This is a genomic window from Corynebacterium tuingiense (genome assembly GCF_046718165.1).
Lineage (GTDB): Bacteria > Actinomycetota > Actinomycetes > Mycobacteriales > Mycobacteriaceae > Corynebacterium.
Window position 1 is genome coordinate 114960 of the sequence record NZ_CP177101.1, and the last position, 111787, is coordinate 226746.

Annotated in this window: 111 protein-coding genes, 7 tRNA genes and 1 other RNA gene (2 of these 119 only partly in view); 75 read left to right on the forward strand and 44 right to left on the reverse strand. The window is 61.1% G+C overall.

Annotation, left to right across the window (positions count from 1 at the left end; translation table 11 throughout):
- A protein-coding gene (locus ACLI1T_RS00555; RefSeq protein WP_023024884.1) for an FAD-binding oxidoreductase crosses the window boundary here: on the reverse strand, positions 1-429 show its start. It extends 987 nt beyond the left edge of the window; the window shows 429 of its 1416 coding nt (coding positions 1-429); the start codon lies at positions 427-429; its stop codon lies beyond the left edge, outside the window.
- 126 nt (positions 430-555) lie between these two features.
- On the reverse strand, positions 556-831 hold the full coding sequence (locus ACLI1T_RS00560) for a hypothetical protein (RefSeq protein ID WP_411702756.1): 276 nt from the start codon (positions 829-831) through the stop codon (positions 556-558).
- Between the two features lie 34 nt (positions 832-865).
- Between ACLI1T_RS00560 and ACLI1T_RS00565 the strand changes: the two genes are divergently transcribed.
- The 3 genes from ACLI1T_RS00565 to ACLI1T_RS00575 are packed head-to-tail and all read left to right on the forward strand — an operon-like array spanning position 866 to position 2700.
- Positions 866-1330 carry a hypothetical protein gene (locus tag ACLI1T_RS00565; RefSeq protein ID WP_023024888.1) on the forward strand — a complete coding sequence of 155 codons (465 nt, stop codon included), beginning with the start codon at positions 866-868 and terminating at the stop codon, positions 1328-1330.
- A 9-nt stretch (positions 1331-1339) separates the two neighbouring features.
- Positions 1340-2248 carry a hypothetical protein gene (locus ACLI1T_RS00570; protein ID WP_411702757.1) on the forward strand — a complete coding sequence of 303 codons (909 nt, stop codon included), beginning with the start codon at positions 1340-1342 and terminating at the stop codon, positions 2246-2248.
- An 11-nt stretch (positions 2249-2259) separates the two neighbouring features.
- A complete protein-coding gene (locus tag ACLI1T_RS00575; RefSeq protein WP_005280656.1) occupies positions 2260-2700 on the forward strand; it encodes a GtrA family protein in 441 nt (146 codons plus the stop codon).
- Between the two features lie 12 nt (positions 2701-2712).
- Here ACLI1T_RS00575 and ACLI1T_RS00580 read toward each other — a convergent pair whose 3' ends face one another.
- Positions 2713-3639: a glycosyltransferase gene (locus ACLI1T_RS00580; RefSeq protein ID WP_198010505.1), complete on the reverse strand. Its 927-nt coding sequence runs from the start codon at positions 3637-3639 to the stop codon at positions 2713-2715.
- 62 nt (positions 3640-3701) lie between these two features.
- On the opposite strand from ACLI1T_RS00580, the gene ACLI1T_RS00585 reads away from it, so the two are divergent.
- Positions 3702-4313, forward strand: a complete 612-nt coding sequence (locus ACLI1T_RS00585; protein ID WP_411702758.1) for a GNAT family N-acetyltransferase — start codon at positions 3702-3704, stop codon at positions 4311-4313.
- A gap of 58 nt (positions 4314-4371) precedes the next feature.
- Here the strand turns inward: ACLI1T_RS00585 and ACLI1T_RS00590 are convergent, their stop codons facing one another.
- Both ACLI1T_RS00590 and ACLI1T_RS00595 read right to left on the reverse strand, forming a co-directional pair.
- Positions 4372-5172, reverse strand: a complete 801-nt coding sequence (locus tag ACLI1T_RS00590; RefSeq protein ID WP_411702759.1) for an ABC transporter ATP-binding protein — start codon at positions 5170-5172, stop codon at positions 4372-4374.
- A gap of 56 nt (positions 5173-5228) precedes the next feature.
- Positions 5229-6080, reverse strand: a complete 852-nt coding sequence (locus tag ACLI1T_RS00595; protein ID WP_042404151.1) for an ABC transporter permease — start codon at positions 6078-6080, stop codon at positions 5229-5231.
- A gap of 214 nt (positions 6081-6294) precedes the next feature.
- On the opposite strand from ACLI1T_RS00595, the gene ACLI1T_RS00600 reads away from it, so the two are divergent.
- A complete protein-coding gene (locus ACLI1T_RS00600; protein ID WP_411702760.1) occupies positions 6295-7548 on the forward strand; it encodes an aminotransferase class V-fold PLP-dependent enzyme in 1254 nt (417 codons plus the stop codon).
- 28 nt (positions 7549-7576) lie between these two features.
- Here ACLI1T_RS00600 and ACLI1T_RS00605 read toward each other — a convergent pair whose 3' ends face one another.
- Entirely contained in the window at positions 7577-8533 is a 957-nt protein-coding gene (locus ACLI1T_RS00605; protein ID WP_411703323.1) for an NAD(P)H-quinone oxidoreductase, read from the reverse strand.
- A gap of 128 nt (positions 8534-8661) precedes the next feature.
- Here ACLI1T_RS00605 and ACLI1T_RS00610 point away from each other — a divergent pair.
- The 4 genes from ACLI1T_RS00610 to ACLI1T_RS00625 all read left to right on the forward strand — a co-directional run bounded on the left by ACLI1T_RS00610 (position 8662) and on the right by ACLI1T_RS00625 (position 10713).
- Positions 8662-8746: transfer RNA gene (locus tag ACLI1T_RS00610), tRNA-Ser, on the forward strand.
- A gap of 318 nt (positions 8747-9064) precedes the next feature.
- On the forward strand, positions 9065-9223 hold the full coding sequence (locus ACLI1T_RS00615) for a hypothetical protein (RefSeq protein WP_023024906.1): 159 nt from the start codon (positions 9065-9067) through the stop codon (positions 9221-9223).
- 326 nt (positions 9224-9549) lie between these two features.
- Complete coding sequence (locus ACLI1T_RS00620; protein ID WP_411702761.1) at positions 9550-10308, forward strand: hypothetical protein; 759 nt, start codon at positions 9550-9552, stop codon at positions 10306-10308.
- A gap of 150 nt (positions 10309-10458) precedes the next feature.
- On the forward strand, positions 10459-10713 hold the full coding sequence (locus tag ACLI1T_RS00625; protein ID WP_411702762.1) for a hypothetical protein: 255 nt from the start codon (positions 10459-10461) through the stop codon (positions 10711-10713).
- 24 nt (positions 10714-10737) lie between these two features.
- On the opposite strand, the gene ACLI1T_RS00630 is transcribed toward ACLI1T_RS00625, so the two are convergent.
- Genes ACLI1T_RS00630 through ACLI1T_RS00645 form a run of 4 tightly spaced genes read right to left on the reverse strand, consistent with a single transcriptional unit; the run spans position 10738 to position 13805 of the window.
- Positions 10738-11745: a ThiF family adenylyltransferase gene (locus ACLI1T_RS00630; RefSeq protein ID WP_411702763.1), complete on the reverse strand. Its 1008-nt coding sequence runs from the start codon at positions 11743-11745 to the stop codon at positions 10738-10740.
- Positions 11742-12203 (reverse strand): molybdenum cofactor biosynthesis protein MoaE, encoded by a 462-nt coding sequence (locus ACLI1T_RS00635; RefSeq protein WP_411702764.1) that lies wholly within the window; start codon positions 12201-12203, stop codon positions 11742-11744. The genes ACLI1T_RS00630 and ACLI1T_RS00635 overlap by 4 nt, the downstream gene beginning before the upstream one ends.
- Positions 12193-12672 (reverse strand): MogA/MoaB family molybdenum cofactor biosynthesis protein, encoded by a 480-nt coding sequence (locus tag ACLI1T_RS00640; protein WP_411702765.1) that lies wholly within the window; start codon positions 12670-12672, stop codon positions 12193-12195. The genes ACLI1T_RS00635 and ACLI1T_RS00640 overlap by 11 nt, the downstream gene beginning before the upstream one ends.
- A complete protein-coding gene (locus ACLI1T_RS00645) occupies positions 12669-13805 on the reverse strand; it encodes a molybdopterin molybdotransferase MoeA (protein ID WP_411702766.1) in 1137 nt (378 codons plus the stop codon). The genes ACLI1T_RS00640 and ACLI1T_RS00645 overlap by 4 nt, the downstream gene beginning before the upstream one ends.
- A gap of 58 nt (positions 13806-13863) precedes the next feature.
- Between ACLI1T_RS00645 and ACLI1T_RS00650 the strand changes: the two genes are divergently transcribed.
- Positions 13864-14124 carry a MoaD/ThiS family protein gene (locus ACLI1T_RS00650; protein ID WP_411702767.1) on the forward strand — a complete coding sequence of 87 codons (261 nt, stop codon included), beginning with the start codon at positions 13864-13866 and terminating at the stop codon, positions 14122-14124.
- Between the two features lie 60 nt (positions 14125-14184).
- On the opposite strand, the gene ACLI1T_RS00655 is transcribed toward ACLI1T_RS00650, so the two are convergent.
- Together ACLI1T_RS00655 and hisC are read right to left on the reverse strand one after the other, a co-directional pair.
- Positions 14185-14577, reverse strand: a complete 393-nt coding sequence (locus ACLI1T_RS00655; RefSeq protein WP_023029945.1) for a phage holin family protein — start codon at positions 14575-14577, stop codon at positions 14185-14187.
- A complete protein-coding gene (gene hisC, locus ACLI1T_RS00660; RefSeq protein ID WP_411702768.1) occupies positions 14578-15630 on the reverse strand; it encodes a histidinol-phosphate transaminase in 1053 nt (350 codons plus the stop codon). It lies immediately after the preceding gene.
- Positions 15631-15749: 119 nt separating this feature from the next.
- Between hisC and ACLI1T_RS00665 the strand changes: the two genes are divergently transcribed.
- Positions 15750-15838: transfer RNA gene (locus ACLI1T_RS00665), tRNA-Ser, on the forward strand.
- A 261-nt stretch (positions 15839-16099) separates the two neighbouring features.
- Positions 16100-16288 carry a hypothetical protein gene (locus ACLI1T_RS00670; protein ID WP_411702769.1) on the forward strand — a complete coding sequence of 63 codons (189 nt, stop codon included), beginning with the start codon at positions 16100-16102 and terminating at the stop codon, positions 16286-16288.
- Between the two features lie 124 nt (positions 16289-16412).
- Here ACLI1T_RS00670 and ACLI1T_RS00675 read toward each other — a convergent pair whose 3' ends face one another.
- Positions 16413-16790, reverse strand: a complete 378-nt coding sequence (locus tag ACLI1T_RS00675) for an NUDIX hydrolase (protein WP_034659491.1) — start codon at positions 16788-16790, stop codon at positions 16413-16415.
- Positions 16791-16881: 91 nt separating this feature from the next.
- On the opposite strand from ACLI1T_RS00675, the gene ACLI1T_RS00680 reads away from it, so the two are divergent.
- From ACLI1T_RS00680 to ACLI1T_RS00715, 8 genes are all read left to right on the forward strand, one after another.
- A complete protein-coding gene (locus ACLI1T_RS00680) occupies positions 16882-17244 on the forward strand; it encodes a YidH family protein (protein ID WP_411702770.1) in 363 nt (120 codons plus the stop codon).
- On the forward strand, positions 17237-17560 hold the full coding sequence (locus ACLI1T_RS00685) for a DUF202 domain-containing protein (RefSeq protein ID WP_411702771.1): 324 nt from the start codon (positions 17237-17239) through the stop codon (positions 17558-17560). Before ACLI1T_RS00680 ends, ACLI1T_RS00685 begins: the two co-directional genes overlap by 8 nt.
- 125 nt (positions 17561-17685) lie before the next feature.
- Positions 17686-19050 (forward strand): magnesium transporter, encoded by a 1365-nt coding sequence (mgtE, locus tag ACLI1T_RS00690; RefSeq protein WP_411702772.1) that lies wholly within the window; start codon positions 17686-17688, stop codon positions 19048-19050.
- 282 nt (positions 19051-19332) lie between these two features.
- Complete coding sequence (locus ACLI1T_RS00695; RefSeq protein WP_411702773.1) at positions 19333-20907, forward strand: SLC13 family permease; 1575 nt, start codon at positions 19333-19335, stop codon at positions 20905-20907.
- A 51-nt stretch (positions 20908-20958) separates the two neighbouring features.
- Positions 20959-22026, forward strand: coding sequence for a GTP-binding protein (locus ACLI1T_RS00700; protein WP_411702774.1), 1068 nt, complete (start codon positions 20959-20961; stop codon positions 22024-22026).
- 168 nt (positions 22027-22194) lie between these two features.
- Positions 22195-22267: transfer RNA gene (locus ACLI1T_RS00705), tRNA-Arg, on the forward strand.
- Positions 22268-23775: 1508 nt separating this feature from the next.
- Positions 23776-24645, forward strand: a complete 870-nt coding sequence (locus ACLI1T_RS00710; RefSeq protein ID WP_411703324.1) for a DUF418 domain-containing protein — start codon at positions 23776-23778, stop codon at positions 24643-24645.
- A 1-nt stretch (position 24646) separates the two neighbouring features.
- Positions 24647-25762 (forward strand): trypsin-like serine protease, encoded by a 1116-nt coding sequence (locus tag ACLI1T_RS00715; RefSeq protein ID WP_411702775.1) that lies wholly within the window; start codon positions 24647-24649, stop codon positions 25760-25762.
- On the opposite strand, the gene ACLI1T_RS00720 is transcribed toward ACLI1T_RS00715, so the two are convergent.
- On the reverse strand, positions 25759-26787 hold the full coding sequence (locus ACLI1T_RS00720) for a prephenate dehydrogenase (protein ID WP_411702776.1): 1029 nt from the start codon (positions 26785-26787) through the stop codon (positions 25759-25761). The two genes, ACLI1T_RS00715 and ACLI1T_RS00720, sit on opposite strands and share 4 nt — an antisense overlap.
- A gap of 39 nt (positions 26788-26826) precedes the next feature.
- Here ACLI1T_RS00720 and ACLI1T_RS00725 point away from each other — a divergent pair, with 39 nt between their 5' ends.
- The 4 genes from ACLI1T_RS00725 to ACLI1T_RS00740 all read left to right on the forward strand — a co-directional run bounded on the left by ACLI1T_RS00725 (position 26827) and on the right by ACLI1T_RS00740 (position 28198).
- On the forward strand, positions 26827-27306 hold the full coding sequence (locus ACLI1T_RS00725) for a tRNA adenosine deaminase-associated protein (protein WP_023024959.1): 480 nt from the start codon (positions 26827-26829) through the stop codon (positions 27304-27306).
- Complete coding sequence (locus tag ACLI1T_RS00730) at positions 27293-27769, forward strand: nucleoside deaminase (protein WP_255342566.1); 477 nt, start codon at positions 27293-27295, stop codon at positions 27767-27769. Before ACLI1T_RS00725 ends, ACLI1T_RS00730 begins: the two co-directional genes overlap by 14 nt.
- A 47-nt stretch (positions 27770-27816) precedes the next feature.
- Positions 27817-28017 (forward strand): CsbD family protein, encoded by a 201-nt coding sequence (locus ACLI1T_RS00735; protein WP_239270028.1) that lies wholly within the window; start codon positions 27817-27819, stop codon positions 28015-28017.
- A 93-nt stretch (positions 28018-28110) separates the two neighbouring features.
- Positions 28111-28198 (forward strand) — tRNA-Ser (locus tag ACLI1T_RS00740).
- A gap of 72 nt (positions 28199-28270) precedes the next feature.
- On the opposite strand, the gene ACLI1T_RS00745 is transcribed toward ACLI1T_RS00740, so the two are convergent.
- Positions 28271-28732, reverse strand: a complete 462-nt coding sequence (locus ACLI1T_RS00745) for a hypothetical protein (RefSeq protein ID WP_411702777.1) — start codon at positions 28730-28732, stop codon at positions 28271-28273.
- A 120-nt stretch (positions 28733-28852) separates the two neighbouring features.
- Here ACLI1T_RS00745 and ACLI1T_RS00750 point away from each other — a divergent pair, with 120 nt between their 5' ends.
- The 9 genes from ACLI1T_RS00750 (at position 28853) to tgt (ending at position 40617) form a co-directional block, all read left to right on the forward strand.
- Entirely contained in the window at positions 28853-30733 is a 1881-nt protein-coding gene (locus ACLI1T_RS00750) for an HtaA domain-containing protein (RefSeq protein ID WP_411702778.1), read from the forward strand.
- Positions 30734-30743: 10 nt separating this feature from the next.
- A complete protein-coding gene (locus tag ACLI1T_RS00755; protein ID WP_411702779.1) occupies positions 30744-31790 on the forward strand; it encodes a hemin ABC transporter substrate-binding protein in 1047 nt (348 codons plus the stop codon).
- A complete protein-coding gene (locus ACLI1T_RS00760) occupies positions 31783-32820 on the forward strand; it encodes an iron ABC transporter permease (protein ID WP_349868278.1) in 1038 nt (345 codons plus the stop codon). The genes ACLI1T_RS00755 and ACLI1T_RS00760 overlap by 8 nt, the downstream gene beginning before the upstream one ends.
- Positions 32820-33614 carry a heme ABC transporter ATP-binding protein gene (locus tag ACLI1T_RS00765; RefSeq protein ID WP_411702780.1) on the forward strand — a complete coding sequence of 265 codons (795 nt, stop codon included), beginning with the start codon at positions 32820-32822 and terminating at the stop codon, positions 33612-33614. Before ACLI1T_RS00760 ends, ACLI1T_RS00765 begins: the two co-directional genes overlap by 1 nt.
- Positions 33607-34665 carry an HtaA domain-containing protein gene (locus tag ACLI1T_RS00770; protein ID WP_411702781.1) on the forward strand — a complete coding sequence of 353 codons (1059 nt, stop codon included), beginning with the start codon at positions 33607-33609 and terminating at the stop codon, positions 34663-34665. Before ACLI1T_RS00765 ends, ACLI1T_RS00770 begins: the two co-directional genes overlap by 8 nt.
- A 232-nt stretch (positions 34666-34897) precedes the next feature.
- On the forward strand, positions 34898-35539 hold the full coding sequence (locus ACLI1T_RS00775; protein ID WP_411702782.1) for a heme oxygenase (biliverdin-producing): 642 nt from the start codon (positions 34898-34900) through the stop codon (positions 35537-35539).
- 87 nt (positions 35540-35626) lie between these two features.
- Positions 35627-36487, forward strand: a complete 861-nt coding sequence (locus ACLI1T_RS00780; RefSeq protein WP_411702783.1) for an HtaA domain-containing protein — start codon at positions 35627-35629, stop codon at positions 36485-36487.
- Between the two features lie 228 nt (positions 36488-36715).
- On the forward strand, positions 36716-39364 hold the full coding sequence (locus tag ACLI1T_RS00785; RefSeq protein ID WP_411702784.1) for an MMPL family transporter: 2649 nt from the start codon (positions 36716-36718) through the stop codon (positions 39362-39364).
- Positions 39361-40617: a tRNA guanosine(34) transglycosylase Tgt gene (gene tgt / locus ACLI1T_RS00790; RefSeq protein ID WP_284636538.1), complete on the forward strand. Its 1257-nt coding sequence runs from the start codon at positions 39361-39363 to the stop codon at positions 40615-40617. Before ACLI1T_RS00785 ends, tgt begins: the two co-directional genes overlap by 4 nt.
- On the opposite strand, the gene ACLI1T_RS00795 is transcribed toward tgt, so the two are convergent.
- Complete coding sequence (locus tag ACLI1T_RS00795) at positions 40593-41285, reverse strand: queuosine precursor transporter (protein WP_411702785.1); 693 nt, start codon at positions 41283-41285, stop codon at positions 40593-40595. The genes tgt and ACLI1T_RS00795 overlap by 25 nt on opposite strands.
- Positions 41286-41309: 24 nt before the next feature.
- Between ACLI1T_RS00795 and gluQRS the strand changes: the two genes are divergently transcribed.
- Genes gluQRS through ACLI1T_RS00810 form a run of 3 tightly spaced genes read left to right on the forward strand, consistent with a single transcriptional unit; the run spans position 41310 to position 44148 of the window.
- A complete protein-coding gene (gluQRS, locus tag ACLI1T_RS00800; RefSeq protein ID WP_411702786.1) occupies positions 41310-42203 on the forward strand; it encodes a tRNA glutamyl-Q(34) synthetase GluQRS in 894 nt (297 codons plus the stop codon).
- A gap of 13 nt (positions 42204-42216) precedes the next feature.
- Positions 42217-43809 (forward strand): cation:proton antiporter, encoded by a 1593-nt coding sequence (locus ACLI1T_RS00805; protein WP_411702787.1) that lies wholly within the window; start codon positions 42217-42219, stop codon positions 43807-43809.
- Between the two features lie 3 nt (positions 43810-43812).
- Entirely contained in the window at positions 43813-44148 is a 336-nt protein-coding gene (locus ACLI1T_RS00810; RefSeq protein ID WP_005276440.1) for a hypothetical protein, read from the forward strand.
- Here the strand turns inward: ACLI1T_RS00810 and ACLI1T_RS00815 are convergent.
- The 3 genes from ACLI1T_RS00815 to ACLI1T_RS00825 all read right to left on the reverse strand — a co-directional run bounded on the left by ACLI1T_RS00815 (position 44145) and on the right by ACLI1T_RS00825 (position 46178).
- A complete protein-coding gene (locus tag ACLI1T_RS00815) occupies positions 44145-44393 on the reverse strand; it encodes a hypothetical protein (RefSeq protein WP_237799911.1) in 249 nt (82 codons plus the stop codon). The two genes, ACLI1T_RS00810 and ACLI1T_RS00815, sit on opposite strands and share 4 nt — an antisense overlap.
- Positions 44394-44418: 25 nt before the next feature.
- Positions 44419-45960, reverse strand: coding sequence for a molybdopterin-dependent oxidoreductase (locus ACLI1T_RS00820; protein WP_411702788.1), 1542 nt, complete (start codon positions 45958-45960; stop codon positions 44419-44421).
- 129 nt (positions 45961-46089) lie between these two features.
- A tRNA-Ser gene (locus ACLI1T_RS00825) sits at positions 46090-46178 on the reverse strand.
- A gap of 209 nt (positions 46179-46387) precedes the next feature.
- Here ACLI1T_RS00825 and ffs point away from each other — a divergent pair.
- The 6 genes from ffs (at position 46388) to ACLI1T_RS00855 (ending at position 52162) form a co-directional block, all read left to right on the forward strand.
- Positions 46388-46484: signal recognition particle sRNA small type (gene ffs, locus ACLI1T_RS00830), an RNA gene on the forward strand.
- A gap of 64 nt (positions 46485-46548) precedes the next feature.
- Entirely contained in the window at positions 46549-47820 is a 1272-nt protein-coding gene (locus ACLI1T_RS00835; RefSeq protein WP_411702789.1) for an aminotransferase class I/II-fold pyridoxal phosphate-dependent enzyme, read from the forward strand.
- Positions 47774-48367, forward strand: coding sequence for a hypothetical protein (locus ACLI1T_RS00840; RefSeq protein WP_411702790.1), 594 nt, complete (start codon positions 47774-47776; stop codon positions 48365-48367). The genes ACLI1T_RS00835 and ACLI1T_RS00840 overlap by 47 nt, the downstream gene beginning before the upstream one ends.
- Positions 48368-48385: 18 nt before the next feature.
- Positions 48386-51001 carry a DNA polymerase III subunit gamma and tau gene (locus ACLI1T_RS00845; RefSeq protein ID WP_411702791.1) on the forward strand — a complete coding sequence of 872 codons (2616 nt, stop codon included), beginning with the start codon at positions 48386-48388 and terminating at the stop codon, positions 50999-51001.
- A gap of 67 nt (positions 51002-51068) precedes the next feature.
- Complete coding sequence (locus ACLI1T_RS00850; protein ID WP_023024999.1) at positions 51069-51434, forward strand: YbaB/EbfC family nucleoid-associated protein; 366 nt, start codon at positions 51069-51071, stop codon at positions 51432-51434.
- A gap of 71 nt (positions 51435-51505) precedes the next feature.
- Positions 51506-52162, forward strand: a complete 657-nt coding sequence (locus ACLI1T_RS00855) for a recombination mediator RecR (protein ID WP_023029977.1) — start codon at positions 51506-51508, stop codon at positions 52160-52162.
- A gap of 51 nt (positions 52163-52213) precedes the next feature.
- Here the strand turns inward: ACLI1T_RS00855 and ACLI1T_RS00860 are convergent, their stop codons facing one another.
- From ACLI1T_RS00860 to leuA, 6 genes are all read right to left on the reverse strand, one after another.
- Positions 52214-53296, reverse strand: coding sequence for an HNH endonuclease signature motif containing protein (locus ACLI1T_RS00860; protein ID WP_411702792.1), 1083 nt, complete (start codon positions 53294-53296; stop codon positions 52214-52216).
- 114 nt (positions 53297-53410) lie between these two features.
- On the reverse strand, positions 53411-54184 hold the full coding sequence (locus ACLI1T_RS00865; protein WP_411702793.1) for a type 1 glutamine amidotransferase: 774 nt from the start codon (positions 54182-54184) through the stop codon (positions 53411-53413).
- On the reverse strand, positions 54177-55454 hold the full coding sequence (locus tag ACLI1T_RS00870) for a MurT ligase domain-containing protein (protein WP_411702794.1): 1278 nt from the start codon (positions 55452-55454) through the stop codon (positions 54177-54179). The genes ACLI1T_RS00865 and ACLI1T_RS00870 overlap by 8 nt, the downstream gene beginning before the upstream one ends.
- Positions 55455-55481: 27 nt before the next feature.
- On the reverse strand, positions 55482-56594 hold the full coding sequence (locus ACLI1T_RS00875) for an exonuclease domain-containing protein (protein WP_411703274.1): 1113 nt from the start codon (positions 56592-56594) through the stop codon (positions 55482-55484).
- Between the two features lie 423 nt (positions 56595-57017).
- A complete protein-coding gene (locus tag ACLI1T_RS00880) occupies positions 57018-57800 on the reverse strand; it encodes a hypothetical protein (protein WP_239268963.1) in 783 nt (260 codons plus the stop codon).
- Positions 57801-57834: 34 nt separating this feature from the next.
- Positions 57835-59652 carry a 2-isopropylmalate synthase gene (gene leuA, locus ACLI1T_RS00885; RefSeq protein ID WP_411702795.1) on the reverse strand — a complete coding sequence of 606 codons (1818 nt, stop codon included), beginning with the start codon at positions 59650-59652 and terminating at the stop codon, positions 57835-57837.
- A gap of 234 nt (positions 59653-59886) precedes the next feature.
- Between leuA and ACLI1T_RS00890 the strand changes: the two genes are divergently transcribed.
- The gene (locus ACLI1T_RS00890; protein WP_411702796.1) at positions 59887-60972 is read left to right on the forward strand and encodes a mannosyltransferase family protein; all 1086 of its coding nucleotides are present in this window, start codon (positions 59887-59889) and stop codon (positions 60970-60972) included.
- Here the strand turns inward: ACLI1T_RS00890 and ACLI1T_RS00895 are convergent.
- Positions 60969-61811, reverse strand: coding sequence for a DMT family transporter (locus tag ACLI1T_RS00895; protein ID WP_411702797.1), 843 nt, complete (start codon positions 61809-61811; stop codon positions 60969-60971). The genes ACLI1T_RS00890 and ACLI1T_RS00895 overlap by 4 nt on opposite strands.
- A gap of 240 nt (positions 61812-62051) precedes the next feature.
- Here ACLI1T_RS00895 and ACLI1T_RS00900 point away from each other — a divergent pair, with 240 nt between their 5' ends.
- Positions 62052-63317, forward strand: coding sequence for an aspartate kinase (locus ACLI1T_RS00900; protein WP_023016575.1), 1266 nt, complete (start codon positions 62052-62054; stop codon positions 63315-63317).
- Between the two features lie 43 nt (positions 63318-63360).
- The gene (locus tag ACLI1T_RS00905; protein WP_349862130.1) at positions 63361-64392 is read left to right on the forward strand and encodes an aspartate-semialdehyde dehydrogenase; all 1032 of its coding nucleotides are present in this window, start codon (positions 63361-63363) and stop codon (positions 64390-64392) included.
- A 133-nt stretch (positions 64393-64525) separates the two neighbouring features.
- Here ACLI1T_RS00905 and ACLI1T_RS00910 read toward each other — a convergent pair whose 3' ends face one another.
- Complete coding sequence (locus ACLI1T_RS00910; RefSeq protein ID WP_411702798.1) at positions 64526-65884, reverse strand: hypothetical protein; 1359 nt, start codon at positions 65882-65884, stop codon at positions 64526-64528.
- A gap of 260 nt (positions 65885-66144) precedes the next feature.
- The gene (locus ACLI1T_RS00915) at positions 66145-66687 is read right to left on the reverse strand and encodes an RNA polymerase sigma factor (protein ID WP_023025019.1); all 543 of its coding nucleotides are present in this window, start codon (positions 66685-66687) and stop codon (positions 66145-66147) included.
- Between the two features lie 183 nt (positions 66688-66870).
- Between ACLI1T_RS00915 and ACLI1T_RS00920 the strand changes: the two genes are divergently transcribed.
- From ACLI1T_RS00920 to ACLI1T_RS00935, 4 genes are all read left to right on the forward strand, one after another.
- Positions 66871-68421 (forward strand): catalase, encoded by a 1551-nt coding sequence (locus tag ACLI1T_RS00920; RefSeq protein ID WP_411702799.1) that lies wholly within the window; start codon positions 66871-66873, stop codon positions 68419-68421.
- A gap of 427 nt (positions 68422-68848) precedes the next feature.
- Complete coding sequence (locus ACLI1T_RS00925; RefSeq protein ID WP_411702800.1) at positions 68849-69103, forward strand: hypothetical protein; 255 nt, start codon at positions 68849-68851, stop codon at positions 69101-69103.
- 107 nt (positions 69104-69210) lie between these two features.
- Entirely contained in the window at positions 69211-70674 is a 1464-nt protein-coding gene (locus tag ACLI1T_RS00930; RefSeq protein ID WP_411702801.1) for a hypothetical protein, read from the forward strand.
- A 350-nt stretch (positions 70675-71024) separates the two neighbouring features.
- Positions 71025-72389: a CitMHS family transporter gene (locus tag ACLI1T_RS00935; protein WP_411702802.1), complete on the forward strand. Its 1365-nt coding sequence runs from the start codon at positions 71025-71027 to the stop codon at positions 72387-72389.
- Positions 72390-72453: 64 nt separating this feature from the next.
- On the opposite strand, the gene ACLI1T_RS00940 is transcribed toward ACLI1T_RS00935, so the two are convergent.
- Both ACLI1T_RS00940 and ACLI1T_RS00945 read right to left on the reverse strand, forming a co-directional pair.
- A tRNA-Pro gene (locus tag ACLI1T_RS00940) sits at positions 72454-72527 on the reverse strand.
- A 67-nt stretch (positions 72528-72594) separates the two neighbouring features.
- Positions 72595-73482, reverse strand: coding sequence for a metallophosphoesterase (locus ACLI1T_RS00945; RefSeq protein WP_284771983.1), 888 nt, complete (start codon positions 73480-73482; stop codon positions 72595-72597).
- A 43-nt stretch (positions 73483-73525) separates the two neighbouring features.
- Between ACLI1T_RS00945 and ACLI1T_RS00950 the strand changes: the two genes are divergently transcribed.
- On the forward strand, positions 73526-73990 hold the full coding sequence (locus ACLI1T_RS00950) for a GatB/YqeY domain-containing protein (RefSeq protein WP_023025025.1): 465 nt from the start codon (positions 73526-73528) through the stop codon (positions 73988-73990).
- 3 nt (positions 73991-73993) lie between these two features.
- On the opposite strand, the gene ACLI1T_RS00955 is transcribed toward ACLI1T_RS00950, so the two are convergent.
- On the reverse strand, positions 73994-76465 hold the full coding sequence (locus ACLI1T_RS00955; RefSeq protein ID WP_411702803.1) for a transglycosylase domain-containing protein: 2472 nt from the start codon (positions 76463-76465) through the stop codon (positions 73994-73996).
- A gap of 145 nt (positions 76466-76610) precedes the next feature.
- Here ACLI1T_RS00955 and ACLI1T_RS00960 point away from each other — a divergent pair, with 145 nt between their 5' ends.
- The 4 genes from ACLI1T_RS00960 (at position 76611) to ACLI1T_RS00975 (ending at position 78482) form a co-directional block, all read left to right on the forward strand.
- Positions 76611-76934 carry a WhiB family transcriptional regulator gene (locus ACLI1T_RS00960; protein WP_005276491.1) on the forward strand — a complete coding sequence of 108 codons (324 nt, stop codon included), beginning with the start codon at positions 76611-76613 and terminating at the stop codon, positions 76932-76934.
- Between the two features lie 90 nt (positions 76935-77024).
- Positions 77025-77183 (forward strand): DUF4177 domain-containing protein, encoded by a 159-nt coding sequence (locus ACLI1T_RS00965; RefSeq protein ID WP_126318073.1) that lies wholly within the window; start codon positions 77025-77027, stop codon positions 77181-77183.
- The gene (locus tag ACLI1T_RS00970) at positions 77184-77642 is read left to right on the forward strand and encodes a RidA family protein (RefSeq protein ID WP_349862119.1); all 459 of its coding nucleotides are present in this window, start codon (positions 77184-77186) and stop codon (positions 77640-77642) included.
- Positions 77643-77660: 18 nt separating this feature from the next.
- Positions 77661-78482: an MBL fold metallo-hydrolase gene (locus ACLI1T_RS00975; protein WP_411702804.1), complete on the forward strand. Its 822-nt coding sequence runs from the start codon at positions 77661-77663 to the stop codon at positions 78480-78482.
- Positions 78483-78570: 88 nt separating this feature from the next.
- Here the strand turns inward: ACLI1T_RS00975 and glxR are convergent, their stop codons facing one another.
- Positions 78571-79254, reverse strand: coding sequence for a CRP-like cAMP-activated global transcriptional regulator GlxR (gene glxR, locus ACLI1T_RS00980; protein ID WP_005276495.1), 684 nt, complete (start codon positions 79252-79254; stop codon positions 78571-78573).
- Between the two features lie 341 nt (positions 79255-79595).
- On the opposite strand from glxR, the gene nth reads away from it, so the two are divergent.
- From nth to ACLI1T_RS01000, 4 genes are all read left to right on the forward strand, one after another.
- Positions 79596-80249 (forward strand): endonuclease III, encoded by a 654-nt coding sequence (gene nth, locus ACLI1T_RS00985; RefSeq protein WP_411702805.1) that lies wholly within the window; start codon positions 79596-79598, stop codon positions 80247-80249.
- Between the two features lie 4 nt (positions 80250-80253).
- Positions 80254-80850, forward strand: a complete 597-nt coding sequence (locus ACLI1T_RS00990) for a TlpA family protein disulfide reductase (protein WP_411702806.1) — start codon at positions 80254-80256, stop codon at positions 80848-80850.
- Positions 80847-81548: an NUDIX hydrolase gene (locus ACLI1T_RS00995; protein ID WP_411702807.1), complete on the forward strand. Its 702-nt coding sequence runs from the start codon at positions 80847-80849 to the stop codon at positions 81546-81548. The genes ACLI1T_RS00990 and ACLI1T_RS00995 overlap by 4 nt, the downstream gene beginning before the upstream one ends.
- Before the next feature lie 62 nt (positions 81549-81610).
- Positions 81611-82807, forward strand: coding sequence for a MarP family serine protease (locus ACLI1T_RS01000; RefSeq protein ID WP_411702808.1), 1197 nt, complete (start codon positions 81611-81613; stop codon positions 82805-82807).
- Between the two features lie 62 nt (positions 82808-82869).
- Here ACLI1T_RS01000 and ACLI1T_RS01005 read toward each other — a convergent pair whose 3' ends face one another.
- Both ACLI1T_RS01005 and ACLI1T_RS01010 read right to left on the reverse strand, forming a co-directional pair.
- Positions 82870-83787 (reverse strand): alpha/beta fold hydrolase, encoded by a 918-nt coding sequence (locus ACLI1T_RS01005; protein WP_411702809.1) that lies wholly within the window; start codon positions 83785-83787, stop codon positions 82870-82872.
- Between the two features lie 78 nt (positions 83788-83865).
- Positions 83866-84369 carry a phage holin family protein gene (locus tag ACLI1T_RS01010; protein ID WP_023025036.1) on the reverse strand — a complete coding sequence of 168 codons (504 nt, stop codon included), beginning with the start codon at positions 84367-84369 and terminating at the stop codon, positions 83866-83868.
- 126 nt (positions 84370-84495) lie between these two features.
- Between ACLI1T_RS01010 and ACLI1T_RS01015 the strand changes: the two genes are divergently transcribed.
- The 8 genes from ACLI1T_RS01015 (at position 84496) to ACLI1T_RS01050 (ending at position 90157) form a co-directional block, all read left to right on the forward strand.
- A complete protein-coding gene (locus ACLI1T_RS01015; RefSeq protein ID WP_298693602.1) occupies positions 84496-85212 on the forward strand; it encodes an oxidoreductase in 717 nt (238 codons plus the stop codon).
- A 350-nt stretch (positions 85213-85562) separates the two neighbouring features.
- A complete protein-coding gene (gene ssd, locus ACLI1T_RS01020) occupies positions 85563-86633 on the forward strand; it encodes a septum site-determining protein Ssd (protein WP_411702810.1) in 1071 nt (356 codons plus the stop codon).
- Positions 86630-87832 (forward strand): TadA family conjugal transfer-associated ATPase, encoded by a 1203-nt coding sequence (locus ACLI1T_RS01025; RefSeq protein ID WP_411702811.1) that lies wholly within the window; start codon positions 86630-86632, stop codon positions 87830-87832. The genes ssd and ACLI1T_RS01025 overlap by 4 nt, the downstream gene beginning before the upstream one ends.
- Complete coding sequence (locus ACLI1T_RS01030; protein ID WP_411702812.1) at positions 87825-88604, forward strand: type II secretion system F family protein; 780 nt, start codon at positions 87825-87827, stop codon at positions 88602-88604. The genes ACLI1T_RS01025 and ACLI1T_RS01030 overlap by 8 nt, the downstream gene beginning before the upstream one ends.
- Complete coding sequence (locus ACLI1T_RS01035; protein WP_411702813.1) at positions 88601-89224, forward strand: type II secretion system F family protein; 624 nt, start codon at positions 88601-88603, stop codon at positions 89222-89224. Before ACLI1T_RS01030 ends, ACLI1T_RS01035 begins: the two co-directional genes overlap by 4 nt.
- A gap of 65 nt (positions 89225-89289) precedes the next feature.
- Positions 89290-89493, forward strand: coding sequence for a DUF4244 domain-containing protein (locus tag ACLI1T_RS01040; RefSeq protein WP_005276515.1), 204 nt, complete (start codon positions 89290-89292; stop codon positions 89491-89493).
- 33 nt (positions 89494-89526) lie between these two features.
- A complete protein-coding gene (locus ACLI1T_RS01045; RefSeq protein WP_023016597.1) occupies positions 89527-89841 on the forward strand; it encodes a hypothetical protein in 315 nt (104 codons plus the stop codon).
- The gene (locus ACLI1T_RS01050; RefSeq protein ID WP_349886970.1) at positions 89834-90157 is read left to right on the forward strand and encodes an Rv3654c family TadE-like protein; all 324 of its coding nucleotides are present in this window, start codon (positions 89834-89836) and stop codon (positions 90155-90157) included. The genes ACLI1T_RS01045 and ACLI1T_RS01050 overlap by 8 nt, the downstream gene beginning before the upstream one ends.
- On the opposite strand, the gene ACLI1T_RS01055 is transcribed toward ACLI1T_RS01050, so the two are convergent.
- Complete coding sequence (locus ACLI1T_RS01055) at positions 90154-92526, reverse strand: DEAD/DEAH box helicase (RefSeq protein ID WP_023025044.1); 2373 nt, start codon at positions 92524-92526, stop codon at positions 90154-90156. The two genes, ACLI1T_RS01050 and ACLI1T_RS01055, sit on opposite strands and share 4 nt — an antisense overlap.
- Before the next feature lie 181 nt (positions 92527-92707).
- On the opposite strand from ACLI1T_RS01055, the gene ACLI1T_RS01060 reads away from it, so the two are divergent.
- Positions 92708-92911: a cold-shock protein gene (locus tag ACLI1T_RS01060; RefSeq protein ID WP_005276524.1), complete on the forward strand. Its 204-nt coding sequence runs from the start codon at positions 92708-92710 to the stop codon at positions 92909-92911.
- 23 nt (positions 92912-92934) lie between these two features.
- Here the strand turns inward: ACLI1T_RS01060 and ACLI1T_RS01065 are convergent, their stop codons facing one another.
- A complete protein-coding gene (locus ACLI1T_RS01065) occupies positions 92935-93564 on the reverse strand; it encodes a DedA family protein (RefSeq protein WP_023025046.1) in 630 nt (209 codons plus the stop codon).
- A gap of 246 nt (positions 93565-93810) precedes the next feature.
- Between ACLI1T_RS01065 and topA the strand changes: the two genes are divergently transcribed.
- On the forward strand, positions 93811-96816 hold the full coding sequence (topA, locus tag ACLI1T_RS01070; protein WP_349853430.1) for a type I DNA topoisomerase: 3006 nt from the start codon (positions 93811-93813) through the stop codon (positions 96814-96816).
- A 26-nt stretch (positions 96817-96842) separates the two neighbouring features.
- The gene (locus ACLI1T_RS01075) at positions 96843-97580 is read left to right on the forward strand and encodes a hypothetical protein (RefSeq protein WP_023025048.1); all 738 of its coding nucleotides are present in this window, start codon (positions 96843-96845) and stop codon (positions 97578-97580) included.
- On the opposite strand, the gene ACLI1T_RS01080 is transcribed toward ACLI1T_RS01075, so the two are convergent.
- Together ACLI1T_RS01080 and ACLI1T_RS01085 are read right to left on the reverse strand one after the other, a co-directional pair.
- Positions 97573-98781 carry a DUF418 domain-containing protein gene (locus ACLI1T_RS01080; protein ID WP_411702814.1) on the reverse strand — a complete coding sequence of 403 codons (1209 nt, stop codon included), beginning with the start codon at positions 98779-98781 and terminating at the stop codon, positions 97573-97575. The genes ACLI1T_RS01075 and ACLI1T_RS01080 overlap by 8 nt on opposite strands.
- Complete coding sequence (locus ACLI1T_RS01085) at positions 98781-100313, reverse strand: adenylate/guanylate cyclase domain-containing protein (protein ID WP_034659466.1); 1533 nt, start codon at positions 100311-100313, stop codon at positions 98781-98783. The genes ACLI1T_RS01080 and ACLI1T_RS01085 overlap by 1 nt, the downstream gene beginning before the upstream one ends.
- Before the next feature lie 37 nt (positions 100314-100350).
- Here ACLI1T_RS01085 and ACLI1T_RS01090 point away from each other — a divergent pair, with 37 nt between their 5' ends.
- The 3 genes from ACLI1T_RS01090 to ACLI1T_RS01100 all read left to right on the forward strand — a co-directional run bounded on the left by ACLI1T_RS01090 (position 100351) and on the right by ACLI1T_RS01100 (position 102332).
- A complete protein-coding gene (locus tag ACLI1T_RS01090; RefSeq protein WP_411702815.1) occupies positions 100351-101550 on the forward strand; it encodes a DNA polymerase III subunit delta' in 1200 nt (399 codons plus the stop codon).
- Between the two features lie 141 nt (positions 101551-101691).
- Positions 101692-101767, forward strand: a tRNA-Thr gene (locus ACLI1T_RS01095).
- Positions 101768-102014: 247 nt separating this feature from the next.
- A complete protein-coding gene (locus ACLI1T_RS01100) occupies positions 102015-102332 on the forward strand; it encodes a hypothetical protein (RefSeq protein WP_411702816.1) in 318 nt (105 codons plus the stop codon).
- On the opposite strand, the gene ACLI1T_RS01105 is transcribed toward ACLI1T_RS01100, so the two are convergent.
- The gene (locus tag ACLI1T_RS01105; RefSeq protein ID WP_411702817.1) at positions 102316-103938 is read right to left on the reverse strand and encodes an AMP-binding protein; all 1623 of its coding nucleotides are present in this window, start codon (positions 103936-103938) and stop codon (positions 102316-102318) included. The genes ACLI1T_RS01100 and ACLI1T_RS01105 overlap by 17 nt on opposite strands.
- A gap of 151 nt (positions 103939-104089) precedes the next feature.
- Here ACLI1T_RS01105 and ACLI1T_RS01110 point away from each other — a divergent pair, with 151 nt between their 5' ends.
- From ACLI1T_RS01110 to ACLI1T_RS01120, 3 genes are read left to right on the forward strand one after another with little or no spacing between them, the layout of a single operon-like run.
- Positions 104090-104905 carry a GDSL-type esterase/lipase family protein gene (locus ACLI1T_RS01110; protein WP_411702818.1) on the forward strand — a complete coding sequence of 272 codons (816 nt, stop codon included), beginning with the start codon at positions 104090-104092 and terminating at the stop codon, positions 104903-104905.
- Positions 104906-104957: 52 nt separating this feature from the next.
- Entirely contained in the window at positions 104958-106043 is a 1086-nt protein-coding gene (locus ACLI1T_RS01115) for an S-(hydroxymethyl)mycothiol dehydrogenase (protein WP_039885377.1), read from the forward strand.
- On the forward strand, positions 106043-106657 hold the full coding sequence (locus tag ACLI1T_RS01120) for an MBL fold metallo-hydrolase (RefSeq protein ID WP_298695095.1): 615 nt from the start codon (positions 106043-106045) through the stop codon (positions 106655-106657). The genes ACLI1T_RS01115 and ACLI1T_RS01120 overlap by 1 nt, the downstream gene beginning before the upstream one ends.
- On the opposite strand, the gene rfbA is transcribed toward ACLI1T_RS01120, so the two are convergent.
- The 5 genes from rfbA to ACLI1T_RS01145 all read right to left on the reverse strand — a co-directional run.
- Positions 106654-107502, reverse strand: a complete 849-nt coding sequence (gene rfbA / locus ACLI1T_RS01125; RefSeq protein ID WP_411702819.1) for a glucose-1-phosphate thymidylyltransferase RfbA — start codon at positions 107500-107502, stop codon at positions 106654-106656. The genes ACLI1T_RS01120 and rfbA overlap by 4 nt on opposite strands.
- Positions 107503-107504: 2 nt before the next feature.
- Positions 107505-108890: a dTDP-4-dehydrorhamnose reductase gene (gene rfbD / locus ACLI1T_RS01130; RefSeq protein WP_411702820.1), complete on the reverse strand. Its 1386-nt coding sequence runs from the start codon at positions 108888-108890 to the stop codon at positions 107505-107507.
- 2 nt (positions 108891-108892) lie between these two features.
- Positions 108893-109897 carry a dTDP-glucose 4,6-dehydratase gene (gene rfbB / locus ACLI1T_RS01135; protein ID WP_298695101.1) on the reverse strand — a complete coding sequence of 335 codons (1005 nt, stop codon included), beginning with the start codon at positions 109895-109897 and terminating at the stop codon, positions 108893-108895.
- A gap of 133 nt (positions 109898-110030) precedes the next feature.
- Positions 110031-111587 carry a DUF222 domain-containing protein gene (locus ACLI1T_RS01140; RefSeq protein ID WP_411702821.1) on the reverse strand — a complete coding sequence of 519 codons (1557 nt, stop codon included), beginning with the start codon at positions 111585-111587 and terminating at the stop codon, positions 110031-110033.
- Between the two features lie 163 nt (positions 111588-111750).
- Positions 111751-111787 carry the 3' end of a M1 family metallopeptidase gene (locus ACLI1T_RS01145; RefSeq protein ID WP_411702822.1) on the reverse strand. 1289 nt of this gene lie beyond the right edge of the window, so the window shows 37 of its 1326 coding nt (coding positions 1290-1326); its start codon lies off the right edge, out of view — the gene reads right to left on this strand; it ends in the stop codon at positions 111751-111753.

Consider the following 111787-nt stretch of genomic DNA (forward strand, 5'->3'; position numbering starts at 1 on the left):
TCCGGCGGAGTGGTGGTTCTTGCCGTGGATATCGGGGCCGATGGCGCCGCCGATGGTGACCTGGCGGGTGCCCGGCAGGACTGGAACCCACAGGCCATAGGGCAGCGCAGCCTTCATGAGTTGGTCAAGGGTGACGCCACCATCGACATCGACAAGCGCGGACTCCGGGTCAATGGAGTGGATCTTGTTGAGCTTTTGCATGTCGATGACCAGGCCGCCGCCATTTTGGGCGGGGTCACCATAGGAGCGTCCCATGCCGCGCGCGATGACGCCGCGGCGCAGGTGGGCGGGCTTGTCCGAGTTATCGTCCGCGACCTGTGCCACTGCATTCTTGATGACGTCCACGTCTTCCGTGGACAGCACATGGGCGGTCGTAGGGGCGGTGCGGCCCCAGCCGTGCAGGGACTTTTCGGTGGTATGTAGTTCCATCTCTTACTCTTTGCTCGACGGATTGTATCGATGTACCAGCCTACCTAGCTCATAGTGCAGTGGTTGGAGTGACGTTCGTGATATTTAAAACATCGTGGGCACACAGTCTGCCTCGAATGCGGCGCTTTAGAGGTCCATGATGTCGCGGATTTCTTCCGGTAGCTCTGCTTGGGACTCAATCGTGGGCCCTTCGTAAGTGCCTAAAATCTCGTACACGCGGCGCCGCGAAGTGGAATCCAAAATCGGCATTTCCTCTGCCATGAGGCGCGTCATAAAGGGGCTGAGCGGCAGATTGGTGTGCTCTGTTGCTTCAAAGTGCCCGTTGCGCTTATCGTCCTCGGCCCGCTCATCCTGAGCGGCTTGCTGGGCGGGGGTCATATGCTCTGTCTTTTCCGAGTACATGCGCAATAGCTTACCGCCGCTTAGAGTGGTCGCTATGACAAATAACCGCGAAGCAGCAGAAGAATCCCGCGATAATTACGCCCTCGATGACACCTTGGCAGGCCGCATCACCCAAGCGGCCGCACAGGGCATCGTCACCTCTTACCCGGACTGGATTAAATCCAAAAAGGGCCTTATCACCACCTACGTTTTGTCCACGATTGGTTTTGGCGCATTGGTGGCCTATACCAACGCCCAGGCCGAAGAGGACGGCGATGAACCGCGCTCCCCACAGGATTTTGCGGACAAGGGCCTCAAACTCTGGGCCATTTTGGCAGCGCTGCTTATCCTGGTGGGGCTTGCTCTATGGGCCAATGTCGCCGTGTCCCGCAAGGCGGTGTCTTTCCTGCGCAAGCGCGGTGCCAAGCGCCCGTGGACACTGTTGGGAGCAATCGGAGCGGCGGCTACGTTTATTATCAGCGAGCTAGAAGCACGCGATATAGAAAAACTGGCTTCTTAAAATTTGCGTATGGTGGGGCCCATGAACGCAGGGGTCACCGATATTGGACAGGCACGGGCTCGCCGTGCTGACCCGCTGCTGTCGCTCAAGCGGGAACCGCTCACCGTTATTTGCCAAGCCTCCAATATCCGCGCGGATGAGGAGGTCCACCGCCAAATCGGCTTTAGCGATGCGCTTACCCTGCATGAGCTGCAGAAAGTGCTGCATATCTGCTTTGGGCTGCCGGATGAAAAGTCTCCGTGGCACTTTTATGAGCACACCGATGCCCGCGGTCCGCGCCTTGATCCAGAGCGCCAGGCTTCCGAATTCCTCTGGCGCGAGGGTGACCAGATCGATTTTGTGTGGGGCCTCTGGGACTTTGAGGTGGTAGTTGCTGAGATATATCCCCGCGATAATGGCACCCCCAACGCGCTGTGCGTGGGCGGCTCGGGCAACCTCTTCGCGCCTTTTGAACTTACCGCGGTGAACCGGGAATTGACCGGTGAAAAGATCACCGATGAAGTCCTGGCCAAGGTTAAACCAGAGGTCAGGGCGTTAATCGAGCGCACTAAGCTCTATGACTTTGTTCCCCTCTTACAGGCCATGGACTTAAACCGCGGAAGTGATCTCCCGGCGGCCACCGCGGAGGCACTGGCCAGCCTGCCGCGCGAGGTTACCAATGAGGGCAAAGATGCCTTTTGGTCCATGGCCTTGGCGCTATCCTGCATGGGCGGTGACGAGCTGACCGATTCTGTGGTGGAAACCACCATGGATGCCTTGGGCTGGGTCAACGATGATGGAAACACCTTGGAAGGCGCGGAGATTCGCGCGCTGTGCGATGCCTCCTTGGACCAGCTATCCCAGATCGGTGCCTATGGCAAGGACGCCGCCGCGCCGGTGTACCGCCTAGACATGTACCGCGCGCTGCTGCGCGGGTAAGCTAACTGCCTGTGACTAATCCACTTGAAGATGCTGCAGAAGTAAAGCGCCCCTCCAGCTCTTTGAAGCAGCAGCTGGTGCGATTTATTGCGGTAGGCGTCTTTGCCGCCGTCATTGACTATGGGTTGACGCTGTTATTGACCCATTTAGGTCTGCACCGCTCTGGGGCGAAGGCGATTGGTTGGGTCTTTGGCACCATCGCTGCCTACCTGGCCAATGCGCGCTGGACCTTTGGCACGAAGGTCTCTGGCCGCACGGCCGCGACGGTGGGCGTGTTATACGTATCCACCTTTGCCGTGCAGAATTTCTTGTACTGGGTGCTCAATGAGCCGCTCATTTCCTTAGGCTTTGAGGGCGCGGTGAAAGACACCATCGCCTTCGTCATTGCCCAAGGCGTGGCGACGGTGACCAACTTTGCCATCCAGCGGGTCTTTATCTTTAAAGAAAAGTAGGCACGCGGCGCCTTAGGAGCGATTTCCGGGGCGGCGGAAATCCTCGCGGCGCCCGCGGTTGTGCAGCTTCAACCACTCCAAGAAGCCGGCCGGATCGTGGCGTTGGACCAGGAAGAACCAGCCAAAGCGGGCAAATTCCTGGGGCAAGAGCTTCCGCATGCCGCGCTGCCACAGCAGGTAGCCGCGGTTGCGGTAGGTGAAAAAGCGCTTGAACTCGCCTTCTGGGTACTGGGTATGCATCTTGCCGCCCAAGATGGGCTTGAACTCATCCGAGCCATCTGGGTGGAGGTAGCTGGTGGTCAAGGCGGTGCCGAAGGACAGCCCGGAGTTGACCAAGCGGCGGTGGTAATCCACCTCATCGCCGCGGATGAAGAGGCGATAATCCGGCACGCCGATGGTCTGCATTGCCGCGGCGGAAATCAGGGCGCCATTAAACAGGGAAGCGATCCCGGGCAGGAAGTCTCCTTCCAGCTCCTCCATGCGGCGGCGCCACACGAGCCCTTGGCGCAGCGGGAAGGCAAGGCGACCGGGATCGTTGATATTGCACACGGCAGGTGAGACTTCGTGCAGGTTATTATTTCCTGCCACGCGGTAGAGCTCTTCTAATACGCCGTAATCGGCAGGGCGGCCATCATCATCGGCGCACCATACGGCATCGGCACCCAGTGATAGCGCGGTGAGAAAACCTAGAGCGAAACCGCCCGCACCACCTAGGTTGGTCTTGGACGGCACGTAGACCGCGCGGTCGCCTGCCAGGGATTCCACCACGTCACGGACCGCATCCTCAGCGCCATTATCCACCACGATGACCCACTGCACGGGGTGGGTTTGGTTGACTACCTTTTCGAGCGAGGCGCGCAGCAATTCCGCACGCTGGTGGGTGACAATGACGGCAGCGGTGGTACCGGTGGAATCAAGGGTGGCAGTCATGCGTTCCATCTTGCCACCGGGGAATGGATCTGCTGCGGATAAACACTCCGCGTGGGCTAAGCTGACTGCCTATGGACAGCATGTGGCCACCGTTTGGGCTGACGATTCGCGCGAGCGATACTACCCACCCTGGCGTGGAACTACGCGTGATGCGCGATGAGGATATTGCGGCAATCGCCGGTGTGGCGCCAGAGGATATCTACGGCGCAGACATTCCGGATTACGCCTTTCCGTGGTTATTCAATCCCAGGATGAATACGCCTGCAGCGGCGGCCCAGTTCCGGTGGACCAATCGGGCGCAGCTGCGCCCAGAAAAGTGGTCCTTGGACTTCATCGTGCGCGACGCTCACTCGGGAGAAATCCTGGGCACCATCGATGCGCGGGCGGAGGACTTCGCTACGACGCGAGAAATCGCGACCGGTTCCTGGGTCTTTCACCGGTTCCAAGGCCAGGGAGTGGGCACGCTCATCCGGCACGCGGTGGTGTCTTTTGGCCTCGATTACCTGGGCGCGCAGGCGATGAGCACGAGTTGGGTGGCGCACAATGAGGCCTCGGCGCGGGTGAGCCAGAAGCTGGGCTACCAGGTGGTTTTTGAAGGAGAAGAGAAGGCGGGGCCGCAGAATAGTTCGCAGCGACACGTGACTGCGCGCGTGGCAACCCCCCAATTACAAGCGCCCGGATGACCTGCACGTGGAGGTCTCTGGGCTGAGCCAGCAGCTGCTGGGGATGCTGCGCTAGCTCCTACTCGGCAGCGTCTTCGCCCTCAAAGCGCTGGCGCAGATCGCGCACGTATTCGCCTACTTCTGGGCCCTCGTACTGGCCCACGACCTCGGAGACCTCGCCCACGGAGCGGATTTCGCCGTGATCGATCCACAGCGCGGTATTGCACAGCTGCGCCAAAAAGTCATTGGAGTGAGAGGCAAAGACCAAGATGCCGGAGCGCTTAACCAGCTCTTGCAGGCGCACGCGGGCCTTGGCCATGAAGGCGGCGTCGACGGCGCCGATGCCCTCATCCAGCAGCAGGATTTCCGGCTCGATGGAGGTCACCACGCCGAGGGCTAGGCGCACGCGCATACCGGTGGAGTAGGTGCGCAGGGGCATCGATAAGTAATCGCCCAGCTCGGAGAACTCCGCGATCTCATCCATCTTTTTCTTCATCTGCTTGATGGATTGGCCCAAAAACAGCCCGCGGATGATGATGTTGTCGTAGCCGGATACCTCTGGGTCCATGCCCACGCCTAAGTCAAAGACGGGGGCGACGCGCCCGCGGACATCGGCAGTACCGCGCGTGGGCTCGTAGATGCCGGAGAGCAGGCGCAACAGCGTGGACTTGCCGGCGCCATTGTGGCCAACGAGCCCGACGCGATCGCCTTCCCGGAGGTGCAGGTTAATATCCCGCAGTGCCTCAACCACCACGGTGTTGTGGTCATTTTTCCCGATGGCACCGCCCGCGGTAGAAAGCATGGCCTTTTTTAGGGAGCGGGATTTGGCATCAAAGATGGGAAAGTCCACGCACGCGTTATACGTATCGATTGAGACCATTAGTTTTTATCCTTTCAACGAGCCTCATGGTGGGGATGGGAGTAAAGGAAGGGAGGCTATACCCAGTAGCTCACGCGGAAGCGCCACTTGCGCATGACTAGCCCGGCGATGAACAGGCCGATGGCTGTGCAGCCGATGACGATCCACCAGTGGTAGGCGGCAACGGGCTCACCAATCATTGGGGCGCGCACGATTTCCAGGTAGTGATACAGCGGGTTGATTTCCGCGATGCGGGCGCGGTCTGCCACCGCACCGCCTTGGTCCTTGAGCGTATTGGTCATCCAGACAATCGGGGTGACGTAGAACAATAGCTGCGTCAGGGCCTCTAGCAGCGGGGCAACATCGCGAAAGCGCGTGGCGATGATGCCAAAGAACATGGTGACCCACACACCGTTGATGAGCAGGAGGAGCAGCCCGGGGATGAAGAGGAAGAATTCCCAGCCCAGGTTGCGCGGGAAGATCATAATGAGCAAGAGCCAGATGATGAGGTTATGGCCCAAAAACAGCGTTTGGCGCCACACCAGGCGGTACACGTGCACCGAAAGCGGGGCGGGAAGCTGCTTAATCAGTCCCTCATTTTCAATAAAGACCGTGGCGCCTTCCTTGATGCAGCCCGAGATGAAGGTCCACATAATAAGGCCCACGGTGACGTGGGGAAGGAATTCCGCGACGGGAATCTGGAAAAGCATGGAATACAGCAGGCCCAAGGCAAGCGCCATCACACCGGTGGCGATGGTGATCCAGAACGGGCCAAGGACAGAGCGGCGGTAGCGCTGCTTGATATCTTGCAGGCCCAGCTTGAACCACAGCTCACGCTGCTGTGCACCCCGCGTAAGGTCCGCGAAAGCAGCCTTGAGGGTCATGGACTGGGACGCTGGGACGGCCTCGCCTTCTGGCTGGGAGGTCATGCGGGCGATATCAGCGCGCAGTTGATTGTTATCTTGCACGCCCAACACCCTAGCGCGCGTGCTGGGCAAACGGGGAACTACACGCCGCTAGCCTGCGAAAACAGCGATGCCCAGGGAAAATTCAGATTTGGGAAACTGAAGCCAAATGCGTATACAGTAGGGAATCGACCGCCACGTGGTGGCAGTTGTTCAGTGCGATGAAGAAGGGGACCTAATGCCAGCAGCTTCGGCACACTATGACGTCTTTAGTGCGCGAGGTTTGTACACCGGGCTATCTGATGGCTGGACGTACCTCAACGCGCACGCGGTGCCCCAAATTTCGGAGCGCGTGACCTCCGGCGTTGCCCGGTCCTTCCGGATGGCGACGGCGGTAGCGACGCAAGAGGGCCCAGGCGGCGCCCACTCGGCCGCGCCGGAGCCGGGCCGGTTGGCAGGCGATGGCAACTACGCGGCAGCGCGCATGGCCATTGCGGATCTCACCGGTTCCAAGGCGGACCGCGTGGTCCTTGGCCCATCCTTGCCCGTGCTGTATCAATCCTTAGCGCGCGCGGCACGCCCGCTATTGGGCAGCAACTCCTCGGTGGTGCTGTCCAAGCTGGACCCGCCCACGCTGTATTCCGCTTTTTCTGAGGTGCGCGCCGATATCCGCTGGGCGCAGCCGGATCTGGGCACCGGCGAATTGCCGGGGTTCCAGTTCGCGGAGCTTGTCGATGGCTCCACCAGGCTCGTCTCCTTTTCCGCCGCGCATGAGCTTCTGGGCACGGTATCCCCGGCCGAGGAGATCATTGACACGGTGCGGGGGCGCTCGCGTGCCTGGACGCTTCTCGATGTCTCCGCAATCGCGCCCTACCGCCCCATCCGCTTCGATGAGCTTGGCACGGATATTATCGGCATCGATATCGGGCTGCTGGGCGGGCCGCAGATGGCTGCCTTGGTCTTCCGCGATACGCGCATGCTCCGCCGCTTGGATGCCCTAAATCCCATCTATTCCAAGGAAGACGGCCGCAAGCTAGAAACTCCCGTCTCCTCCGGCTTGGCCGGCGGAGTGGGCCCACTGGTAGATCACCTCGCGGCCCTGGCCGGTGGGGATAAGGGATCGCGCCGGGTGCGGCTTAATAAGTCCATGACCGCCTTGAGCGCCTACCTCGAGGATTTGCGCGCGGATCTGTACTCATTTTTGAGCACGCTTCCCGCCGTACACATCCTGGGTGTTACCGGCGAGGCGGCGGCGGGCGCATCCGATAATCGCTTGCCGCGCCTTACCTTTGCGGTCCAGGGCGTGCCCGCGGAGACGGTGTACAAGCGCCTCTTTGATAATGGGCTCGTCACCACGCTGGCCCCACAAACGCCGCTGCTCACGGAAATGGGTGTAGAAGAAATCGGCGGTGCCGTCACCGTGGCATTGGGCCCGTTTAATACCCACCACGATATCGAGCACCTCGTGCGCGTCGTTGCCTCGCTCGCCTAGGTTCGCTTGAGTAAGGCGTGCCGGGAAGCTACACCGTAAGCACCAGCGTGCCGGTGACCTCGCCGCTGTCGAGGGCGGTGTGGGCTTGGGCGGCATCGGCAAGCGGGTACGTGCCATGCAGCGCGTGCTTAACGCGGCCATCTTCCAGCATGGGCCACACATTCTTGATGGTTCCGGCGACGATCTCCGCCTTATCATCCAAGTCACGCGCGCGCAGCGTCGTGCCCTGAATAGTCAGACGCTTCGGCAGCATGGGGGCCAAGTTGATATCTGCCTTGGTGCCGCCCTGCATGCCAATGATGATGAGCTTGCCGTCCTTGGCCAGGCATTTCATGTTCTTTTCCAGGTACTTTGCGCCGATGATATCCAGGATGACATCGCAGCTGCCCTTGAGCTCGTCGACGAAATCCTGCTCTTTGTAGTTGATGAGAATATCCGCGCCAAGCTCGCGGCAACGGTCAAGCTTTTCCTGCGATCCGGCGGTGACAGCCACCTCAGCGCCCAACGCCTTGGCTACCTGGATGGCAAAGGTGCCGATGCCGCCGCCACCGCCGTGGATGAGCACGCGCTGGCCCTCGTGCAGGCCCGCTTCGATGCCCAGGTTGGACCACACGGTGCAGCCGACCTCAACCACGGCCGCGGTTTCTTTCAGGCTAAATCCCTTGGGCGGCAGAAGTAGCTGGCCCTGCGGGACGGCGACGTATTCCGCATAGCCGCCTCCTGCGAGTAGGCATCCGACCTCGGTGCCGACTTCCCAGTCCGTATCGCCGGCATCCTCAATCACGCCGGCGGCCTCCAGGCCAATGATGTCCGATGCCCCCGGTGGCGGCGGGTACGCACCCATAGTTTGCAGAATATCGCCGCGGTTGACACCCGCCGCCTTCACCTTCACCAAGACCTCTCCGGATCGCAGCTCAGGAACGTCTACGTCCTGCAGCTCTAGCGACCGTGGGGTATCAGGATCGGTCTGGACGATTGCCTTCATCTGTGTAGCACTCATACCGCCAATGTAATGGAGGGGGTGTGGTGTGCGCCACGTCCATTTCCTCGTGGGGCAATGTGATTCGCGCGGGACCGTTTAGTAAGCTAACCAAGTTGCCTCTTCGGCACGATGGAGACGTGGCAGAGCGGCCGAATGCACCGGTCTTGAAAACCGGCGAGGTTTATTCCTCCGCGGGTTCAAATCCCGCCGTCTCCGCAGAGAGCATTTCCCCTAGTCCCCTGATTGACTAGGGGTTTTGTCTTGTCTGTACGGCTCATCTGTCTAGGGTGGAAAAATTGAGGAACCCTTTTCCTGCCTCCCCCTGGTTATCTTTGAAACTAAAATTTATTGCGTGAAAGTTTTAGGAAGAAAGAATATGTAACGCAGATCTTTTAAACCCCAGGACGATTGTTTTCTAACAAATCTATAAACTGCCTACTCGAAAGTTGCACATCACCGCATCTAACCACATACAATGATCAGTGCGCGCGGAAACGCGTATAAGAATTTTCCAACCTCGAAAGGAATTCTGAAATGATTCTTGATCTTGTATCCAACGTACAGGAAGCGGCACACTCCGCAGTCTCCACCGGCTGGGACGCTCTTGAGCAGGCAAGCCTGTTCTTCCGTCAGGTGCCTTACCTGGTTCCGGACGCTGTTAACGAGTTTAACCGCTCCATCCTCGGCTTCTAAGATTTAAGAAGCGAGAAAATAAATCCCCGAGGCCATTTGGTCTCGGGGTTTATTTATGCGTTGACCCATCCTGATTTCTAGCGATGATGGAAAACCTGATATGTATTAGAAATTTGTGTGGGATCAGAACGGGATCCTGATGCTGCGGTTGTGAGGGCGGTTTGTCTCGCTAGCGTTGACCGGTAGTCAGCTCCCTAATTCCTCCACAAAAGTCACCCACAACAAGGTAATTGTTAGGTAGCTTCTGGTTACGGCCAGATTGCCGATTCCTTATTTTTAGCTCCTTTGCAGCGAACCCAGCCGCCCTAGCGCTGTATGCTGCATTTATGCCTAAATCTCTCACCTCTTCTTGCGCGATCCTTGCAGTGATTGCTGTCGCTTTTGTTTCCGGTTGCTCTAAATCCGATGAAGCTAATAATGCTGATAGCAAGCCGAATTTCACCGGACCTAGCGCGACTCCAGATGTCAGCGAAGAAACCGGCTCTTCAGATACAGAGGACGACGGTGCTGGAGCCGAAGATTCCGAGCAAGCGCCGAGCACTGCGACAGTGACGGAAAAAGCTCAAAAATCTGCCACAGCCGGGGAAAATAAGATCATCCCAGTAGAAGACTTGTATTCCCTGTGGGTACCAGCGTTGTGTGAGCATGGCGCCGGCACGTTGGTGGATGGAACATTGCCTGAGCACTTAAAGACTGGATATCCCAATGCGGCGGCCGGGCTAAAGCTCAACAAGGATGGAACCCCTAAGGGTGCTTACGCCGATATCAACGGCGATGGCAAAGATGAAGCTGTCATTACCTATGTCTGCGATCAAGGCGGCGTGGCCTGGCCGGATAATTTGCTCATTTATGACAATGACCTGAATTACATTACCCAGGTAGAAGGCTGGACCCGTTATGGAATGGAACCAGCACGCAGGCATATTAACCAGCTGGAGTGGACTGACGATACCGTGACCGTAACGTGGCGTGCCCATGGGGAAGGCGAATCGGGTGCTGTGGCCACGCATGAACTTACGGGAAATCTCACCTTAGATGGCGACAAAGCGAACCTAGAGATGACGGGGCACCGGAAGACCTCTTAGATCCGTGGGTTTTTGCTGCGGCATTTCATACCGGGGGATGACGTGCCTAGTGCGGCGCAGTCTTAATCTTGGAAATGTACAGGGCAAGTCAGGTGTGGTTGTGATGCTGGCTTTGTCCCAGAGATAAAAATTACTCGACGAAAGGACATCATGAATACCTCGGAACTTTATGTAGCAGCAGCGGAATCTACTAACTCTAATGACACGTGGTGGTTCCTCGGGTTCCTTCCCATTGTTTTGCTCGTCGCGTTCTGGATTGCGGCGGTTATTTCTATTATCGCTTCTGGGTACACGATTGCGGCCAAGGTGCTCTTTATCGCCGCTACCTTCGCCCTTCCTTTCTTGGGGCCGCTTATCTGGTTCGTCTTTGTTCGCGGCAAGGAAGACAAGTACGGAAGGTCATAGGCACCCCACACTGTTTGGCGGGGGCTAGGACATATCGTGTTGTTCCAGCCACGCGTTGATGCCGCCGCGCAGGGAAACGACTCGCTCGTAGCCGCGGCCGCGCAGCGCGTGGACGGCTTGCGCGGAGCGGATGCCGCTGGCGCAGTAGATAACGGCGGCATCGCCCTGGCCGATGTCCGGGTTTTCTCCGGCGAGGATGCGGTCGAGGGGCAGATGCGTTGAATGAGGAATGGCGGCGCGGGCGCGCTCGGCGTCGGTGCGGACATCGATAAGCGGGGCGTGCGCGGGGATCTCGCGGACTTCGGGGGCATCGGCTGGCTGGGTAGGCTGCGCGCCGGTGGGGCGGATGGGGATATACTCCCAGGTCCCGGATAGCGCTTCATAGTAACCGAGCGTGCCGATAAGCGGGGTGCCGACGCCGGTAATGATCTTCAACGCCTCCAAGGCCATTGCGGATCCCACCGTGCCGACGATGGGGCCCAGGACGCCGGCTTGGGAGCAGGATGGAACCTCGCCCGGGGCAGGGGCGGTGGGGAAGACATCCTCGTACACAGGGCCCTTGCCGGACCAAAAGACGCTCATCTGTGCATCAAAGCCCAGGATAGAGGCCCAAATATGTGGAATGCCCAGGCTGTGGGCGGCCCATGAGCACAGGTAGCGGGCGTCGAAATTATCCGTGCCATCGAGGATCACGTCGCAGCCGCGCAGCTGCTCGAGGGCGGTGGCGGATTCTAGGCGGCCATGGCAGATGAGCTCCACCTCAGGGTTGAGGGCCTGCACCGCCGCCGCGGCGGACTCGGTCTTTGCAGTGCCAATGGAGGCGGTGGTGTGAATGACCTGCCGGTGGAGGTTGGAGGGGGAGACGAGGTCATCATCGAAAAGCGAGATGCGGCCTACCCCGGCCCCTGCTAGGTAGAGCAGCGCTGGTGAGCCAAGCCCGCCCGCGCCGATGACCGCGACGTGGGAGTCAGCCAATTTCTGCTGGCCTTTATCACCCCACAGCGCCTCCTGGCGGGCATAGCGGATGCTCATTCGAGGCCCACCCAGTTGACGGAACCATCGCCGTGGCTTTGTTCCTTCCAGATGGGCACCTCAGCCTTGACGCGATCGGCGCAGGCCTCCGCGGCGCGGAAGGCATCGCCGCGGTGAGCAGAGGCGGCGACGACGGTAAAGGCGAGATCACCCACCTGCAGATCGCCAGTGCGGTGGGCCGACCACAAGCGCACGGGGTGCTGGCCTGCCACTTCATCGACAATCTCGCGCAGCTTGTCTGGGGCGCTGGGGTGTGCAGAGTAAGACAGCTGGGTGACATCGGGCTGGCCGCCATCGTGATCGCGCACGACGCCCTCGAACGTGACCACCGCGCCCATGGCTGGGGTGATGACCTCTGCCTTGGCCGCGGCAAGGAGCGGCTCGAGGGGCTGCTCGGTCAGCATTGTGCCGACAGTGAGCCCGATCTGCGCGGCGACATAAGAGGGATCAGTGCTCATGTTCTCCTTCTAACATATCGACGATGTGGACGATTAATTCATCTAGCACGGCGCACCCATCTTTGACCCCGCCGGTAGAACCGGGCAGGGTCATGGCAAAGGTGGTGTCAGTGACGCCTGCGACTGCGCGCGAGGCTACCGCGGTGGGGATAGTCTCCAGACCCTTATTCCAAAAAGCCATGGCGATGCCGGGAAGCTCGCGCGTGAGGTGGGGCTGGACGGCATCGACGGTGAGATCATCCGGGGTCAGGCCGGTCCCGCCGGAGGTGAGGATGACCGAGGGCTTTTCGGCGAAGGCCTGATCTACCGCCGTGGCGATCTCGGCATCAGGAACCACCCGGGCGTCAGTGCAGTCAAAACCTTTGCGGCGCAGGAAATCGACCGCGATGGGGCCCGAGCGATCCGCGTAGGTCCCGGCGGCGGCGCGGGTGGAGGCGACAATGACGATGGCGGTGCGATGAGAACTCATAGGGGATAGACCTTTACTTCTTCTCCTGCCTCGAGCGCAGTACCGGCAGGAATGCGGATGAGGTGGGTGGCATCGGCGGCCTGGGCAAGCAGGTGGGAGCTTGCGCCGCCGGTGATGTGGGCCTGCGCATCGACGTAGCCGCGGCGGAACTGATCCTTGTGCGGCAGGCCCTCGATTCCCCGCGCAAGCGGGACGCTATATGGTGCAGGCGCCCAACCCAAGGTAGGGGCCACGAAGAGGCGGAAGCTCACCATGGTGGAAATCGGATTGCCGGGCAAGCAGACGACTGGGGTGCCATGGAAACTGGCTATGCCTTGGGGCCCGCCGGGCTGTTGGTCCACATGGCCAAACCAACCGCTAAGCACCTGGCGAATGACCTCATATTTTCCGGCGGAAATGCCACCGGAGGTGATGATGGCATCGGGGCGGTAGTGCTGCGCAGCCTCTTCCAGAGTGCGGCTGAGTACCGCGGGATCGTCATCTGTTGTGACGTAGCCGGCGACCTCGATACCGGCGCGCCGGGCCATGGCGGAAATCAGCGGGGCATTGGCATCGGGAATGGCGGCGGTGCCCGTACCAATTTCCGCGCCACCGGTGCACACGAGGATGCGGGCGGGGCGATAGACCTGTACTTCCGCGATGCCTTGGGAAGCCAGTGCGGCAAGGCGCACCGGGGTGAGCTTATCGCCCCGGGCGGCCAAAAGGGCGCCTTGCGCAAGGTCCGAGCCGGTCCTGCGGATGAACTGGCCATCCTCGGTGGCGGGGACGGTGACGGTATCGCCCGGTTGAAGAAACTCCTGCGGCTGGCACTGCTCGATTGGCACGATTGCTGCCGTGCCTTCCGGCACCTTGGCCCCGGTCATGATGGGGCAAGCAGCACTCAAGGGGCCGCCGAGTACTTTCACGGGATCGGCGCCGGCGGCGATGGTGGGGCCAACCTCGTAGGATCCGGCAGCGGTGGCAGGCAGTGCGTAGCCATCCATTTGGGAATTATTAAAGCGCGGCGAGGGGAAGGCGGTATGGACATCGGCGGCAAGGACCATCTCCTGCGCCTGCCCTAAGGGCCGGGAGATGGCTTCGCGCGGGCCGAGGGCTGCCGCGACCTCGTGTGCGTGGGTTTCGGGAGTGCGCATAGAGCCAAGTTTACCCGTGAGTTCGACAGGTTCGAAGCCTGCGGGCATAGTAGGAAGCATGTTGACCGTTCACTATTTCGCCGCCGCCCGTGCCGCGGCTGGTGTAGCTTCGGAGCAGGTAAAAGCGCCCACCACCTTAGGCCAGCTCATAGAGCAGTTGGGCAAGGACCACACCGGCACCACCGAGGCCGGGATGAGCATGCAAGAGGTTTTGGGGCGCTGTAACTTTCTTATCGATGGCGCCGGAAACAACCAAGCGGACTCGCCGCTCGTTGGCGTGACCCGCGTCGATGTGCTGCCGCCCTTCGCCGGAGGATAGCCCGCGCCTTTGGACTGGCTGGTGTGTTAGACCAGCCGGTGTGTTAGACCAGCTGGCGCTTTAGACCGGCTTGCGCAGCGGGCTGGTAAAGAAATTGACCAGGCTGCTGACTAAGGACAAGATGATGGCGCCGAAGATTGCAGAACCCCAGGAATTGACCACAAGGTGGCCAATTCCTAAGTCAAAGGTGTTAAGCGTCCACTCCACGATCAGCAGGGCGGCGCCATTGATGACGAGCGCGAATAGTCCGAGGGTAAGGCAGGTTAGCGGGGCGCCGATAAAACGCAGCACGGGCATGACCACCGCGTTAATAATGATGAAAACAATGGCCACGGCAATGAAATTGCCCAACTTATCGGGGGTTATATAGATGCCCGGAATAATTCCTACGACGACCCAGAGCGCAATCGCGATGGCCACGACATTGAGGGCGAAATTGGTTAATGAGCGCATTTAGTCTCCTATGGTTTCCTTCCACGCCCGGAGCAGGGCGTCGGTTTCTTCTTCGGTGGTAATGGTAATGCGTATGCCTTCGCTAAAGGCGCGTACGAGCACGCCGCGTTGGGCAAGGCGGGCGGCCAATTCCTGCGGCGTTCCTAGCTTTTCAATATTCGCCGCCGGCAGCCATACGTGGTTGGCCTCCGAGTGAGGAACGCCCCATTCTGCCAGTTCCTTTTCCACGCGCTCGCGCTGGCCACAGGTCTCTTCGGTGCGCTCGCGCAGCGAATCCTGCGCCGCGAGCGCGGCACGGGCACCGGCCTGGGCCACGGCGTTGATGGAAAACGGAATCGCTACCTTATTCAGTGCCGCGATGACGTCTTCTGGGCCATAGGCATAGCCCACGCGCACGCCGGCCAAACCATAGGCCTTGGAGAAGGTCCGTAGGAAAACCACATTGGGATAGGAACCAAAAAGCTCGGTGCCCAGCGGGGTATCGGCATTCCGGTTGTATTCGATATAGGCCTCATCGAGAGCAACGAGGACATCGCTTGGCACCGCGTCCATAAATTCGGCGAACTCCGTCTTAGTCACGGTGGTGCCGGAAGGATTATTTGGATTGCAGACGAAAATCAGGCGCGTATCCGCGGTAATCTTCTCTGCCATCGCGGCCAAATCTACGCGCTGCTCCGTATCTAGCGGGACCGGGATGGGGCTCGCGCCCACCACCTGCGCAAAGATGGGATAAGCCTCAAAGGAACGCCACGGGAAAATCACTTCCTCACCGGGTCTGGTGGTGATCTGTACCAATTGCTGGCACAGCGCGGAAGAACCCGTGCCCACCGTAACCTGGTCAAAGCTCACGCCTAAGTGCTCGGCCAGATCCTCACGCAACTCGGTGACCGCGATATCTGGGTAACGATTGGCCTCGGCAGCGGCGCGGACCATAGCCTCGGCGGCCTCAGGCAGCGGTGGCTGCGTGGCTTCATTAGAAGACAACTTGAGGGCATCATCGTGGCGCGCGCCGGGCACGTAGCCAGGGATGGCGCGTAAGTCGGAGCGAATCATGGCTACCACTCTAGGTCGTCTCTCCTGCGCGCGTGGAAGAAAACCGGGGACAAAACCAGGGGTTAGTTTGGCCGTGGCGCATGCGGCAGGTATTGTCTTTTACGGTTCTTTCTGAACCTGGAGATGTGCCAGAGCGGCCGAATGGGGCTCCCTGCTAAGGAGTTGACCCTTCTGGGGTCCGGAGGTTCGAATCCTCTCATCTCCGCCACACAAATCCCGGGCAATTGCGCTCGGGATTTCGTCGTTTTACCTCTTTGTAGGGCTGTCCACTTAATGGCCTAAACGACAAAATGTGGTGTCCACCAAACAGGAGCCAGTCCCGTATTCTGCAAGCGGGATACGAGTATTCTCCCCCGCTACGGGCATGAAGTGGAAATGCAGTTCTCTGAGGACGCTTTTGGAGCGCAAGGAGATTTTTCAAAAGGATGAACTCGTCACGTGGTGAATTTTTATCGTGAATAATGGCGCTATGGATAAAGCGCAGAAGATAAAAAACGGAATTTTGCTCGCTTTAGCAGTTGCTTCTTTGGTGTTATTTGTTTTGTGGCTGACTGATGTAATAGGCATCGGCTTAGTGACCATCTTCATTGTTGTTCTGACTGCTGCTTCTGTGGGAGTGCGCGTGTGGGCGGAGAATGCAGGGCGTCAGTTTAAATAAGTAGTACACCGCACCCAGTTGACCCCAGGGCGGCTGTTACATCATCGCTGGTTCACGATTCTTCCCGCCGCAGGTGACGGGGTGTAGGCGTGGCGCCCTTTGTCGATGCGCGGGCTTGACCACTTTAAAGCGCCGGAAAAACCTCGTTGCGCAGGAGATCGGCGAGCTCGCACTGCGGGTCGGCGGGATCGATCCAGGCGGTTTCGGCGATTTCGGCTGCGGCGTGGGCGATGACGGGGCGCGGGTAGGTAAAGATATGCCCGCGGACGGTCTGGCCCGGTTCGTTGGCGGCGGGTGCAGTGAAGGTGCCGAGCTCGGTAAGTTCAGGTAGGCGTACCTGCACGCCGATTTCTTCTTCCACCTCGCGCGCAGCGGCCTGGACAGGGCTTTCGCCTTCTTCTAGTTTGCCGCCAGGCAGCTGGAACTTTGTGGATGAGGCCTTGCGTACGCCAAGCACGTGGCCAAAGGAATTGCGGAAAACGATGGCTGCGACTTCAATCATGGCCCCGATCATAACGAGGCGGCCGGGGCCGGCGGGTAGGGGCGCGGGCTTATCGCGCCAAGAATGTGCATTGAATATAAGGTAGGAAGACATGAGCGATTCGAGGTTTCCCCGCTCGGTATTTGGGGTAGGAAGCGATCCTGATCCGCGCTTTACGCTGGCGAATGAGCGCACCTTCCTCGCTTGGATTCGCACCTCGCTCGCGCTGATTGCCGGGGGAGTGGCCTTGGAAGCTTTCGATGTGCCGCTGCCGGCGACGCTGCGCGCGGTGGTCTCCGCATTCATGCTGGTGGTGGCGATTATGCTGCCGGTGGTCGCGTGGTTGCAATGGAAGCGGGCCGAGCGCGCCTTGCGGCAACAGCGCCCGTTGCCCTTTAGTATTGCCATCCCGGTGCTTGTGGGCACCATCGTCGTTATCGCGGCCGTGCTGCTGGTAGGCGAGTTACTTGCCTAGCCCGCAGCCACATGGGGAACTCTTTGACCCCGGCTTGCAGCCCGAGCGCACCCGTCTATCGTGGCAGCGCACCGTCCTTGCGCTGGCGGTGATACTCCTGGGCGTTATGCGGGCGGTCAGCGTCAGCGTGTTTCTTCCGTTGCTGGTGCTCGCGGCGGGCGTACTGGTGCTGATAGTGGCGGTGCGGAAGCGGGCATCGCTTGTAGATGCCTCCCTACGCACCCACCGCCACCTCCCCGGCGCCGCCGTCCTGGCCGGTGGTGCGGGGCTAGTCTCCCTGCTCGCGGCCTTTGCCTTGTGGGGTGTTTTTGCCTGAGGGCAAAATTTTCCGCCGCAGCACTGTGTGCTGGTGGGGGATACGCGTAATCTATGTGAGGCTATATCAATTACGGTGGCCACCGGTGCCGCGGTATGAGGGGCGAGAAGGGCAAGGTGACGGCGATGGCGGATACTACTGAGCAGGCCAGCGATACGGTCGAGGCATGGTTGAAGCAGGATTCTGCCATTGACCCACAAAAAGCGCCCCGCTTGCAGGCGCTACTTGATGAGGTGCCGCTGCAGGAGCTCATCGCCATCGTCGAGCGGCAAAATGCCATCCGGGCCGCGCTGGCCCTGCGCTTGTTGCCGCGGCGTAAATCCATCGTGGTATTTGATGCCCTGGATGCCAAGCACCAGGCCGATATCATCGATGAGCTGGGAAATGCTGATGTCTATGAGTTCTTCGATGAACTCGAACCGGAAGACCGCGTGGCCCTTTTGGATGAGCTGCCGGCGGAAATCGCGGATCGGCTGCTGCGCTCGCTTACCAAATCGAAGCGGGATGTCACCGGGGTTGTCCTGGGCTATACCAAGGGCTCGGTGGGCCGCCGCATGTCGCCCGAGGTCCCCGGCATTCATCCCGAGATGAGCGTGGAGGAAGCGCTGCGGACCCTGCGCGCGAAGGCCGATGAGCTGGAAACCATCTATGCGGTGCCCATCACCCGCGCGGACCGCCGCCTAGTGGGCGTGGTGACGCTGCGGGAGATTTTTACCGCGGAGGAGGGCACCACGATTGGGGACATCATGCAAAGCCCCATCTACGCCAATGCCAATGATGATGCGGAAGAAACCGCCAGGTGGTTCCTGCCGCTCGATATTTTGGCATTGCCCATCGTGGATGATTCGGACCGCCTGGTAGGGCTTTTGACCTGGGATGATGCCATTGACATCGTCGAGGCAGAGGACAGTGAGGACTCCGCCCGCGCCGGTGGTACCGAGGCCCTGCAGCAGCCGTACCTGTCCACGCCGCTATTAAAACTGGTGAAGTCTCGCATCGTGTGGTTGCTGGTTCTGGCGGTTTCCGCGCTGTTGACCGTGCGGGTCTTGGACGCCTTTGAGGACACCTTGGCGCAGGCCGTGGTGTTATCCCTGTTTATCCCGCTGTTGACCGGTACCGGTGGCAATACGGGAAACCAGGCGGCAACGACGGTCACCCGTGCGCTTGCGCTTGGCGATGTCCGCGGGCGTGACCTCCTCGCTGTCCTCTGGCGTGAGCTCCGCGTGGGTATGCTGCTTGGCACTGTATTGGGCTTGGCAGGACTTGGACTGGCAACGGTGGTCTACGGCTTAGATATAGGCATAGTCATTGGCTCGACGCTGTTTTTGATTTGTTCGATGTCTGCCACCGTGGGTGGGCTTATGCCCTTGGTGGCCAAGACCATCGGAGCCGACCCCGCCGTATTTTCCAACCCATTTATTTCTACCTTCTGCGATGCCACGGGCCTGATCATTTATTTCCTCATTGCCAAGGCGGTGCTCGGCTTATAAAGATCCCCGGGCCCACGGGCCTGGGCGCTTCGTGCGGGGGTGGCGAACCGGTGGGGGAGATTTCACATTTTGCGTAGCTGCGTTGTGTGAATTTTAAAATTGGTGGGGGTAAATTTGGCAAAGTTTGTGGTTTCTGGTGCAAATGTTTTGTAGGGTCTTAGCATGCTCTGCATGGACTGAATGATGTTCGGTATGCACCAAGGATCCGGCTCGATTGCTGGTAATTGACAGAGCTATTACCCCCGCCCTGCTAAATGTCTCTCTAGCAAAGGAGTTCGCGGCATGACCACCCCGCATACTCACGAATCTACCGCCCAATCAGAGGGCGCTGAGGATCCCGGTGCCCCACGCAATGAATGGCGCCGCCAGTTCATCGGTCTTTTCATTGGCCTAGCCCTGGCTATCCTCGTATTTTTCATCTTCCCCTCGAATGCGATCGACACCGTCCAAGAGTCCAGCGGCGTGGATGCGGAAGCTGACTACACCCTCGGCGCCATTCGCACCGTGGCCGCGGTGACCATCCTCATGGGTGTGTGGTGGATGACTGAGGCCATCCCGCTAGCGGCCACCGCGTTGATTCCCCTGGTGATCTTCCCCTTGTCCGGGGTGGGAACCATTAAGGAAGTCGGTGCGCCATATGCCTCTGCCACCATTTTCTTGTTCATGGGTGGCTTCCTGATCGCGCTGTCGCTGCAGCGCTGGAACCTACACCGCCGCCTTGCTCTTTACGTGGTCAAGCTCATCGGCACCTCGCCGCGCCGCCTCATTTTGGGCTTCATGCTGGCCACCGGCTTTTTGTCCATGTGGGTATCGAATACCGCAACGGCCGTCGTCATGCTGCCGATTGGTACGTCCGTGCTGGCGCTTACCGCAGAGACCGTTGGCGGTTGGGATAAGCAGAAGAAATTCGCCACCGCCCTCATGCTGGGTATCGCCTACTCCGCCTCCATCGGTTCGTTGGGTACGCTCATCGGTACCCCGCCGAATGCCTTTTTGAATGCGTATATGGCCGATACCTGGGGAGTTACCCTCGGCTTTGGCCGCTGGATGGCCGTCGGCGTGCCGCTGGCGCTTGTCTTCCTGCTCATCGCATGGGTGCTGTTGATTACCATCTTCAAGCCGGAAATGACCGAAATCCCCGGCGGCCGTGAGCTCATCAACGACGAAATCAAGGCCCTGGGCCCGTGGACCCGCCCGCAGATCATGACCGGCATCATCTTCGTCCTGGCCGCCCTGGCCTGGGTATCCCTGCCCATCGTCCTTAGCGATTTTGATAACTATGACGATGCCATCGTCGGCATCGCCGCAGGTATCCTCCTGTTCATCCTGCCGGCTGATTCGGAACGCCGCATCCGCCTGCTGGATTGGAAGACGGCCAACGAAATGCCGTGGGACGTCCTCCTCCTCTTCGGCGGTGGTCTCTCCCTGTCCTCGGTATTCAACTCTTCCGGTTTGTCCCTGTGGATTGGTGAGATGGCCAAGGGGCTCAGCTCCCTGCCAATCGTGCTCATCGTCGCAGCCGTGGCCGCCTTGGTCCTCTTCCTGACGGAGATCACCTCCAATACCGCCACCGCGGCGACCTTCATCCCCATCATGGGCGGCGTCGCCGTGGGCGTGGGCCTGACCGCCGAAGGCGATATGAACGTCCTGCTGCTCACCATCCCGGTCGCCTTGGCCGCAACCTGTGCCTTCATGCTGCCGGTGGCAACCCCGCCGAACGCCATTGCTTATGGTTCCGGTTACGTCAAGATTGGCGAGATGATCAAGGGTGGCGTTGGCCTCAACGTCATCGGTATCTTCCTCATCACCCTTACCGTCTTCCTGCTGGCGGTGCCTATCTTCGGGTTGACGGTCTAGGCGTTAAGACCCAAATAGCCATCCTTTAATGAAAAACGTTACCATTAAAGGATGGCTACACCTGTTACCGTGCTGTCCGGATTTTTAGGCAGCGGAAAAACCACGCTACTTAACCACCTGCTCGCGAACCGGGAGGGGCGCAAGCTGGCGGTCATTGTCAACGACTTTTCTGAGGTCAATATCGATGCCGCCCTAGTCGCCGGCGAAGGCCACCTCGAGCGCGGCGAGGATTGCTTCGTGGAACTGTCGAATGGCTGCATTTGCTGCACCCTGCGCGAAGACCTCATCGAGTCCGTGGGCAAGCTGGCGCGCTCCGGCCGCTTTGATCAGATTGTCATCGAATCCACCGGCATTTCCGAGCCCATGCCCGTGGCTGCCACCTTTGAGTGGGAATTTGCCGATGGCACCACGCTTGCCGATGCCGCCCCCATCGACACCATGGTCTCCCTCGTCGATGCCTCTACCTTCTTAAACCAATTGCGCCGCGGTCGCAGCCTCGTCTCCGAAAGCATCGAGGCTACGCCCCAAGATGACCGCACCATTTCCGATCTCTTAGTGGATCAAGTCGAATTCGCCGACCTTATCCTCATTACCAAGACCGATCTTGTCGATGCTGCCGAAACCGAGCGCGTCATCGCCGCAGTCCGCGCCATGAATCCCCGGGCTCGCGTGGTACCGGTAACCCACGGGGTCATCGAACCGGGGCTGGTTCTCGATGTGCATTTGTTCAATACCGCCACCGCAGCCGCCTATCACGGTTACGCCGAAGAGCTTGCGAACCCGCACACTCCAGAAACCGAGGAATATGGCATCTCCTCAGTCGTCTTTCGCGCCGACCGCCCCTTTAACCGCGAGCGCCTCATTGCCGCCCTCCGGGCAAGCACGGGCCTCGTGCGGTCCAAGGGATACTGTTGGATCGATACCGACCTGCGCGTGGCCCACGCGTGGCAGCAGGCTGGGCCAAACCTGCAAATCATGCCCGCCTCTTTGTGGGCCGCCAATGGCGTAACCCCCGGCACGGAGCTCGTGCTCATCGGCGTCGACTTCGATCACGAATCCACCCTGCAGGCCTTTCAAGACGCCCTGCTTTCCGATGCCGAAGCCTCCGCCCTCGTATAGCCTTCCCCGCTTCCACACTGAGCTAAAGCGTGAACGGCGGGTGAACAATACGCCTCTGGCTATCCCGCCGAACACTGCTCTGTACAGGCGATTTGTTAGTTTTCAGGTCCGTGGGTATAGTAAATTCTCGTTGCACAGCAGAGCGTACGCACTGCTTCACAACGGACTGCGCCCGTAGCTCAACGGATAGAGCATCTGACTACGGATCAGAAGGTTGGGGGTTCGAATCCCTCCGGGCGCACAAAATTTCGAATCTCGAGACATCGTTCCCAAGGCGGTGCCTCGAGATTTTTTATTTCCAGGTTTATTTTGGGGGGTGGGCGAGGCGTGTAGCCTAAGCGGCAAAAGGCCCGAGCTTCGATGTGTCCATTATCCGAGCTTAGACCTGAACTGCTAATAACGTAATGTGCGCCAGAACCTAGATAATGACAATCATTACCACGAAAGTCAATTTATGTTACTTTAAGTAAGTCATCGCGTACAGAAAGGGTAGTTGTGGACAAAACTTTATATACTGCCGCTTCTCTTCTGTCTTCTCTGCTGCTACTTCCTGCCTTGTCCGGAATGGCTCAAGCGGAAACAGTATAGGGGTACAAGAAGGGTCCAAAACTGTCTTTGGTGGGAACTGCCAAAACAGGGACGAAAACGGGATCCATGTGACGCGCAAGGTAAAACTCACAATGATTGCCCCTTCGGTCATGCGCACGATGACGGATTTCAAAATTTTGACGTTAAGGGAAATGCCGAATGCGCACGTCTATTTGTAATGGGAGAATATAAAGGAGAACAGTGTCACGTAATTCATCCTTAGAGGTTCTGCTAAAGATTACGATTTGTGTATCACTGTTGCTCTGTCTCGGTTATGCTATCGGCGGGTTGAATGCGATATATGTTGCTAAGACCTTGGCTGAGACGGATTCCACCTCATCGTCAGATATCTTCCGCAGGTTAGAAAACGGCTTATTTTATTTTAGGGTTGCCGGAGTTTTTGCGGTTATTTTCCTTGCGGGAACTTACGCAGTCTGGCGCAGGGCCAATTACCTCCGTAAGGGAGAGCAATCCGGTTAGTGGCTTTTCGGCTCGGTTGTTTATTGGGGCCCGGTTTTCGCGGTCTTTATCTTCCAAACCTCAAGCTCCTCTCCCAGTAGGTTGCGTCCGGTAGCGTGGTGTCTCCACTTTCTGGGGGTCAGGCCCTACCACGGGTTACAGATACTCCACACTAATGGATGGAACCTCGGTTGATTTAGGAGGGAGAAACGAAGGGTGGCTCAACTTCGTGTTCATTTGCCAGACAGTTTGAGCGCTTTTCATAGGTACCAGGAAGCATCCTGACAGAAAAGAAACTATCAGAATAAAGGTATGGAGGGGGCAATCGATTATTTATAGCAAAATAGCAGGTAGGTGCGGGTTTCTGGGGTGAATTAATTGCGCGTAGTTGGCAGTGATGCGCGCTGCGGCGGGCCCTCCGGAGTGTGTTGCGGCCGGGAAATTGGCTGCGATCGTGTGCGGTTCGCGGGAAGTGGGGTCGTGGGATTGACTAGGCCAATAATGGCATTTATAAGGTACAGGACATGTAAAGTGTTGATACAGCAACCTCCCAGGCTTTCGTTGTAGAAAAAGGGAGTCGTTATAAACATGGGCCGTAGTAGAGACCGCTGCGTCCCATCACATCGTGAAGGAGAGTGCTAGGTGAGTACATCATCGCGCATCGTCGGGCTGGATTTGGCTCGTTCATTTGCCATTATCGGCATGATTATTTTGCACATGGCCTCGTTGGTATGGAGTACCAAGGTCATTTTGTCGGGCCTTCCGGCCGCCCTATTTGCCATTGTCGCCGGCGTGACGATGATGCTCATTAGCAAGAACTATTCCATGCAGACGCTGTTGCGACTGATCGCCCGCGGCGCCATTATTACGCTTATCGGATTAGCGCTATTGCCGGTCGGTGGGCAAATTCAGGTCGTGCTTATTGCCATGGGCATCACCATGATGGTGGTGTCTTGGGTGCCACCGCTGAATGTGTGGTGGAAACTCGCACTGTTCTTCGTCGCCGCCATTGCCTCGACCGTGCACTACGCGCCATTTACCTTGCCACAGGTCTACCCGCTGCTGGCATGGATCGCGTACTTCCTCGCCGGCATGCTGCTCTTTGAGGTCTACATCCGCCCAGGTAGCTACCGCACGGCGCTGCAGTGGATCGTCACCGCGTGCAGCGCAGTGATTGCCGCCGTCGGTACCTACTTCCGCTTCGAGCCGGATATGCCCAGCTGGTTGCGCTTTACCGGCCACACCGGTGTAGCGGGCGAAATCATCCTCTCCGTTGCTGTAGCAGCGGTGGTGCTGCACCTGTGCCTGTTGCTGGGCACCCTAGCCCCCAAGCTGTTCTACCCCCTCGCCGCAATGGGCACCATGTCCCTGACCGTGTATGTCTTGCACGTTCTTACCGCCTATTACTGGCAAAGCCACATCTCACTGCACAACACCGCGTGGGCGTGGGCATTCATTGGCGTATTCCTCGTGCTTGCCACCATCTGGCGGAAGTTCTTGGGCCAAGGCCCCCTCGAAAAAGCCGTATCCACTGCCGTGAAAATCGCCGTTCCTGCCGGAAAGAAGGACTAACATGTCGCGTAAATTTGCTACCGCTTTAACCACTGCCGGCATCATCGGTATGTTGGCGGCCCCCGCCAGCGCCCTTGAGCACGGCGAACCCGCCCCCGATAACGCAGAGTCCCAAACCGTCGCCGCGCTCAAGATGGGCCGGATAGGCAACTTCGGTGACTGCACCGGCACGCTGGTGGATAAGCAGTGGGTGCTTACTGCTCGCCATTGCCTGGAGTCCGTCAATAACGAAGGCACTCAGGTCCGCTTGGGAGGCAAGGTCTATGACGCGGATTCGTGGGCGCTCTCCCCGCTTTCCGATGCCGGATTGCTCCACCTCACCGAGCCCGTCACCGATATCAAGCCGGCCAAGATCTCCACCGATATTCCAGAGACTGGTGACCTTGGCACCCTGTACGGCTGGAGCAGCAGCTCCTCCATGGCGCGCAAGGGCCAGCTGCCGATGGCAGAGATGAAGGTCTCCGAAATCCTGGGCGGCGGGCCAACCGATGACGCCGCACAGAAGCCAGGCGCTGACAAGGAAGCCCCGGAAGGCTACGAATCCGTGCCAGCCGAAGAGGCCATGCCCGGCCTCAAGATGCCGGGATCTGGTTCGGGATCGGATAAGCCCAAGGTGGTCTCGCCCGGTGCCACCAAGCCGGGCGCTGAGCAGCCGCAGATTGTTAAGCCTGACGGCAACGGTGGGGAAGTAATGCAGCCTGGCCAAGGCGGCATGGCCCCGATGATCAGCAGCCCGATCCTCGATGTCCACTCCACCGGTAATGCCGGCATGCAGGGCGGCGATTCCGGCGGACCGTTCTTCGTGGGCGGAAAGCTTGCGGGCCTAGCTACCGCGGGTACGTCCAATGCGGACCCGGATTTGCCCTCCCCAAGCGCGGCTATCACCACGCTCGCCGGCACCAAGGACTGGGTAGACGGCGTGATTAGCGGCAAGGATAAGGACGCCATCTTGACCGCGGAGACCACGCCTACCCCGCAGGCAACGCCGCAGACCAGCGGTGACCGCCCGTGGATCTACTTCACGGTAGCGGCCATTGGCCTTATCGGTGCCGCGGCGGCTGCGCGCACCTTCGCTACCGGTGCTGGCAACGGTGCCGCCCGCACGTCGCGCCGTTAAAAAATCTCGATGCGCCCGCCCAAGGATTCGGTCTGGCGCAGCTGCGCCACCCACTTCGGGCCGCCGGGGTGCAGGCGCAGCACCGGGCGGGAAGAAATCTTGACCGGGGAGACCGATTCCTTGCGCGCGCCCGACCTGGCCTCGATGCGGGTGCGGGCGCGGTAGCCGGCATCGGCAAGCTCGGCGATGGAAGGCTCGGGGGCGGCGAGCTTCTCCCGGGCATCGTGAAGCAGCTCCAGCGCCTCATCCAAGGCCTCCACCAGAGCCGGGGCATTAGTCTCGCACATCTGCCGCACGAGATCCGGGCGAGTGCCTGCCACCCGGGTCGCATCCTTGAAGGAACCGGCAGACAGGGACTGCGCCAAAATGCCGCCATTATCGCCCACCGTGGCGAGGGTCTCCGCAAAGATATGCGGCAGGTGGGAAATGCGAGCGACCGCCGCATCGTGGTTGGCCACGCGGATGGGCACGGCCTCTGCATGCACCATCTGGGTCATGCGCACGACGTCTGTAAAAGTCTCAATCCATTTCTTGGGAATCTTTTCCCCGCGCGCCTCATACTCGGCGGCGTAATCGTAGGTAATGCCCCACGCAGCGCGGCGGAAAAGCCCCGTCTGGGAGTGATCCCAGCCCGATTTCGAGGTGCCCGCCATGGGGTGCCCGCCCACGTAGCGATCCTCCATGCCACGGTCACAGACCTGCTGGCGCACGGGGGTCTTTACGGAGACCACGTCCGTAATGCCGCAGATAGGGGCGTGTTCCTGAATGGCATCCAAGACGCTGCCCACCGCGGTCATGGGAACGGCGATCACAATGAGCGCCTCTTCAATTTCGGCGCGGTTAAGCACCGCCGGCAAGTCATCATTGACGTCAAAGCCCTGCTTGACTGCGGTGCGGGCGGCGGACGTCGAGTGGTTGTATCCGAATACGTCGTGGTTATAGCCGGCGAGATCGCGCAGCAGGGAACCGCCGATGAGGCCGAGGCCGATAATGCAGATGGGGCGTTGAACATCTTGAGAACTCACGGTGACAATTGTGGCACAACACGACTAATCTCACGAGGTATGAGCAACGAAAATTACTCTTTCGCGGTTACCGTCGCCCGCAACGAGGGACAATGGGTCGTGCGCAGCTTCGATGATGACTTTGAGGATCCGCAAACCTCCATCACCGCAGTGCGCTCCCTGCGCTCCGAAGGCGCAGCTTTCGCCCTTCTCTGCGTCGAAGACGCCTACTTCATTGCCGTGCGGCCCGTGCCCGGTGGGGTGAAAATGCTAATTTCAGACGCCACCTACGGCGTTGACGATGACTTTGCCGCGGACTTCATGGAGCTCAATGACTACGAGATTCCAGACGTGGACCCGGAAGAGGCTGACCCCTACGGTGAGGGCGATTTCGATATCTTCGCTGACCTGGGCCTATCCGAGGACCAGGTGGGCTACATCATCGATGATGAGGACGATTGGCCCTCTGACATGCTCCTGCGCATCGCCGGCGACCTGGGCTTTGGGGATGAGCTAGAAGACGTCATTGATAACGCCTAAGCCCCTGCAGCGCGCGCAGGAACGGATGCGGCGCGCCCTCGCGGTGGCGCGCCAGACCCCCGCCGGGGATGTGCCGGTTGGGGCGGTGCTTTATGATGCCGCCGGCCGCGAGCTCGCCACCGGCGTCAACCGCCGCGAGCAATTGCGCGATCCCACCGCCCACGCCGAGGTCGAGGCGATCCGCCAGGCGGTGCGCATCCATGGCGATGGCTGGCGCTTGACCGGCTGCGAGCTCGTGGTCACCTTGGAGCCCTGCGCCATGTGTGCCGGCGCCCTGCAATCCGCCCGGGTGAGCTCGCTGGTTTTTGGCGCCTTTGAGCCGAAGACGGGTGCGTGCGGCTCGCTTATCGATGTCCTGCGTGCCCCCACCGCACCCTTTACCCCTCAGGTCCGCGGTGGCGTCCTCGAAAAAGACTGCGTGGCGTTGCTAGAAAAATTCTTCGCCACACTCCGCGAAAAGTGAGTATAGTGGCTGGCACACTGTAAGCGACTCATTTAAGGAGAGAGATAATGGGCGATTTGGAAAACAAGAAGGACGACCTCGCAGGCAAGGCAAAGGAAGCTGTCGGCGAGGCAACCGGTAACGAAGACGTAGCCAACGAGGGCAAGGCCGACCAGGTCGCTTCCGAGGCTAAGGACAAGCTGTCCGACGCTGCTGACAGCATCAAGGACAAGGCCAACGACATCATCGGTGGCCTGAAGAAGGACTAATTTTAGAGTCCCTTCATAGCGAAATCGCTGCGCTGGCTTAGTGCCGGCGCAGCGATTTTGTTGCATCGGGGGTCCTCCCGTAGTCTGGAAAGCGGTGGCGTGTCCGAGCGGCCGAAGGTGATCGCCTCGAAAGCGATTGTTGGGTAACCCCCAACCGCGGGTTCAAATCCCGCCGCCACCGCGCAAGGCCCCGAACTGTTAATGCAGTTCGGGGCCTATTTTTGTTTTCTCTGGCAAGGAGTGTTGGGGTGACTTAAGCGTCCTGCTTTGCGCGTTCAGCCCGGGCGCGGCGGCGCTGCAGGGTGGGGAGGAACCACGTCGCAACGGCGGCGATGACGGCTATGGTGCCCGCGCTCCACGCGAGGTATTTCACGGGGGTGAACCACCACGCCAGGGCCGCGATTACTGCGATGACTGCCCATACTGCGGGGACGAGGAGACTGGGCCGTTCGGCCCACGGTTCCCGGGGGAATCGGCTGCGCGCCTCCGCACGGATGCGGCGCGGCGTTTTACGGGCAAGCGCCAAGGAACAGGCGACCACAAAGGTCAGGCCAATGCCGGCGATGAGCAGGCTGCCGCTTACGCCGCCGAACATGAATACGCCGACGGAAAGCGCTAAGGATAAGCGTTCACCGATCGTGAGTGGGAAGTTCTGTGTGGGATCGACATCTGGATAGATGCTGTTGAAGATGTCTTTGCGGGGATCGTTGTGCATTTTTGTTTCTTATGGGGGGTGGTTTATTGACAATCAAAAGAAGTTAGGTCAGGATACACTTACTTCACTAAGGCTAGCTTAGCCTATATCATTTTTAGGCACGAAAACAAGGTTCTCAATATGATTGGAAAACTGTGGAAGTCGGCGTTCGGCATCATCGTCGCGGCTTTCCTCGTCGCAGCATTCGCCCCACTTTCGTCTTCTGCCCCGGTTGCCCACGCAGATGAATCCTGCACGTGGAATTGGGGCCTCAAGCAGTCATTCCGCAGCTACGTCAAAGGCAATATCGCCCACGGTGGCTGGGGTGCCAACGGCATTGGTTTTAAGGGGGACGAAACGGGCGATGGCGCGTTTGTCTTTACCGCAGGAAAGCCCGATGTCTCTGGTGGAAACGTCACGATTCCGTTCAATGGAACGCTGAATTTTACTGGCCACGATGGGATCTTGGATATGACTATGTCTGACTTCAAGGTCAAGGCTTCTGGTAAGCAGGCGCAGATTTCCGTGGACTACGTCTCCTATGAGATGAACCGCCAAGACCTCAGCCGCGGTAAAAAGATCCAAGGCAATGATGAGGTAATCGCCACCATTAATCTGGCCAACCCCGTCAACGATGGTGCCGGGAAGGTTGATTTGTCTGGATCTACCACTCTGACTTCCGGCGGGGCCAAGCTTTTCACCGGCTTCTACCAGCCAGGTGAAGCCTTAGATCCGTCCTCCGGCAGCATTGCTCTCGACGGATCATGCTCTGGATCCGGATCTGGCTCCGGTTCCGGTTCGGGTGAGAAGCGTCCATTGACGTCCATTACAGGTTCCTTCACGGGCTTTAACAAGGAAGCCATGGACATCCTGTCTGAAACCAATGACACGATGAACGGGATTACTACGTTCATGGGCAATACCCAGGCGTTTCTGGATGAGTTGGAGTCTTTCAACAACCGGGGTGGATCAAACTCGAATTCGGATGGTTCTGCTTCGGGTACGTCGAACTCCGCTGGAGGAAACTCGGCTTCTACTAACTCTGCAGCGGGAAATTCATCACCGAGCAACTCTGGTTCGGGCGGAGGCGGCGGCGCCTCAGGAGCTGGCAAAGCAGCAGGAACTGGTCCTGCGCACTCCGAATCTGCGAACTCCGGCGCCCCGGGCTCAGGTAATTCGGGCGCGGGAGCACCTGGCGGGGGCGATGCCGTCTGTGAGGCTACTGGGGTTACGCAAGCCACCGCTCAGTGGGGCTTAAAGAAATCCTTCCAATCCTATATCACCGGATCCATTGCCCAAGGCCGGTGGGATCTCTCTGGTGTTGGCTATGACAATGGCCGTTTCCAATTCACTGGTAACTCTGGTGCCGTAAAAGATGGCGCGGGCTCCGTGCAGTATGGCGGGAGCATGCAGTTCACCGGGCACCACGGCAAGTTGGACCTCAACATCTCCAACCTGGAAATCACCTTCAACGGCAATTCCGGCGAGCTTATCGCTGACGTGCGATCTTCCAATATGGAAGGAAAGAAGAAAGACTTTGGGCACGCTGTTATTGGCACCTTGAGCTTTACTTCTCTCGACGTCGGCACGGACGCCGTGTCCGGTGAAGCTGAGGTATTGCTTTCTGAAACCGGCTCCCAAGCCCTCGCTGAGTTCTATGAACCGGGCACCCAGCTGGATCCATTGAGCTTCCACGCCACCTTGGACGGAAGCGCTGACTGTGGTGCCGTATCCGGTGGCGGCGGCACTAGTTCCGGTTCTGCATCCGGTGGATCCGGTGCGGGTGAAAGCGGGAAGGGCGGCACTGGTTCCAAAGGCGGCGCTCATGCCGTAGCCGGGGATCCAGCGCTAGCCGGCGACTCGGGGCAGGGATATGAGGACGGATCGAACAAATTCAAGGTCAAGTCCGCGACGTCTCCCGGCGGGGGCCTAGATAACCCGACCACCTATCTACTGCTCTTCATCGTCGGATTGATCATCGCCGGTGGTTCCACCAGCCGGCTTGTTATGAATAACTCTTAGAAAGATTGCCGTGAAACTCGTTCTTCGTTTTCTCGTACCACTCTTGTGCATCTTCAGTCTTACCGCGTGCGGTGTGCAGGGAAGCTATACCGATCAGCTACCGGATCCTGCAGATGTCTCCGATCCCAGGTCCTTTGAAGGTGTCAGTGACGTCAAAGATTTTGACGATATCGAGCCGGTTACTGAAAAAGCAGAGCCGGCGCTTCCGGTGGAACTTACCGATGCCGATGGTAATGACGTCACCGTCACCGATACTTCCCGCATCCTCGCGTTGGATATCTATGGCACCTATACCAAGACCCTGAGCGGCTTGGGGCTTGCGGATAATATCGTCGGCCGCACGATTTCTTCTACCGAGCCCAACTTGACGGATCTCCCAGTAGTGACCGAAGGCGGCCACAACATCAACGTGGAGGCGGTGCTGGAGCTCCAGCCGACGCTCGTCATTGTGGATCATTCCATTGGCCCGCGCGATGCCATCGATCAAATCCGCGCGGCGGGCGTCACCACCGTGGTGATGGAACCTGAGCGCACCATTGATTCCGTGGGCGAGGACATCACCGCGCTTGGCGATGCCCTCGGCTTGCCCGACGAAGCACGCGAGCTGGCGGATCGTTCCACCAAAGAAATCGACGAGGCAAAGGAAGCCATCAAGGAACTCGTTCCCGATGATCCGATGCGGATGGCGTTCCTCTATGCGCGCGGAAACGGCGGCGTCTTCTTCATCATGGGTGACGGCACCGGTGCACAAGACCTGATTGAAGGCATCGGCGGCGTGGATCTGGCGGCAGAAAACAACCTTTCTCATGCAGAACCCGCTAACGCGGAGGCATTGGCGCGCATCAACCCGGAGGTGATCATCATGATGACCAATGGCCTGGAATCCACCGGCGGAATTGATGGCTTGCTGGAGAGGCCTGGTGTTGCTCAGACCACCGCCGGCCAGAAGAAGCGCATCGTGACCATCCCGGACGGCCAGTCGTTGGCCTTTGGCCCTATGACCGGTCAGACGCTGGTGAAGCTAGCAAAGGCTGTGTATGACCCGGACAATGAGTAGGGACACGGATACCTTCGCGCGCCGCCGCACTCAGCGCGCCTGGGTATTCGTACTGCTGGGGATCCTCACCGTTCTCGCGGCGCTCATTTCCGTCGTGCTGGGGCAATACTACGTACCCCTGTCTGATCTCTTCCCCATTTTGGCAGCCGGGCACGGCGAGGATTCCTTGACCGCAAGCGTGGTGTGGGACATCCGCCTACCGCGTTTGGTATTAGGGCTTGTGGTGGGCGCGGCCTTGGGGGTGGCCGGCACGCTGATGCAGGCGGTATTTGCCAACCCCCTTGCAGAACCTTCCATCATCGGCGTTACCTCTGGTGCGGGCGTTGGTGCGGCCGTGGTCATTGTCTTCAATATCGAGTTCTTCGGTACCTTTACCGTTCCCGCCGCAGCCTTCCTGACCGCGTTACTAGTTACCTTCATTATTTATCAGCTTGCGCGCTACAACGGGCGCGTGGCCGTAGTGCACCTGATTCTCACCGGCATCGCCATCAATGCGGTATGCAACGCCATCATCTCCTTCATGGTGTACCTGGCGCCGACCGCCAACCGCGAAGCGATCGTCTTCTGGCAGATGGGCTCCCTCAACGGTTCGCAGTGGAAACACGTGTGGGCGGTACTTCCCATCGTGGTGGTAGGCCTCGCAGTGGCCCTGCGCTTAGGCAAGCAGCTAGACGTCCTCGCGCTCGGCGAGCGCGCCGCCGCGCATACCGGCGTGAACGTGCCGCGTCTGCGCATCGTGGCGATCGTGGCATCGGCAGTGCTGACCGCCGCGGCTGTTTCCTTCGCCGGCCTCATTGGCTTTGTGGGGCTCATCGTTCCCCACCTGCTGCGCAGCATCATCGGGCCAGAAAACCGCATCCTACTGCCCGCCTCCGCCCTGGGCGGCGCTGTGCTTATTGGTTTCGCCGACGTGGCAGCGCGCACGATGATTCCTTTTGCGGATCTTCCCATCGGCATTTTCACCGCTCTGGTGGGAGGTCCAACGTTCTTCATCTTGCTGCGCCGCATGATGCGCAAAGGAGTGCACTGATGATAAACGTCAAAGACTTAACCGTCCGGGTGGGGGAACATACCCTTGTGGATCAAGTGTCCTTTGCTGCCCAAGCGGGCGAAGTTACCGGGCTTATCGGTCCGAACGGTGCCGGTAAATCCACGGTACTTGCCGCCGTGGCCGGAGACATTGATTATTCCGGTGAGATCACCGTGGGTGGGCTTTCGCCCAAGGCGCCAGCGCGAGAGCTCGCCCGCACGCGTGCGGTGATGCTGCAGGATGTCTCGGTGTCGTTTGAATTCCTCGTCCGCGATGTCGTTGCGATGGGGCGCCGCCCGTGGGAAGGAACTGCCTATGCAGACCTTGACGATGACTTTATTGACGCCGCCCTCGATGCCGCCGGCGTTGCGCACCTAGCTGGCCGAGACATCAGCACGTTGTCTGGCGGTGAGCGCGCCCGCGCGGCCTTCGCACGCGTGCTTGCCCAAAATACCCCGGTTATCTTGCTCGATGAGCCAACGGCCGCGCTCGATATTCGGCACCAAGAACAACTGCTGGGTTCAGTCAAAGCCCTCGCCCGCGAGGCCGGTGTTGCCGTCCTCGTGGTGCTCCATGACCTCAACGCTGCAGCTGCATATTGCGATCGCGTCGTATGCCTGTCGTGCGGGGGATTAGCAGCCCAAGGGCGCGTAGATGAGGTCTTTACCAATCCCACATTGTCTCAAGTGTATGGCTGGCCAATATCCGTCGATGGACTGCGGGTACATCCACAGCGTGCCACGCCCACCATCAACCCACTCTTTTCACATAAATTGGAGGATTTCCATGTTTAAGAAAGTAGTGGTCACCGCTCTCGCGGCGACCGCCCTTACCGTGCCACACGCTTCTGCGGAAGAAACCTGCACCATCGAATCCGGTTCCTTGAATTGGGGCATTAAGCACTCGTGGCGTTCCTACCTCAAATCCGGTTTCGCTGCTGGTGATTGGTCCACTAGTGGTCCAGTGACGCAAACCGGTGATCCTAAGGGGAAGGATTTCTCTTTCGGCTTCGACGTCGATCCTGCAACCTCTACGGTAACGGTAGATGAGGACGGCAATGTGGTGTCGTCCAACATCGAGAGCAAAGACTCTTCGATCACGTTCACCGGTCACCACGGCGCTCTACATTCCACGGTAGTGGCACCTTTCATCAAGACCTCCGGAAATCAAGCCCAGCTCGGTTCCGGCTACGAGGTCTATCACGTAGAGGGCAAGAATATGTTTCAATACACCGAGGACGACCGCATCGACGCCAATAAGCGCACCGGGGACGGGATCTTTGGCCACGGCACGGCGCAATGGACCAAGGAGGGCGATACACTCACCCTTTCCGCCAGCGATGTGCGGTACAAGGAGCAGCAGGGAACAAAAGATGGAAAAATCGAGGGCGTAGACCAACTTTTCATGGGCATGTATAGCTCAGAGAGCAAGCCTGAGCTTGATGATGCCCACTTAACTCTCAAGGTTTCCCCGGGCTGTGGCCAGAAGAAGGAAGAAACTCCGCAGAACGAACCTGCTCCGCAGCCGCCGGTAGCTGCGCCGGAAAAGGAAGAGAAGCCACAGAGTCAGCCACCGAAGGGCAATCCAGCTCCGCAGTCACCAGCGACCTCGCAGATCCCGGCACCGCCGAAGAAGCCGGAGACCCCAAAGAGCCCCGAGACTTCGGAGTCTAAGAAGCCGGGAACCCAGAAACCAGAGGAGGACGCTCCCTCAGGTTCTAGCTTTGCCAAGGTGTGGAACTACATCTTGGGCGTGGTAACCATTGGCAGCATGTTTGCCATCCTTGGGCAGGCGTTTATAAAGTCGGGCGCCCTTGATAGCGTGCGTGCCCTTCTCCACCGATAAAAGCACCGCTGATCCAGGAATAGGGGGTCAGCTAAGCACGCTGTGCCGGCAGCCATCTCAACGCCGCGCGCAAAACCCTTTTAAGGACGGTGCCGCGCCGTGCGTACCGCAGGCGGTGGGGTAGGGAGTTAGTCCTTTTGGTTGATTTCTCCCCACAAGTCTTGTAAATAAGGGTTGCCTAACCTTAAATTCATATTTAGAAGTTAGGTAAGCGTTACTTTGGAGGAAGTCAGTGACTGTGACACTCAAGAAACCATTATCCGTCGCATTGCGCGAGGAGACCGCTCACGCCCATGAGAACGCGGAGGGCTCGGCGTTTATGCAGCGACTTATGTCAGGTCGGCTGAGCGCTGAGGCCGCTGCCGATCTGAGTGGCCAATTGTGGTTTGTCTATGAGTCTTTGGAGCGCGCCGTCCGTGGCGTGGCGCAAACTTCAATCGCCGGTGCGGTGGCCGATCCACGCTTGGAGCGGCGCTTCGCTCTAGAGGCGGATTTGGCGGCGCTCGTCGGCGGCGACTGGCGCGAAAAGATCCGGATCCTGCCGGCCACAGCATCCTACGTTGCCCGCCTAGAAGAAGTATCCGGCAGTGCGGTAGAAGTGGTGGCCCATCACTATGTCCGGTATCTCGGTGATGTCTCCGGCGGCCAGGTGATTGCCGCGCGCCTCGGCACCCTCTATGACATCGAACCGGATGCGCTGAACTTTTATGACTTCAGCGCCATTGGCAAGATTCCGCCGTACCGCAAGGGCTACCGCGAACGCCTTGACAGCCTCATGCTAACCGCGGAACAGCGCGAGGCTTTGCTCTCGGAGGCGCAGCGCGCATTCGCCTTCAACTCGGGGATATTCGCCGAGCTTGATAAGCGCCACTGATTTACTTTTTCCAATTTATTAATTAAGGTAAGGCTCGCCTAATTCACTAAGGCGAAGCTTTACCACTGCTCTCAAGAGGAGAAATTCATGAAAACAACATCCGTCATCGCTATTGGCGCGGTTGCGCTCGGCGCCGTCACCGCCCCAGTAGCCTCTGCCGATGAGGCTCCAGCCACTGTCCCCGCCGTGGAATCCGGCCAATTGAACTGGCCCATCAAGGAATCCTTCATTCACCACGTGGACACCAGCCCTCTCGCCAAAGGCGTAGTCAATACCACCGGAGGTGCGGAGAAGGTAGGAAAGGACTTCACCTTCCCCGTCGATGCGGCCCATACCACGGTGGATGCAGAGGGAAACGGCACTATAGGCACTCAGGGATCCGTGCAGATTCAAGGCTATCCAGGCTTTGGCCCTAATGGTTCCTACGGCGTCGACCTCACGTTCTCAGATATCAAGGTGGAGGTAGAAGGCCACAACGCCACTATCACTGCGGACTATAAGCTTACGGGCGCCTCGGGCCCGCTGAAGAACGAGCCGGTTGAATTGTCCGGTGATGACGCCGCAATCTCTACCTTCACGCTCACTGAGCCCTTGGTACCGGAAACCGGCAAGACTTACGCCACAACTGATGCCCCCACCTCGCTGACCCAGACGGGCTCCGACATCTTTTTGGGCAAGTACCCGGTGGGGCAACCGCTTGACGATGCCAACACGGATCTCACCGTGGCATTCGACGGCGCCTCCGAAAACCCTAAACCATCTGACCAGGTAACCCCAGAAAAGAAGCCTTCGGGCGACGACGCTGCAGACGACGGCTCTTCTTTCCACGGTTCTTCCTCAGGCAACCTAGGCGAGACCATCGCTGCTATTATCGCGCGGGTAAAGAAAATCAGCGCCTTCTTCTCTGACCTCGTTCTTCCCGGCCTGAGCTTGTCGAAGTTCGTTTAAATAGCGCGCGCTCTCTCGCGGCTGCATCGTCTAAGCCGCTCCGCCGTGGCCACCCGATCTAGTCTTTGACTGCACTGGGCGGCCACGGTTCTTTTTGGCCCGTCGCCTTGGCATCGTCTGTGAATAAGGGCCGCACGGTGGCTAAGTAATAGGGAATAAGGGGCACGGCAACTACACTAGGGCGAAGTTAAATCCGTCCGACTACGCGAATGCGAAGGTACATTTCCCGTGGCTAAACTCCTCTACCGGCTCGGACGTTGGTCTTTCCTTAATAAATGGAAAGTCATCGTTACCTGGGTGGTCCTAGTTGCCGCTGCCGGCGGCGCTACCGCCTTGTTGATGAAACCGATGACGAGCGAGTTCGCTATCAAAGGCACCCCATCCATCGATGCCACCTACAAGACGATGGACCTCTTCCCAGAAGGCGGCAATCCCGCCAACTCGCCGTCAGTGAACCTGGTCTTCCGGGCCCCGGAAGGCCAAAAGCTCTCGGATCCCGCCAATGAAAAGGCCATCAACGCGGTCATTTCCCACCTCGAGGACAACCTGGAGATGGGCGATACCATGCGCTTTGGCAATCCGCTTGAGGTCTCGCCGCGGCTACAAGATCAGGTTATCCACCAGTTCACGGAGATGGGGCTGCCGGAATCGTCCGCGCGTGCCGATGCCGATAACCTCGCGATGGTCAATGAGGATGAGACCATTGCCTATACCACCTTCGACTTCGACGCCGAATCGCCCTATAGCGTGGACCAGGACGATAAGGACATCGTGACGGAAGCGATGGACATCGGCAGGCAGCAGGGGCTTACCGTTGAGGCCGGCGGCGCCGGGTTTGGCGATGAGATTCGGGTCAATTCCACCTCCGAGGTTATCGGCCTTGGCGTGGCCTTCCTCGTGCTCATCTTTACCTTCGGCTCCCTGGTCGCTTCTGGAATGCCGCTGATTTCGGCCGTCATCGGGGTCGGCCTGGGCGCTTGCGGCATGCTGATTACCACGCACTGGATAGAGCTCAACAACATGACGCCGGTGCTGGCCATCATGATTGGCCTGGCGGTGGGCATCGACTATGCGCTGTTTATCCTGTCCCGCTACCGCGCCGAGCGCGCCCGCATGTCCGCCCCAGAAGCCGCCGGCATGGCGGCAGGAACGGCGGGCTCGTCCGTGGTCTTTGCCGGCACCACCGTCTTTACCGCGCTGTTTGCCCTGCTCATTGCGCGCATCGAATTCCTCACCGCCATGGGGCTTTCCGCCGCCGCAACCGTGGCCATCGCCGTCCTCGTCTCCCTCACGCTCATCCCCGCGATGCTGGGGCTTCTGGGGGACAAGGCATTTGTCGGCCGCATCCCCGGCGTGGCCGGCAACCCCTCCCGCAAGGGCAAGGTGCGCCGCGGCCCGACCATGGGCAATCGCTGGGTACGGCTGGTACAAAAGGTGCCCGGCTTGGCGATGGCCCTCGTCGTCCTCTCCCTCGGCGCCATGACCGCCCCCGTGCTCCACATGGAGTTGGCTCTGCCTGCCGATACCACCTCGAATCCCGATACCACTCAGCGCAAGGCCGCCGACCTGATGGCCGAGGGCTTCGGCCCCGGCGTCAACGGGCCATTCCTCGCGGTTGTCGATGCCCACACCATCAACGCCGATTCCGCCGCGCTCGCCCCATTGGTGGCGGCCCAGGGCGGAGATGGCGGACCCGAAGAAGACGCCGGCGAAGCGCCCGCCGATTCGCCCGCTGACTCGCCAGGCGACGCAGCCGGCCCTGCGCCTGAGCCCGCGCCCGACGAGGCGCCCGATCAGCCGGCGGACCAGCCCGGTGATCACCCCGCAGAACACCCTGTTGACCAGCCTGGCGACCAGCCAGCGGAGCCGGAAATCGCCCCCGTCGCAGAGGTCGAGGACAAGGAAGACGCCGCCGCGCCGACCAGCGCCGAAGACAAGGCAGCGCTGGCGTCCTTCCTCTACACCGCGGATCAATTGAAGACGCTCGGCGGGGTAAAGCATGCACAAATCGTTTCGCTCAGCGAGGACCAGCGCTCGGCACAAATCATGGTGACTCCGGAAACCTCGCCAACGGAAGCCGCAACCATTAATGTTGCGCACGCGCTGCGCTCCGCCACCAAGGAGATCGAAGGCACCACCGGCACCGAGATCGGCCTGACAGGCCTGACCGCCGTGCAATTGGACATTACCGAGCGCTTGCGCGGTGCGATGGTGCCGTACCTCAGCATCGTTGTGGGGCTGGCGATCGTGCTGCTACTCGTCGTCTTCCGATCCCTCCTGGTGCCACTGGTGGCGGGCCTCGGCTTCCTGCTTTCGGTGGGCGGCGCCTTCGGACTGACGGTGCTGGTATGGCAAGACGGCCTGTGGGGCCTCGTCCCGGGCCCCGGCCCGCTGCTATCATTCATGCCGATCTTCCTCATCGGTGTGACCTTCGGCTTGGCCATGGACTACCAGGTCTTCCTGGTTACCCGCATGCGCGAGCACATTGCGCGGCATCCGAAGGGCACGTCGGGGCCCTATAATGCCGTCGATGAGGCCACCATCACCGGTTTTACCCAGGGCGCGCGCGTGGTGACGGCCGCGGCCATCATCATGATTTCGGTCTTCGTGGCCTTTATCAATCAGCCGCTGCCGTTCATCCAGATCTTCGGCTTTGCCTTGGCGGCGGGCGTGCTTTTCGATGCCTTCTTTGTCCGCATGACCCTCGTTCCCGCCTCCATGTTCCTCATGGGCCGCGCTACGTGGTGGATGCCCAAGTGGCTGGATAGGATTCTGCCCACCGTAGACATCGAAGGCACCGCGCTTGAGGAAGAATGGGAAGCACAACACGCGGTTCACGGCCAGGAGAACAGGGAAGAAGAGGAAGATAAGGAATGAAGGACTTAAGTTTCGACATCGATAAGCGCCTGCCCGAAGGCCCCGGCAAGCATGGCCGCAGCGGCGTTATCCACACCCCGCACGGCGATATCGCCACCCCGGCGTTTATCCCTGTGGCGACCAAGGCCACGGTGAAGACGCTGACGCCGGAGCAGATTCGCGCCACCGGAACGCAGGCCATTTTGTCCAATGCCTATCACCTCTACCTGCAGCCGGGCCATGACATCGTGGACGAGGCCGGCGGCGTGGCGAAGTTCGAGAACTGGCACGGGCCGACCTACACCGATTCCGGCGGATTCCAGGTGATGTCTTTGGGCGTGGGCTTTAAAAAGGTCATCGCCATGGACTTGGCGGATCTCACCGAAAAGGATATTCGCGCCGCGAAAAGGGAGCGCATGGCCAAGGTGGATGAGGAAGGCGTGGATTTCCGCTCGATTATCGATGGCTCCAAGCACCGCTTTACGCCCGAAAAATCCATGCAGATTCAGCACGGGCTGGGCGCGGATATCATGTTCGCCTTCGACGAGCTGACCACGCTCATTGATTCGCGCACTTACCAGGAAGAATCCGTCGCCCGCACGCACCGGTGGGCGCAGCGCTGCCTGGAAGAACACGACCGGCTTACCCGCGAGCGCTACCATCGCCCGAAGCAATCGCTATGGGGCGTGGTGCAGGGCGCGCAATACGAGGACTTGCGCCGCCAGGCCACCCGCGGCCTCTTGGACCTGGACCGCGCCGCGCGGGAGAAGGGCCGGCGCGGTTTCGGCGGCTTCGGCATCGGCGGTGCGCTGGAAAAGCAGAACCTCGGCACCATCGTGGGCTGGGTCTGCGATGAACTGCCGGACGATAAACCGCGCCACCTGCTCGGCATCTCCGAGCCAGATGACATCTTTACCGCGGTAGAGGCCGGCGCCGATACCTTCGACTGCGTCGCGCCAACCCGCCTAGCCCGCCGCGGCGGCGTCTACACGCTCGATGGCCGCCTCAACCTCACCAATGCGCGGTTCAAGCGGGACTTTAAGGGTGTAGACGAGGAGTTCGGCGGCTACGTCACGGAGAATTACTCGCGCGCCTACCTGCACCACCTGCTCAAGGCGAAGGAATTTTTGGCCGGCACGCTGTGCACCATCCACAACGTGGAATTCATGGTGCGGTTAGTGGACAATATCCGCGCCGCCATTAATGGCGGCTACTACGAGGACTACCGCGATGAGTTCCTGGGCCGTTACTACGCGGCGTCGAAGGCGCGGTAATCCTCGCGCTTTTTCACCAGCTTGATAACCGCGGAGGTAATGGGCAAGAGGACGACCTCAATCAGTGTCTTCCACACAAAGCCCACCACCACGTAGTTGATGAATCCGCTCGTGGTGTCGATGCCGATGACGGGCGCGGCGATGGCGCAAAACAGCAAGGTATCGCCAAACTCGCCCACCACGGTGGAGGCGATCAGCCGGGAGAAAAGGCCCTTTTCGCCGGTGCGCTTCTTCATCGCAGTCAGCGTCCACGCGTTGAGCAGCTGGCCCACCAAGTAACCGGCCAGGGAAGCCAAAACGATGCGGGGCACCAGGCCCAGCGTGGCGGCGAAGGCCTCTTGGCCCTCATAGAAATCCGCCGCAGGCAGCCAGATGGCGATATAGAAACACACGACGGCGAGCAGGGCCATCGCAAAGCCGATGTAGATGGCGCGCCGGGTGGACTTGAAGCCGTAGCACTCGGATAAAACGTCGCCGACGATATAGGCCAGCGGGAAGAGGAAGAAGGCGCCGTCGGTCACGAGCGGCCCAAGCTGGACGCCCTTGGTGGCGTTGATATTAGAAATCAAAAACGTCACGACGAAAATGGTGACGAGCCAGGGATAAAGAGTGGAATGAACGGGGATAAAGCGCACTTGAGAGGAGGGGGATTTTTCCATGCCCACCATTGTGCCAAACCGTATGCTGGGAATATGAATTCCGCGACCACCGGGGCGGGCCGCTACGCCCCGAGCCCTTCTGGCGATCTGCACTTTGGCAACCTGCGCACAGCGCTTCTCGCGTGGCTCTACGCGCGCTCGACGGGGCGCAGGTTTGTGGTGCGGGTGGAGGACATCGATAAGCAGCGATCCTCCCGCGCGGCGGCCGAGCGCCAACTCGCGGACCTTGCGGCCCTGGGGCTGGAGTGGGATGGCGAGGTCATCTACCAGCAGGATCGCGATGCCGCCTATGCCGCGGCGCTCCAGAAGCTGCCGGTCTACGAGTGCTACTGCTCGCGCAAGGATATCCGCGAAGCCTCCCGCGCCCCGCACGCCATCCCCGGCCAGTACCCGGGCACCTGCCGTGCGCTTTCCGATGCCCAACGTGCCACCAAACGCGCCCAGCTCGCCGCCGACAACCGCCAGCCGGCGCTGCGCCTGCGCGCCGATGTCTCCACCTTCACCATCCACGACGCCCTGCACGGCGATTACACCGGCGACGTCGATGATTTCATCCTGCGCCGCGGCGGGCAGGACGGCGGTTGGGCCTATAACCTGGCGGTGGTTGTGGATGATGCCTACCAGGGCATCGACCAGGTGGTCCGCGGTGACGATCTCTTATCCTCCGCCCCGCGCCAGGCTTATCTTGCTTCCTTATTGGGGATTGCGCCGCCTACCTACGTGCACGTGCCGCTGGTCCTTAATTCCGCGGGCAAGCGCTTGGCCAAGCGCGATGGCGCGGTAACGATGCGGGAGATGGGGGAGCAGAGGGGCATCGTCAAGCAGCTGGCGCAGTCTTTGGGCTATGAGGCAGAGACCGCTGCCGAGCTCCTCGCGCAATTCCGGCCGGAGGAATTGAGCCGCGAGCCGTATATTTGGCGTCCGTAATACTATCGAGCCCATGGAAGTTTTACTGGTTCTCATCGGGCTCATGCTGCTGACCGTCTTCGTCGTTGCGATCGGCGATAGGGTCGGGCTGCCCTGGCCCGCGCTGCTGACGATTATTACCGCCTGCGCCGTTTTCGTGCCGGGGCTGCCGCAATTCGACATCCCCACCGAACTCATCCTTCCCATTTTCTTGCCGCCGTTACTGTGGGCGCTGGCGCGGCGCACGTCTTGGGGCGTGATTCGCGGGCAGTGGGTGACCATCCTGAGCCTGTCCGTGCTCCTCGTCGTGGCTACGACCCTGGCCGTGGGTGCGACCGCCTACGCATTCCTGCCGGGGATTAGCATCGCAGCCGCCATCCTCATCGGCGCGGCCATCGCCCCGCCGGACCCCGTGGCCGTGGATGCGGTGGCCGAGCCCGCCGGCATCCCGCGCCGCATCATCACCACCTTGCAAACAGAGGGGCTATTTAATGATGCCGCCTCCATTGTCGCCTTCCACCTCGCGCTCGCCGCCGTGACCCAGGGCGGCGATATTTCCTTTGCCAGCGGCGTGCTGAGCTTCCTCTATTCTTCCGTTGTCGCGCTTGCCATTGGTTGGCTCATCGGGCGGCTGACGGCGCTGTTTATTACCCACGTCCACGATGTGGTCGCGCGCAACGCTTTGACCTGGGTGGTTCCTTTCGCCACCTTCCTCGTGGCCGAGGAATTGAAAGCCTCCGGGGTTATCGCCGTGGTCATCGCCGCCGTCGAGCTCAACTCGCGCGCCGATATCCAGGCCGAGGACCGGCTTTCCGGCCAGTCTTTCTGGGAGACCATGGAGCTGCTGTTTACCGGCGTTGCCTTTGGGCTTATCGGGCTGACGGTTAATACGGCCATCGCGGAGGTCGGCTCGGATTTGTGGCACTCCGTCATGGTTGGCGTGATCCTTTCGCTGGTGGCCTTCGTGGTGCGTTTTGTGTGGATGTTCTTCTACTACCGCCTCAACGTCTCGCGCGGGCGCCCGCACGTTGCCCCGCTGCGGATGCAGGAGGTGCTGCTGATGACCTGGTCCGGCATGCGCGGCCTAGTGACCCTGGCGCTGGTTCTATCCATTCCCACCGGCGTCTTCGCCTTCCACCACGAGCTGGCCGTTATCGCCCTGACCGTCCTGTTGGTCACCATGGTGCTGCCCGGCCTGCTGCTGCCATGGCTGATGCGGCAGCTCGATCTCACCGAGGCATCGCAGGCCGCCAACGATAAGATGCGCGCCGCGGTGGTCTCGCGGGCGCGCGCCGCCAGCATCGATGCGCTATCCCAATTCCGCCCGGAAGACGATGCCACCGGCGAGGCCGAAACGGTCGATCCGGAAATTTCCGCCAACGTCATCCAGTGGTTCGAGGACCGCTTGGGCGATGGCGAAAACCCCGCCGAGAACAACGACGTGCGCAAGCAGCGCGCCGAGGAGGCCCGCCGCGTCGCGCTGGAGGCCCGCCGCACCGCGCTGAACGCCGCGCAGAGCGAGCTCCTAGTCCTGCGCAAGGATCGGGCCTTCAATCCGGCCATCGTGGATGAGATACTGGAAGAAATCGACCGCATGGTCATCGGCACTAAGCACCGGGAGATATAGCCCATGGATCCACAACACTATGCCGAGCTCGAGGACGCGATGGATTACCTCTACGATTTCCTCGACGAGGACTTGGCCGATCGCGTGCGCGCCGAGCGCGAGTTCGTTCCGGCGGGCCTAGAAAGCTTGCTTGCCGATGACTCCCTCGACGACTACGTCTGGCTCTGGATCAAGGATTCCGGGCCGAATGGCTTCCGGCAGTACCTGCGCGATGGCGGTTATTCCGAGGCCGAGGTGCGCCAGACCTTTGCCTGGGCGCGCAGCGAGTGGGGCATGAATACCCCACCGCATATCGCGTGGCTCAAAGAGGACGGCTACGAGCCACCGCGCATCGACTAGGCGAGGCGGTACGGCCCCGCCTTGCGCACCGCCGCATCGATGACCTCTGGGTCCACCGTGACGGACTCGGAGTGCTTGATGACGACATCCGCGGTGGCCTCCCCGGTCATCTCGAAGGTGGCTTGGCCCATTCCCGTATCGGCAAAGATGCCGTAGAGCTTTTGCAGGCACTTGCGTACGTCATTGTCGTTGCGGACGCCTTCGATGGCGATGCGGGTTTCGGTGACAGAAGTTTTATCAGTCATAGAAACAGATTCTAATCCTTCGGTGTTAGATGCGGCCGTTGAAGGCCTGGAGCGCGGAATCCTCGCGGGTGCCGCCGCGGCCATCACCGTAGTCGGCGTAGTCACCAATCCAGGCAATCCGCGATACCCACTTCACGGCCTTATACCCGTGGTTCGACTCCACGCGGGCGCGCACTGGGGCACCCAAGTGCAGATCGATGTCCTGGTCATTGCGCGAGATTGCCAAAATGGACTGATCCTCCATGGCGGTCTCGACATCGAAGGCCGCGTAGAAAGGCTCGCGCGGGCGGTTATCGTACATCTTTTGCGCCAAGCCATAGGACTCGATGAGCACGTAGTTGGCGCCTTCGGGGCGGGGGCAGAGTAGCTCGAGGACATCGGCGAGCTTGGGCCCTCCCCATTTCGAGGTCGCCGACCACCCCTGCATGCAGGTATGCGTGGCGATGTAGGACGTCTGCGGCAGCTCCCGCAACTGCTCAAGGGTGACGGTCTTTTCGGTGCCGTTGACATCATCAGCCACGGTAATGGCGTAATCCTGCCAGCCATTGCGCTTGTACTCGGTCCACTCCGGGGACTCCTTCTCCGTCGGCGGCAGGCCGTTGGTCCAGTGGAAGGAGGAAATGGGAAGCGGCGAGTCCTTAGTTTCCTTGGGCTTGCGCGGGTGGAAGTGATTCAGCGAAAGCTTGCGGCCGATTTCGGTGAACGAGACCAAGAAGTTATGCGCCCGGGCGCGATCCGCCAAGGTCCAATAGGACAGGGCAATCCAGAAAATGATGACCGCCACGATGGTGATGACCACGGTGGTAAAGGCCTGCATATAGCGCTCGGTGGAGACGTCACCGAAGACGATGTGGACCATGTTGTGCTCGCGGTGCACGAAGAAGACCAGCACCACGTGGACCAGGATGAACGCGGACATTAAGACCATGCCGATAAAGTGCAGCGACCGCGCGCCCTGGTGCCCGCCCAACATCTTCACGAACCACGGGAAGCGCACGCGGATGGCCGGCGACATGCCCAGACCGGTCACCATCATGAAGGGCGCGACGATGAAGATGACGAAGGCGTAGGCAAGCTGCTGGAGGGCATCGTAGGGCGTGAAGTGCTCGATGCCGGGCGCGCTGAGGCTGATATAGACCTTGAAGGTATCCCACGCCTCCGGGATGATGTCCCAGGAGGTGGGGATGAGGCGCTGCCACAGGCCGGTGGCAAAGAGCAGCACGACGTACACCAGGCCATTGAGGACCCACAACATGACCGAAAGGCCGTGCCAGTGGCGGCCCAGGCCAATGTTTTCGCGGCCCGGCAGCGCCACGACCGGTGACCACGAAAGCTCGTCCATCAAAGAGGTATATACGCCCTCTTCCTTGGGCAGCTTGCGCTTGGTAAAACGCAGCCATTCGGTGCCAGGCGCGCAGTCATTGCGCCACCACAGGCGCGGCATGGAAGAAAGCATTTCCAGCCCGGAGCGCAAGAGCATGCCGATGAGTACAAAGTTGATGAGGTGTGTCGCGCGAAGCCACAAAGGAAAATCGGGGTTTTCGCCGAGAGCCAAGACATAGTCCATGGGGGAGGGTCCTAGTGAGATAGTTTATGGGGAAAAGGGGGCTATCTCTATTTTGACGGGTTTTCACGGATTAAACAAGCAGGCTGTAGATATGCGGAAATCCCGACCCTTTCGAGCCGGGATTTCCAGTGGCGGAGGATGTGGGATTTGAACCCACGAGGGGCGTGAACCCCGCACGCGTTCCAGGCGTGTGACATAGGCCGCTAGTCGAATCCTCCGAGAAGAAACATTAGCAGCCGTGGCAATTAGAATGCCAATCGCCTGGTCAGTACCGATTTTTGGGCAATTATTGGGTTTCGGTAGGGCAGGACCCGGCGCTCACCGAACTGCTGCCGCTTGCCGATTCCCCCACAGCCTTCCGCCTCGCCCCAAGCGATGTCGGGCGGCGGTGTATTTGGCTTATGCGGGCCGTGGGCGTTAAGGTAAAGACAGGATTCCGCGTGGCGTCCATCCTCTGAACTCCCCCAGGGCAGGAATGCAGCAAGGGTCAGGAGGCTCTGACGGGTGCGCGGGGTCCCTTTTTTGTGCAGGGTGCGTTAGTATTGGTGGCTAAACGTCGCACCACACTATGGAAGGTAAGACATACTAATGTCGCTTCTCACTCTGGAATCGTCCGCTTTGGCAGAACTTGCCGCGAAAGTCCGCGAAGAATATGCGGGACTGAAGGCAAAGGGTCTCAAGCTGGATTTGACCCGTGGCAAGCCTTCGAAGGCGCAGCTCGATCTCTCCAATGCGCTGTTGTCGCTGCCGGGTGAGGGAAACTACACCGATTCTGAAGGCGCTGACCTGCGCAACTACGGCAACCTGAAGGGCGTGAAGAAGCTGCGTGAGCTGTGGGGCGAGTTAATCAATATTGACCCAGAGCTCTTGCTGGCAGGCGATAGCTCCTCGCTCAACATCATGTTCGACCTGATTTCTTGGGCCTATACCTTCGGCACCAATGATTCGCCGCGCCCGTGGAGCGAGGAAGAAACCGTCAAGTGGATCTGCCCGGTTCCCGGCTATGACCGGCACTTTGCCATCACGGAGCTCTTCGGCTTTGAGCTGGTGACGGTGCCGATGGAAGACGACGGCCCAGATGTTGAGGCCATCGCAAAGCTCGCCCAAGACCCACAGGTCAAGGGCATGTGGATTATCCCCATGTTCTCCAACCCCACCGGCGTGCTCATTTCGGAGGACAAGACCCGCCGCCTGGCAGAAATGGATACCGCGGCGCCGGATTTCCGCATCGTGTGGGATAACGCCTATGCCGTGCACACGCTGACAGACGAGTTCCCGGAAATCTTGCCGGTTCTGGACATCGCCAAGCAGGGCGGGAACCCCAACCGCTTCTGGGCCATGTCCTCCAGCTCCAAGGTCACCTTTGCGGGCTCTGGCGTGAGCTTTTTCGGATCTTCGGCAGACAACCTCGACTGGTATCTGGCGAACGCGGGCATCCGCGGCATTGGGCCGAACAAGATTAACCAGTTCGCCCACGCCGAGTTCTTCGGCTCCGCGGACGGCGTGCGCGAGCTGATGCGCCGCCACGCCGAGCTGCTGGCGCCGAAGTTCGCCGCCGCACGCCGCATCCTGGATGAGCGCCTGGGCGAGTACGGCGTCGCGGAATGGACCGACCCAGCGGGCGGCTACTTCATTTCCATGGACGTCGTCGACGGCACCGCCACCCGCGTGTGGGAGTTGGCCAAGGACGCAGGCATCGTACTCACCAAGGCGGGCGCGGCCTACCCACACGGCCGCGATGAGAACGACCGCAATATCCGCCTTGCGGTATCGCTGCCGCCGCAGGAGGAAATCGAGGAAGCCATCGACGGCGTTGCCACCTGCGTGCTCCTGGCGGCCATCGAAAAGGCGGAGGGCTAAAATCAACGCCGACGAAGCCGCCGTGTGGCTCAGCGAGGTCATCCCGGCTCCGCTGGAGTTCCGGTACGTCGACGGGCGCAGGCTGGGTTTAGCCACGCTTGCCGATGCCCAATCCCTCGCCCTCACCACCACCTTCAACGACGTCGATACCGGCCTGCGCAGCGATGCCGAAGGCCTGGATGTGCGCTGCGAACTCGTCACTGTGGCGCGCGTGGGCCAGCCCGAAGTCGCCGCCGCCGTGGGGGCCGCGGCCGCGAAGCTGGAGAAGGCGGGCGGCCTTTTGCCCGCGCAACCCGGCGTCTTGCTGCCGTCGCTTTTGGATCTCCCCGGCGAGCAGACCGTGCACCACGGGCTGCTCATCGCCCCGTACCTCTGGGGCGGGCAGACGCCGCAATACCGCGAGGAGAACCGCCTGACGCTCGTGCTGCAGCTGGTCATGCTGACGGATGCGGAATATGCGTTTGGGGTGGAAGAGGGCGTCGGCAAGCTGCAGGAGGCCGTGGCCGAGCAGGGCATTGACCTGCTGGACTGGTCGCGCGAGGGTTAGCCGGTAAACTGGCTAACCGTGGCTTTATACCGGAAATACCGTCCAGCAACGTTTGCCGAGGTCGTGGGGCAAGAGCAGGTCACCACGCCGCTATCTGCCGCCCTCGACGCGGGGCGCATCAACCACGCCTACCTCTTTTCCGGCCCGCGCGGCTGCGGTAAGACGTCTTCGGCGCGGATTATGGCCCGCTCGCTCAACTGCGAGCACGGGCCCACCTCGACGCCGTGCGGCAAGTGCGATTCCTGCGTGTCGCTCGCGCCCGGCGGTCCGGGCAACCTGGACGTGACGGAGCTCGACGCCGCCTCGCACAATGGTGTGGAGGACATGCGCGAGCTGCGCGACCGCGCCTACTATGCGCCGGCGGAATCGCGCTATCGCATTTTCATCATCGACGAGGCGCACATGATTTCCCCGTCCGGCGCCAATGCGTTGCTCAAGGTGGTTGAGGAGCCGCCGGAGCACGTGATTTTCATCTTTGCGACGACGGAGCCGGAAAAGATCATCGGCACCATTCGCTCCCGGACGCACCACTATCCCTTCCGCCTGCTTACTCCGCCCGCGATGAAGGGGCTGCTGCAAAGGACCGTGGCTTCCGAGGGCGTGCAGGTCGAAGACGCCGTCTATCCCATGGTTATCGAGGCAGGCGGCGGTTCCCCGCGCGATACCTTGTCGCTGCTGGACCAGCTTTTGGCCGGCGCGGGTCCCAATGGTCTGACCTATGACCTCGCGCGCCCGCTGCTGGGCGTTACGGACGTCACGCTTCTCGATGACACCATCGCCACCCTCGCCGAGAACGACAAGGCCGGTCTTTTTGCGCAGATCGACAACGTCATCGAGGCCGGCCACGACCCGCGCCGGTTTGCGGTGGATTTGCTCGACCGATTGCGCGACCTGATGATCCTGCAGGCAGTGCCGGGGGCCATCGATGCCGGCCTGGTTTCCGCGCCCACCGACCGCGCCGAGGTGCTCACCTCCCAAGCGCAGCGTTTTTCCGGCCCGCAGCTGACCTACCTTGCCTCCACCGTCAATGACCGCATCAGCGATCTGACCGGGGCCACCTCGCCGCGCCTGCTGCTCGAAATCATGTGCGCGCACCTGCTCATCGGTACCTCGTCCGGTGCGGCGCCGGGTGCAGCTGTCGGCGCGGCGAGCCAGCCGGGGCAGTTGCCTCAGGCTGCCCAACCCAGTGGCGCCCCGCAATCCGCACAGCCTGGCCAGCCCAACCAGGCCGGCCAAGGGGCACAACTGGCGCAGGCAGGGCAGCCAGGACAATCGGGCCAGGCGGCACCCTCTGCGGGAAACGGGCCAGCCTTTTCGGGTGCCCAAGACCCGCAGTCGGCAGCGGCGGCCATCATCGCGCGGCGCCGCGCAAAGTCCCAGGCCCAGCAAAACCAGGCCGCCACGGGCCCTACTGCATCAGAGGCGCCTGGACAACAACGGAATCAAGCGGCCGCGGGCACCGAGGCACAGGGGACGCAATCGACATCACCATTGTCTCGGCCTGAGCAACCGGAGACAACTGCGCAGCAATCGCGTGGCGAGCATGAGGGTTCAGCGCAGTCGGCACAGCCGGCACAAACGGGGCCGGCAGCAGCTGAGAATCAGGAGCGATCTGCGTCGCAGCCTGCGCAACCGAGCGCGGAATATGCGCAGTCGGGGCAGCAGCAACAGGCTGGGCGGCCTGACCAGGTAGAGAAGCCAGAAAGAGCCGATTGGTCTGGGCAGCCTGAGCAGCAGTCCACGGATTCGCAGTCTAGCGATGTGCCTGAAAAGGATGCTTCGGCTACCGCGGCAGGCGGCGACGTAGAAACTGACGATGGCGCGGATCCATGGGGCCAGGAGCGGCAGATTCCACAGAATGCGCCAGCCCGCGGCAACGGCCAGGCGGAACCGCTGGAGAAGCCGGTGCCGGCGGCGCCAGGGCAGCCGGAGGGGCAGCAACAAGCCCAGGCAGAACAACCGCAGGCGCAAGGGGAATCGGCAAGCGGTGATGACTTCGTGGATGCGGTGAAGAGGAAATGGGTGGAGCTGAGGGGGAGCGTCGGCAAGCGTAATAAGGTCGCCGAAATCATGCTTGCCGAAGCCCGCGTGCTCGGATTCCGCGATAATACGCTGACGCTGGGGCATACCACCGGTGCGCTGGCAGAACGCATCAATGCGCCGGCGAATAATTCCGTCATCGTGGACGTGCTGCGGGAGGAATTCCAGCGCGATATTCAGGTCAACTGCGTGGTGGGCACGGATCCTAAGAGCGCAGGGTTCGATGCGCCGCGGGCCCCGCAGGCCAAACCCGAATGGAACCCCAACGCGCCCGAGCGGGAGCCAAGCGACGACAAGGAGGCGGAGAGTAAGCCCGGGTGGCGCTCGCGCATTGCCAAGGCAAGCGAGGTGGCGAAGCAACGCGATGAAGAATTCGCGCGCACGCCGCAATTTAGCAACGGGGTGCCGCTGCCGCCCGAGCCGGAGGGCCCCGCGGACGAGCCGCCGCCGGAAGAACCGCCGGCCTATACGCGCGATGACGAAGAACGCGACATGGTCGAAGCCGCGCAGTCCGCAGGCGAAATGGACCATCGCAGCGCCACCGAGATAGCGATAGAGCTCGTGGAAAAGGAACTAGGCGCACGCCGTGTATAGGACTGTGGCACGGTAGACTCGGGCGGTAGCAAAGCTACAGTGGATTTATTGAGAAAGGACGAAAACTATGGCTGAACAAGATTCCACCCCACAACCAAACGACATGAACGACCTCATCGCGCAGGCAGCGCAGGTGCAGGCCGAGCTGCAAAAGGCGCAGGAAGAAATCCTGGCCACCAACGTTGAGGGGAGCGCGGGCAATGGCCTGGTTAAGGTAACCATGACCGGCGGCGCCGAGCTAGTAGACCTGCAGATTGATAAGTCCGTGGTTGATCCTGAGGACATCGATACGCTGCAGGACCTGGTGATGGGCGCGTTTAAGGATGCCCACGCCGCTGCGGGTAAGTTGGCACAGGAAAAGATTGGTCCCCTCTCGCAGGGCATGGGCGGCCAGGGTGGACCGTCGATGGATGACATGTTCGGCGGCTTCTAGCTGCGCGATATTCTAAAAGGCCGTTGCCCCGGTGGTGGGGCCGCGGCCTTGACGTAATTTTGGGAGTTGTGGTGTTTGAAGGACCTCTGCAGGACCTCATTGATGAGTTTTCGCGCCTGCCGGGCATCGGCCCGAAGTCGGCGCAGCGTATCGCGTTTCATGTGTTGCACATGGAACCGGAGGATATCGAGCGCCTGCAAAATGCCTTAGGCGGGGTGCGCGACGGCGTAACTTTCTGCCGCATTTGTTGCAATATTTCGCGCGAGGACGTCTGCCGGATTTGCATCAATTCGCAGCGCGACGCCTCCACCATTTGCGTCGTAGAGGAGCCGAAGGACATCCAGGTAATCGAGCGCACGGGTGAATACGAGGGCCGCTACCACGTCCTCGGCGGTGCGCTGGACCCGCTGGCCAATGTTGGGCCGAAGGATTTGAATATTTCCACGCTCCTCCAGCGCCTGGGCGGGGTGCTGCCGGATAGGGAGTTGGCGGATTCCACGCCAGAGGCCCCGCTTTACGACGACACCCCCACCATCCGCGAAGTCATCCTCGCCACCGACCCGAATACGGAGGGTGAAGCCACCGCGGCGTACCTGGTGCGGTTATTGCGGGACTTTCCCGATTTAAAGATCACCAGATTGGCCTCCGGCATGCCGCTCGGAGGCGATTTGGAGTTCGTGGACGAGCTGACCTTGTCTCGTGCGCTTTCGGGGCGCTTGACCATTTAGAAGTCCGCGGTGCCGTTCGGGATTAGGCCGAGCTGCTCAGTTTCTTGGGGTTTAGGGTACTGCGGCGGTTGGCCCGCGTGGCGCGCGGCCAGTAAAGACTGGGGGAGGCGCATTCGGCTCAGGCGGCGAGGCAGAGTGCGGCGGTGACGCTGAATTCGGCGGGGCGGCTGGTTGATTCGCGTGGCGCGGATGCGGCGGCAGCCAGGCGATGCGCCCGTTGACGCGCGCCATCCGCCCGCGCCCCGGAAGGCCGTTGATGGAATTGTGGTACGGACACAAGAGGCACATATTCGCCGGATGGGTGTGGCCACCGCGGGCGTATTCGAAGATGTGGTGGGCTTGGCATTCGGCGGCGGGGCGTCGGCAAGCGGGCCACGCGCAACGCGCGCCTTCGGCCTCGAGCATGCGGCGTTGTTTGGCGGAGGCGTGGCGGGCGCGGTAGAGGTTGACGGGGCCTTCCTCGGGGTGGATGAGGGTGAAAAGGCCGGCGCCGGCGAGCGTGCGGCGGATGAGGTCGGCGCCGGTGATGGTGGCGCCGTTGGTCATGGCGAGGCGGACTTCGGAGCCCTCGCCGTGCAAGATTTTCAGGTAATCCGGCAGCTCGATGATGACATTGGTGGTTACGCTGGCCGGCGCGACGGCGCGGGAACCGGTGAGCCAGGCGAGGGGATCGCCCTTCGCGGTGGCCCAGATATCGGCCATTTCAGCGGCGGGGCCGGTAAAGCTCAGCGTGGTTTTCTCGCCGTGCAGGATGCGGCGCCCGCCGTCTTTGCGCTCGGGCGGCGGGGCGATTTCGCGCAGCAGGCGGGTGGCGGCGCGGGACACTTCGGCCGTGGTCCCGGCCGTAGCGCACAGGGTTTTGCGGAAGCGCCAGCGCTCGGTGGGATTTTTCACGCGCTGGGAGCGGCGCGCGATGAGCGCGAGCGTGTCCAGGCTGTGCTCGTTGCGCCGTGCGGCGGCCAGGGCGCGGCGTTGATAGCGCGAGTGGCTGGTGGGCGCGAGGAAAGCCTCGGCGGTGCGGCGCAGCTCGCGCGCTTGGTCCGCAGGCAGGGGTAGGTCAGCGGCGGCGTAGGCCTCTTCAATCAGGTCTACGCCGCGCTTGGCGATGTCCCCCAGCTGCTCCAATAACGTCATACCCCGCAGCCTAGGGTTGGGGCCTGGGAGCTACAAGGTGGCCGAGCCCGGCCTGTGGATAACTTGGCTCTTTTTGGTTGTGAGGGCCGCGAATTGGGGAAGTTATCCACAGGTTTAGCGCTGGGAGCGCGGTGGCTCGGCGGCGTTGAAGCGCTCGGTGCGCAGGCGGTCGACCGCGGGGATATCCAGCGGATCGAGATCCGCGAGCGAGACGCCCATGGCTTGGGCGAGGAGCAGATCCGCGAGCTGCGGGTTTCGGGCCAAGGCGGGGCCATGCATATAGGTGGCGATGACGCTGCCCTGCACGGCGCCTTCGTAGGTGCGCTGGGTGGAGCCATCGGCAAGGTCTGCGGTGGCGGCTTGGTCGGCGTTGCCATTGCCGCGCGTCAGGGTTCCCAGCGGGCGGGCGGACGGGCCGAGGATGGTCGCGCCCAAGTGATTTTCGAAGCCGGTGAGCGGCTCGGTGAGATCTGCGGTCACGCCGGCGCCGGTAGGGGTGGAGGATACCTCGCCGATGGCGCGGTCTTGCATGCCGGCGGTGGTGGCATCGATAAGCCCGACGCCATCGATAACCCGGCCGGAGGCGCGGAAGGACTCGCCGAGGACCTGCAGGCCAGCGCAAATGGCCAAGATGGGGCGGCCGGCCGTGGCGGCGCGGGTTAGCCCGCCATCGGCAATGAGGTGCTCCGCGGCAAGAATCTGCGCGGTGTCTTCGCCGCCGCCGATGGTATAAATATCCAGCGTCTCAGGCACGGGTTCGCCAAGCCGGATGGGGTGAATTTCGGCGTCGAGGCCGCGCATGCGGGCGCGTTGGCGCAGCACGAGGGCGTTGCCGTCATCGCCGTAGGTACCGAGGACATCGGGAAGCACTAGGCCGATATTAAGCATTATTAGCCTCCTTGGACAGGGCCTTTTTCAGATCGCGGAAGGCGGTGTAATTGGCAAGGACCTCGATGCGGCCCTCAGGGCAGGCGGCGAGCGCGTCCACGGGGTCCGGGATGAGCTCGTGGGTGATATCCGCGTACACGAGGCGGACGGCAAGGTCGGTGCCGCGCTCGCCGGCGGCCTTGACGCTGAGCCCGTTAAAGCCCTCGAATTTCACGTCCCAGAGCCAGGACATGTCGATGCCATCGGCAACCTGCCCGTTCGTGGCGATGACCAGCCCATCGGCGCTGCGGTCCACCATGGACAGGGCCTCTTGCCAGCCGGCGGGGTTCTTGGCCAGCAGCAGGCGAATCTCGCGGCCCTTCCAGTGGATGGTGGAATACCGGCCGGCGACGTCATCGATGCTTTCGGCCGCGGCAATAGCGCGATCCAAGTCCACGCCAAAGCCCTCGACGGCCGCAGCGATGGCTTGCGCGGCGTTACCGCGATTGGCGCGGCCCGGCAGCGCCAGGTTCAGCGGGCGCTTTGCGGTGGGGGTAATGACGCCATGCTTGTCGATGCCCCATGTCGGCTGCGGGCGGCGGAACTCGCGGCCATCGGCAAGCGGCTTTACTGCGTACCAGTCATCCTCGGTGCGCACGACGTGGCCGCCGGTGCGCGGGCAGGTGACGGAATCGCCGAGCCAGCCCGCGCCGGCGGAGACCCAAATGACGTTCTTGGCGTCATAGGCAACCGACGTCATGAGCACGTCATCGCAATTGGCGATGACCAGCATGTCCGGGTGGGCCTCCACGGCGCCGCGGAGGGCGCGCTCGATCTTGTTGATCTCGCCGACGCGGTCGAGCTGATCGCGGGTGAGGTTGAGCAGGACGAGCGCCTGCGGGTTGAGGTTATCGGCGACGTGCGGCACGTGCAGCTCGTCGACCTCGAGGACGAGGTGCGAGGCGTCCTTGCCCGCCATGAGCGCGGAGATGATGCCGGCGTCCATGTTATCGCCGCCGTCGTTGGTGGCGACGTGGTGCTCGGCGCGGACCGCGGCGGCGAGCATGCGGGTGGTGGTGGACTTGCCGTTGGTGCCGGTGACCAGCACGGCCGGGCGCCCGCCGCCCAAGTCGCTCATGATGGAGGGGTCAATGGCATTGGCGATAAGGCCGCCGATCATTCCGCCGGCGCCCCGGCCGGTGGCGCGGGAAGCGGTGGTGGCCAGCTTCGCGGCGGATGTCGCGGCGGTGGTGCGCAACTTCTTCAAGGCACCCGGGACTGAAAAACTCATGCCCCCTAGGGTAGCCGGGGAAGTGGGTTAGGCGTTGTTCTTGGGCGCCGAGCCGCCAGAATTTCGCCGCCCCCGGCCGCGCCCGCCGCGCCTGCGCCGCCGTTTCTGGCCCTTGCTCTGGTTATTTCCGCCGCTCTTTTGCGGGGGCTGGCGCCGCGCCGGCGGCTGGGCGGTAGTGGGGTCTTCGATGCGGGTGAGGGCATCGAGAAACGCGGCATCAGACATCAGCGGGATACCCTTGCGCTGGGCGTGCATCGCCTTGCCCACGAGATCCGTGGTGACATTGCACACGACAAGCGATGCCTCGCGGGTGAGCTTTTCCGAATAGTTCAGCTCCTCGCGCATGAGGGCGGAGATAATCGTATCCGGGTCCTCCAGGATTTCGGGGGCCACGACGATTTCCATGCCGCGGCGCAGCTCCTTGCCGGGCTCGTATTTGCCGGGGTTGTGGTGCTGCACGGGGGCCTCGGCGGCATCGACGCGCACGTGCGAGCGCTGCAGGCCAAAGCGGTCGGCGCGGACCTCGTCCGGGGCATAGCTGCGCACCGGGCCGCGCTGCTGGTGCTGGTAGAGCTGGATGAGCAGCTCCGTCTCCTCCCGCGAGGTCTCCTGCTCCGGGCGGCGGGCGCGTTCCACTGTTGCCTTTGGATCGGCATCCAGGCCATTCTGCTTAGCGACGCCCCTCAGCCGCACATCATTCGACCGCACCCCCTGCGCATACGAGGTGGCCAAGGTATCGATGATGCGCACGGGCGCGGGCATGTGGCCCACCTTCTGGCGGCGCCGCTTGCCCTTATTGCGCCCGCGGTTGCGCGCGCGGTTTTGGCGGGCGGCGGTCATCATCGCGCGGCGGGCCTCGGCGACGATAAAGCCCCAGGTATAGGGGATATCGTGGACGACGAGGGTGCGGCCATCGATAAGCTTATCCAGCGACTTGAGGACTCTGCTAAAGGCCGGTGCCTGCTCGATATCCGCGACGGTCAGCCCGTGGAGGTGGTGCGGGCCGGCGTCGATATCCGGCTTGAGCACGGCGTGGAAGCGCTGGCCAATATCGCCGGCATTATCAAAGGCCACCGCATCGATGGTGACGATGCGCCCGGTCGAGGGGTGGATGCCCGTGGTCTGCAGCGTGAGGGCCACGTAGGGGTGCTTGGTGACGGTCTCGGTTTTGTCCGGCTGCTTTTGCGGCGCGCTGTCCGCGCTGGATGCGGAGGCCTCGGATGCTGTGGGGCTTGGAGCGGCCGAAGCGGCTGTATCGGCCGGGGTTTTCGGCTTCGCCGGCCCGCCGGAGGGGCGGACGGCGCGGCGCGGCCGAGACCGGCGCGGGCCCGGCTGCGCGGGGTCGGCGTCAGGATTGGCGGAGTCGGCTGCGGAGTGAGGGGACGCCTGGGCGTGGGTCCTAGCCGCATGCTGGGACGCCATAGTCGCCGGCGAGGGAGCCTGCGGCGACCGTGGGGAGGGGCCAGGTGTGTTATTCATCAACCTTAGTCTAGTATCCCGGAATTCCTGTGGCGGGACAGGGCGCGCCGTGCCTTTTCGGTGCCTAATCCGGTTTAGTGGAAACTAAACCGCGACGATGAGTACGGTCACCAGCGCCACGACGGCGACCACGGCTATGGCCGTGACCCACCACCCAGTGTGGCGCGTGGGTTCCGGGGTAGCCGTTACGGCGCGAAAGCTGCTGGTTTCGAAGGTCTCGGTCGCCGCCTGCGTGGTTGGGGTGGCAACGGCCACGGAATCCTCGTTGGAAGCGGGCCGCGGATCGCCGGCGTAGATACTCAGCACGCGATCGTTGCCGCGCGGGGCATGGTAGGCGTGGGCGAGGATGGGGGCATCGGCAAGCGGGGGCAGCGAGGGGCCCGGGGATAGGGTGGTGAGGAATGTGGGGCCGAAGAAGACATCGACGGCGTCGGTAGAAGGCACCAGGTTGACCAGCACGTGCATCCGGGCTTGGGCGGGGATATCGAGATCCGCGGGGAGATCGGTGATATCGATGGGCGGGGCGTAGCCCAGCATCGTATAGGGCCCGCCGGGCGGATTATTCGCCGGCAGGCAGAGCCCGGGGCGGGGAAGCAGGAGGGTGACGTGGCCATCGGCATGCGGCTGGGCCGTGGCGGCCGGGGTGAGACCGGCGCGGAAAAGCAGGTCGATCTCAGGGTATTCCGCGCGGTCCGCGGCGCTGATGGTGCCGATCTGGCCCTGTGCTTCCACGCTTAAACCGCCCTCCTGGCTGGGAGCCAGGGTGACGGTAAATTCCTCCGTGCCCTTCACCGATGCGCCGTGAATGGGCAAGGTCTGCACCGCGCCGAGGCCGCGGTGGGGGATGAGGTAGGTAGAAGAAGGCATAGTCGATCTTCTACCATGCCCGGCCGCGCCCGCGTTATGCCAACGCGCGGTTTACTGCGGAGGTAATCGCGTTGATGGAGGCGCGGGTCGTGGAAGCGGCGATGCCCGCGCCCCAGACCTTGTTCTGGTTGACGTCGGCGGCAATGTAGCAGGCGGCCTCGGCATCATCGCCGGCCGAGCGCGATTGCTGGGAGTAGTCGATGACATCGAAATCGATGCCCAAGGACTCCAGCGCATTGGCGTAGGCGGCGATGGGACCATTGCCGGTGCCGGTGACCTCGGATTCCTTGCCGTTGTAGGTCACGGTGGCGGTGACGGTGGCATCGGTATCTTCGGCGGAAATATTGTCGATTTCGAACGATTCCAGCTGCAGCGGGGTGGTGCGGTCCAGGAATTCGGTGGCGAAGATGTCCCACATATTCTTGGAATTGACCTCGCCGCCTTCGGTATCGGTGATTTCCTGCACGACGGTGGAGAATTCTGCCTGCATGGCGCGGGGCATGTTGATGCCGTGGTCGGTCTTCATGATGTAGGCAACGCCGCCCTTGCCGGACTGGGAATTGACGCGGATAACGGCCTGGTAATCGCGGCCCACGTCCTTCGGGTCGATGGGCAGGTAAGGCACCTCCCAGATGGCATCGCGCAGCTCTTCCCAGCTGACGTCGGTGGAATTGGCCTCTGGGCGCACCGTTGCAGCCAGCGCGTCCAAGCCCTTATTAATCGCGTCCTGGTGCGAGCCGGAGAACGCGGTAAAGACCAGTTCGCCGCCGTAGGGGTGGCGCTCCGGAACGCGCAGCTGGTTGCAGTACTCCACGGTTTCGCGGATCTTGGGCAGATCGGTGAAGTCGATCTGGGGGTCAACGCCCTGGGTGAGCATGTTCAGACCCAAGGTCACTAGGTCCACGTTGCCGGTGCGCTCGCCATTGCCAAACAGGCAGCCCTCGATGCGGTCGGCGCCGGCCATATAGCCCAGCTCGGCTGCGGCAACGCCCTCGCCGCGGTCATTGTGGGGGTGCAGCGAAATCAAGATGGAATCGCGCCGGGCCAGGTTGCGGTCCATCCACTCGATGGAATCGGCGTAGACATTCGGCGAAATCATCTCCACCGTGGACGGCAGGTTGATGATCATCGGGTCCTCGGGGCTGGGATCCATGATGGCGACCACGTCATCGCAGACCTCGCGGGCGAAATCCAGCTCGGTGCCGGTAAAGGACTCGGGGGAGTACTCCCAGCGCCAGTTGGTATCGGGGTAGTCGGCGGCAATGGATTTGATGAGCTCGGCGGCATCGGTAGCCAGCTTCTTGATGGCCGGTTTGTCCTTGCGGAAGACCACGCGGCGCTGCAGCTTCGAGGTGGAGTTATAAAAGTGCACGATGACGTTCTTGGCGCCGGCGCAGGCCTCGAAGGTGCGGCGGATCAGGTGCTCGCGGGCCTGGACGAGGACCTGGATGGTGACGTCCTCTGGAATCTTATCGCCCTCGATGATTTCGCGGACGAAGTTGAAGTCCGTCTGGGAGGCGGACGGGAAGCCCACCTCGATTTCCTTGTAGCCCATCTGCACCAGCAGGTCGAACATGCGGTGCTTGCGCTCGGGGCTCATGGGATCGATCAGCGCCTGGTTGCCATCGCGCAGGTCCACGGCGCACCACTGCGGGGCGTGGGTGATCTTCTTGCCCGGCCACGTGCGGTCCGGCAGGTCGATGTTCTCGACCTCGACGGAGAAGGGTTGGTAGCGGTCGAACGGCATGGAGGAACCGCGTTGCTTATTCCAGGAGGGCTGTCCCTCGCGGGGAGGGCCTGCAGGGGTGGTGATTTCGCGGGGTGCGCTGATGAAGGAATCGTTGGGAGACATAGTGTGCGGTGTCCTTAATATGTTTGGTGTCGGGAAGTGCGACGGCCAGCTGGGCTAAGGATTGCCAGACTCCGCGACGGGGCGCTGGCCGTAGGTTTAGGCCGAAATCCCGCCGCGGCAGATAAGGAGTAGGTCGTTCCGCAATGTCATACCGGTCACACTACAGAGAATCTCACTGCGTGGCAACATATTTCATTCAGCGGGACGCCAGAGCCCGTGGCGTACCATGCTGATGTGCCTACTGTTCCTACCACCCGCCGCCCCGCAGCCGCGCCCGCGCTGCGCTGCTGGTTTTATGCTGTGCTCGTGGCGGTTGCGGGGACGGCGATTCGCCTTAGCGTGCTCGCGGCGATGGCCGCGGCGCAGGGCGATTCCCTGTGGGGACTGCTGAATAAATGGGACGCCAACTACTACGTGGACATCGCCCGCGCGGGCTACGGCGATGAAACCACCCTCGCGTTCTTTCCCGGCTTCCCACTGGCGGTGCGGGCGGTCAGTAACCTGCTGGGGACAGATGTTGCGGGCACGGCGATGGTCCTCAACCTCTTTTTCACCATCGCCTTGGCGGCAGGTGCTATGGCGCTGGCCCGGCAGGTGGGGCTGGGCACGCGCGGCCAGGTGCTCGGCGCGACGGTGGCCACCAGCGCGCCCATGAGCATCGTTTTTGCCATGCCCTATACGGAGGCGCTCTTCGGCGCGCTCGCGATCTGGGCGGTGGTGATGCTGCACGATCAGCGCTGGATCGCGGCCGGGGTGCTCATTTTCCTTGCCTCCTTCGTCCGCCTCACCGCGGTGGATCTCATCGTGGTCTTCGCGCTCATGGTGCTTTTCAGGGCGCGGCGCACCTGGTGGGCCTGGCTGAGCGTGGCGGTATCGGCGCTGCCCCTAGCTGGCTATATCTGGTGGGCTAATCGCCATTTATCCGGTGCCGGCGGCTACTTTGGCCTGCAGGAAAAGCACTGGAATTCCGGTTTCGACGGCGGCCGCGCGACGGTGTCCTGGGTAGCGGAGACGCTGTCTAGCGCCACGAATGGTGGGTATCTGCTCAGCGCCGCGGTGATTATCGCCGCCCCCATCTGCTTGCTGTTGGCTTGGGGACGCCTGCCGCTGCCGGCCTGGCTCTTTGCCGCGGTGCTGATGGCCAATGTGCTGCTTTCCGATGGCATCATGCACTCCCGCCCCCGCCTCTTACTGCCCGCAGCGGTGGTATTGGTGCCGTGGGTGGGCAAGAAGGGGGCATCGGCAGGCGTGGGCGCCTGGGTGCTCTTCGGGGCCTGGTTTTCGGCCTATATGCTGGCCGTATTCGAGTGGGCCATCTAATTGCGCTGGCTGACTGGATTGCGGGACAAAATGATGGTCGCGGCAATCATGACGCCGAGCGCTGCCACCATGACGAGCCAGCCGGCGGTGGAATCGATGAGGAATTTTTCGCCCAAGACCATATAGCCCAGGCCAAAGGCAACGATGGGCTCGAAGATGGTCATGGCGGGCAGCGACTGCGCCAGCGGGCCGGCGTTAAAGGAGTATTGCTGCACCACGGTGCCGGTCAGGGCGAGGCCGATGAGGCCGTAGAACTGCCAGCTGCCCACCAGGACGCTCAGGCCCTCGTGGGTGAAGATATCGACCACGGCCTTGGATAGCAGGGCGACGAAGCCGTAGATGACGCCGCAGGCGGTGCCCAGGGCGAGCGGGCGCTGCTCGCGGAATTTATGGCCGGCCACGCCCAACGCGACCAAGGTGGCCAGGCCCAATAGCAGGGCGGGCCACCACTGGCTCCACTCGGGCCGAGGATTACCGGCAACGGGGCGGCCGTAGACCACCATCACGCCGACCGCAATCGTGAGCGCAATGGACCAGAACGTCTCGTGCACGGGCATGGGGCGCTTGGCATACCAGGCCGAAAGCGGCAGGGTAAACATGAGCGAGAGCACCAAAATGGGCTGGACCACCAGCAAAGTACCAAAGCCCAGGGCAACGACCTGGAGGCCATAGGCGAGTATGGCCGCGCCGGTGCCGACCCACCACAGTGGGTTGGTCATGGCGGAGCGCATGACTGAATCGTCTGCTTCAAGGGCGATGCGGTGGCGAACCACCGTGCCCCAAGCAACCGTAAGCGCGGAGGCGAGCGCGAAGAATACGGCCAGGAAGTTGCTTAACACCCGCTCAACGCTAGTAAAAAAGTCCCGGAGATGCATTTTGCTTGGCGATGCCGCCCCCGCCCCGCCGCCTCGCGCGCGCACGGGGGTGGGTGTGAATAAAATAAAAGTATTGTTTCGGAATTATGATGAGGTGTAGCGCCTTGCGGGGTAGCATAGGAATTTGACTAGTGTCCGACAGGTATTTCTGTGGCGCGCCTGCGCCCAGGAGTGCCTTTTAAAACGAAAGGTGGCAACCACACCGTGGCCCTGATCGTTCAAAAATACGGCGGCTCCTCCCTCGAATCCGCAGATCGCATCCGCGCGGTAGCGGAGCGGATTGTGGCCACTAAAAAGCAGGGCAATGATGTCGTCGTGGTGTGCTCCGCTATGGGGGATACCACCGATGAGCTTCTTGACCTTGCAGCGCAGGTCAATCCTGTTCCCCCGCAGCGCGAAATGGATATGCTCCTTACAGCGGGCGAGCGCATCTCCAATGCGCTCGTGGCCATGGCGGTGGAGTCCCTAGGTGCGAAGGCCCAGTCCTTTACCGGCTCCCAGGCGGGCGTGCTGACGACCGAGCGCCACGGCAATGCGCGCATCGTTGACGTCACCCCCGGCCGCCTGACCGAGGCCTTAGAGGATGGACAGATCTGCATCGTCGCCGGTTTCCAGGGCGTGAATAAGGACTCGCGCGATGTGACCACCCTGGGCCGCGGCGGGTCCGATACCACCGCGGTGGCCCTGGCTGCGGCGCTGAAGGCGGATGTGTGCGAAATCTACTCCGATGTCGATGGCGTCTATACCGCCGATCCGCGCATCGTCCCGGATGCGCAAAAGCTAGAAAAGCTCTCTTTTGAAGAGATGCTGGAAATGGCCGCCGTAGGATCCAAGATTCTGGTCCTGCGCAGCGTGGAATACGCCCGCGCTTTCAATGTTCCGTTGCGAGTTCGCTCGTCTTATTCAAATGACCCCGGCACGTTGGTGACCGGCTCGATGGAGGATATTCCCGTGGAAGAAGCAGTACTTACTGGTGTAGCAACTGATAAATCCGAGGCGAAGGTAACCGTGCTGGGCATCCCAGATCGCCCGGGCGAGGCCGCGAAGCTTTTCCGCGTCATCGCCGATGCGGAGATCAATATCGATATGGTGCTGCAAAACGTCTCCTCCTTGGAGGACGGCACCACCGACATCACCTTCACCTGCCCGCGCGCCGATGGCCCCCGCGCGATGGAGCTATTGAGCAAGCTGCAGTCTGAGGGCGGCTGGTCCAATGTGCTTTACGATGACCAGGTGGGCAAGGTCTCCCTCGTTGGCGCCGGCATGAAGTCCCACCCCGGCGTGACGGCGGACTTTACCGAGGCCCTGCGCGATGTGGGAGTGAATATGGAGCTTATTTCCACCTCCGAAATCCGCATCTCCATGCTGACGCGCGAGGCGGACCTAGAGAAGGCGGCGCGCGCCCTGCACGATAAATTCCAGCTCGGCGGCGAGGAAGAAGCCACCGTCTATGCTGGAACCGGACGCTAAACCAGAGCACTACAGAGCAGTTCAGAGCAATTAAGGGAAGACAATGACTACCGTTGCAGTCGTCGGCGCCACCGGCCAGGTCGGCCGCGTGATGCGCTCCATTTTGGAAGAACGCAATTTCCCGGCGGATAAGGTGCGCTTTTTCGCCTCCGCCCGCTCCGCAGGAACCGAGCTGGAATTCCGCGGCGAGCAGATCGAAGTGGAGGACTTGGCCGAGGTCACCGAAGAATCCGTGGCCGATGTCGATATCGCGGTATTTTCCGCGGGCGGGTCCACCTCTGAGAAGTGGGCCCCGGTCTTCGCCGCCGCGGGCGCTACCGTGGTGGATAATTCTTCGGCCTACCGCAAGGACCCAGAGGTCCCTCTGGTGGTAACTGAGGTAAACCCCGAGGAGGCGAAGAACCCGCCGAAGGGCATTATCGCCAATCCGAACTGCACCACCATGGCCGCCATGCCGGTGCTGAAGGTCCTGCACGATGCCGCCGGCCTCAACAAGCTGCACGTATCGTCCTACCAGGCAGTATCCGGCTCCGGCCTGGCGGGCGTGCAGACGCTGGCCGCGCAGGTCTACAGCGTGGGCGATCACAACGTGGATCTGGTCCACGATGGTTCTGCCCTCGATGATGAGGACCTGGGTCCCTTCGTTGCGCCCATCGCCTACAACGCCCTGCCCTTTGCCGGCAACCTCGTCGATGACGGCAGCAATGAGACCAACGAAGAGCAGAAGCTGCGCAATGAATCCCGCAAGATTCTCGGCCTGCCGGACCTCAAGGTCGCCGGCACCTGCGTGCGCATCCCTGTCTTTACCGGCCACACCCTGACGATCCACGCGGAGTTCGCCAAGCCCATCACCCCGGAGCAGGCCACCGAGCTCCTGAGCGATGCCCCAGGCGTGACGCTTGCCGATGTCCCCACCCCTCTCGCCGCCGCCGGCAAGGACGATTCCTTGGTCGGGCGCATCCGCCAGGATCAGACGGTAGATGACGATAAGGGACTCGTGCTTGTTGTCTCCGGTGATAACCTGCGCAAGGGCGCTGCGCTCAATACCATCCAGATCGCAGAACTCTTGGTATAGCCGCAAGGCACCACCGCGCCGGGCAGAGCTGTGAAGCCTTGCCCGGCGCTTTGCAATATGAAAAATCGGCTCCTCGCTTCCCACTGCAGGAAGGAGGAGCCGAATTGCGTTTTGCTTCGCTAAGGCTTAGTCCTTAGCCTTCGTCTTTCTTGCCAAAGTCCAAGTCACTATCGACGGAAGGTACTTCCGGCTTCGTGTGCTGGACATAGGTGACGGAAGGCGCAGGCTCCGAACGGTCATAGTCGAGTTCATCGTCCTCTTCGAGCTCCTCGTGGATGTCCTCGGCGATGTGATCGATAAACTCCTGCGTACCCATATTGGATGCTGCGGCTAGCATGCGCAGCTCGCGCTCATTCTTCTTGGTAAAGCGCTGGCGCGGGTCCAACTTGCGGGCGACGAGATCATGGGCGCGCATGCGGCGATCGGATTCATCGGCAAGCATGCCGCGGTTTTTAATGCGGTTATAAACCATCACGACAATCATCAGCAGGCCGAGGTAACCCAGGATGGGGTAGACGTTGCTGACTAGGGACTGGAAGCCGATGAAGGACAGGATGAAGCCGATGATGCAGGATGCGGCATATACGGGGTAGAAGCGCTGTGGGTTATTGCGGGTCAGGCGCTTGCCCAGCGCGTAGAACATACCGATGGCCGTGTTAAAGACCATGCCGTAGATGACGAAGGTCATCAAGACGCCGAGAACCGGGTGGATGCCGGTAATCAGCTTCAGCACCGGCATGTCCTCGCCGTTGACGTCCTTGGCCTCGAAGAAGAGGGCGAAGACGAGCAGGGCCAACAAGATGAGGTAGAGGAAACCACCGATGACGCCGCCGATGCCCACGGCGCGGTTATCCAGGAAGTTACCGCCGATGACGATGGACATGGACACGGCCGTCATGACGTTCAGGCCGGTGTAGTTCAGGGCGGAGAGCCACCAGTTTGGCAGCGAGGTATTGACATTATCGATGGCCCACGTGTTTAGGGACGCGAAGTCCACATCGGCTGTAAGGATGGTATAGCCGGTGGCCAGCACCACGAAGAAGATGATGAACGGGGTGATGGTACCGATGACGCGGGTGACGCGGTCCACGTCCATAAGGCCCACCAGCAGCACGAGGATCAGCATGACGGTGCCGCCGACCCACACAGGGATGCTGGGGAATTGCTGGTTGATATTGGAGCCACCACCGGCGAACATGACGAAACCGATGGAAAACAGCGTAATAAGCGTGGACCAGTCCAAGATCTTGGCGGTGACTGGTGAAGCGATCTTGTTATAAACAGCGGTGTGTTCCACCGCTTGGAAATAGGAGCCCAGCTGCAGGATGGACACGCCGGTGACCATCATGAGGGCGGCGGCGAGGGCGATGCCCCACAGGCCCCACTCGCCGAAAGCTACGAAGTACTGCATGGCTTCTTGGCCCGAAGCAAAGCCTGCGCCCACAACGATGCCAATAAACGCCATGGAGATTCCGATTGCGCGTTTAATCATGAGGGGAGAAACTCTCTTACTCACACTCGCCGGGCCCGGCTTTGGGAACGCGCGGGCCCGGATCGACGGTCGATTTATCACGTGTGTGTATCTAATAGAATCACATTTCACCCGTGACTTCACAGCTGAAATCGTGTCACTTTAGTATTTTTCTACCCCGCCCTCAGGCCGCATGCGCCCGCTGCGCTGCCCTAAGTACCTGCACTTTGATAAGTATTGCGGCGAAAGTATGTGTCCAAGCGCTCGAACATTCGGGGGTATTAATTTGCGCCCTCGATGAGGTCCTTGCGGGCGCGCGCCACGCGGGAGCGGATGGTGCCAACGCGCACACCGGCGATCTTGGCCGCTTCCTCATAGGTATAGCCCAGTACCTGGGTGAGGATAAGGGCTTCGCGGCGGTCGGCGGGCAGGGCATCGATAAGCGCCCGGGCATCGATCCAATCGCTCCAGGAACCGGAGTTTTCCGCGGCGGAGCCCATGGCGTCCTCGTATTGCGTGGCGGATTTGCGGGGTCGGGCCATGTCGTGGCGGATATTATCCACCCAGACGCGCCGGGCCAGCGAGAGCAACCACGTGCGTGCAGAAGAGCGGGCGGCAAAGCGCGGCAAGGCGCCGATGACGCGCAGGTAGGTCTCCTGGGTGAGATCGTCGGCGATTTCGGGGCCGCCCAGGTGGGCGAGGAGGCGCCAGACATCATCCTGGGTGGCCTTGATGAACTCCGTAAGCGCTGCTCGGTCGCCGCGCCCAGCCCGGAGGGCGAGCTCGGTGACGCGGGCGTCGTCTGCTGCGGAGTGGTGTGTCACCTGAATGAATTTACCAGTAGCTGTTGTATTTCTTAGCCAAGGTTGCGGTGGCTGGGGCATCGGCAAGCAGCACATGCGCGCATAAGGTAGCGCAGCACCGTTATACGTAGTAAGCTATGGGTTGTCCGTGATTGATAATTGACCCCAAATTATCGACTGATTGCCAGGAGGCAAAGACATACCATGACTGATTCCACCGCTGATGACATCCTGAACAAGGGACAGCGTCCCGCAGGTAAGGGCAATACTACTCGCCCGTCCGGCCAGCCCGTGCCTTCCGAGAACACGTCCGTGACCGCCGGACCCCAGGGTCCGCTCGCGCTCAACGATATTCACCTCATTGAAAAGCTCGCCCACTTCAACCGCGAGCGCGTACCCGAGCGTACCCCGCACGCCAAGGGTCATGGCGCCTACGGCGAGCTGCACATCACCGAAGATGTGTCCGCCTACACCAAGGCCAAGGTCTTCCAGAAGGGCACCGTCACCCCGATGATGGGCCGCTTTTCCACCGTCGCTGGCGAGCAAGGCTCCCCGGATACCTGGCGCGACGTGCACGGCTTTGCCCTCCGCTTCTACACCGAAGACGGAAACTTCGACATCGTGGGCAATAACACCCCGGTATTCTTCCTGCGCGATGGCATGAAGTTCCCGGACTTCATCCACTCCCAAAAGCGCCTGGGTTCCAATGGCCTGCGCGATGCCGATATGCAGTGGGATTTCTGGACCCGCAACCCGGAATCCGCCCACCAGGTGACCTACCTGATGGGTGACCGCGGCACCCCGAAGACCACCCGCCACCAAAATGGCTACGGTTCCCACACCTTCCAGTGGGTCAACGAAGACGGCGAGGCATTCTGGGTGAAATACCACTTCATCTCCCGCCAGGGTGTAGAGAACTTCACCGATGAAGAGGCCACCGTGGAAGCCGGTAAGAACCCGGATAGCCACCGCGCGGATCTCTACAACGCCATCGAAGAGGGCAACTACCCCATCTGGGATGTCAAGGTGCAGATCATGCCGCTTGCGGAGGCAGAGGACTACCGCTTCAACCCCTTCGATCTGACCAAGGTCTGGTCCAAGAAGGACTACCCGCTGCACGATGTGGGCTACTTCGAGCTCAACCGCAACCCGCGCAACTTCTTTGCTCAAATTGAGCAGGTTGCGCTGGATCCCTCCAATATTGTGCCGGGTGTTGGCCTGTCCCCGGATAAGATGCTGCAGGCCCGCGTCTTTGCCTATGCGGATCAGCAGCGCTACCGCATAGGGCCGAATTACAAGCAGTTGCCGGTCAACCAGCCGCGCAATGCGGAGAAGGTCAATACCTACGAGCACGAGGGTCCAATGCAGTATTTCTACAATGCTCCAGAGGATCCGGTGTACTCGCCCAACCGCCATGCGAAGGGTACGGGCGTGCTTGACGATGCCTCCGTAAACAACCGCGAGGACCTAGAGACCACCACCGCGACTGACCTCTACGTGAATCCGGACCCCCACGGCCAGGACTTGGTCCGCGCGCCGTACGTGCGCCACGCGGAAGACGATGACTTCGTCCAAGCTCGCGACCTGTACGAAAACGTCTACGACGACGCCGCCAAGGAGCGCTTGGTCACCAATATCACCAACGCGATGGCCGGCGTGTCCGAAGAAACCGAAGAGCGCGTGTACCAGTACTGGACCAACGTCCACCCGGACCTGGGCCAGCGCGTGCGCGAGGTCTTCGCTGAAAAGAAGTAGCACGCCACTGCGGTTGTACTGCTTTTTAGAGGCATAAAGCAAAGCCGCCTTCGACCATCCCTGCGTCCTCACCCCACAGCGAGCTGCTGTGAGTTGGGTGGAGTAATTGGTCGAAGGCGGCTTGTGCGTTAGGCGGGATTAATCGCAGCGGCGCATATTGTCTGCAACAAAGCTCGGCGCGCCCTGATTGATCCATTTGTCTACGTCATAGCACGGTGCGGTCAAACCACTATTTGTTTCACCGATGGGTTCAATAGTTGTCCATGCGCCATCGCTAAAACGTGCCCAAGCGGTCCAATCTGTACTGTCTTTGCCAAAATGAGCCCATTCCCCGTCGCAATCCGACACCACAATTTTGCCCATATCGGGCTCTAGAGACGAGAAGGTACTTGGGGAACAATCACCTTTGGCCTGCGTGGTAGTGGTAGTGACTGTTGTCTCCTGTGGTGCAGGTGGCTGTGCAGTAGTTTCTACCGCTTCTACCGGGGAGGTTGTGGGCGAGTCCGTCGCAGTCGCCGTTCGCTCCGTGGAACTTGTAGTGCTGGAGCTGGAGCTGGATTGCGCCACGGCATCAGAAAACTGGGGCTCACTGGAATCGCCAGAGTTATCGGCATCATCGGTGCAGGAGACCAATGCCATGCACAGCGGAAACGCGGCTACGCACGCCAAGGCGCGGGAGTGAGAGAGTTTTAGAGGATTAGACATGTCTTAATAGTAGATTCTCTTTGTAATGCGTGGGGATCGGCGCGCCTGCAGAAAGGGAATGACCTGCAGCGATAGGTTACTAGCATGACCAAACGCCTTGCCTCGACCGCGCCCACCGCGTCCGCGAGTTCCTCGCGGTGGCGCACACTCTTACTGCTCGTATTGCTCGCCGTACCGCTTATCGTTGGTACCGCAGTGGCGGCCTGGTCGCAGTGGGAACCGGCGCATGCGTGGTCGAGCGCCGCGCAGCCTTATGGCGCGCCGCAGGCGAATTCGACCTCGCCAGAGCTTAAGGAAGCCGCCGAGGCCGCCAGCCACGCCCAAGCGCAGGCTAGCATCCTGAAATCTGGCGCGGATCGGTTAAACAAGGGCACCAGTGAGCTGGATAAGGGTGCTGGGGAATTAGGCGAGGGCGTCGAAAAGCTCGCCGGTGGTTCGCAAGAGCTGGTGTCGGGGCTTAACCAGTTGCAGTCAGGGACCAATACCCTCGGCGGAGGGGCGACGGAACTGGCCAATACCGTCGGCGGGGCCGTCGACCAGGTCGTGGGACTGGGAGCCGTCCAAGGCCAAATCCTGGAAGCCATCGACGGTACGGTGCGCGACCTGGAGGGAAATAATTCCAAGGAAGCGAAACAAGTTCGTTCTCAGCTGGGGGATTTGCGCAAGCAGGTGGAAAACTTCCGCCTCGATGAATCCCTGACCGGGGAGCTGAAGAAGCTGAAGGACGGCTCGCGCGATCTCTCCAATCAGCTGGCGGTAAGCGGTTATGCCTACCACGATGGCATCAACCAGGCCGTGGCAGGCGCGCAACAGCTCAACCAGTCCATAGCGGAGCTCAATAGCCGTGTGGATGAGGCTCTCGATGGGGTGGGCCAGCTTGACGATGGCGCCGGCAAGCTCACCGGCATGGCGGAACAAAACCAATCGAACCTGGGCGCGGTGCAGCGCGCCCTGCCTCCTGCGCACGTAGCCGCAGAAGAGGACGCACGCCAGCTAAGCCCGGTCATCGCCATGCTCATTTCCGCGCTCGTCCTGCTGGCTGGTTCCGCCGCTGGGGTGGCATGGAAACTGGGCTTCCACCCGTGGCTGATGGTTCTAGGCGGATCGCTGGCCGCGGTGGCCATCGGGGAGATCCTGCTCTTCGTCTTGTCCATCGGCCTGACCCCCATCGCTGCGGTAGCCGCCGGAGGGGCGCTGTTCTTGGGCGCCCTGTCCTCTGCGCTTATCGTGCGGGGCTTGCTCGAACTGTGTGGCATGACTGTGGGATCCATCCTCGCCGCGATCTTTGGCACTGGGCAGACCGCATTGGTGGGGTGGCTGTGGAAATCCGCGGCCATCGCCGGGGTGGACAAGGTGTGGCAGGTAGTAGCTAACCTTTTGCCGCTCAACTGGACAACGGCCGCAGTCACCGTGGCGGGCAACGATGGTGAGGCAGTGGTGCTGTGGACCGGCCTGGCTGTCTTGGGCGCTATCACTCTCGTAGGTCTGAGTGCAGTGAAATGGCTCGTGCCTGCCAGGAAGAACCCAAAAACAGGCGCTAAAGTATGAAATTGTGTACTTAAATAGGTAAAAGCTTGTATAAAGCTGGCAATATTTGCCATCGCTATGGTTGGAATGCGAAGAGTGTTATTCTTGCTAGTGCTCACACCGCCTACTTAGGGGGTAGGCGAACGGCTTGCGCCGTTGTGAGTGATAGGGAATAGGGACGACGCGGTGCTGTAGGGGCGCCGCGTCGTTTCCCGTTTTGCCCAAAGCTATTTATCCAGGTCGGCCCAGGGGGATATGTGCGGCCCACGGCAGGAATGTGCGCTACCACACAGCAATGTTTAACATTAGCTATACGTCTATTGGCTAATGGCGTGCGCCAGGCGGGCGCCAGTGACTTTTGAAGGAGCGCAATGCAGACCTCCCTCGGGCTGACCCTGATGGGACTGGCCATCATCTTTGTGACGGTGGGCATCCTCATCCGTGGACGCGTTAATCCCATTATTCCCATGACCTTGGTGCCCGTCATCGGCGCTGTGATAACCGGTTTCGGCGTAGAAGATATCGCGGATTTCTTTGGCGAAGGCTTAAGTTCTGTCATCAACGTCGTGGTGATGTTCATCTTCGCCATCATTTTCTTTGGCATTTTGCAGGATGTGGGGCTTTTTACCTCGGTGATCCGCAGCCTCATCAAGGCGACCCGCGGCAATGTCATGGCCGTGACTATAGGCACGGCCGCCATCGGCATCGTGGCGCACCTCGATGGATCGGGTTCCACGACCTTCCTTATTACGATTCCCGCATTGTTGCCGCTGTACCGGGCGCTGCACATGTCGCGCTATGTGCTGATTACCATCGTGGCCCTAGCCGCTTCGGTGATGAATATGGTCCCGTGGGGCGGGCCATTGGGGCGTGCCGGTGCGGTGGTTGAGCAAGACCCGAACGATATCTGGCTGCACTTATTGCCCATCCAGGGTGTGGCAGTGGTCCTCATCTTCGCTACTGCCGCCCTGTTGGGATGGCGCGAAAAGCGCCGTTTGGTCAAGCTGCAGGAAAGCGGCGAAATCAAGGGCTCTATCTCTGTGGACGTGAATTCCTTGGCGGATGATTTTTCCGCCAAGCAGGCCGAGGAACAGCAGAAACTCGGGTTCAGGTACAGGAAATCCCGGTGGGTGACCATCGCGAATATCGTCGTTGCTTTGGCCGTGCTTGCTGCCCTGCTTTCGGGCTTGCTGCCACCGGCGCCCGCGTTCCTTATTGCTACCACCATTGCCTTGGTGGTCAACTTCGACGGCGCGATGGAGCAGGGCGATGCCTTGCGGCGCCACGCCCCCAACGCTTTGTCCATGGCCGGAGTGATCATTGCGGCCGCGATGTTTTTGGGCGTGCTCAATGAGACCAAGATGCTAGAAGAAATCGCGCTGAGCCTGGTGAATATTCTGCCGGAAGGAGTGGCACCGTATCTGCACGTCATCGTGGGATTCTTTGGGGTTCCGCTAGACCTGTTGACCTCCACGGATGCGTATTACTTCTCGGTACTGCCCATTGTCCAAGGCACGGTGGAGTCCTTCGGCGTCAGCGGAATGGGCGCTGCGAGCGCCCTCATTATCGGCAACGTGGTGGGAACCTTCGTCTCCCCATTTTCGCCAGCGCTGTGGCTGGCGCTGGGACTGGCGGATGGTCAGATGGGCAAGTACCTCAAGATAGCCTTCCCCATCGCATGGATATTTTCCATTATCCTCGTCGCCATCGCATTCTTTACCGGGATGCTGGCCTAAGCGGGCCTGGAATCCAAGGGCCCTATAGGGATAGAAATAGCCCGCAGTTTCCTGCGGGCTATTGTCGGGATAACAGGATTTGAACCTGCGACCTCTTCGTCCCGAACGAAGCGCGCTACCAACCTGCGCCATATCCCGGTCACTGCTTAAAAGCAGTACTGAGATACTTTAACGCATGGTGAATGAGATCGACAAAACGGCAGGTCTAGTCCACCTCAGTGATCCTCAACAGGGTGGCTGAGGGGCGGCAGAATAAACGCACCGGGGCGAATTTGGACGTGCCCAAGCCATTGGAGACGTGCATCTTCATCGGGCCGAAATCGTGCAGGCCCTGTGCGCGCGGGCGGTCGATGCCGCAATTGGTCACGATGGCGCGCGAACCAGGAAGGCAAATTTGCCCACCGTGGGTATGGCCGGAAAGGGAGAGCTGGTAACCATCGGCGGCGAACTTTTCGAGCACGCGCGGCTCGGGGGCGTGGAGTAGGGCGAGCGAGAGATCGGCGTCCTCGTGGGGCGGGCCGGCGATTTCGGAGTAATCATCCAAGTCGTGGTGCGGATCGTCCACACCGGCCACGGCGAGGCGAACATTGCCCACCTTGAACTCGTGACGGGCCTGGTTGCCGTCGTACCAGCCGTGCTCCACAAAGGCCGCACGCATGCCGCGCCAAGGAAGATCCACGTAGGAGGGCTCGCGCTTTTTGCCCAGCAGGTATTTGAAGGGGTTGACCGGGCGCGGCGCCCAATAATCATTGGTGCCGAACACGAAGACGCCGGGCCGGACGAGCAGCGGGCCGAGCGCGCGCAGGGTATCGGGCACGGCCTGCTTATCGGAGAGGTTGTCGCCGGTATTGACCACGAGGTCTGGCTCCAGCGCATCGAGGGCGGAGACCCAATCGATCTTCGTCTGCTGGCCCGGGATCATGTGCAGGTCAGAAATGTGCAGCAGGCGGAACTCTTCTTCGCCGCGCAGGGTGCCTTTGGGCAGGAGCGGAAGGGTAAATTCCTTGAGTTCGAATTTCGTGAGCTCGCTAAAGCCCCAAGCAGCAACACCTAGGCCGGCGGCGACGCCGCCAAGAATCCGTTGAAGTTTCACAGCTTCTACACTACCTGCCTTAAATGGACGTATATTGAAAGGCATGAGCGAGCTAAAAGATACTATTCGAGCAGATCTGAAAACGTCGATGAAGGCCAAGGAAAAGCAGCGCACCAGCGCCATTCGCGCGTTGCTGGCGGCAATCCAGGCCGAGGAAACCACTGGGTCCCGCCACGAGCTAGAGGATGAAGACATCCTCAAGGTCATCGCGCGCGAGATTAAAAAGCGTCGCGAGTCCGCAGAGGTCTATGAAGAAAATGGCCGCCCGGAATTGGCAGAGGCTGAGCTTGCCGATGTCCCCTTCTTCGAGGCCTACCAGCCGCGCCAGCTCGATGATGCGGAGCTTAAGGCCTTGGTAGAAGAAGCAATTGCTGAGGTAGAAAAGGAAAACGGCGAAGCACCCACCATGAAGCAGATGGGTGCGGTCATGAAGGTGGCCAATGCAAAAGCCGCCGGCCAGGCCGACGGCAAGCGCCTTTCCGCAGAGGTAAAGGGCCAGCTTAACTAATCTTTAGCGGCCGAGGAGATTGCGGATATCGTTGCGGAAGTTATCGATATCTTCTTGGCGGATTCCAAAGTCCTCTGGGCTGAGGTTCAATCCGCCGCCGTTATTTCCTCCCCAGTTGCTCACACCGGTAGTGTTCGCGCTGCCGGTGTTATTTTGTGCGCCGGTCGTATTCGCACTGCCCACGCCGCTGGAGGGGGATTGGGTGGCAGAGGTGCCATCGGAAAGCTGCAGGGTAATCTCGGCGCCGTCCTTCTTGCCATCCTTCCCGGTAATCGCGCGCACCACTCGGCCGTAGGGGACATCCCCGCCGACGACGCGGGAGGTTTTTACCACATAGCCCTTGGCTTCAAGGGTGCTGCGGGCCTGTGACTCGTTTTTGCCGCGCAAGCTATCGAGCAACTTATCCCCGGTGGTGCCGTCATCGTATTTCTTATTGTAATTGGGCAGACCGCTCTGAGTAGCCTGCGGTAGCTGCGATGCCATGGTGAAAAATGTCTGCGCGGGCTCTAAGCCACCAAAGAGGTTGCCAGCACCGGTGCACTGGCGCACGGGGGAGGTACACAGAGGCTGGGTATCGGTGCCGTCGTTATAAATATAAGGAGCGGCGGCGAGCCCGTCGTTGAATCCCAAAAATGCCGAGGACTGGTTGGACTCGGTGGTACCGGTCTTGGCGGCGATGGGGGAGCTAAAGCCAGCGGCCTGGGCGGCATCCTTAGCGGTGCCCTGCTTGGCATCTTCAGATAGCGCATTGGCCAGGGCGTGGGCCACATCCTGGTCTACCGCCTGCTCGCACGGGGTCTCTTTGAGGTAGACCTCGTTGCCGTTCTTATCTAGGACCTTGTCAATGGGATTGGGCTCGCACCACCGGCCATTGGAGGCAATCGTTGCGCCGACATTGGATAGTTCCAGCGGATTTACCGGATTGGGGCCCAGGGTAAAGGAACCGGAATTGGCGTCCTTCGTGCGCTGCGCGATGGAGGTGTCCTTATCAAAGGTGCCCTTTTCGTCGTAGGAGCGCAGGCCGAGGCGCACCGCCATATCCACGATGGGTGCCACGCCAACTTGCTCGGTGAGCTTGATAAATGGCGTATTGGGTGAGTGGGCCAAGGCCTCTTGCAGCGTCATCGTGGCCTTATAATTGCCCGTGTTTTCCACGCAGTAGCGGTTGGCGGGGCAGTTATCAGCGCCGCCATGGCCAAGGCCTTCGGCTTCATAGCGGGTGGGCACGTCCACCGTATTCTTAATGCCGTAGCCAGCCTCGAGGGCGGCCGCGGCGGTAAAGGCCTTAAAAACCGAGCCGGCGCCATTGCCCACCAAGGAGTTGGTCTGCGGCAGCAGGGTTTCATTATTGTCCTGGTCCAGCCCGTACGCACGGGACGAGACCATGGCCAAGACCTTGCGGTCTGACGTGCCCGGTTCGATAACGTCCATCACCTCAGCGACGCCCTGGGCATCCGGGTTGGTACGCGACTGCACCGCAGATAGCGCCGTATCCTGCACCTGCGGGTCCAGCGTGGTCTTTACGGTATATCCACCGTGGGCGAGCTGGTCTTGGTCTAGACCCTTTTGCTCAAGGTACTGCAGCACAAAGTCACAGAAAAAGCCGCGATCATCTGCGCCGATACAGCCATTGTCCAGGGTATTGGGCCGCTTGCCGACGCCCAATTCTTCCCCCTTATACTCATCCGCATCCGCCTGCTCGAGATAGCCATTATCCACCATGGATTGCAGCACGACGTTGCGGCGGTCAAGCACCTCTTCCTCATTGGTATAGGGGTTGAGGCGCTCCGAGGACTGCACCATGCCGGCCAGCATCGCCGCCTGCGGCACCGTGAGGTCCGCGGCGTGGCTATCAAAGTAGGTTCGCGCGGCGGCCTCTACGCCGTAGGCATGGTTACCAAAGGAGACTAGGTTGAGGTAATTTGTGAGAATTTCCGACTTGTCTAGTTCCTCATTCATCTGCGTTGCCATGCGCATTTCGCGCAGCTTGCGGGTGGCGGATTGCTCGGTCGCCGCGGCCCGTTCTTCATCGTTTTGCGCGGAGACGAGCAGGAGGTAGTTCTTGACGTATTGCTGGTCAATGGTGGATGCGCCCTGAGATACCCCGCCGGAGGTCAGGTTGGTCCACAAGGCGCGGAAATTGCCTTGGAGATCAACGCCGCCGTGCTCGTAAAAGCGCTCGTCTTCAATGGAGACGATGGCGTTTTTCATCGCGTCCGAAATCTCGTCACCGTCTACGGGGTGGCGGCGTTGGCTATAGACATAGGCCATATCTTTGCCCGAGGCATCCTGCACCGTGGTAACACCAGGGATATTGCCCGCTGTTAGGTCTTGCAGGTCCGATTGCATGGTCTGGTTGGTGCGGGCGATCGCTACGCCGGAAATGCCCGCGAAGGGGGCAAGCGCGAGCGCGATGAGCGCGGCTACCAAGACCGTGGACAGGGCTATCTTGGACAAAGATTTGAAGACAGTCACGCCCAATACCCTACGTGGTATGCCTAGCAATGGGGAAGGTGACCTGCACCCCCTAAAGTGTGACCTCGTAGACAATCTTGCGTTCTAGTGAATAGACTCAGGCCTCGGTACATAGTATTCCGTCTGGGAAGGAGCACACTCACCCATGACCGTTCGAGTGAAGACTGCGGGAATGTCCAATACAGCCCGAAATCCCGAGCGTGGTGAGTGGGTCACTCAAGCAAAGTGCCGCAATGAGGACCCGGACGCATTATTCGTGCGCGGCGCGGAACAGCGCAAAGCCGCCGTCATTTGCCGCCACTGCCCCGTATTAACGGAATGCCGCGCAGACGCCCTTGATAACCGCGTGGAATTTGGCGTGTGGGGTGGGTTGACCGAGCGCCAGCGTCGCGCCCTCCTGCGCAAGAATCCCCACATCACAGACTGGGCCAATTACCTGGCTAAGGGTGGTGAACTCGTCGGCATTTAAGGCAGTCAGAGGCGTGACTGCCCGCGCGGCGGCGGCAGCGCTGCGGAATAGAGGCGGCATAAGTCGTATTAAATCGCTAGAATAAACCCCATGACTAAATGGGAATACGCAACCGCACCAGTACTGACCCACGCCACCAAGCAGATCCTTGATTCTTGGGGCGAAGACGGATGGGAATTGGTCTCCATCACCCCTGGCCCGAACCCAGAGAACGTGGTGGCCTACTTCAAGCGCGAGGTGGCAGAGTAAATGAGTTTTTCCGCTCGCTTGAAAGAATTAGGGGTGGAGCTGCCGGGTGTCGCAAAGCCGCTGGCTTCCTATGTGCCGGCGCTGCGCGTGGGCAACCAGGTATGGACCTCTGGCCAGCTTCCCTTGGTAGATGGCTCCCTGCCGGTGACCGGCAAGGTCGGCGCTGATGTCACCACGGAGCAGGCCCAGGAACAGGCTCGCACCGCCGTGCTCAACGCGTTGGCGGCTGTCGATGCGGAGATCGGGCTGGACAATATTTCCCGCGTGATCAAGATCGTTGGCTTCGTGGCTTCGGATCCCAGCTACGAAGAACAGCCCGCGGTGGTCAACGGGGCATCGGATTTCATCGGGGAGGTATTCGGCGAGGCTGGCACGCACGCGCGTTCTGCAGTCGGCGTAGCTGCCTTGCCAAAGAATGCCCCGGTGGAGATCGAATTGATCGTAGAGATCGCTGAGTGATCGGTTAGGCTGGTAGTCATGGAGCACCCCGCATACAGTCAATTGCGTCCCGTAAGCCAATCCGTTGGCGTAGTTCTTTGTGATAATCCCAGCTATACCGCCCTCGAGGGCACGAATACCTGGATTATCAGTGCCGCTGAAGACTCTCGGTCGATCGTCGTAGACCCGGGGCCGGAAGATGAAGGCCACCTCAACGTTGTGCATCGCCATGCCGGTGAGGTGGCTTTAATTCTGCTTACCCACCGCCACGATGACCACGCTTCGGGCGCGCAACGGCTTCGGCAGATGACCGGCGCGCCCATCCGCGCCTTCGATCCCAGCTATTGCAATGGCGCGGAGGCGTTGCAGAATGGTGAAATTCTGACTTTGGAAGGCATCACCCCGCAACTGGAGGTCCTGCACACGCCGGGCCACACCGCGGATTCCACGTCCTTTTTCGTGTGGAGCGGTGAGGTAGAACATTCCCGGCTAGAAGGCATTATCACCGGCGATACCATCGCGGGGCGCCACACCGTTTTGCTTTCAGAAACGGACGGTGATTTGGCCGATTACCTGCATACCCTGGACGTGCTGGAATCTCGCGGCAAGGATGTTCCGCTCTTCCCAGGCCACGGGCCGGATTTGGAAGATACCTCGCAGGTGGCGCGCAAGTACATTGACCGCCGCCACTACCGCCTAGACCAGATCCGGGAAATTCGCTCCCGGCTGGGCGATGACGTGGATCTGACCACCTTGGTCAATGAAATGTATGACGATGTGGATCCGGTGCTGCGCCATGCCGCAGAGCAGTCCACGCGCACCGCGTTGAAGTACCTCGACGGTACTGGTACCGATAACTAACGCGCTGCGCGGCAGGCAGCCGGCTTAAAACGTTTATTCCCTCCACCCCTAGTGCTTATGCACGGGGGACGGAGGGAATTGTTTGGTTTTAGCGCGCTCGGCGGGCGAGGTGCTCGGTATCGACGATGAGCACGGACTTGCCCTCGAGGCGAATCCAGCCGCGGTGGGCGAAGGTGGCTAGGGCCTTGTTGACGGTCTCGCGGGAAGCGCCCACCAACTGGGCAATCTCTTCCTGGGTGAGATCGTGGTTGACGCGCAGCGCGCTGCCTTCCTGGACACCGAAGCGGTTAGCCAGCTGCAGCAGGGTCTTGGCAACGCGGCCGGGCACATCGGTGAAGATGAGGTCCGCCAAGTTGGCGTTGGTGCGGCGCAGGCGGCGGGCCAGCACGCGCAGCAGCTGCTGGGCGATGGCGGGGTGATCGCTGACCCACTTATCCAGCAGCTCGGAGTTCATGGTGGCGGCCTGGACCTCGGTCACGCAGACGGCGGACGAGGTGCGTGGGCCCGGATCGAAGATGGAGAGCTCACCGAACATATCGGAGGGACCCATCACAGTCAGGAGGTTTTCGCGTCCATCCGGGGCGTGGCGGGCGAGCTTAATCTTGCCGGAGGTGATGATATACAAACGGTCACCGGGCTCGCCTTCATCGAAGATGGTGGTACCGCGCGGGAAGCGCACTGTCTCCATCTGCTCGAGAAGATTCTGCACTGCTACGGGATCAACGCCTTGGAAGATTCCGGCGCGGGAGAGGGTGTCCTGTACGCCTTCCACGTTTTACTCCTTGGATGTCGACTGCGAAAAGTCACTAAAGTGCTTGGGCCACATCCTTTTGCGGGCTCCAGGGAGGCACGCTAATGCGGAACAAGCGGGGTCAATTTTTAGCGTACCCCATTTTACAGTGCAGTTAGTCACTTTTGGACACTGCCCCCATAATGGTCACACGACAGAAATGGGTTCACTTACGCCCCTAGCGTTACAGCCAGCGGATTTCCGGCTAATCGGCGAAGACAACTGCTTCCAATTTTTCCATGAGGAGGGCGAAAAGGGCGATACCAAGCGGTACAAAAATAACAAGTGAAATCATGTATTCCTATCCTACTAAGCTTGGCGGCATGAGTTCATCACTGCCGGCCACCGCGGCCCCGAGTAAGAGAGCGCCCATCATTAACGAGCGATTGGCAAGCGAACACCCCGATGCGCGGTGCGAGCTCGATTTCGACTCTCCCCTCCAACTCTTGGTGGCCACGGTGCTTTCCGCGCAGTGCACGGATGCGCGCGTGAACTCGGTAACCCCTGAGCTGTTTCGCGCCTATCCCACCGCGGCCGATTATGCGGCAGCCAGCCGGGAGGATCTGGAGGCGATCCTGCGGCCGCTGGGGTTTCAGCGGGCGAAGGCGGGGCATCTTATGGGCATCGGCGAGCGCCTAGTTTCTGAATTCGATGGCGAGGTGCCACAGACCGTAAAGGAACTGACCTCCCTGCCTGGGGTGGGCCGCAAGACGGCGCTGGTGGTGCTGGGCGATGCCTTCGGGGTACCGGGCCTTACCGTGGATACGCACTTTAGCCGCCTGATGCAGCGCCTGGAGCTGACGGGGGAGAAGACGCCGGTGAAGATAGAAAGGGACATCGCCAAGCTCATTGCAGAGGCCGAGTGGACGATGTTTTCCCACCGCATCATTTTTCACGGCCGGCGCGTCTGCCATGCCCGGAACCCGGAGTGTGGGAATTGCGTGGTGCGGGATCTGTGCCCAGCTGCATTAAGCTAGCGGTATGAAAAAATACGTCTTCGGCACCGTCATTGCGGCCATTGTCATCGCAGCCCTCGTGGTGGTGGGGGTCATGCAGCTGCGTGGGGATGACACCGGCGCAGGCGAATCGGCGCAGGCCCCTGGCGGGGGATCGGAGTCGGGCTCGGCGGGCGGCCAGGGCGTAGCAGAGCGCCCAGATTGTCCCGCGGGGCCCATTGCCGGGGTGGATCTGGAGTGCCTGGGCGGCGATGATGCAGGCGAAGGGGACAAGGCGGATGAAGGCATTACCATCGCCAACGTGTGGGCGTGGTGGTGCGAGCCGTGCCGCGCGGAATTGCCCCACTTGGACGAGGTGGCAGAATCCCACCCGGACTGGAAGGTCATTGGGGTGCACGCGGATAAAAACGCCGGCAACGGGGCCGCATTCCTGAACGATATGGGAGTAGACCTGCCGAGCTTTCAAGACCCAGATAATAGCTTCGCGGGCACGTTGGGCCTGCCAGGCGTGGTTCCCATGACCGTGATTCTCCGCGATGGGGAAGTGGTTAAGCAGGTGGCCCAGCCGTTTACCTCGGCGGCCGAAATCGAAAAAACGGTTGAGGAGGCGCTCGCCGGATGAGTAAATTATGGCCCGAGTACGCACCCGAGTGGATAAAACCCGCGCTGGGCGTCGATCCGAGTCAGGTGCAGGAACTTATTGGGCAGCGGCAAGCATCGCAGCTCAATGGCTCGGAGGAAGAAGTGCCGATCAAGCGAGAAGCCGCTGTGCTGATGCTGCTGAGCGGGAACAGCGTGGAGAATGGCGAAATTTTGCTGACGCACCGCTCGCCGTCCATGCGCTCGCATTCCGGCCAGATTGCCTTTCCCGGCGGCCGGCGGGATCCGGGCGATATGTCGCTGGTTGATACCGCGCTGCGGGAGGCGTGGGAGGAAACCGACCTGCAGCGCCACACGGTCACGCCCTTAGAACAGTGGGAACAGCTGCACATTCGCGCCACCGGCAATCCGGTAAGCCCGATTTTGGCCCACTGGAAGCAGCCGGGCGAGGTCTATCCCGCAAGCCCGGCGGAGACCGACGATGTGTTTTTCGTTCCGATTAAGGAGCTCATTGATCCCCGCAACCGCCTGCTGGTGGGCTTCAAGCAGTGGCAAGGGCCGGCGTTTTATGCCAATGACTACGTGATTTGGGGGTTTACTGCCGGGGTGCTGGCAGCGTTATTGGATCATTCTGGGTGGAGCGTACCGTGGGATAACAATTCGGTCATAGACCTGCGTGACACCCTCAAAAAGTCCCGCAATAATGAGAAGATGTCCTAATTGCCCGCGCGCTTAAGGCGTCGGGGGACGCACGAGATTTCGATGAAGAAAGAACCAAATCCATGACTGCTGCGCTCATTGTTGACGGCTTGATCGTGCTTGCCGTATTAGCAGCACTGCTCAGTGGTTGGCGCAATGGCGCGCTCGCCGCGGTGCTCTCTGCCATCGGCGTGGGCGCGGGCCTTGTGGTGGGCATCGCCGTAGCGCCTAGCGTATTGCGCAAGGTAGACGAGCCTTCGCTGCGCCTGCTCCTGCTCGTTGGCATCCTGGTTTTGCTGGTGGGCATTGGGCAAATCATCGGTTCCTCCCTGGGCACCAGCGTGCGCGATCGCATGAAGGCGCGCAGCACCCAGCGGATAGATTCGTTATTCGGCGCGGTTTTTCAGTCCTTCATCGCGCTCATCGTCATCTGGATGATTTCCATTCCCGTGGCCACCAATTTGGGCGGATCCGCGGGGCAGGGGCTGCGCGATTCCCGCATCCTGAGCAACCTCAACGCGGCCGCACCGACGCGCCTGGCTTCCCTTCCCAATGGCGTGGCGGCGTTGCTCAATGAATCGGGCCTTCCGCCGCTGGTTTCGCCGTGGGAAAAGTCCATCAGCGGCAAGGACGTCGAGGACCCCGCCCCAGACGTGCAGGATCCGGAGCTGGTGCGCAGCATCCGCCCGTCTATCATTCATGTGCTTGGCGATGCCGAAGAGTGCTCCCGCCGCCTCATGGGTTCCGGTTTCGTGGTGGACAATGACTATGTGGTCACCAATGCCCACGTGGTGGCCGGCACCCAAACAGTGAGGTTGGATACGAAGCTGGGGTTGAAAGACGCCACGGTGGTCTACTACAACCCAGAGGTCGATATCGCCGTCTTGCACGCGCCGGATTTGGGTATCCAGCCTCTGCCGTGGGCGCAGCAGCCGGCCCAGACTGGCGACGATGCCACGGTCATGGGTTTCCCACACTCCGGCCCCTTTAATGCGGAAATGGCCCGCGTGCGCGATCGCATCACCATCGCCGGGCCAGATATCTACTCTCAAGGCCGGGTAGAGCGCGATTCCTATACGGTGCGCGGCAATATCCAACAGGGCAATTCTGGCGGCCCCCTAATCAATACCGCGGGCGAGGTCTTGGGCGTTATCTTCGGCGCCTCAGTGGATGATTCTGAGACCGGATATGCGCTGACCGCAGATGAGGTCATCGGCCACATTGGGGATGTCACCCAATTGCAGCGCCCGGTAGAAACGGGCGAGTGCGTGGCGCACTAGCTTTCGTACTAGATCCGCGTGGGGTATGTGTCCCCACGCGCCGCCCTACGCGCCCACGCGCCCTACGCCCCGTACGCATTGAGCCAGCGGCGCAGCTCGTCGACGAACTGTTCAGGGGCCTCGAGGAAAGGCAGGTTCTTGGCGCCAGGAATCGAAGTGGCACTAAATCCGGCGCGAGCGCGGAGGGCGGCTCGCTGGATGACGGGGTTCCACAAGCGCTGCTGGGCGTGGATGAAAAGGACGGGGCGTTTTACGCTTAATTCGGACCAGTTCAACGGCACCACGGCGGTGCGCATCCGGTGGTTCCACAGGATCCCGCGGCGCACCTTACCAATCTGGGAGGCGCGCAGGCGCAGGGCAAGGATGGACTCTAAGGGGGCATCGGCAAGCGCGGGCCCCGTATCCAGGCTGAGCTCCTTGCGGTAGGCCCGGGGGCTGAGCAGCAGGGTATTCGCGCGGGTGACCTTTGGCAGGTGGCAGAGGAGGGAACGCAGAATCATCCACCCAAAATCCCAAGGGCGTGCGGCGATGGCGCGGCGGATATCGACGGGGTGCGCGGCCGAGACGGAGACTAGGCCGCGGACGCGGTTGGGGCGCTCGGCGGCCAGGCACCACGCCACCGCGCCACCGGTATCGGCGCCGACGATATAGGCATCATCGTGGCCCAATGCTTGGATGAGGCCATCCAGATCCCCGACCAAGGTGCGGATATCCTGGCCGGGATCGATGGGCGGCTTATCGGACATGCCAAAGCCGCGCATATCCACCGCGGCAACGTGGTACCCGCACTGGGCGAGGGGCCCGATGACCTCCTGAAAATCGAACCAGCCGCCAAAAGCGCCGTGAATAAAAACAACGAGGGGGTCGGCACTATCGCCCGCTATGGCCACGTGCAGGCGGATGCCCCGGGTGTGGACAAACTCGTGCGCAAAGGGTCCTTCCAGCTCAACCGTGGAGGGGGGCAGTGGTGCTAAGGCCATGGAGGACAAGGCGCCTTTCTATGTGTACAGAAAATCCGCCCCAGGAAAGGCTGAGGCGGATCTAATAGTGCGTGCGGTTTAGGTATACAGGCCGTGAGTGTCCTTCCGGTCCAGCGACTTCTGCGCCTTGCCCGGAATGAGGTTCTTGAGTTCCTTGGTGGAATCTATGGTCTTCTGCGGTGCCTTAACCTTCTTGACATTCTTGACGCCGAGTAGGGCGAGGGCGCCGGCCGCCACGATCATCACGAGGAAGACGATCAAGAAGGCAGCCCAGCGGTCCAGCCAGAGGGCGAGGAGCTCAGCGAGAAAGAAGAAAAAGAAGAAGGAGCTGTACAGCGCGATGGTGCCCGCTGCGCCGAAGAAGCCGGCGCCAATGCCGCCCTTCTTGGCGGACTCCGCCAGCTCCGTCTTGGCGAGCTCTACCTCAGAGCGCACGAGCTGGGACATCTGCTCGGTGGCATTGGAGACCAACTTGCCGATGGAGGTTTCGGAGGACGATGCATCAACATCGCTCAAAGGAATCGAATTAACCTTTGGTGCGAATTGATCGGTGCCGTCAGTAAATAATCCATCGTTGCTCACGATTAATTCTCCTCGTCTTCATCTAAACCTTGTAACGGCCCCAATGATAATAGATACAGCGCGGTTTTATGGTGCCGCGCCAGTCACAGGGGGCGTTCGGGGCTCGGGGCGTCTAGGGCTATCCTAATGTATATGCCAGAAAATGACGCGTTATCCCCTCTATTTCGCCTCCCGGGGGTGAAAGAAGGTGCGGAAAAAGCCGCAGCAGCCATCGCGCGCGCCCACCGCAGGCCGGCCGGGCTGCGCAGGTATGAGGTCATCTCCGCGGAGTCCTTGATGCGCGGGGCGCGCGCTAGCGTGGCCTTGGATGGGCACGCCATCCCCCCGCACCCCGGCCCAGGCGATGTGGAAAGCGGGCCGCTCGCCGGCGCGGTCAGCGCGTATTCCGTGGCGGCGCCTGAGGTGGTGGATTCCACCGTCCGCTCTTTTGCCCGCGCGCCGCTGCAGGTGCTCGCGCGCATCGACGTCGCCGCCGGAGGAAACGGGATTCCCAGCGGCGATAGTACGCGCTTGCAGGGCTTGGCGCGCCTGATTGCGCAGGGCAGCGGCCCCGCATTCCGCGATCTCTTGCCAAGCGTCGTGCATGCCGAAATCGCGGCCGGTGAATTCTTTGGCCCGCGCAGCGGTGTCGTAGCGCGCGTTGCGGCCCGCCTTGCCGCTATTCATACCGGCTTTGATCCCCGCGGGTTCGCCGTTCCAGAGGTGTATTTCCACCGCCATTCCAAGGACTACCGCGAGTGCCGCGCGAACTACCGCGACAGGCCCGGTGAGGTGGTGCTTTTTCACCTCTCAGCCTGGGCGGCAGGCGGTAAAGAAGCCGATGCCATCGCCCGCGCGGCCTAGCCGTATCCTCGTATTCGGTAGGCGGTGAACATCCATTCGGCGCAGGTCAGCGCCGTGCAGGTAGATTATTTTTCTTAGCTGTTGTGATCGGGTAATGAACGTGTCATAATAATCGGTGCAAGGCCCCGATATACTGTGTGGCCTGCCCCGGCTCGCCCCCCGAGGCCGGGTTACTGACGGCCCGCGCGCACCCCCCGATGCGCGGGCCGTCACCTATATCTACGGTTATCCACAAGGTTTTGTTGGAAATTCAACTAACTGAGCGCTAAGTGGTAACCTTCGCGAATTTATCCACAGGCGGGAAGTCCCGTCCCTAGTGCAGGTGGCGCGGGTGCTTCAGGCTAGGGGACATGAATACAGCACACTCTCGCTCCACCATCGTCGTCGCCATAGGCGAGGAAGCCCTGCGCGCCGAGGCGGTCCATGCCGCCGCCGCGACCAGCCACGAGGTCATCACGGTAACCGATCCCCGCGATATCCCACGCAGCCTCCCCGGAGCCTATACGGTCTTGGTCGACGCGCTCATGGCGCGCGTTATCGCCTCGACCCAAGCCGCACAGACCGCGGCCGCTCCGGTGCTTTTCCTCGCCGCGGACCCGGGGCCCATCGATTATGAAGCGGCGCTTGCCTGCCATGCGGACCGCGCCTTTATTATCCCCGCGGAAATTAAAGAGCTGCTGGCGGCTATTGCCCAGGCCGCACACCCTCCGGAAGATCGCCCAGGCAGCGCTACCATCGCGGTGGTGGGCGCCAGCGGTGGGGTAGGCACCTCCACCTTTGCCGCCGCCCTGGCGCGCTCCCACTGCACGGCGAGTGAGCAGGGGCGGGCGCTGCTTATCGATGCCACCGCGCACTCCGGCGGCCTCGATCTCCTCCTCGGCGTGGAAACCGCGCCAGGTGCCCGCTGGCCGGAGCTCAACATTGGCGATGGCAGCATCGACGCCGCCGATCTCTACCGCGCCTTGCCTTCTACCGCCGATGGCATAGCGGTGCTATCCGCAGCGCGCAGCACGGTGAAAGACACCTTCACGCTGGATGCCGCGCTCTTGGCGGCGGCGACGTCTGCGGCGCACGCAGGCGAGGGCCTGTGCGTTGTGGATTGTACGGCGGAAAATATCCCGGCTGCCTGCACGCACGTGGTGTTGGTGGTGGCCGCGGAGGTGCGCTCGGCAGCGGTGGCCGCACAACTCATACTGCGACTGGATGCGGCGCGGCGCGACATCGTGGTGGTGCTGCGCCAACGGCAGTGGGCGGCTCTCAGCGCACCCGAGGTAGAAGACATTATTCATCACCGGGTCAGTGCCCAATTGCCCACCGTGCGCGGGCTGACCCGCAGCATCGAGATCGGTGGACTCCCAGCCCGGCTTCCCGCAGCCCTTGCCAAGACCGCCCGTGCGGTGCGCGAGGAGGTAGGGGTATGAGCGCGGCGATGGATAGCTCGGCCGAAACCATGGAAAAGACCATGGAGAAGATGCAGCGGCTCATTGCCGCCGAACCAGATCTGGTGCACGACGCCTCTAGCTTGGCCCGGCGGATCCGCGAGGAAGCAGGGGTTATCAGTGACGTCGCCGTGGTGGATCTGCTCCGGCGCCTGCGCCAAGATGCCACCGGCATGGGGCCACTGGATGCCTTATTGACCCGGCAGGGCGTGACCGATGTCGTGGTCAACGGGCCCGAAGACGTCTTCATGGACCGCGGCGAGGGGCTAGAGCGCAGCGATATCACCTTTCGCAACGATGGGGAGGTGCGCCAGCTCGCTTCCCGGTTGGCCGCGGCCTCGGGAACGCGGCTTGATGATGCCCAGCCTTTTGCCGATGGCCGCGTTACGCGCCCCGATGGCGTCGTGCTCCGCGTGCACGCCCTTTTAAGCCCACCCGCCGTGGGCGGAACGTGCATTAGCCTGCGCGTATTGCGGCAGGCGCAGACCACTCTGCCGCAGTTGGTGGCCAATGGCACCGTGCCCGAAGACATTGGCCAACTGCTTGCCGCGATGGTGGACAAGCGGGTGTCCTTCCTCGTTATTGGCGGAACCGGTTCCGGCAAGACGACGCTGCTCTCGGCGCTTTTAGGGACCGTATCCGAGCGCGAGCGCATCGTGGTCATCGAAGATACGGCGGAGCTATCACCCCACCACCCGCATTGCGTGAGCATCGTCTCGCGCCGGGCAAACGCTGAAGGTAGCGGGGAAATCACCATGGCGCAATTGCTGCGGCAGGCGCTGCGCATGCGCCCAGACCGCATCGTCGTCGGTGAAATTCGCGGCCCAGAGGTAGTCGATCTCCTCGCCGCGCTGAATACGGGACACGATGGTGGCGCGGGCACCTTGCACGCCAATTCCCTCTTTGAGGTACCCGCCCGCATGGAGGCCCTCGGCGCGCTCGGCGGCCTGGACCGCAGCGCCCTGCACTCGCAATTAGCGGCCGCCGTCAACGTGGTGCTGACCATGGAGCGCACGCCACATGGCCGGCGCCTGGCCCATATCGGCGTCTTAGAGGGCAATCCGGTCACCCCGCGCATCGTCTGGAGTGCAACCGAGGGCCCCGCGCCCGGCTTTGCGGAATTCTCGGCCGCGCTGTTGGAGGAACCGCACGAAGAAGCAGGAGGTCAGGCGGATGCTTAGCTTCTTATTGCTCGCCGCAGCGCTGTTGCTGTCTGTGCCCTCGAGCGCATCCCGCATTGCTGGCAAGGGCAGCCGGATAAAGGCCAGCTCCTTGGTTATTCTGGGCGCCGTATTCTGCGGCAGCTTGGTCTTCTTCTCGGTCGGGCGGATGAGTATTGCGGTAGCGGCAGCGATCATAGCTTGGTGCGTGTCGTGGTATGTCAAGGACATCATGGCCGCCCGCACGCGCCGGTGCGGCCGCGAAGCCCTAGCCGGATACTTCGGGGTCGTCACCGCTGACCTGCGCGCTGGGGCAACCCTTGCAAGGGCGCTATCGCGCGGGGCGGAGTCCCTTCCCTCGACGACGCCGCGGGATATGAGCGCGGCCTTAGAATCCACTGCTACCGCGGCGGCGCGCGGTGCGCCCCCACACGTGGCGCTCTCAGGAGCCCATGCGGATGCAGAACTTACCCGGCTGGGCCACCTGCTTGAATTATCCACACAGCACGGCATCGCGGTGGCAAGCCTCTTTGAGCAGGCCCAAAGCCGAATGGATGCGCTGCGCCGCCACCACCAATCCACCGCGGCCGGGCTGCAAGGACCCCAAGCTACGGCCACGGTCTTGGCCTGCCTTCCCATTGCGGGCATCGCCATGGGCGGGGCGATGGGGGCCAATTCGCTGGGCTTCTTGCTCGGCGGGGGATTAGGCGGAATCCTGCTGGTCATCGGGGTGGGGCTTGCCTGCGGCGGCTTTGCCTGGTCCCGCGTCATTATCAGGAAGGCGGCACCATGATGGCCTTTATCTGCTTAGCGCTGGCTGTGCTCGTCGGGTTGCCGGCTACCAAGGGGCGGCTGGGGCCGGCTACGACAGAAAACACAGCGCAGCACACGGTGAAGACCCCGCGCGCCGGCCCAAGAAAGCGCGATGGCGCAACAGCGCGCGGGGGATTGATGAGCAAACTCCAGCCCTCTACCACCGTGGATCCACTCCTCGTGGCCGGGGATATCGAACTTTTCGCAGCTTGCCTGAGTGCGGGCCTGACGGTGCACGCCGCTGCTACGGCAGTCGCGCGCACGGCAGAGGCCGATACCCAGCACCTGTGGGAGACGGTATCCGCGCTCCTGGGAGTTGGCGTGCCTACGGAATCTGCATGGGACCACATGAAAGGCCATGCAGGGCTAGAGGACGTGGCGGGGCTTGTCATCTTATCGGGCCAGTCCGGCGCCACTATTGCCGCCGGATGCACGCGAATCTGTACTTCTTTGCGCGCCGAAGCATCTGCTCACGCTACGGCTAAAGCAGAGCGCGCAGGAGTATTCATTGCCCTCCCGCTGGCGGTGTGCTTCCTGCCAGCATTCATCGTTCTAGGCCTCGCGCCCGTAGTGATCAGCTTGGGCGCGCAGCTTTTCTAGACGCACCACCTTTCACTTCTACTCAACCACTCAACCACCACACCTTTTAAGAAAGGACTCCTAAAATGTCTGCACTATTTATTAAGTACTCCCAGCTCACCCGCGCCCTCGTCCGCAACGATGAGGGGATGAGCACGATTGAATACGCCATGGGATCGCTCGCGGCCGCAGCGCTTGCCGGCGTGCTGTACATGGTTATCAACGGCGGCGGTGTGGTCGATGCCATCGAGGGAATTATCACCGATGCGCTATCGAATACTCCAAGCTAGCCGGGCGCACTAGAACACAAGAAAGGAGGAATCATGCGCACGGTAGTCGATGACGATGGTTCCGTGACCATCGAGGCCGCCCTGGCATTAAGCTCCCTCGTCCTCGTGGCGGCGGGCATCATCGGTGCGATTGCGACGATGGCGTCCTATATCGCGGCGGTGGATATGGCGGGCGCGGCGGCTAGGTCGCACGCCATCGGCGTCGAGTACCAACCGGCGCGCGAGGATGCCCGGGTGAGCGTGCAGGAAAGTGCGGGGCTTATCAGGGCATCGGTAAGCGTCGATGCTCCCATTGGCACCATGAGCGCGGAAGCGGTCTTTCCCGCCGAGGTGGCCGGCAATGACTAGCAGGCTCCACGGCGAGGATGGATACGCCACCATCGCAGCCACCGGAATCATCGTCGCCATTATCAGCTTATTGCTGGTCATTGCGGCGGTGGGATCTCGTGTGACCGCGCGCCATGAAGCGCAAGTGGCCGCGGACCTTGCCGCCGTGGCCGGCGCGTGGGCCTTAGCCACCGGCAAGGATGCATGTGCGGCCGCAGAAAGCACCGCGCGGGATAACGGCGCGAGCCTCGAGGAATGCACAGAAAATGTACCCGATATCATCGCCGTTGCCGCGGTGCGCGGCCAGAGCGCCAAGGCCAAGGCGGGCCCAGTCTAAACCGCGGCATCCTGCGTCATGGTGACGAGCGCGCCGAGCAGCTTGATGGCGCCGTCCTTGCTCAGAGGATTATTGCCGTTGCCGCACTTGGGCGATTGCACGCACGATGGGCACCCGGCCTCGCACGGGCAGGAGCGCACCGCCTCAAAGGTGGCCGCGATCCACTCGGGGAAGCGGCGGAATCCCTCTTCGGCAAACCCGGCGCCACCGGGGTGGCCGTCGTAAACAAAGATGGTGGGAAGCTGTGTATCCGCGTGCAGGGCGGTGGATACGCCGCCGATATCCCAGCGGTCGCAGGTGGCGATAAGCGGCAGCAGGCCAATGGCGGCATGTTCGGCCGCATGCAGGGTGCCGGGGATATCGGCGGCGGTAATGCCCATCGCAGAAAGCGCCAGCGGGTCGATGGTATAGGCCACGGCGCGGGTGGTCAGCCGCTGTTCGGGGAGATCGAGGGGGATATCGTCGCCGATGGTGCCATCGGCAAGCCGCACCTGATAGCCGGTGACGCGGTCGGTGACCTCGACCTCCACGTCCGCCACCCACAGGCCTGGGGAGTAATTGACCAGGTTATCGGCCTCGCGCACGATGCGAATATCTGTCGTGGAGCGCGGGGTGGTCGAATACTCGGGGGTTTCCGGGCGGGCAAGCGCCACATAATCGGCCAGGAGGAGTTCCTCGATGACAAAGCTTTCGCCCTGGTGCAGGTAGACCGCGCCGGGGTGGACCTGGCTGGTCGCGCGGGCTGCATCGATGGTGCCCAAAAGACGCCCATCGGAGGCATCCACGATCATGACCTCCTCGCCTGATCCGCCGCGCAGCGATACCGCTGAGTGGGCGGTTTCCGGAGAGAGCTCCTCCGCGCTGGAAGCGGGAATGGGCACGGCAAACCATCCGCGCTCGCGGCGGCGCACGAGGCCTTGCTCCGCAAGCTGGTGGATGACCTCGCTGGCACCCCACTCAGCAATGGTGGCATCATCCAGCGGTTTCTCCACCGCCGCGCAGTAGAGATGACCAAAGAGGATGTAGGGGTTCGTGGGGTTAAAGACGCTCGCTTCCACCGGCTTGCCCAATAGCGCATCGGGGTGGTGCACCAGGTAGGTATCCATGGGTTCATCGCGGGCGACGAGCACCACGAGCGAACCTTGCCCGCGGCGGCCCGCGCGCCCGGCCTGCTGCCAAAAACTGGCCACCGTGCCCGGAAAACCAGCGGTGACCACGGCATCGAGCCCGCCGACGTCGATGCCCAGCTCGAGGGCGGAGGTGGTGGCGACGCCTAAGAGAGAGGCATCGTCAAGCGCCTGCTCCAACCGGCGGCGGTCCTCGGCTAAGTAACCTGCGCGGTAGGCGGCGATGCGCTGCGCGAAATCCGGCCGGCCCAAGCTACCGGAGAGGGTCTCGGCGGCTACCATCGCCACGACCTCGGCGGAGCGGCGGGAGCGCACAAAGGTCATGGTCCGGGCGCCTTCCGCGATGAAGGTCGCCATCATCTCGGCTGCCTCGGTGGTGGCCGCGCGCCGGACGGGGGCGCCGTGCTCGCCCTCCGCGCCCTCCAGGAATCCAGGCTCCCAGAGCGCGACCGTGCGCGCGCCGGTGGGGGCGGAATCCTCAGTAATCGCATGCGCCGGGCGGCCGGTGAGGCGCTCGGCATGCCGCGCCGGATCATTCATGGTCGCGGAGGCATAAATGATGGTGGGCTGCGATCCATAATGCCGGCACAGACGGAGCAGGCGGCGCACCACCAGGGCCACATTGGCACCGAATACGCCCCGGTAGGAATGGCATTCATCGATGACAATGAACTCCAGGTGGCGCAGCACCCGCGCCCACCGCGCGTGCGCGGCCAGCATGGACATGTGCACCATATCGGGATTGGAAAACACCAAGCGCGAATGCTCGCGCACGCCCGCCCGCGACTCCTGGGGCGTATCGCCGTCATAGGGCGCGGGCACCACGTTCTTGAGCTCCGGAATCCCGCGGCACAGCTCGAGCGCGGACTGCAGCTGGTCCGATCCCAGGGCCTTGGTGGGGGTGAGGTAGAGCGCGCACGCGGTCTGATCCTCTGCCAACCGGGTGAGGATGGGCAGCTGGTAGCCCAGGGATTTTCCGGACGAGGTGCCGGTGGAAATTACCGCGTCGCGGCCCTGCCACGCGCATTCGGCGAGCTCGGCCTGGTGCGCATAGAGCTTGCCGATGCCCCCATCTACCACCTTCTCCTTCAACCCCGGCAGCACCCACTCCGGCCAATCGGCGTAGCGGGCCCGTTGCGCCGGGAGCGTGGTGTGAAACGTCAGGGTGGACTCAGAAAGGCGCCGCTGGATGAGTTCTAGGAGCTCTTCACCAATGGGGTTATCGCCAGCCGGGTGAGACAATTTTTTACCCCCTTGTGAGTTAAATCTATCGCTTTGGCATGGAACGTGTCACACTGTTGACAGGCCAATGTTGTCTTGGTGCGGTTTTATACTTCACGGTACTGCTCGAGGACCCATTTACCGAATAACTACCGGCGCGGTTTTCCGCGCTACCTCTTTAAGAAAAGGAACTCAGTTCACCATGACACAAGGAACCGTTAAGTGGTTTAACTCCGAAAAGGGATACGGCTTCATCGAGCGCGAGGACGGCGGCGGAGACATCTTCGTGCACTACTCCGAAATTCAGGGCAGCGGCTTCCGCACCTTGGAAGAAAACCAGAAGGTCAGCTTCGAGGTTGGATCCGGCCCGAAGGGCGACCAGGCGCAGGCCGTTTCCATCCTCTAAAGCCTTTTAGGGTTTTAAGCGCCCTAGGGCGTTTCGGCGTAGCCGCGGCGGGTATCCCACCACTCCATGATGCTGTTTTGGGCCTTTTGCAGTCCCAAGCCGATGAATACGGCGGCGATAATGCTGATAACCATCGCAAACAGTGGGGTATCGGAGAACGCCAAGCCGCCCACATAACCAATGGCCAAGGCTTGGAATGCCCAGAGCATCACGCCAATGGTGTCGAAGAAAAGGAAGACCGGCCAGGGAAAACGCATTGACCCCAGTAAAATGGTCATAAAGAGCCTTGCTGAGGGGATAAAGCGCGCAATGATAATGGCCGCGCCACCGCCGCGGCGCATATTGCGTTTTACCCAGGTGAGGGCCTCGTAGGCCTTCGTTCCTTTCTGAATGCGGTTAAGCAGTGGCATAAACCGCGTGCCCAGCAAAAAGCACAGGTTATCGCCCAACATGGCGGCTACGAGCGCCGCAAAGAACATGGTGGGCAGGTGCGGAAATCCCTGCGAGCCGGCCCAGGCGCCGGCCATATTCAGCGGGATTTCGGAAGGGAGCACTGGAAAGAAACAGTCCCCGAAAATGAGCAGGCCCACGATTGGATACACCCACTCCGTGCCCATGATGGCTTCAATCCACATCGTTACTGTGTCAACCATCTAATCCTCCACGGGGTGTGTTGTGGGTGTGCTATCGTCCCCAACAATGCTTTCACAGCTGCTGGACTTTCTAAAAAGGTCAGTATAGACCGGTTCGGTGGGGGTGCGAAGCGCCCCCTACAAAGCCTTTTGGTAGTACCAAGTATATGGTGCGAAGAACGGTATAAACCACCTGTGTACGCTAGGGGCGATTGCTGAAAGCGCACAAATTTTAATGTTCGCATCATCGAAAGGGATGAAGTCGAAGTGGCAGAAGCGGCCGAGCCGGGCAAAACTTTAGTGATTGTGGAGTCGGCGACTAAGGCGAAGAAGATCCAGCCGTACCTGGGAGATAACTACATCGTGGAGGCCTCCGTGGGGCATATCCGCGATCTCCCGCGGGGCGCTGCCGACGTGCCGGCGAAGTTCAAGAAAGAATCTTGGGCCCGCTTGGGTGTTAACCCGGAAGATGACTTCGCCCCGCTTTACGTCGTCAGCCCGGATAAAAAGAAAAAGGTCGCTGACCTCAAATCCAAGCTGAAGCAGTGCGATAACCTCTTGCTGGCAACAGACCCGGACCGCGAGGGCGAGGCCATTGCTTGGCACCTATTGGAGGTTTTAAAGCCCAAGGTGCCGGTGCGCCGCATGGTCTTTAATGAGATCACCAAGTCCGCCATCCTGGAGGCGGCGGAAAACACCCGCGACTTGGACTATGACCTTATCGATGCCCAAGAAACCCGTCGCATCCTCGACCGCCTCTACGGCTACGAAGTCTCCCCGGTGTTGTGGAAGAAGGTTATGCCGCGGCTTTCGGCCGGGCGCGTGCAGTCGGTGGCCACGCGGGTCATCGTCGAGCGCGAGCGCGAGCGCATGGCGTTTATCTCCGCCGATTACTGGGATTTGCTCGCCACCTTGGACGCGGGAGCTGGCAGTGGCGAGGGCCCGTCGGCCTTTGACGCGCGCCTGACCGCGGTTAATGGCAAGCGCGTGGCTTTGGGCCGCGATTTCGATGATAGCGGAAATGTGAAAACCAAGGACGTCATCGTCATTACCCAGCCGCAGGCGGAGGCCTTGGAAAAGTCCCTGCAGGGCGCGGGCATGACAGTAGCCGGGGTGGAGCACAAGCCCTATACCCGCAAGCCTTATGCGCCGTTTATGACCTCGACGCTGCAGCAGGAGGCGGGCCGGCGCCTGCACTTTACCTCGGAGCGCACGATGCGTATTGCGCAGCGCCTCTATGAAAACGGCCACATTACGTATATGCGTACGGACTCCTCTTCGCTGTCCCAGCAGGGCTTGAACGCCGCGCGCAGCTCCGCGACCAGCATTTATGGCGAAGAATACGTCTCGGATTCCCCGCGCGTCTATGACCGCCGCGTGAAGAACTCGCAGGAGGCGCACGAGGCTATCCGCCCCGCCGGTGAGTCCTTTGCCACCCCGGGCCAGCTTTCTAGCCAGCTGGATGCGGAGGAATTTAAGCTCTATGACCTAATTTGGAAGCGCACCGTGGCCTCGCAGATGGCCGATGCCAAGGGCACTTCCATGAAGGTGGCGGTCGCTGGCACCGCGAACACGGATAACGGCACCTACGACGTCGAGTTCTCTGCAACCGGCCGCACCATTACCTTCCCGGGTTTCTTGAAGGCTTACGGCGCCGACGAGGATACGAGCAAGAAGAGCGACAACCGCCTGCCACACCTGGAGGAGGGCCGCGATCTTCAGGCCGAAGAGGTTTCGGCAGAAGGTCACTCCACCAACCCGCCGGCGCGCTATACAGAGGCCAGCCTGGTGAAAAAGATGGAAGATTTGGGCATCGGGCGCCCCTCGACGTATGCCTCCATCATCAAGACTATCCAGGACCGCGGCTACGTCGTCTCGCGCGGCAACGCCCTGGTGCCTTCGTGGGTGGCCTTCGCCGTGGTGGGCCTATTGGAGGAAAACTTCACCGAGTTAGTGGATTATGACTTCACCTCGTCCATGGAAGATGAGCTGGACTCGATTGCCACCGGCACGGAGGATGGCACGGACTGGCTCAACGGCTTTTACTTTGGCAACGCTGAGGCCAACGAGCACAAGGCGGCCTCCATCGCGCGGCATGGTGGGCTGAAATCGCTTATCGATGTCAACCTCGAGGCCATCGATGCCCGCAAGGTCAACTCGCTGAAGCTCTATACCGATTCTGAGGGCCGCGAGGTCTTCGTGCGCGTCGGCCGCTACGGGCCTTATATCGAGCGCGCGATCGGCACCAATGAGGACGGCAGCGTGGAATACCAGCGCGCCAACCTCTCGGAGACGGTGACCCCGGACGGGTTGAATGAACAGCTGGCGGAAAAGCTCTTTGCTACCTCGCAGGGCGGGCGTCAGCTGGGCGAAAACCCTGAAAACGGCCGCATGGTGGTGGCTAAGGAAGGCCGGTTTGGTCCCTATGTCACCGAAGTCGTGCGCGATGATGAGCGGGAGAAGGCCGAGGCGGAGGCCTTGGAGATCGTCGCCCAGGAGCGCGCAGAAGAGGATAAGCAGCGCGCCGAGGAAGGCAAGCGCGCCAAGAATTGGGAGACTAAGACGGCCGCGAAGCAGAAGGAAAAGCGCATCAATGACTACATTGATGAGAAGCTGAAGCCTGGCACAGCCTCGCTCTTTAGCTCGATGGAGCCGCTGACCGTCACGCTGGAACAGGCCCTTGAGCTGCTATCCCTGCCGCGCGAGGTGGGCGTGGACGACGGGGAGATGATCACCGCCCAAAACGGCCGTTACGGCCCATACCTGAAGAAGGGCACGGATTCGCGCTCGCTGGCTAAGGAAGAGCAGATCTTTAGCATCACCTTGGATGAGGCCCGCCGCATCTATGCGGAGCCGAAGCGTCGAGGCCGCGCAGCCGCACAGCCGCCGCTGAAGCAGCTCGGCGATAATGACGTTTCGGGCAAGCCTATGACCGTTAAGGATGGCCGCTTCGGCCCGTACGTCACGGACGGCACCACCAATGCGTCCCTGCGCCGCGGCGACGATCCGGAGCAGCTTACCGATGCCCGCGCCAACGAGCTCCTCTCCGAGCGCCGCGCCAAAGAGGCCTCTGGGGAGACGAAGAAGAAGTCCACGAAGAAGTCTTCTAAGAAGAGCACAAAGAAGTCGACCAAGAAATCGACGAAGAAGGCAACCAAGAAGTCCAGCAAGAAGGCCACTAAGAAGGGCACGAAGAAGGCGGCTAAGAAATCTAGCTCGAAGCCTTCGCCCGGCACGAAGAACGTGGTTAAGGCCGGCTCGCGGAAGAAATAAGCGCAGAAATAAGTAAGGTGGCGGGCATGAATGATTTTCTTGCCCGCACCGAGGAAGGCACCGCGGCCTTGACCCGCGCGGTGTCTGAAACTTTTGCTGATGTCACCGACCCAGCCCGGCGCACGCCGCGGGGCTGGCGGCGCTTCGCGTACCTAGCGCTAGGCGAGTCTACGGTATGGTCCCGTCTCTTTGGCTGGAAGAAGGCACACGCCGTAACGAGCACGCCGCTTTTGCCGCTATTGGCAGCGGAGGCGCAGGACCCCACCCTGAGCCCCGCCTTGTTGGCCGGCGCGGTGGGCCAGGTGGAAAAGACGCGCCGCTTGCACCGCCCCTCCCTCCTTGGTGTGGCCGGCGTAACCGCTAGCCACGCGGCGTATTCGTGGGTGCTCTACCGGCGCGGCGCGCGCAACGATGCCCGCGGTTGGGGCCTGCGCGCCATCGCTTGGGCGGCGGCGCTCTTTGCCACGCGCAAACAGCCCACCCGGACCGCGGTAGCGGTGGGCGGCGCGGCGGTGCTGACCACCTCGGCGCTGGCGGGCGATCCGCGCCTGCGCACCGATGCGACGAAGGGATTGAGCCACGGCGCGAACCTCTTGGTTGCGGCAGAAGGCCTGACGGCGCTGCGGGCGCGAATAGCAGCAGCCGGGTCCCAGAAGAACAAGAAACAAGCCAAGCCCACGAAGGCGGCCCGGGCGGTGGGCGCGGCGGAGGCCGGCGCTTTTGCCTTGGGGCACTTCCTGCTAGTCGATGCCCTGACTAGGTAAGGTCCTGACTGGGTACGCTCCGCTCCGGCTGCATGCTCGGGCCATAAGATAGCCGGCGGTGCACCACTTCGAAGGGCCCGCGCAGGCCCAGCGCTTCGAGCACGCAGGCGCCGATTACGGTCACCAGCCACACGCCGCAGGCGAGCCCGGCTTGTCCAAAGGCACCAAGCTCGTGGCCGAAGTCCAGCGTGAAGGGGTGCACGAGCAGGAAAAATAGTATCGACTGGCCCACGTAACCGCTCATGGATCGCTTACCCAGCGCGACGAAGGGCCACAAGAGCGCAGGCACGGAAGCGCCGGCGGCTAGGCGCTCTTGCACGGGTTGCAAGATAAGGGCGAGCCCGGCGAGGATTCCCGGCCCGGTCAGCACGCCGAGGAAGGAATTGGCGCTACTGGCCGCGCTTGCCCAGCGCTGATCGATAACCCCGAGGGTACCCAAGGACCACAGCGTGCCAATGACCAGCGTTACGGCGGCGGCGATGGCCACCCAGCGCAGGAGTTGGGGGCGGTGAGAGGGGACATCGGCAAGCACGCCCTCGCGCGCCCACACAAAGCCCACCAGCATGACCGGCAGATACATCAGCACGATGAGCGGGGCGGAGATTATCTGCGCGCCTAGGGTGAGAAGCTGGCTCAGCAGCAGGTCACCGTAGGAATTTACCGTGCCAATGGCATCGACGGGGATATCGAGCCCGCCGTCAACCGCGGAGAAAATAAACGCGGCGATGCCGAGCACCGTCAGCACCCCGAGCGCGATATGAGAAATCTTGCGCAGCGTAGAATTATGCAGCGTGAGCAGCAGCGCAATGACTATGCCCGCTATGCCATAGACAAACATGATATCGCCCCAAAACAGCAGTACCATGTGCACCGCGCCTAGCAGCGCGAGGAAGCCATAGCGCTTGGCGATGACCCTCCTTGCCTCCCCCAGCGGAAATCCCCGCCGCCACAGGCTCATCGCAATAAGCCCCACGCCGAAGCCCAGCAGGGTAGAAAACATGGGCAGGCCGCGATTGTGCACGAAGAAAGCGCCGAAGACGACGGCGATTTTATCGAGCACGCTGTCATCGAGGATGCCGCCGAAATACGCGCCCGGCCGGTCCTCAGTGATGATCCACGCGGTGGTCATATTCGCTATCGCGATGCCTAAAAGCGCCATTCCGCGCGCAGCATCGGGCACGATGAGGCGGGTGCTGGCCACTAGATTTCGCACCGTTCTGCCAGGCTGGCGCGAATGGGGCGGGCCAGCTGGGTCATGCGGCGGCGCCCGCGCAGCTCAATGGATTTCATGACGGTCCAGCGGGCCTGCTCGGCCTCGTTGGCCGTCTTTAGGGTGGCGGCGTTGGTCAGGACCTGGCCGGGGGTGTCCTTAGCCATTTCGGTCAGGCGGGCGGCCTCGTTGACGGCATCGCCAATGACGGTGTACTCGAAGCGATCCGCGCCGCCGATGTGGCCTGCCACCACGTGGCCGGAGGCGACACCGATGCCGGCCTGCAGCTCGAGCCCGCGCAATTCCCCGCGCAGCTCGCGGGCGGCCTGCAGGGCCATCGAGGTCGAGTCGTACACATTGAGCGGTGCGCCAAAAACGGCGAGGGCGGCATCGCCCTGAAACTTATTAATGATGCCCTTATTGCGGTGCACCACCGTTACGACGTGCTCGAAGAATTTATTGAGCTCCGTGACCACTTCCTCGGGGGAGTGGTTGACCGCAAAGGTGGTGGAACCGATGACATCGATAAACAGCACCGCGACCTTCCGGTCCTCGCCGCCCAACTCGGGGCGCTCATCAAGGGCGCGCTGGGCCACTTCAGTGCCCACGTAGCGGCCGAAGATATCGCGGACACGCTGGCGCTCGCGCAGCCCGCGCATCATCTCATTAAATCCTGCCTGCAGGACGCCGAGCTCGGATCCATCGTAGATATCGACCTCGGCATCGGCCTCGCCGCGGCGCACGCGGTTAATCGCATCCTGCAATTCTACGATGGGATCGACCACGCTCATGATGGCGAAGCTGGTGCCGATAAACCCGGTAGCCAGGGCGGTGAGGGCCAGTGCCACGATGGCCGGGATGATTTCGCTGGCATCGCCGGAGAAGAGCCCGGTGTGCTGCCCCAGCAGCACCAACACGATGCCGAGCAGTGGCACACCGGAGGTCATCAGCCAGGTGGAAAACAGGCGATACTTGATGGGCGGTTCGACGGTGGAATCTTCGAAGCGGCGGGCGACGGCTTGCGCGGCGACGGGCCGCACGAGGCGCTCTGCCTGCAAGTAGGTCAAGATGATGACCACCAGGCCCGCCAGAGTGGTGGAGACGCCCACGACGAGCCCGAGGCGCCCGGATTGCCCGCTGGAGATAGCCACGGTCAAGATGATGCCGATGAGCCAGACCGCGGCCGCGACTAGGGATTGGTAAACGGGGATGCGCAGAACGAGGGTGCGCACCATATTCGGATCGTGTGCATCGGGATTGCGCTGCCAGTCCAGCACGGGGCGGAAGAGCAGCAGGGTCGCGGCGATGCCGATGATGACCGCAAAGATGAGGTAGACCGCCGCCACTCCCTTCAGGTTGGGTAGCTCGGCAGCAAAGTCCTCGATTTCCGGCATGGGCAGGAAATAGAGGATAAAGGTCATGATCGCGATGGCGCCGATGATATTGGCGCCCAAGACCAAGGCAGCGTATACCGGCCATTGGGTTCCCATAAGCCAACGAGCGCCACGCAATAGTCTGTTCATAACTACTTACTGTAGTAAGACCAGTAGGCTAGAGCGAGTGAATACGGGAAGCGTTGCGCAACGATTGGCAGATACCCCAGGTGTGGCCCGCACTATCTTGGGTGCCGCGCGGGCGGCGCGGGGGATGCCGGGGGCAGATCCGCGGGCGATGAGCCATTCCTGGCTCTTTACCGGTCCGCCCGGTTCCGGGCGTTCCTTGGCCGCAATCGATTTCGCGGCCACGCTCATGTGCACGGATCCGGAGGAGCCGGGCTGCGGAAAATGCGAGGCCTGCCGCGCCGTGCTGGAGACTAAGCAGCACACGGACCTGGTCTTGGTGGACCCGCAGGAGGTCATCATCCCGGTGGATACGGTGCGCGAGGTCATCGGGCGCGCCGCGAGCTTGCCCACGGTCGCCCCGTGGCGCGTCGTGATCTTCAATAACGCGGATCGCCTCAACAATAACGGCGCCAATGCGCTGCTTAAAACGGTGGAGGAGCCGCCGGAGCGCACCGTGATCATCATGTGCGCGCCTTCCGATGCCCCCGAGGACTTCTCCCAAACCCTCCGCTCGCGCTGCCGGCACCTGTACATCCCCTCGCCGTCGGTGGAAAATATCGTTGCGCAGTTGGTGAGCGAAGGCGCCTCGGATCACGATGCCCGCCTCGCCGCCGTCACCTCCCTGCGCCACGTGGGCAGGGCGCGCCACTTAGTGGCGGATCCGACGGTGCAAAAGCGCCGCGCGGTGGCCATCAACCTGGCCGAGGACATCTTCCACGAGTCCCAGGGCTTTCAGGCGGTGACCTCGCTTCTCAAGCTGGTGGATGCGGAGGCGAAGGAATCGCACAAGGAGGAAGAAGAAGCGGAGCTGGCCAAGCTGGAAAATACCTTTGGCGTGGGCGCGAAGGGCAAGGGCGCGGCGAAGGCGCAGCGCGATGCCCGCTCCGCCATCAAGGACCTACAAGAACAGCACAAGAAGCGGGCGAAGAGACGGGTCATTGATAACCTCGATTTGGTGCTCGTCGATCTCTCCGGAATCTATCGCGACGCGCTGATGACAAAGGTGGGCGCGCAGGTGGAGATGACCCACCCGGATTTCGCGGGGCTATCTGGCGAGCTGGCGCAGCGGGTGAGCGAGGAGGGCCTCTTGGAATGCCAGTCCGCCATTTCTTATTGCCGCGAGCAGCTAACCCAGAACGTGGGCACGCAGATTGCCTTCGACGGCTTGGTGGGCAGGCTGCGCAGGGCCTGCCTTTAGCGCTGGGGGCTGTCTAGTACCGGGACCGTCGCTAGTATTGGGCCGGAGTTTAACACCGGCCCGCCAAAAACCAGGCCTGAGCCCCGATTTCTTTTCCGCGCCACCCCTGCGATAGAATCGCCAGTGCTGCTTAAACAGCGCGCCGCCTTAGCTCAGTCGGTAGAGCATTTCACTCGTAATGAAAAGGTCGCGAGTTCGATTCTCGCAGGCGGCTCCATTTTTATATGTGCGGGTTTCTTCCTTAATATAAACTCTCCTTCAATAGAAGCAGGCCATATGGCCTCGGTGAGAGAAGGAACGATACACTGCTTATTGCTACCGTCGCAGCAGAAATCCTCTTTTGGGCGTGCCTTATTCTGGGCGGTGTTCTCCGATACATCGTTAAGGCCCCAAGAATTGGACTGGCATTCTTTATCGCTACGCCAATTATTGACATAGTCTTGTTAATTTTCTCATTTTTCACCATGCATAACGAAGGCGAAGCGGGATTCATGCACGGTTTCGCAGCTTTTTATATCGCATTTTCGCTGGTCTTTGGCGGCAACATCATACGCGCAGTTGATCGGAAACTCAGCGGGAAGTCGAAAACCGAGTCTGGGAATCAGTCCGATAATAATGTAAGAAAATCCGTATATGCCAGTGCGGTGACGGCTGCGATCCTTATAGTTAGCATCGCGGTGGTAGGGCTAGACGGCAGCTTCTGGTTGATTTATTGGCTTATTGCCGTGCTCTTTACCCCACCGATGTGGTGGGGCATTGAAAAATTTAGTCGCCGTGCTTAAGCAGGCGCGGAACCACCTTGCCGGTGGCATTGCGCGGCAGCTTGGATAGGAAATGCACATCGCGGGGCACGGAGTGCTCGGCGAGCTTTTCGTGCACCCAGGCACGGATGGCATCGGCAGTCAGATCGCGGCCGGCGGCATCGGCAGTAGGCACCGCCCATACGGCGATGCGGCTGAAGGTCTCGCTATCCTCCACGCCACCCGCGTGCACCTCATCGATGCCGGGCATGGCCTCGAGCACCTCGGTCACGGACTGGGGGTGGACATTCTCGCCGCCCACGATGATCATGTCATCGGCCCGGCCCACGACGTGGAGGAAGCCCTGCTTGTCGATGTACCCCAGATCGCCGATCGACAACAGTCCATCGATCCGATTGAGCTTGAGCTTAGGGTTGGTATAGCCGGTCATGGCGGTGGAATTGGTGAGGTAGATTTCGCCCACCTCGCCGCGGGGAACGGGGTAGCCCTCCTCATCGAGGATGCGTAGCTTGGTGCCATTGGCCACCTTGCCCACCGCATCGGGGTTTTCTGCGACCTGGTCCATCGTGGCCGTTGAGGCTAGGGCAAGCTCCGTGGAACCATAAACGTTGCACAGGATGGGGCCGAAGCGCGCATTGGTGTCCTTGACCACCTGCGGGGTAAGGGCATTGCCGGCAGAGGCGATGAAGTTCAGGCTGGAGGTATCGAAGGAACCCTCGGGATCGTGATCCACCAAGCGCTTGAAAAAGATGGGGGAGGAGAGCATGCCGTCGAGGCGGTAGCGTTGGACATCATCAAGCACCTGCTCCGGTTCAAAAACGCGGCGGGTGACGATGGTATTGCGCAGCCCCAAGGCGATATTGATGCAGGCCCAGCCCCAAGTGTGGAAGATAGATGCCGTCATCTGCACGCGCTGATCGGCGCGCCACGGGATATTGCCCACGATGGAGGCGAGCACGACCGGCAAGGTTGGCTCGGGGCGCATGATGCCCTTGGGGATGCCGGTCGTGCCGGAGGACATCAGCACGATGGGGCCGTGCTTGGGAAAGGCGGGCAGCTCGATATCCAGGGGATTCTTCACGATCTTTTCGAGCGTGGGTAGATCGCTCGCCCCCGTATCGTGGGCAATGATGACCGGAATATCGAGGTTGGGATCGACGCGGTCGATGAATTCATCATCGATGACGAGGACGTTGACGCCATTTTCTTCGATGCAGCCGGCCAGCTGCTCTGGGGAAGAACCGACATTGAGCAGGTAGATTCCGGCACCGGCGTAACCCTTGGCGCCCAAGGGAATGATGATGCCGCGGCCGTTGCGGGCCATGACGCCCAGCCGGATTTCCGTCAGCTGCAAGGACTGCAGGTAGCGGGCGAAATTCTGCGCGTGGGATCGCAGCTGGCGGTAGGTGAGGGTGCCGTCGTCATCGATAAGCGCGAGGCGATCTGGGCAGGTTAAATAGGCCTGCTCAATTTCGCGCGCCGTGGTGAAGCGGTAACGCGCGAGGTTGGGCAGGAGCTTGAGCTGCCCGCCAAGCCCGCCTTGCCGGGTGATAAGCCCCGACTTGAAGAGGGCAGGGAAGAACTGGCTGAGCGCGGAGGCGTGGAAGGGAACATCAGTCAATTTCATGGAAGAGAAAGCTCCGAAAAGAGAAGATAACGAAAATATAACTACAAACGATATCGTCAGAAGAAAAGATCGTGTTGCTTTTAACTCGAAAAATGTTACTAGAGTGACTAATATACACTTAAGTGACGACGTGTGAAGAAAAGGTCTCTCAATGAAATCCATAAAACTCAAAGCATTTTCGGTCGTAGCTTCCGCGATCGCGGTGGTAGGTGCGGTGGCCGCGCCGCAGGCTAGCGCGGCAGAACGCAATCTCGTCTCCTTCGGTGACTCGGTCATGGCGGATCCGAATGGCGGGGAATACTTGGCGGACCGCTTCAATCCCTCCCGGGTGATCGGGGAGAACTGCCCCACTTCCTTCAACTATGCGAAGCGCACCGGTGCCAAGATTGGCCTGCCGGTGCGCGATTTCTCGTGCGCTGGTGCGGTGTCGATGTCCAACGGCCCGCAGATCTGGCAGCAGGTGGATGCCGCCATCGGATCTGGCGCGCTGACCCCGGATACGGCGCGCGTGCTGATTACCACCGGTTTTAATGACACCTATAACCACCCTGATTTGAACATGACGCAGATCCGTCAGGAATTTACGGATCGCACCGCCCCGCAGGTTGAGCGGATTAAGCGCGCCGCGCCGAATGCCCGCATCCAGATCGTGGGCTACCCCACCATCGGATCGGGTCCGCACTACTGTCTCGTCCACGTCGGCCCGACGCCGTTGGATTCGACCTTCCTGCCCATGGTTCAGGACTACGAAAATAAGGCGCAGTGGATGCAGGTTGATCTGGCGGCCCGCACGGGCGTGCAGTTCTTGGATATGAAGCCCTCGACCCGCAATAACGGCATGTGCGCTAATGCGAATGACCGCATGTGGGCAGGTCTCGTGGACTTTACGGCGGGCGCTGGCAACCTGCCTATTCACATGAACCAGCGCGGCCACGAGCACGCGGCCAACGTCATTGCCGCTTCCTAGCAACCATTTTCATTACCGCGGCTATATTGAAAATGTAGGTATGGTTGTGGACATGACTGTAAAAGCTGTTATTGCCCGCTCTAAGGGCGCGGAAGTTGAGACCGTAAATATCGTTGTTCCCGATCCCGGCCCCAATGACGTCATCGTGCGGGTACAGGCCTGCGGTGTATGCCACACCGACTTGGCCTACCGCGATGGTGACATCGAGGATGCCTTCCCCTTCCTGCTGGGCCACGAGGCGGCAGGCGTGGTGGAGACCGTAGGTTCTGCGGTCACCCACGTGGAGGAGGGCGATTTCGTTGTCCTGAACTGGCGCGCAGTGTGCGGCGAGTGCCGCGCTTGCAAGAAGGGCGAGCCCAAGTACTGCTTTAATACCCACAACGCTTCGAAGGCCATGACCTTGGAGGACGGAACCGAGCTCACCCCTGCGCTGGGCATCGGTTCCTTCGCAGAGAAAACCCTGGTCCACGAGGGCCAGTGCACCAAGGTTGATGACATGGACCCCGCAGCTGCCGGCCTACTGGGCTGCGGCATCATGGCCGGCCTCGGCGCATCCGTTAATACCGGCGATATCCAGCTGGGCGAGTCCGTAGCCATCTTCGGCTGCGGCGGCGTCGGCGTGGCGGCGATTGCCGGTGCGAAGCTGGCGGGCGCGGCGAAGATCATCGCCGTAGACATCGACGAGTCCAAGCTGGAGACCGCGCGCGAGTTCGGCGCCACCGACACCATTTGCTCGAAGGGCATGTCGGAGCAGGAGGTCATCGATGCGGTGCGCGATCTCACCGGCGGCTTCGGCACGGACGTTTCCATTGACGCGGTGGGCATCCAGCCGACGTGGCGCCAGGCCTTCTACTCCCGCGATCACGCCGGCCGCATGGTGATGGTGGGCGTGCCTAACCTGACCGATCATGTGGACATCCCGGCCATCGATCTTTACGGCCGCGGCGGTTCCATCAAGCCGGCTTGGTACGGCGATTGCTTGCCGGAGCGCGATTTCCCCGCATACGTTGCCCTGCACAAGGCCGGCAACTTCCCGCTGGATAAGTTCGTTTCTGAGCGCATCGCGCTTGACGATGTCGAGTCTGCCTTCCAAACTATGAAGGACGGCAAGGTACTGCGTTCGGTGGTGGAATTTTAATGCAGATTGACAGCACGGTAACTTCTGGCAAGTTCCGCCTGGATGGCGGCGAATGGGACGTGGACAATAACGTCTACGTACTTGGCGATGCCTCCAGCGTCTACATCGTCGACCCCTCCCACGATCTCGATGCCGTGGCGGAGCTGGTGGGCGATCGCAAGGTCGAGGGCATCATCTTGACCCATGGCCACAACGATCACTGCGAACTCGCGCCAGAGGCGGCGAAGCGCTTCGACACGGATGTCTACATGCACCCGGACGATGACATGCTCTGGCGAGAGGCGAATGGCGATGCCCACTACATCGACCTAGCCGATAACGGTCAGTTCGACATCAACGGCGAGAAGATCACCGTCTACCACACCCCGGGCCACTCGCCGGGCTGCGTCGTCCTCTACGTCGATGGCACCCTGCTGTCTGGCGATACCCTGTTCAACGGCGGCCCTGGCGCGACGGGGCGCAAGTACTCGGACTTCGATGTCATCATCGAATCCCTGCGCAACGTTGTCTTCAACCTGCCGGATGACACGAAGGTCTTGCCGGGCCACGGCGATGCCACGACGGTGGGTGCGGAAGCGGCGCGCATCGACGAGTACATCGAGCGCGGCTACTAATAATCGCGTAAGTACTCCCCGTAGCCGGATTTGAGGAGGGGCTGGGCTAGCGCTTCCAGCTCCGCCTGGGAGATGAATCCGGCTTCATAGGCCGCCACCTCGGGGGAACCGATGACGATGCCCGTCCTTTTTTGCATCACCTCTACATAGGCGGCGGCCTCGCTCATGGAATCGACGGTGCCGGTATCCAGCCAAACACTACCGCGGTGGAGGCGCTGCACGCTCAGCGCGCCGCGGCGCAGGTAGGCCTCGTTAATGGAGGTAATCTCGAGCTCCCCGCGATCGCTAGGCGTGATGGACTTAGCGATATCGATGACCGAATTATCGTAGAAATACAGCCCGACGACGGCGTGATTAGACCGCGGTTTCTCCGGCTTTTCTTCGATGCTCAGTGCTTGACCGGCCTGGTCGAATTCCACGACTCCGTAGCGCTGCGGATCCGATACCTCATAGGCAAAGATGATGCCGCCCTCTGGATTGCGGCACTGGCTTAGCTCCCCGCCGAAGCCGTGGAAGATATTATCGCCGAGGACCAGCGCAACGCTGTCATCACCAATGAAATCCTCCCCAATCAAAAAGGCCTGCGCCAATCCTTCTGGGCGGGGCTGGACGGCGTAATCGATCATTAACCCGAGTTGGGAACCATCCCCGAAGAGCCGTTGAAACGCCCCAGCGTCCTCTGGGGTGGTGATGATGAGGATCTCCCGAATGCCCGCTTGGATGAGCGTGGTCAACGGGTAGTAGATCATCGGTTTGTCATAGATGGGCATGAGCTGCTTAGAGATGCCCTTAGTAATGGGATAAAGCCGCGTTCCGGATCCACCGGCAAGGATTATGCCTTTCATCGCTACTCCTCGCTGGCCTTGCTGGGCTCGCCAGGAACGCTAGGGTACAGCGCGAGGTACAAGGCGAGGGCGGCCCGCCAATTCTGCGGGGAAAAGCCCGTGGCTTCGATTTTATCTAGGGCAAGCGTCGATTCTTTGGGCCGTGGTGCCTCGGGTCCGGCGATTTCCCGATACTGTTCGGTGCTTACCGGCGTGACCTCTGATGGGTCGTGGCCTAAGCCGATGAATACGGACATCGCCATTTCATCGCGCCCGACGGTATCGCCGGAGTTGGAGATATTATAAATCCCGTACTCGGGGCGGGTGCGCAAGAGATGCGCGATGCCCTTCGCCAAATCCTCGGCAAAGGTGGGGCGCCCGCGCTGGTCATGGATGACCTTCGGCTCCTTATCCGCTTCGGCGAGGCGGCGCATGGTGGCGATGAAGTTCGGGCCATCGCCAAATACCCACGAGGTGCGCACAACATAATGCTGCGGTGCAGTCTGAGCGGCGGTTTCGCCAGCGGCCTTCGACGCCCCGTAGGCGGATAGGGGCGAGGGGGTCTCGTCTTCGGTGTGCAGCTCCTTGGATCCATCGAAGATGTAGTCGCTGGATACGTGCACGAAGGCCAGCTGGTTTTCGGCAGCGATGCGGGCGAGCTTCGCCGGGGCTTCGGCGTTGACGGCCCAGGCGGCGGCGCGATCGTCCTCGGCGCCATTGACGTCGTTGTAGGCGGCGCAGTTGATGATGGCCTCGTATTGCTTCCACTGGCGCTGCGGGGGATTGGTGATGTCGAACTCCGTATGGGTGCAGAACTCGGCATTCTTGAGAACCCGCTTCAGCGCCCTGCCGAGCTGACCATTCGCACCGGTAACGAGGATTGTGCGGGGAGGCATGGGCTCTACATCTGCAAGCGCCGGCAGGCGCTTATCCTTTTCTGATACCTCGCGTGGTTCGAGGGGCCACTCCACGGCGTCGAGGTTGATTCCGGTATAGCGAGCATCGGGGGACCAGTGCTCGTTAACCAGGTAGGAGTAGGAAGTTTCCTCGAGCGCTTGAAAGCCATTGGCAACCCCGCGCGGTACAAATACGGCGGTCTCCGGCCCCACTTCATGGGTGACGATTTCCCCGAAAGTTTCGGATCCTTCCCGCAGATCGCACCACGCGCCAAAGATCTTGCCGTGCGCGACGGAGACGAGCTTGTCCCAGGGCTCGGCGTGCAGCCCTCGCGTGGCACCAGTGCGGTTATAAGAAATATTATTTTGCACCGGCTGGAACGAAGCCAGATCTGGCGCGGCCTCGCTAAGTTTTTCGCGCTGCCAGTTTTCCTTGAACCAGCCGCGGTTATCCCCGTGCACGTCTAGCTCAATGATGAGTAGGCCTTTAATGGCGGTGTTGTGTACCTGCATAATTACTGTCCTTGCTCTTTATAGCGGGCTTCTACAGATTCCTTTTGGGAGCGCCACCACGTTTCGTTATCGCGATACCAGGCGATGGCATCTTCCAGTCCCGCCCGGATATCGGTATAGCGGGGATGCCAATCCAATTCGCGGCGCAGCTTGGAGGCATCCATGGCATAGCGTTGGTCATGGCCGGGCCGGTCCGCCACGTGCTCGTACAGGGCTCGACCTTCCTGGGTGTGGCCCATGAGTTCGCAGATTATCTCGATGATGCGCTTATTATCGATGTCCGGCTGGTCAGCGCCGATATTATACGTTTCGCCGATCCGCCCTTCCTCGATGATTTTTAGCACCGCCGCGTTGTGATCGTCGACGTGGATCCAGTCTCGAACCTGCTCGCCCGTGCCGTAGAGCTTGGGGGTATGCCCGGAGAGGATATTGGTGATTTGGCGCGGGATGAACTTTTCGATGTGTTGGTATGGCCCGTAATTATTTGAGCAATTGGAAATGGTGGCGCGCAGGCCAAAGGATCGGACCCATGCCCGCACGAGGTGATCGGAGCTCGCCTTGGTAGCCGAATAAGGGCTGGAGGGCGCGTATGCGGTATCCTCCGTGAACTTGGTATCCGCCCCAACTTCTAAGTCCCCGAATACCTCATCGGTAGAAACGTGGTGAAAGCGGACATCGTTTGTCCGGCACGCCTCTAGAAGGGTATAGGTGCCCACCACATTGGTGTGGATAAACGGGGACGGATCCCGCAGGGAATTATCATTATGGGATTCGGCGGCGAAGTGCACGACGATATCCGCCTTGGCGACGAGCGGATTCACCACCGTAGCGTCCGCGATATCGCCCTCCACTAATTCCACATCGAGCCCCGCAAGGTTATCCCGGTTGCCGGCGTAGGTCAGCTTATCCAAGACTGTGATGCGGGTATCTGGGCGCACCTTGGCCATGAGGCGCACGAAATTGGCGCCGATGAAGCCGGCGCCGCCAGTAACGAGCATGGTGTGCATGAGTCTCCAGTGTAGGGGAGTCCGCATAAGCGCTGCGCGTGGACAGCCCCAAAACGCTTGTACACGCACTTCTAGGCCGTACGGCATGATCGTACGGCCTGAAGGCACGGTCGCGGGTGGATAGTAGGGCAGCTCACGCTGCACCGGGAGGCGGCGGAGAAGATGGTGAGTCCGTCCCTGAAGCTTGTGGCGATTCGGCCGGGGAACCGTGTGGTGAATCCACCGGTTCATGAGGCTGAGCAGGTGGGTCGGCGAGCTTGCGCGCCGGGGCTTGCTCTGCAGCGGGGGAGTTATTGAGCTCCACCGAGGGCGAAAGCCCGCCGGTATGCGCTGAGCGGTAGCCCACGCGTCCCGTTTCCGGGTCTCTTTCCGCATGCCCCATGCCATTGTGGCCATCGCGGTTATCGTTATTGTCCACGTGGTGCCGACGGCAGAGCAGGGTGAGGTTCCGGAGGTCTGTAGCTCCCCCGTGGGACCATGCCTGCAGGTGGTGGACATCGCAGTCTTGCCACGGCCGGTTGCAGTCCGGGTGGGTGCACACGATTTCACTGGCGGCAAGCGCCAGCTTTTGCCACAGCGACGCGGTGCGCTTGGTGCGCCCGAGCTCGAGCGGGAAGCCTTTGTCATCGACGGCGCAGAAAAAGTCGTGCTGAGCAGCGCCCAGGCGGAGGAGATCGAGCGGGGGTAGGTCGATTCCCACGCTCGTGGTGAAGCGGGTGTCGCTGTTCATCGCTTGTAGCTCTTCAAGGGTAGTGGCCACAAAGAAGGAGCCGAGGCCGTCCGATTTCTTTTGCCCTGCGGACAAGTAGCTACCTAGAGCCGCGGTCAATTGATCCGCCATGCGCTGGGCATAGGTACGCGTATCGTCTTCGGGGCTCAGGCTTTCGCTGCCCTTATTCTTGGCAGGGGCGAAGGCACTAGCCAAGACCGCAGCGGCGGAGGCATCAAGGTAGCCGGAGATGTGCACGCCACCGTCTGCATCTTGGTGAGAAATGCTGAAGCGGCGCTTGCGCGTGGCCGCGTGCGGATCGCGTTTCCCGGAGGGATCCACGGCATGCTTATTCGCCTTGCGGATGGCCTGACGTAGCCAATCGCGCAGGGACTCATAGGAGCGGCGCTTGGCTTCCTCTAGAGCCTTATTGCGCAGCTCTCGCGGCCCAGGAACCGCGAACTTATTGAGGTTGCGCAGTTCCCGTTCGATGAGGTTGAGGACGCGCTCCGGGATGGGGTCTTCCTCGAAGAGCTTCTTGCGGCGTTGTTCTTCCGCCCGGCGCTCACGATCGGCGCGGCGGCGCGCTTCCTCCTCGGCTTTCTTTTGCGCCACCGCGTCCGCCTCGTCGTCTGCTGGCGGGGGAGTAGGTTCAGGATCCTCGATGGGAGCAAAGAGGTTCTTGCCATTGCGCAGGCGGGCAGCGGCTTCGGATTCCGTGAGGCCAAGGCGAGCGACTAAGTAGTCCTTGGCCTTAGAGGAGCCGACCCGCCTGCCGGCATCATCGCGCTCTGCAATGAAGGCAAAGGCGGCATCGATGGTGGATTTATTGCCCAGCGCTCGCTCTAAATGTTCGAAGTTGGGGTGGAGCAACTCGAAGGAGAGATCGTCCGGATTCTGCATAAGGTTGCGCAGGCGCGTAAGCCCCGCAGCCACATCTGAAATGGCTGAATTGATTTCCGTGTGCTTTGCAGTTTCCATGGTTCCCTCCTTCCTGTTTCGCTTTCATGTTCTATTTTAATCCAATAAAACGCCAGCGCAACAGCAAGAAAGGAAATGGTCAATAGACTGTACATTTCCCACTCAAACGGGCCCAGCTACAACCAAACACGCCCAAAACGCACCTAAAACGCAACCAAAACCACTAATCCGGAAACTTAGGCAACGCTGTTTCATCGAGC

Coding starts and splice junctions, on each gene's coding strand:
- ACLI1T_RS00680 (WP_411702770.1), top strand. CDS start 16,882: ATGAGCGATTCGAGGTTTCCCCGCTCGGTATTTGGGGTAGGAAGCGAT.
- ACLI1T_RS00625 (WP_411702762.1), top strand. CDS start 10,459: ATGAATACCTCGGAACTTTATGTAGCAGCAGCGGAATCTACTAACTCT.
- rfbB (WP_298695101.1), bottom strand. CDS start 109,897: ATGCACACCATGCTCGTTACTGGCGGCGCCGGCTTCATCGGCGCCAAT.
- ACLI1T_RS01060 (WP_005276524.1), top strand. CDS start 92,708: ATGACACAAGGAACCGTTAAGTGGTTTAACTCCGAAAAGGGATACGGC.
- nth (WP_411702805.1), top strand. CDS start 79,596: ATGAGTTCATCACTGCCGGCCACCGCGGCCCCGAGTAAGAGAGCGCCC.
- ACLI1T_RS00960 (WP_005276491.1), top strand. CDS start 76,611: ATGACCGTTCGAGTGAAGACTGCGGGAATGTCCAATACAGCCCGAAAT.
- hisC (WP_411702768.1), bottom strand. CDS start 15,630: ATGATTCGCTCCGACTTACGCGCCATCCCTGGCTACGTGCCCGGCGCG.
- ACLI1T_RS00640 (WP_411702765.1), bottom strand. CDS start 12,672: ATGAGTTCTCATCGCACCGCCATCGTCATTGTCGCCTCCACCCGCGCC.
- ACLI1T_RS01030 (WP_411702812.1), top strand. CDS start 87,825: ATGCTTAGCTTCTTATTGCTCGCCGCAGCGCTGTTGCTGTCTGTGCCC.
- ACLI1T_RS00675 (WP_034659491.1), bottom strand. CDS start 16,790: ATGATTGAAGTCGCAGCCATCGTTTTCCGCAATTCCTTTGGCCACGTG.
- ACLI1T_RS01015 (WP_298693602.1), top strand. CDS start 84,496: ATGTATATGCCAGAAAATGACGCGTTATCCCCTCTATTTCGCCTCCCG.
- ssd (WP_411702810.1), top strand. CDS start 85,563: ATGAATACAGCACACTCTCGCTCCACCATCGTCGTCGCCATAGGCGAG.
- ACLI1T_RS00835 (WP_411702789.1), top strand. CDS start 46,549: ATGTCGCTTCTCACTCTGGAATCGTCCGCTTTGGCAGAACTTGCCGCG.
- ACLI1T_RS00695 (WP_411702773.1), top strand. CDS start 19,333: ATGACCACCCCGCATACTCACGAATCTACCGCCCAATCAGAGGGCGCT.
- ACLI1T_RS00865 (WP_411702793.1), bottom strand. CDS start 54,184: ATGCTTAATATCGGCCTAGTGCTTCCCGATGTCCTCGGTACCTACGGC.
- ACLI1T_RS00715 (WP_411702775.1), top strand. CDS start 24,647: ATGTCGCGTAAATTTGCTACCGCTTTAACCACTGCCGGCATCATCGGT.
- ACLI1T_RS00765 (WP_411702780.1), top strand. CDS start 32,820: ATGATAAACGTCAAAGACTTAACCGTCCGGGTGGGGGAACATACCCTT.
- ACLI1T_RS00810 (WP_005276440.1), top strand. CDS start 43,813: ATGGATCCACAACACTATGCCGAGCTCGAGGACGCGATGGATTACCTC.
- ACLI1T_RS00630 (WP_411702763.1), bottom strand. CDS start 11,745: ATGAGCATCCGCTATGCCCGCCAGGAGGCGCTGTGGGGTGATAAAGGC.
- ACLI1T_RS01040 (WP_005276515.1), top strand. CDS start 89,290: ATGTCTGCACTATTTATTAAGTACTCCCAGCTCACCCGCGCCCTCGTC.
- ACLI1T_RS01140 (WP_411702821.1), bottom strand. CDS start 111,587: ATGGAAACTGCAAAGCACACGGAAATCAATTCAGCCATTTCAGATGTG.
- ACLI1T_RS01110 (WP_411702818.1), top strand. CDS start 104,090: ATGAAATCCATAAAACTCAAAGCATTTTCGGTCGTAGCTTCCGCGATC.
- ACLI1T_RS00745 (WP_411702777.1), bottom strand. CDS start 28,732: ATGCACAACGATCCCCGCAAAGACATCTTCAACAGCATCTATCCAGAT.
- mgtE (WP_411702772.1), top strand. CDS start 17,686: ATGGCGGATACTACTGAGCAGGCCAGCGATACGGTCGAGGCATGGTTG.
- ACLI1T_RS00650 (WP_411702767.1), top strand. CDS start 13,864: ATGTTGACCGTTCACTATTTCGCCGCCGCCCGTGCCGCGGCTGGTGTA.
- ACLI1T_RS00935 (WP_411702802.1), top strand. CDS start 71,025: ATGCAGACCTCCCTCGGGCTGACCCTGATGGGACTGGCCATCATCTTT.
- ACLI1T_RS00620 (WP_411702761.1), top strand. CDS start 9,550: ATGCCTAAATCTCTCACCTCTTCTTGCGCGATCCTTGCAGTGATTGCT.
- ACLI1T_RS00570 (WP_411702757.1), top strand. CDS start 1,340: ATGGTGGGGCCCATGAACGCAGGGGTCACCGATATTGGACAGGCACGG.
- ACLI1T_RS00815 (WP_237799911.1), bottom strand. CDS start 44,393: ATGACTGATAAAACTTCTGTCACCGAAACCCGCATCGCCATCGAAGGC.
- ACLI1T_RS01115 (WP_039885377.1), top strand. CDS start 104,958: ATGACTGTAAAAGCTGTTATTGCCCGCTCTAAGGGCGCGGAAGTTGAG.
- ACLI1T_RS00670 (WP_411702769.1), top strand. CDS start 16,100: ATGGATAAAGCGCAGAAGATAAAAAACGGAATTTTGCTCGCTTTAGCA.
- ACLI1T_RS01000 (WP_411702808.1), top strand. CDS start 81,611: ATGACTGCTGCGCTCATTGTTGACGGCTTGATCGTGCTTGCCGTATTA.
- ACLI1T_RS01120 (WP_298695095.1), top strand. CDS start 106,043: ATGCAGATTGACAGCACGGTAACTTCTGGCAAGTTCCGCCTGGATGGC.
- ACLI1T_RS00950 (WP_023025025.1), top strand. CDS start 73,526: ATGAGCGAGCTAAAAGATACTATTCGAGCAGATCTGAAAACGTCGATG.
- ACLI1T_RS00645 (WP_411702766.1), bottom strand. CDS start 13,805: ATGCGCACTCCCGAAACCCACGCACACGAGGTCGCGGCAGCCCTCGGC.
- ACLI1T_RS01035 (WP_411702813.1), top strand. CDS start 88,601: ATGATGGCCTTTATCTGCTTAGCGCTGGCTGTGCTCGTCGGGTTGCCG.
- ACLI1T_RS00600 (WP_411702760.1), top strand. CDS start 6,295: ATGCCAGCAGCTTCGGCACACTATGACGTCTTTAGTGCGCGAGGTTTG.
- ACLI1T_RS00920 (WP_411702799.1), top strand. CDS start 66,871: ATGACTGATTCCACCGCTGATGACATCCTGAACAAGGGACAGCGTCCC.
- ACLI1T_RS00850 (WP_023024999.1), top strand. CDS start 51,069: ATGGCTGAACAAGATTCCACCCCACAACCAAACGACATGAACGACCTC.
- ACLI1T_RS00750 (WP_411702778.1), top strand. CDS start 28,853: ATGATTGGAAAACTGTGGAAGTCGGCGTTCGGCATCATCGTCGCGGCT.
- ACLI1T_RS00805 (WP_411702787.1), top strand. CDS start 42,217: ATGGAAGTTTTACTGGTTCTCATCGGGCTCATGCTGCTGACCGTCTTC.
- ACLI1T_RS00970 (WP_349862119.1), top strand. CDS start 77,184: ATGAGTTTTTCCGCTCGCTTGAAAGAATTAGGGGTGGAGCTGCCGGGT.
- ACLI1T_RS01065 (WP_023025046.1), bottom strand. CDS start 93,564: ATGGTTGACACAGTAACGATGTGGATTGAAGCCATCATGGGCACGGAG.
- ACLI1T_RS00655 (WP_023029945.1), bottom strand. CDS start 14,577: ATGCGCTCATTAACCAATTTCGCCCTCAATGTCGTGGCCATCGCGATT.
- ACLI1T_RS00700 (WP_411702774.1), top strand. CDS start 20,959: ATGGCTACACCTGTTACCGTGCTGTCCGGATTTTTAGGCAGCGGAAAA.
- ACLI1T_RS00565 (WP_023024888.1), top strand. CDS start 866: ATGACAAATAACCGCGAAGCAGCAGAAGAATCCCGCGATAATTACGCC.
- rfbA (WP_411702819.1), bottom strand. CDS start 107,502: ATGAAAGGCATAATCCTTGCCGGTGGATCCGGAACGCGGCTTTATCCC.
- ACLI1T_RS00710 (WP_411703324.1), top strand. CDS start 23,776: ATGATTATTTTGCACATGGCCTCGTTGGTATGGAGTACCAAGGTCATT.
- ACLI1T_RS00725 (WP_023024959.1), top strand. CDS start 26,827: ATGAGCAACGAAAATTACTCTTTCGCGGTTACCGTCGCCCGCAACGAG.
- ACLI1T_RS00615 (WP_023024906.1), top strand. CDS start 9,065: ATGATTCTTGATCTTGTATCCAACGTACAGGAAGCGGCACACTCCGCA.
- ACLI1T_RS00975 (WP_411702804.1), top strand. CDS start 77,661: ATGGAGCACCCCGCATACAGTCAATTGCGTCCCGTAAGCCAATCCGTT.
- ACLI1T_RS00870 (WP_411702794.1), bottom strand. CDS start 55,454: ATGAGTTTTTCAGTCCCGGGTGCCTTGAAGAAGTTGCGCACCACCGCC.
- ACLI1T_RS00990 (WP_411702806.1), top strand. CDS start 80,254: ATGAAAAAATACGTCTTCGGCACCGTCATTGCGGCCATTGTCATCGCA.
- ACLI1T_RS00930 (WP_411702801.1), top strand. CDS start 69,211: ATGACCAAACGCCTTGCCTCGACCGCGCCCACCGCGTCCGCGAGTTCC.
- ACLI1T_RS00595 (WP_042404151.1), bottom strand. CDS start 6,080: ATGACCTCCCAGCCAGAAGGCGAGGCCGTCCCAGCGTCCCAGTCCATG.
- ACLI1T_RS00770 (WP_411702781.1), top strand. CDS start 33,607: ATGTTTAAGAAAGTAGTGGTCACCGCTCTCGCGGCGACCGCCCTTACC.
- ACLI1T_RS00780 (WP_411702783.1), top strand. CDS start 35,627: ATGAAAACAACATCCGTCATCGCTATTGGCGCGGTTGCGCTCGGCGCC.
- ACLI1T_RS00965 (WP_126318073.1), top strand. CDS start 77,025: ATGACTAAATGGGAATACGCAACCGCACCAGTACTGACCCACGCCACC.
- ACLI1T_RS00995 (WP_411702807.1), top strand. CDS start 80,847: ATGAGTAAATTATGGCCCGAGTACGCACCCGAGTGGATAAAACCCGCG.
- ACLI1T_RS00560 (WP_411702756.1), bottom strand. CDS start 831: ATGTACTCGGAAAAGACAGAGCATATGACCCCCGCCCAGCAAGCCGCT.
- ACLI1T_RS00880 (WP_239268963.1), bottom strand. CDS start 57,800: ATGCCTTCTTCTACCTACCTCATCCCCCACCGCGGCCTCGGCGCGGTG.
- rfbD (WP_411702820.1), bottom strand. CDS start 108,890: ATGCAGGTACACAACACCGCCATTAAAGGCCTACTCATCATTGAGCTA.
- tgt (WP_284636538.1), top strand. CDS start 39,361: ATGAAGGACTTAAGTTTCGACATCGATAAGCGCCTGCCCGAAGGCCCC.
- gluQRS (WP_411702786.1), top strand. CDS start 41,310: ATGAATTCCGCGACCACCGGGGCGGGCCGCTACGCCCCGAGCCCTTCT.
- ACLI1T_RS01075 (WP_023025048.1), top strand. CDS start 96,843: ATGAATGATTTTCTTGCCCGCACCGAGGAAGGCACCGCGGCCTTGACC.
- ACLI1T_RS00635 (WP_411702764.1), bottom strand. CDS start 12,203: ATGAGCACTGATCCCTCTTATGTCGCCGCGCAGATCGGGCTCACTGTC.
- ACLI1T_RS00905 (WP_349862130.1), top strand. CDS start 63,361: ATGACTACCGTTGCAGTCGTCGGCGCCACCGGCCAGGTCGGCCGCGTG.
- ACLI1T_RS00760 (WP_349868278.1), top strand. CDS start 31,783: ATGAGTAGGGACACGGATACCTTCGCGCGCCGCCGCACTCAGCGCGCC.
- ACLI1T_RS00605 (WP_411703323.1), bottom strand. CDS start 8,533: ATGAAGGCAATCGTCCAGACCGATCCTGATACCCCACGGTCGCTAGAG.
- ACLI1T_RS01045 (WP_023016597.1), top strand. CDS start 89,527: ATGCGCACGGTAGTCGATGACGATGGTTCCGTGACCATCGAGGCCGCC.
- ACLI1T_RS01105 (WP_411702817.1), bottom strand. CDS start 103,938: ATGAAATTGACTGATGTTCCCTTCCACGCCTCCGCGCTCAGCCAGTTC.
- ACLI1T_RS01100 (WP_411702816.1), top strand. CDS start 102,015: ATGCATAACGAAGGCGAAGCGGGATTCATGCACGGTTTCGCAGCTTTT.
- ACLI1T_RS01005 (WP_411702809.1), bottom strand. CDS start 83,787: ATGGCCTTAGCACCACTGCCCCCCTCCACGGTTGAGCTGGAAGGACCC.
- ACLI1T_RS00820 (WP_411702788.1), bottom strand. CDS start 45,960: ATGGACTATGTCTTGGCTCTCGGCGAAAACCCCGATTTTCCTTTGTGG.
- ACLI1T_RS00795 (WP_411702785.1), bottom strand. CDS start 41,285: ATGGTGGGCATGGAAAAATCCCCCTCCTCTCAAGTGCGCTTTATCCCC.
- ACLI1T_RS01085 (WP_034659466.1), bottom strand. CDS start 100,313: ATGAACAGACTATTGCGTGGCGCTCGTTGGCTTATGGGAACCCAATGG.
- ACLI1T_RS00735 (WP_239270028.1), top strand. CDS start 27,817: ATGGGCGATTTGGAAAACAAGAAGGACGACCTCGCAGGCAAGGCAAAG.
- ACLI1T_RS00580 (WP_198010505.1), bottom strand. CDS start 3,639: ATGGAACGCATGACTGCCACCCTTGATTCCACCGGTACCACCGCTGCC.
- ACLI1T_RS00590 (WP_411702759.1), bottom strand. CDS start 5,172: ATGGTCTCAATCGATACGTATAACGCGTGCGTGGACTTTCCCATCTTT.
- ACLI1T_RS01025 (WP_411702811.1), top strand. CDS start 86,630: ATGAGCGCGGCGATGGATAGCTCGGCCGAAACCATGGAAAAGACCATG.
- ACLI1T_RS00860 (WP_411702792.1), bottom strand. CDS start 53,296: ATGACGTTATTGGAGCAGCTGGGGGACATCGCCAAGCGCGGCGTAGAC.
- ACLI1T_RS00585 (WP_411702758.1), top strand. CDS start 3,702: ATGGACAGCATGTGGCCACCGTTTGGGCTGACGATTCGCGCGAGCGAT.
- ACLI1T_RS01050 (WP_349886970.1), top strand. CDS start 89,834: ATGACTAGCAGGCTCCACGGCGAGGATGGATACGCCACCATCGCAGCC.
- ACLI1T_RS00910 (WP_411702798.1), bottom strand. CDS start 65,884: ATGATTAAACGCGCAATCGGAATCTCCATGGCGTTTATTGGCATCGTT.
- leuA (WP_411702795.1), bottom strand. CDS start 59,652: ATGTCTCCCAACGATTCCTTCATCAGCGCACCCCGCGAAATCACCACC.